At 51.1% G+C, this 92,365-nt stretch carries 62 protein-coding genes and 2 tRNA genes; 17 read left to right on the top strand and 47 right to left on the bottom strand.

Annotated features, from left to right (window positions below; all coding sequences use genetic code 11):
* Positions 1-612, top strand: a 612-nt coding sequence (locus tag AAF564_00735) for a hypothetical protein (GenBank protein ID MEM8484035.1), incomplete at its 5' end; no start/stop codon positions are given.
* A 273-nt stretch (positions 613-885) separates the two neighbouring features.
* Here AAF564_00735 and AAF564_00730 read toward each other — a convergent pair.
* Positions 886-1,155, bottom strand: a complete 270-nt coding sequence (locus AAF564_00730) for a phosphopantetheine adenylyltransferase (GenBank protein ID MEM8484034.1) — start codon at positions 1,153-1,155, stop codon at positions 886-888.
* Positions 1,156-1,599: 444 nt separating this feature from the next.
* Entirely contained in the window at positions 1,600-4,050 is a 2,451-nt protein-coding gene (locus AAF564_00725) for a protein kinase (GenBank protein ID MEM8484033.1), read from the bottom strand.
* A 470-nt stretch (positions 4,051-4,520) separates the two neighbouring features.
* Here AAF564_00725 and AAF564_00720 point away from each other — a divergent pair.
* A protein-coding gene (locus AAF564_00720; protein ID MEM8484032.1) for an IS3 family transposase occupies positions 4,521-5,629 on the top strand; the annotation gives its coding sequence in 2 pieces (ribosomal slippage) (positions 4,521-4,773 and positions 4,773-5,629; 1,110 coding nt in all).
* A gap of 249 nt (positions 5,630-5,878) precedes the next feature.
* Here the strand turns inward: AAF564_00720 and AAF564_00715 are convergent.
* The 10 genes from AAF564_00715 to AAF564_00670 form a co-directional block, all read right to left on the bottom strand.
* Positions 5,879-6,298: a VanZ family protein gene (locus tag AAF564_00715; GenBank protein ID MEM8484031.1), complete on the bottom strand. Its 420-nt coding sequence runs from the start codon at positions 6,296-6,298 to the stop codon at positions 5,879-5,881.
* A gap of 80 nt (positions 6,299-6,378) precedes the next feature.
* Positions 6,379-7,653: a DUF4153 domain-containing protein gene (locus tag AAF564_00710; GenBank protein ID MEM8484030.1), complete on the bottom strand. Its 1,275-nt coding sequence runs from the start codon at positions 7,651-7,653 to the stop codon at positions 6,379-6,381.
* 118 nt (positions 7,654-7,771) lie between these two features.
* Positions 7,772-8,134, bottom strand: a complete 363-nt coding sequence (locus tag AAF564_00705) for a transcriptional regulator (protein MEM8484029.1) — start codon at positions 8,132-8,134, stop codon at positions 7,772-7,774.
* Positions 8,124-8,747 (bottom strand): hypothetical protein, encoded by a 624-nt coding sequence (locus tag AAF564_00700; protein ID MEM8484028.1) that lies wholly within the window; start codon positions 8,745-8,747, stop codon positions 8,124-8,126. The genes AAF564_00705 and AAF564_00700 overlap by 11 nt, the downstream gene beginning before the upstream one ends.
* A gap of 397 nt (positions 8,748-9,144) precedes the next feature.
* Positions 9,145-9,873 carry a class I SAM-dependent methyltransferase gene (locus AAF564_00695; GenBank protein ID MEM8484027.1) on the bottom strand — a complete coding sequence of 243 codons (729 nt, stop codon included), beginning with the start codon at positions 9,871-9,873 and terminating at the stop codon, positions 9,145-9,147.
* A 36-nt stretch (positions 9,874-9,909) separates the two neighbouring features.
* Positions 9,910-12,009, bottom strand: coding sequence for an ATP-dependent DNA helicase RecG (recG, locus tag AAF564_00690; protein ID MEM8484026.1), 2,100 nt, complete (start codon positions 12,007-12,009; stop codon positions 9,910-9,912).
* A gap of 187 nt (positions 12,010-12,196) precedes the next feature.
* Positions 12,197-12,760, bottom strand: a complete 564-nt coding sequence (locus AAF564_00685; GenBank protein ID MEM8484025.1) for a YqgE/AlgH family protein — start codon at positions 12,758-12,760, stop codon at positions 12,197-12,199.
* A gap of 61 nt (positions 12,761-12,821) precedes the next feature.
* Positions 12,822-13,196, bottom strand: a complete 375-nt coding sequence (locus AAF564_00680; protein MEM8484024.1) for a hypothetical protein — start codon at positions 13,194-13,196, stop codon at positions 12,822-12,824.
* Positions 13,197-13,334: 138 nt separating this feature from the next.
* Positions 13,335-15,698 carry a T9SS type A sorting domain-containing protein gene (locus AAF564_00675; GenBank protein ID MEM8484023.1) on the bottom strand — a complete coding sequence of 788 codons (2,364 nt, stop codon included), beginning with the start codon at positions 15,696-15,698 and terminating at the stop codon, positions 13,335-13,337.
* 275 nt (positions 15,699-15,973) lie between these two features.
* Positions 15,974-17,509: a polysaccharide biosynthesis C-terminal domain-containing protein gene (locus AAF564_00670; protein ID MEM8484022.1), complete on the bottom strand. Its 1,536-nt coding sequence runs from the start codon at positions 17,507-17,509 to the stop codon at positions 15,974-15,976.
* Between the two features lie 774 nt (positions 17,510-18,283).
* Here AAF564_00670 and AAF564_00665 point away from each other — a divergent pair.
* The 3 genes from AAF564_00665 to AAF564_00655 all read left to right on the top strand — a co-directional run bounded on the left by AAF564_00665 (position 18,284) and on the right by AAF564_00655 (position 23,484).
* The gene (locus tag AAF564_00665; GenBank protein ID MEM8484021.1) at positions 18,284-21,307 is read left to right on the top strand and encodes a vitamin B12-dependent ribonucleotide reductase; all 3,024 of its coding nucleotides are present in this window, start codon (positions 18,284-18,286) and stop codon (positions 21,305-21,307) included.
* 120 nt (positions 21,308-21,427) lie between these two features.
* Positions 21,428-22,975 carry a sulfatase gene (locus AAF564_00660; GenBank protein ID MEM8484020.1) on the top strand — a complete coding sequence of 516 codons (1,548 nt, stop codon included), beginning with the start codon at positions 21,428-21,430 and terminating at the stop codon, positions 22,973-22,975.
* 65 nt (positions 22,976-23,040) lie between these two features.
* Positions 23,041-23,484, top strand: coding sequence for a DUF4279 domain-containing protein (locus tag AAF564_00655; protein ID MEM8484019.1), 444 nt, complete (start codon positions 23,041-23,043; stop codon positions 23,482-23,484).
* Positions 23,485-23,696: 212 nt separating this feature from the next.
* Here AAF564_00655 and AAF564_00650 read toward each other — a convergent pair whose 3' ends face one another.
* Together AAF564_00650 and AAF564_00645 are read right to left on the bottom strand one after the other, a co-directional pair.
* A complete protein-coding gene (locus AAF564_00650; GenBank protein ID MEM8484018.1) occupies positions 23,697-26,510 on the bottom strand; it encodes a T9SS type A sorting domain-containing protein in 2,814 nt (937 codons plus the stop codon).
* Positions 26,511-26,710: 200 nt separating this feature from the next.
* A complete protein-coding gene (locus tag AAF564_00645; protein MEM8484017.1) occupies positions 26,711-27,616 on the bottom strand; it encodes an adenylate/guanylate cyclase domain-containing protein in 906 nt (301 codons plus the stop codon).
* A gap of 925 nt (positions 27,617-28,541) precedes the next feature.
* Here AAF564_00645 and AAF564_00640 point away from each other — a divergent pair.
* From AAF564_00640 to AAF564_00630, 3 genes are all read left to right on the top strand, one after another.
* Entirely contained in the window at positions 28,542-29,372 is an 831-nt protein-coding gene (locus tag AAF564_00640) for a phosphoenolpyruvate hydrolase family protein (protein ID MEM8484016.1), read from the top strand.
* A gap of 752 nt (positions 29,373-30,124) precedes the next feature.
* Positions 30,125-33,130, top strand: coding sequence for a response regulator (locus tag AAF564_00635; protein ID MEM8484015.1), 3,006 nt, complete (start codon positions 30,125-30,127; stop codon positions 33,128-33,130).
* A gap of 253 nt (positions 33,131-33,383) precedes the next feature.
* Positions 33,384-33,644: a hypothetical protein gene (locus AAF564_00630; protein MEM8484014.1), complete on the top strand. Its 261-nt coding sequence runs from the start codon at positions 33,384-33,386 to the stop codon at positions 33,642-33,644.
* A 22-nt stretch (positions 33,645-33,666) separates the two neighbouring features.
* Here the strand turns inward: AAF564_00630 and kbl are convergent, their stop codons facing one another.
* The 6 genes from kbl to AAF564_00600 form a co-directional block, all read right to left on the bottom strand.
* Positions 33,667-34,854 carry a glycine C-acetyltransferase gene (gene kbl, locus AAF564_00625; GenBank protein ID MEM8484013.1) on the bottom strand — a complete coding sequence of 396 codons (1,188 nt, stop codon included), beginning with the start codon at positions 34,852-34,854 and terminating at the stop codon, positions 33,667-33,669.
* A gap of 35 nt (positions 34,855-34,889) precedes the next feature.
* Positions 34,890-35,837, bottom strand: a complete 948-nt coding sequence (locus AAF564_00620; protein ID MEM8484012.1) for an NAD-dependent epimerase/dehydratase family protein — start codon at positions 35,835-35,837, stop codon at positions 34,890-34,892.
* Between the two features lie 181 nt (positions 35,838-36,018).
* Positions 36,019-38,259 (bottom strand): M28 family metallopeptidase, encoded by a 2,241-nt coding sequence (locus AAF564_00615; protein MEM8484011.1) that lies wholly within the window; start codon positions 38,257-38,259, stop codon positions 36,019-36,021.
* 256 nt (positions 38,260-38,515) lie between these two features.
* The gene (ribD, locus tag AAF564_00610; protein MEM8484010.1) at positions 38,516-39,661 is read right to left on the bottom strand and encodes a bifunctional diaminohydroxyphosphoribosylaminopyrimidine deaminase/5-amino-6-(5-phosphoribosylamino)uracil reductase RibD; all 1,146 of its coding nucleotides are present in this window, start codon (positions 39,659-39,661) and stop codon (positions 38,516-38,518) included.
* 89 nt (positions 39,662-39,750) lie between these two features.
* Positions 39,751-41,199 carry a hypothetical protein gene (locus tag AAF564_00605; GenBank protein ID MEM8484009.1) on the bottom strand — a complete coding sequence of 483 codons (1,449 nt, stop codon included), beginning with the start codon at positions 41,197-41,199 and terminating at the stop codon, positions 39,751-39,753.
* Between the two features lie 474 nt (positions 41,200-41,673).
* Entirely contained in the window at positions 41,674-43,449 is a 1,776-nt protein-coding gene (locus AAF564_00600) for a dynamin family protein (GenBank protein MEM8484008.1), read from the bottom strand.
* A gap of 494 nt (positions 43,450-43,943) precedes the next feature.
* Between AAF564_00600 and AAF564_00595 the strand changes: the two genes are divergently transcribed.
* The 4 genes from AAF564_00595 to AAF564_00580 all read left to right on the top strand — a co-directional run bounded on the left by AAF564_00595 (position 43,944) and on the right by AAF564_00580 (position 47,115).
* On the top strand, positions 43,944-45,767 hold the full coding sequence (locus AAF564_00595) for a pentapeptide repeat-containing protein (protein ID MEM8484007.1): 1,824 nt from the start codon (positions 43,944-43,946) through the stop codon (positions 45,765-45,767).
* Between the two features lie 178 nt (positions 45,768-45,945).
* Positions 45,946-46,018: transfer RNA gene (locus AAF564_00590), tRNA-Gln, on the top strand.
* Between the two features lie 121 nt (positions 46,019-46,139).
* Positions 46,140-46,208, top strand: a tRNA-Gln gene (locus AAF564_00585).
* 685 nt (positions 46,209-46,893) lie between these two features.
* Complete coding sequence (locus AAF564_00580; GenBank protein MEM8484006.1) at positions 46,894-47,115, top strand: hypothetical protein; 222 nt, start codon at positions 46,894-46,896, stop codon at positions 47,113-47,115.
* Positions 47,116-47,659: 544 nt separating this feature from the next.
* On the opposite strand, the gene AAF564_00575 is transcribed toward AAF564_00580, so the two are convergent.
* The 17 genes from AAF564_00575 to AAF564_00495 form a co-directional block, all read right to left on the bottom strand.
* A complete protein-coding gene (locus AAF564_00575) occupies positions 47,660-47,860 on the bottom strand; it encodes a hypothetical protein (protein MEM8484005.1) in 201 nt (66 codons plus the stop codon).
* 86 nt (positions 47,861-47,946) lie between these two features.
* Complete coding sequence (locus tag AAF564_00570) at positions 47,947-48,750, bottom strand: MerR family transcriptional regulator (GenBank protein ID MEM8484004.1); 804 nt, start codon at positions 48,748-48,750, stop codon at positions 47,947-47,949.
* Positions 48,751-48,878: 128 nt separating this feature from the next.
* The gene (locus tag AAF564_00565) at positions 48,879-49,970 is read right to left on the bottom strand and encodes a macro domain-containing protein (protein ID MEM8484003.1); all 1,092 of its coding nucleotides are present in this window, start codon (positions 49,968-49,970) and stop codon (positions 48,879-48,881) included.
* Positions 49,971-50,030: 60 nt separating this feature from the next.
* Positions 50,031-50,636 carry a DUF4433 domain-containing protein gene (locus AAF564_00560; GenBank protein MEM8484002.1) on the bottom strand — a complete coding sequence of 202 codons (606 nt, stop codon included), beginning with the start codon at positions 50,634-50,636 and terminating at the stop codon, positions 50,031-50,033.
* 3 nt (positions 50,637-50,639) lie between these two features.
* Positions 50,640-52,325: a restriction endonuclease subunit S gene (locus tag AAF564_00555; GenBank protein MEM8484001.1), complete on the bottom strand. Its 1,686-nt coding sequence runs from the start codon at positions 52,323-52,325 to the stop codon at positions 50,640-50,642.
* Positions 52,322-53,749 carry a class I SAM-dependent DNA methyltransferase gene (locus tag AAF564_00550; protein MEM8484000.1) on the bottom strand — a complete coding sequence of 476 codons (1,428 nt, stop codon included), beginning with the start codon at positions 53,747-53,749 and terminating at the stop codon, positions 52,322-52,324. Before AAF564_00550 ends, AAF564_00555 begins: the two co-directional genes overlap by 4 nt.
* Before the next feature lie 28 nt (positions 53,750-53,777).
* Positions 53,778-54,782: a restriction endonuclease gene (locus AAF564_00545; protein MEM8483999.1), complete on the bottom strand. Its 1,005-nt coding sequence runs from the start codon at positions 54,780-54,782 to the stop codon at positions 53,778-53,780.
* Positions 54,783-54,786: 4 nt separating this feature from the next.
* A complete protein-coding gene (locus AAF564_00540; GenBank protein ID MEM8483998.1) occupies positions 54,787-57,105 on the bottom strand; it encodes a DEAD/DEAH box helicase family protein in 2,319 nt (772 codons plus the stop codon).
* A 197-nt stretch (positions 57,106-57,302) separates the two neighbouring features.
* Positions 57,303-59,051 carry an AAA domain-containing protein gene (locus AAF564_00535; protein MEM8483997.1) on the bottom strand — a complete coding sequence of 583 codons (1,749 nt, stop codon included), beginning with the start codon at positions 59,049-59,051 and terminating at the stop codon, positions 57,303-57,305.
* Between the two features lie 137 nt (positions 59,052-59,188).
* Positions 59,189-59,611: a hypothetical protein gene (locus AAF564_00530; protein MEM8483996.1), complete on the bottom strand. Its 423-nt coding sequence runs from the start codon at positions 59,609-59,611 to the stop codon at positions 59,189-59,191.
* Positions 59,612-59,803: 192 nt separating this feature from the next.
* On the bottom strand, positions 59,804-61,138 hold the full coding sequence (locus AAF564_00525; protein MEM8483995.1) for a dipeptidase: 1,335 nt from the start codon (positions 61,136-61,138) through the stop codon (positions 59,804-59,806).
* Positions 61,139-61,224: 86 nt separating this feature from the next.
* Positions 61,225-62,112: an endonuclease/exonuclease/phosphatase family protein gene (locus AAF564_00520; protein MEM8483994.1), complete on the bottom strand. Its 888-nt coding sequence runs from the start codon at positions 62,110-62,112 to the stop codon at positions 61,225-61,227.
* A gap of 70 nt (positions 62,113-62,182) precedes the next feature.
* Positions 62,183-63,742: a sulfatase gene (locus AAF564_00515; protein ID MEM8483993.1), complete on the bottom strand. Its 1,560-nt coding sequence runs from the start codon at positions 63,740-63,742 to the stop codon at positions 62,183-62,185.
* A 532-nt stretch (positions 63,743-64,274) separates the two neighbouring features.
* A complete protein-coding gene (locus tag AAF564_00510) occupies positions 64,275-66,275 on the bottom strand; it encodes a hypothetical protein (protein MEM8483992.1) in 2,001 nt (666 codons plus the stop codon).
* Between the two features lie 607 nt (positions 66,276-66,882).
* Entirely contained in the window at positions 66,883-69,642 is a 2,760-nt protein-coding gene (locus AAF564_00505; protein ID MEM8483991.1) for a hypothetical protein, read from the bottom strand.
* Positions 69,643-69,991: 349 nt separating this feature from the next.
* Positions 69,992-71,287: an aminotransferase class V-fold PLP-dependent enzyme gene (locus AAF564_00500; protein ID MEM8483990.1), complete on the bottom strand. Its 1,296-nt coding sequence runs from the start codon at positions 71,285-71,287 to the stop codon at positions 69,992-69,994.
* A 61-nt stretch (positions 71,288-71,348) separates the two neighbouring features.
* Complete coding sequence (locus AAF564_00495; GenBank protein ID MEM8483989.1) at positions 71,349-74,585, bottom strand: PDZ domain-containing protein; 3,237 nt, start codon at positions 74,583-74,585, stop codon at positions 71,349-71,351.
* Between the two features lie 303 nt (positions 74,586-74,888).
* Between AAF564_00495 and AAF564_00490 the strand changes: the two genes are divergently transcribed.
* The gene (locus AAF564_00490; protein MEM8483988.1) at positions 74,889-75,395 is read left to right on the top strand and encodes a hypothetical protein; all 507 of its coding nucleotides are present in this window, start codon (positions 74,889-74,891) and stop codon (positions 75,393-75,395) included.
* Here the strand turns inward: AAF564_00490 and AAF564_00485 are convergent.
* Both AAF564_00485 and AAF564_00480 read right to left on the bottom strand, forming a co-directional pair.
* On the bottom strand, positions 75,392-78,136 hold the full coding sequence (locus tag AAF564_00485; protein ID MEM8483987.1) for a serine/threonine-protein kinase: 2,745 nt from the start codon (positions 78,134-78,136) through the stop codon (positions 75,392-75,394). The genes AAF564_00490 and AAF564_00485 overlap by 4 nt on opposite strands.
* A gap of 6 nt (positions 78,137-78,142) precedes the next feature.
* Complete coding sequence (locus AAF564_00480) at positions 78,143-78,715, bottom strand: sigma-70 family RNA polymerase sigma factor (GenBank protein MEM8483986.1); 573 nt, start codon at positions 78,713-78,715, stop codon at positions 78,143-78,145.
* Between the two features lie 476 nt (positions 78,716-79,191).
* Here AAF564_00480 and AAF564_00475 point away from each other — a divergent pair, with 476 nt between their 5' ends.
* Both AAF564_00475 and AAF564_00470 read left to right on the top strand, forming a co-directional pair.
* The gene (locus AAF564_00475) at positions 79,192-80,808 is read left to right on the top strand and encodes a thiol-activated cytolysin family protein (protein ID MEM8483985.1); all 1,617 of its coding nucleotides are present in this window, start codon (positions 79,192-79,194) and stop codon (positions 80,806-80,808) included.
* Between the two features lie 664 nt (positions 80,809-81,472).
* The gene (locus AAF564_00470; protein MEM8483984.1) at positions 81,473-83,275 is read left to right on the top strand and encodes a TonB family protein; all 1,803 of its coding nucleotides are present in this window, start codon (positions 81,473-81,475) and stop codon (positions 83,273-83,275) included.
* Here the strand turns inward: AAF564_00470 and AAF564_00465 are convergent.
* Both AAF564_00465 and AAF564_00460 read right to left on the bottom strand, forming a co-directional pair.
* Positions 83,272-83,913 (bottom strand): bifunctional 4-hydroxy-2-oxoglutarate aldolase/2-dehydro-3-deoxy-phosphogluconate aldolase, encoded by a 642-nt coding sequence (locus AAF564_00465; GenBank protein ID MEM8483983.1) that lies wholly within the window; start codon positions 83,911-83,913, stop codon positions 83,272-83,274. The two genes, AAF564_00470 and AAF564_00465, sit on opposite strands and share 4 nt — an antisense overlap.
* Positions 83,914-83,945: 32 nt before the next feature.
* The gene (locus AAF564_00460) at positions 83,946-84,890 is read right to left on the bottom strand and encodes a sugar kinase (protein ID MEM8483982.1); all 945 of its coding nucleotides are present in this window, start codon (positions 84,888-84,890) and stop codon (positions 83,946-83,948) included.
* 247 nt (positions 84,891-85,137) lie between these two features.
* Here AAF564_00460 and AAF564_00455 point away from each other — a divergent pair, with 247 nt between their 5' ends.
* The gene (locus AAF564_00455; protein ID MEM8483981.1) at positions 85,138-85,404 is read left to right on the top strand and encodes a PadR family transcriptional regulator; all 267 of its coding nucleotides are present in this window, start codon (positions 85,138-85,140) and stop codon (positions 85,402-85,404) included.
* Positions 85,405-85,411: 7 nt separating this feature from the next.
* Positions 85,412-85,888 (top strand): hypothetical protein, encoded by a 477-nt coding sequence (locus AAF564_00450; protein ID MEM8483980.1) that lies wholly within the window; start codon positions 85,412-85,414, stop codon positions 85,886-85,888.
* 6 nt (positions 85,889-85,894) lie between these two features.
* On the opposite strand, the gene AAF564_00445 is transcribed toward AAF564_00450, so the two are convergent.
* From AAF564_00445 to AAF564_00420, 6 genes are all read right to left on the bottom strand, one after another.
* Positions 85,895-88,522 carry an alpha/beta fold hydrolase gene (locus AAF564_00445; GenBank protein ID MEM8483979.1) on the bottom strand — a complete coding sequence of 876 codons (2,628 nt, stop codon included), beginning with the start codon at positions 88,520-88,522 and terminating at the stop codon, positions 85,895-85,897.
* Positions 88,519-89,049 carry a hypothetical protein gene (locus tag AAF564_00440; protein ID MEM8483978.1) on the bottom strand — a complete coding sequence of 177 codons (531 nt, stop codon included), beginning with the start codon at positions 89,047-89,049 and terminating at the stop codon, positions 88,519-88,521. The genes AAF564_00445 and AAF564_00440 overlap by 4 nt, the downstream gene beginning before the upstream one ends.
* Positions 89,050-89,060: 11 nt before the next feature.
* On the bottom strand, positions 89,061-89,813 hold the full coding sequence (locus AAF564_00435; protein MEM8483977.1) for a lysophospholipid acyltransferase family protein: 753 nt from the start codon (positions 89,811-89,813) through the stop codon (positions 89,061-89,063).
* A gap of 47 nt (positions 89,814-89,860) precedes the next feature.
* Positions 89,861-90,670: a GNAT family N-acyltransferase gene (locus AAF564_00430; GenBank protein ID MEM8483976.1), complete on the bottom strand. Its 810-nt coding sequence runs from the start codon at positions 90,668-90,670 to the stop codon at positions 89,861-89,863.
* Between the two features lie 38 nt (positions 90,671-90,708).
* Entirely contained in the window at positions 90,709-91,473 is a 765-nt protein-coding gene (locus tag AAF564_00425; GenBank protein ID MEM8483975.1) for a hypothetical protein, read from the bottom strand.
* A gap of 15 nt (positions 91,474-91,488) precedes the next feature.
* A partial coding sequence (locus AAF564_00420) for a Rieske 2Fe-2S domain-containing protein (GenBank protein MEM8483974.1) occupies positions 91,489-92,365 on the bottom strand: 877 nt, incomplete at its 5' end.

Raw genomic sequence — 92,365 nt, 5'->3', positions numbered from 1 at the left:
GTGCCACAGACTGAAACCGAGAACTGCGTTGCACACAACGGCTCGCTCATTCCGGTCCCTGGGCGCGATATCATGGCCCAGGCCTGGTATCAGGGTGGGCTCAGCCTAATGGATTTCACGGATCCGGAGAATCCGTTTGAGATTGCCTTCTTCGATCGTGGCCCGATGTCTGCCGATACGCTTTTTACTGGCGGTTACTGGTCAACATACTGGTTCAATGGCCGGCTCTACGGTGCTGAAATCATGCGGGGCATCGATGTTCTTCGTCTCACTCCAGGTGAGCACCTTTCTGCGGCCGAAATCCGCGCGGCAGAAGCTGTGGTGATGGATGAGTTCAATGCGCAGCTCCAGCCCAAAGTCGAGTGGGAGCCGTCGGTGGATGTCGCGCAGGCGTATGTAGATCAGATGGTGCGCGCCAACCGCATTTTGAACACCCGCGCCCAAGAGGTGCAACAGGTGCTCAACGGCAATGCTTCGGCGATGCGGCTAAACGAACTGGCGGCAATGCTTGAGGCTGATGTCGTGCTGATCGAAGCCCGTGAGCTCGGTGGCGATGCTGAACGTATGGGCAAGCTCGCGGCCGTGCTCAGGGGGATGGCTGCGCAACAATAGGCTAGTATTTGGGTGCCGGTGGGAGACTGGATAGGGCGTTGACCAGCATAACGAAGCCGGCTTCGCAGGAGAGAGGTGTGCCTTTTTGAGTCGTAATCTGCTCTGGTTGCCTTTTTCCTCCTTAGAGCTGTTATGCAGCTTTAAGCAGATACTGTTAACCAAGTTCGTGGTGTTCTGCTACCGGGCTTTTTTCTCTTCTTGTCAAGACTAAATAAGTTGCCATCCCAGCAAGTAGGCACACTAATGCAATTACATCCGCTATAAATACACGCTCTATCTCCGCATTGTACTACCAACCGACCAGGCAAGCCACATAAATGATACAACGCTCACAAAACCTGCAAGAAAAGCCAGGAGTTGCAAAGATTTATCAAAGGCTGCATACAATAAGAAGGAGCCGAGTAACCCAAACAGCATGGCCAGATGACGCATCAAGATCTCTATATTAGGCTCATCGAAAGAAATACCATAAAGTGCAGATAGGCGTTCATTTCCTATTACACTAGATAGAGGCAGTAGGTGTATAATGGCAACGATGATCAAGGAGCCTGTGATGATGTACCGCACTGTTTACCTCCATTTGTAAGATTCCCGAAGAACAGGCTCTTCCCCACTTTGCGTGCTACACATTTTATCTGTAAGCAAGCAACTTGAATTCTAAAGGGCGAATACGCTCAAAAATCAGCGTTTGGACGCCCTTTTTTGAATCGAACGCCATGTTTCTGAGATTAAGAATTCTAATATGTCCTACTTGGGGAAGAATCGGGGCTCTAACTATCTAAATGCGACTTAATTGGGCTTTCAGGGCCCAATCAAACATATTCTGGCAGCACGCAAAGTGGGGAAGAGCCAGAAAATCGGGAAGCTTACATACTTGGGCATTGCCCGCCAAAACTGGTCGCGCAGCAGACAGTATGGGTCGGCAGCGCATGCCTTTGTTATGTGGCGAAATGATAGAGTGAAGAGATTGTAATCCTAATTAAAGCCTTAATGAAGAGCCAGTTTTCCAGATAAATCCTGTAAAACTTGTTTCGCAGAATCATATCTATCACCTCGATTAGATGATGACATTCTTAATAGAACCGATTTAATAGGATTGCCTAGTTCCCCATCTACAATCTTTTTTAGATCATCTATGTTTGTGCCATTATATTCTACACCTGCAGTTACTTGCAACATAGTAATGCCAAGTTGATAAAGGTCAACATCCGTTGTCCATTGACCATGTACACCATCCGGAGGCAAGTATCCTTCAGTAGCTTTTCTAGTAACTACGGCATCTAACACACGCACGGAAATCCCAAAATCTATCAAAACAGCTCCGTTCTTTTGAGTATGGATAATATTCTCTGGTTTAATATCTCTATGAACATAACCATGTCTTGCTCTATTTATTTCTGACAGTTCTTCCGGTTTTAATTCGCTCTTGGATCTAAGCTGCTGTAGTTTCTCCTCATCTGGATGGAAAGAAATCAATGCGTTAAGCAGGTCAGTAAGTATATTATTTGCTTGAGTTTCAGAAAGACGTGAAGCTCTTTGACAATATCTACGTAACGTAGGGCCATTTAACAATTCCATTGCTAAATATAATGGCCCACTTGGAAGTCGACCATGATCTATGAATTTGACAATATTCGGATGTGTTATGTTTGCCAACACGTCAACTTCCCTTTGTAAACCTAATAATGATCCTTGATATAAAATCTTGAGAGCAACCTCTCTTTCTCTACCCTCTAATTCAGTTTTTGCTTTATAGACTCTTCCAAACCCTCCAGCCCTACCAATGGATTCTATAATCTCATAATTTTCGATTTGTGTTCCGCGCGGAAGAAATTCACTGTTCGAAACATGAAGCAAGTCTCTTGATTTTTTGGCATGCTGTCGTTGCAACCAAGTCTGTAAAAGCTCAATATTTAAGCTTGCTCCTGCAAAATCTCGCTCGATTAATCCATATCCTACTAAGTGGCCAACATCGTTTGGAAATACATCTACAAGTTCTCTGAACTCACCTACTTTTCCCAATGCGAAGGTTTCAAGAATGTAAAATTCGTCACTATAATAATCAGCCAACACATCAATCATCTGGCTCAGATCAGAATTTAGCTCAATCAGTAGTTCTTGAATCAAATTTTTGACAGTTTCTGGCGTAATTACTATTTCAGTATTTCTAGGAAGGAGCGATCTATGGATTATTGAGCCAAACTTTCTTAATAAAAAGGGATGGCCTCCCACAAGTCGAACTACTTCAATTAAAGCATCATTCGACCAGTTTAGTCCCATTTGCCGTCCAAGAGTTGAAAGCAGCTCTTCACATTCCTCAACATTTAAAGATGGTAAATAATATTTGCTAAAGAAATTGTACGCAGGGTTGTCTTGTCCATCAAGCTTGTTTTGCTCTATACAATGTGGGTTAGTACCAGTAACAAAAAAACTTAACCGTCCACGATGCTCCTGGCTAATAGCCCTAAGATATCTCCATATTCTTATGAAATCATTACCCCATTGTGATCCTGGTGACTCTGGAGACATTAATTCTATTTCATCAAATAATATAATGATATTCGAGTTCGTACTTGATATAATTTGACGAATGTCATGAAGAAACAATTCATACACAGACTCTGGGTTAAGTATTTCTGAAAAAAACTCATGTTTCCCAAACAGTCTAAGGTAACTCTTCTTTCTTAGCTTCTTATTTGAGTCAATTAAATGTTCTCCGATACTCCACAATAAGTAAGCTCCAGTTGAGTTAACTGAATCAATGAGTTGCACATCTACATGAGCATAAAAGATTGCAGAATTGGATTTTAGGGTGTCAATTATTCGGTAGATAAGAGATGTTTTACCCATCTTTCTCAGGCCAAATAGACCTATATTCACATCTCCGCTTTTTAAGTTGTCCGATAATTCTGATATTAAACTCTTCCTTCCAAAGAAGCCTTTTAAAGTCTTAATTGCAGTCGATATATTATACAGATCTTTAGAGTAAAATCTAGTTTGTAACTTTCTGATGAGGTCATCCTCTCCTTGAGGAGCCATCTTTCTCACCTCAGTAAACGAAAAGCCTATACAGTGTATCTGTATTTTCTCTGAAATTTCGACGGTTTTATTAAAAGTGTCACTATCTGCACCAAACAATAAAACAAAACCTTCATTGAGCCTAGGCCTATATTCACTCAATATTTCTTGAGCTCTCATCACAGTCCTTGCCTGAAACTCAGCAAATTCAGAAGCCCAGACAAGAATTTCTCTTGACGTATTTAAAATTTCAACGTGGTCAGAGCTTGGGCTTACAATAAATCCCCACAATAATTCTGAATGCTCATCTTTTACAATATTTACTATCTTAAATCCTGACGCCTCTAATACGGAAGCCAATAATTGTCTTGCTTCACTGCCATGAATAAATCGATTAATCCAATTATTATCTTTCGCCATGGTATTGGTTATTTGTTTCTTTCTATTTTCGCAGTAATCTACTAAGTCTTACTTCGATTGCTTGTTTGGCAAGACCTGCACTCGAATCGTACTTAATTCAAGAGCAAATACCTAATGTCAGAATAGCGATGATTATTTGTGCACTGAAAAGCAATGAAGCAATTATAAGAATGGATCTCGAGACAGAGGGTTCAATCTACATCGTGAGGCTGTCAGGGAGGACTCATATATACCTTAAATCATTATTCAAATTTTGACACAGTGCGCTAACATGATTATAAATCCTGTCGTTCCAAATACAATACAAGACGGTAACAATACAAGACGGTAAACTGTCAAGAATAGATCAACCGGAAAACAGCCGCATAACGGCCCGGCCATAATCCGCCAGCCACTGAGGGCAGGTCGTTGTGACCTATCCCCGAAAAACAGGAACGATTGAACCTGTAATTTTCTAATTTAGGGGAGCTATGAAAAAGTCCAGATTTACCGAGACCCAGATCCTGAAAATCCTGCGTCAATACGAGGCTGGAATCAAAGTGGCAGATCTGTGCCGCGAACACGGCATCAGCCAGGCGACGTTCTATAACTGGAAAAGCAAGTACGGAGGTATTGAAGCCTCGGAGCTGAAGCGGCTCAAAGAGCTTGAGGCAGAGAATCGCAAGCTCAAGCAAATGTATGCTGACGTGGCCTTGCAACGCGATGCGCTCAAGGACCTCATTGAAAAAAAGTTCTAACCCCGCCAGAGAAGCGAGACGGGATTGACTACCTGCGAAAGCTTGGAATAAGCGTACGCACAGCCTGTCTGCTCATTGGTCTGAGTACATCGGGGTACTACTACCGCAGCAAACCACGCGATGATATTCTTATCGTTGATAAGCTTTCGGGCCTGGCAGATAAGCATCCCGATTGGGGATTCTGGAAGATGTACCGTTACCTGAGAGAAAACGATCATCAGTGGAATCACAAACGTGTTTATCGCATCTACGGTGAAATGCGGCTGAAACACCGCCGTAAGCATAAGAAACGATTGCCAGCGCGTGTTAAGGAGGTTTTGCTTCAGCCTCTGGCGCCCAATTACAGTTGGTCGATGGACTTTATGGCTGACAGCCTGGTAAACGGACGCCGTTTTCGTGTGCTCAATATCATCGATGACTTCAACCGGGAAGTGCTCTCAATGACAATCGACACATCCATTCGCAGCCAGCGAGTGGTGCGAGAATTATCGAACCTGGTGCAGTGGCTAGGTAGACCAGAATCGATACGGGTAGACAACGGGCCAGAGTTTATTGCCGGGTACATGAAAAACTGGAGCAAGGAGTATGGCGTCCGGTTGCAGTTTGTTCAGCCAGGCTCACCAACGCAGAACGCCTTTGTAGAGCGTTTTAACCGAACCTACCGAGAAGCGGTTTTGAATCGCTATTTATTTGAGAATCTCTCCCAAGTAACGGCGCTCAGTCGGGAGTGGATGTGGAGCTACAACCATGAGCGGCCACATGACAGCCTGGGATACAAATCGCCACGCAGGTTTCTGAGCCAGCGATCCGACCCTGGGAAATACCCATGTTTTATGCAGTAACCAAACCTGTTTTTTTCTAACTTCAATCGTTCCTGTTTTTCGGGAAGCTTACAATAGGTCAAAGCTTATCCATATACCCGGTCCGTACCAGTGATACACGTAACTACTATTATACAGAAATAGTCTGCATAATTCTGGTTTCGAATCGGTATAACTCTCCTGAGGTCAATAAGGTAAGTAATATATAAACATGTGTTTAGCAGAGGTGACGAAGTCTTATGCCGACTAATTCTGTATAATTCCGGCCCATCACATGGAGGTATCCAGCCCACGTTGCGATGCGCGATTTAGCAGGTTTGCGATGTAGGGATATGTTTTGACAGCGAGGATACTGAAAGCCACAATGCCAAGGAAATCGCTGAGTAGATCCAGATAGGAAAACGTACGGGTGCGGATGAACATGTGGGTTATTTCTTCGAGCACCACACAGACCAGCACGATGACGCTCCCGTTGAGGATGCGAAAGCGACCGAGCGTAAACGTCTTGCAGGCCAGCAACAGGTTGACCAGGTAGGCAAAGGTGCCCATCACAAAAAAGTGCCCCAGCTTGTCGCCGGCAGGTATAGTGTGCACCGTATCCAGAATAATATTGGAGCCCCCCGTGTTAGCCACGTGGATAATCCACGCAACAAAGGCGGTGAAGCCGATAACTACAATTCTTAGAAACATGATTTTTGAGTGCCGAGTGCCGAGTGTCGAATTGCACCGAAAAAACGCGGCATTCGTCACTCGAAAATCGGCATTTGATTTTAGGCCAGCCCGAAAAGAAAGGGCATGACGAACACAATGAATATCGTCCAGACCGCATAAAGCGGCAGGTAGCGGGTGATCCAGTTTTCGACAACCTGCATGTCCATTTTGCCGCGCAAGAAGCCGGCGTAGTAATACAGGATGCCGGCCAGGTTGCCAAATACCAGCAAGTTGGCGCCGAGCACAGCGAGTCGGTTTGGCGTCAGGCCGTACGAGGCCAGCCGGAATACAATGGCAGAGAGCGCGATCATATCCACCACGAGGGCAACCACTACCAGCGCGATTGCGATGTAGTCGCTCACGATCCGGGTTTCGCTGGTGGGCCGTTCCGAGATCGTGAAAACTGTGATGGCGAGTACACCCATCAACATGGCGTTAAAGACTATTAAAAAATCGCGGTCGGTAAAAGGACTCTTGCCCTGAATACCATTGGCAATCAAAAAGATCGTTAGGGTAATCAGTACGAGCGGACTGAATATTTTGGCAAAGGTTGGCGCCAATCGCTGTCCCGATTCCAGGCGCTGGATGGCTACATAAGTTGCGACAAGTGGGGCAGCCACTGCGCCGTAAACCACTACGTTTTTGAAATACCAGTCTTCAATGCGCAGGCCAATCACGTTGAAGAGTCCGAGGGTTATGCCGGTGAGGATGCCACCACCAATCAATGTCAAAACGGTATAAATGACCATTTCGCCGTTGAATTTGAGGTAATCCATGCGCGGCGCGAGGGCCCTGTAATTATTACCGGCAAAAGCAATCCCGACTAAAGTCCACAGAAAAAATGGCAGGTGGATACAGGCAAGCACCATAGTATCCGATTGATCCAAATCAATCTGCATGGCATTGATAAACAACGCCGCACCGCCGATGGCGAGGCTGAGGCCAATGACGGTGGAGCGTTCAACGGTATTTTTGAACATGAAATAACAGGCCAGCGCCGGCAGCACAAAAAAACCTAGGTTGCGCGGGTAGAACATCTCTTCGTCGATCCCCCCGAAAAAATGTGGGAGTTTTGCCAGGGTACCACTCACAAGTGCGAGCAGGATGATGAGCATAATTTCGCTCGGCCGGTGCAGAAACGACGTGCCCTGGCGCTGGCGCATTGGCTTGTCGAATTGTAGCCGTGCCTGCCAGACTTCCAGTACGGTTGAGGACGGGTTGGCGTGAAAAACGGCGTCGAATTCTCTCGTGAAATGCTCGGGAGACTGCCGGTAAAGCTTCTCCAACGCCTCCGGATCTTCCAGATTAGATTCTATGGTTTGTTTGATAGACATCGTTTTCTTACGTGATTCCGTACGATCGTGTATTCGTGTATTCGTGTATTCGTGTATTCGTTAGGCACATCCTCCCTCCAAACTCTTCGCTCCAAACTCTTCCCTCCAAACTCTTCCCTCACCCCTTCGTCATCTTAATAATCTGCTCCATCTGGTTCAGGTAGTCGTTGAGGGCATCGCGCCCTTTGTCGAGCAGGCTGAATTCGGTTTTTGGGGTGCGGCCGTCGAATGACTTTTCCACTTTGATGTAGCCCGCGTCTTCCAGCTTGCGTGCGTGCACGCTCAGGTTGCCGTCGGATGTGCCGAGCAATTCTTTCAGTTCGTTGAATGTCAGCGTATTGCTTGCTGCAAGTGCGCTCACAATGCCAAGCCGGATGCGTTCGTGAATCAGCTTGTCGAGTGCGCTTGGAAACGACTTTATGCTGGTTTCTCCTTTTTTGCGCCGCATACGGGGTTTGCGCCGGGTTGGTTTATCCGCCATGGTTTTTCACGATTATGAGTCCAAATGCAATGTGAAGGCCGCCAAATGTGGCTGCCATCAAGGGGTCGCCCCAGGTAAAGGGCAGGAAGAGTGCTGCAGCGCCAAGGCCGAGAAAAAGCATGCCCATAATGGGAATGATTCTGACGGAATATGCACCGCCGGCAACAACGCTGGTGCCGTACATCAGCATCCAGGTGCCGGGCAGCAATCGCGGCTCGCTCGCGTGCCAGAGGGCTATGGTCATCGCTGCGCCTACAAACAGAGGTGGCAGAAAATTGACTAAAAACTTCCGACCTGGACCACTAAGTAGCGGTGCCTGTGCTTTTCTGGATTTCATGATCAGTGCCACCGTCCCCAGCAGGGCTGCCGTGGCAGCAACAACCATCCAGGTGATAAGCCATGCTTCCCGGGTTGTTGTTGTATTGGCAATGTAGGCTGCGATGAGTGCGCAAACGCCCATAGCAACAGCACCCCAGCCGGGGACTGCCGTAAAGGTACCGCTGCGTGCCATCACGTCGCGGATGAATTTTAACTGTTCTTCTGCCTGCGGCTCTGGTGTTGCCGGCGGTCGCTCGGGGGTGCTTCGGCTGATCGGATCTCGGTCTTGTGTCATAGTAAAATAAGGTGTCTGTAAAGCGCTTTACGATGCAAAGTGAATTGAGTTTCGGATGGGCTGTGGTTTTTTTAAGGGTGGTATAGGCTCTCCCCGTGCGGTTTAGCTGTGCTGTATGTGCTTGAAAGGCTGGGTTTGGGTTCTGTAGGTGGGCTAACTTCGCTAACCCACCCCGCCCTTCGGGCACCCCTCCAGGGGAGGGGAATATGCTGGCAACCCGGTGCAAAGAATACTATAGCCTGTTCTCTGGAACGTGGATGGGTTTTATTAGATAGCCTTGGTGTGGCGTCAGTAAGAGAAGCCGCCTTTGGTACCGCCAAATAGATCGATCAAGGTACACGACAAAACATTCAACCTTAAACCAGCAACCTTCAACCTCAAACACGCAGTGTTTGCCCTAGTACGTAGACTTGATGGCGCCGAAGGCGGCGAAGCAGGAGTTCTTGTGGAGGATTTCTGTGTGGTCGAAGCCGGCTTGTTTGAGGAGATCCAGTTGGTAGGTGACAGGACGTGGGGAGTCTTCTTTTTCGATGTAGGCGAATACTTTGTCTCGATACGCAGGGCCGTCGAGTGATTCCAGGTAGTCTCCGTACCGGTGCCACATGAAGGCTTGTATGGCTTCGTGTTCGTGGCTGACGAGATCTGTAATCCATACGCTGCCGCCGGGCGCGGTAAGTGCGTAGATTTTCTCGAAGGCGATGCGCCAATCCCAGTCATCGCGCAGGTGGTGCAATACGGCGGCGGCGAGTATTACATCGTACTGTTCGGTGGGTAGTTTAGCCGCCCGGAAGTCTGCCTGAAAGGTTTGGACGGTGCCCGTCGTGAGTGGAGCAACACGCGCTGCAGCCCTGTCGAGCATCGGTTGGCTGAGGTCGAGCAGATCGCAATGCACTGCCTCATGGGTACATTGCTGGAGCAGTTTGATGGTGTTGTTGCCGGCGCCGCAGCCAATATCGAGCACATGGGTGATGTTGGGCGTCGCCGCAATAGCTGCCTCGGTAATCAGCGCCATGGAGAGCGGGGCATCGATAGTAGCTTGCTGGCCAGTTTCCAGGTTGGAGAAGCGCTCTACGTCATTGTCAAAGCGCGCGCGGATTTCAGCGATACTGGATTTCTTGGTGGTCATGTGTGGGATTTGTTTTGGGTGCTGCATTCACACCAATCACCCAACCCGTGCAAACCCAAGGCTGCGGTGGTGATAAAAGGCCTGAAAGTAGGCGCGGGTGAGTTCGTGTTCGGGGTCGCGCATGTGTGGGTCTCGTTTGAGGAGTTCAAATGCGGCTTCACGTGCTTGCACAAGCAGTTCGACGTCGACGGTGATGTCGGCTATCTTCAGGTCGGGCAGGCCGCTTTGTCGGGTGCCAAAAAAGTCGCCGGCGCCGCGGAGCTTCAAGTCTGCTTCGCTAATTTTGAAGCCGTCTGTAGTGCTGACCATGGTGGTCAGGCGCTCTTCTGCTTCGGCGGTTCTTTTATGGTCTGCCATCAAAATGCAATAGCTCTGGTTGCCACCCCGGCCAACGCGGCCGCGGAGCTGGTGGAGTTGGCTGAGGCCGAACCGCTCAGCGTGCTCGATCAGCATAACGGTGGCATTGGGCACGTCGACGCCAACTTCGATGACGGTGGTTGCAACGAGGATATCGGTCTCCCCGTTTTTGAACCGATCCATGGCCTCTTCTTTTTCGTAGGCAAAGAGCCGGCCGTGAACGAGGTCTACTTTATAGGGTCGGAATTTTTCTACCAGTTGCTCGTAGCCCGATTCCGCATCTTTGAGGTCGAGTTTTTCACTCTCTTCAACCAGCGGATAAACCACGTAACATTGCCGGCCTTCCCGCAATTGTTCTTTAATAAAGGCGTAAACTTCTTCGCGTCGTTTCTCTGTGCGGAGGCTGGTTTCAATGGGCTTGCGGCCGGCCGGCATTTCGTCCATAATGGTGACGTCGAGATCACCGTATAGCGTCATCGCAAGCGACCGGGGAATCGGTGTGGCTGTCATCAGAAGCATGTGCGGGTTGTTGCCTTTTTGCAACATCGCTGCCCGCTGCATAACGCCAAAGCGGTGCTGTTCGTCGACAATCGCCATCCCGAGATTTTGGAATACGATCCCATCCTGTATGACTGCATGCGTACCTACGGCTACCTGGGCTTTGCCTGTTGCAAGATCCTCAAGGATTTCTGTGCGCAAAGCTTTGCGCTGACCGCCAATCAGCAGGCGTACTTCAACACCGAGCGGCTCGAGGTATTTTTTGAGGTTGGCGTAATGCTGCTCCGCCAGAATTTCAGTGGGTGCCATAAAGGCGCTTTGAAAGCCGTTGTCGAGGGCGTGCAGCATAGCGGCAACGCCAACCACCGTTTTGCCACTGCCGACGTCGCCCTGTACCAGCCGGTTCATCTGGTGTCCGCTTTTGGTATCCGTTATAACATCGTTGAGGGCTTTCTTTTGCGCATTGGTAAACTCAAAAGGCAGCACTTCGTCGAGGAATCGTTTGAGGTAGTCCCCTTCTTTGTTGAATACGCTGCCGGCAACTTCTTGCTTTACCTGTCGGGTTACGCCAAGCATAAGCTGGATGAATAGCAGTTCTTCAAATTTGAGTCGTTCGCGTGCTTTGCCCAACTCGGGCTGGTTTTTGGGGAAGTGTGCCGCTCGTAGCGCAACGCGGCCTTCCATGAGGTTGTATTGCTCGACCATCCACGCCGGCAAAATCTCAGGTAGCCTGAGGCCATGCTCCTTGATAAGGCCATAAACCACTTTTCTGAAAGAGCGGCTGGAAAGACCAACCTTGTCAAATGCAGCACCGCCGGGGTAGAGGGGGATGATGCGGCCAGTTTCTAGAGAGGCACCGTCTGCGTCGAGTTTGTCGAAGTCGGGATGGGTGAGCGAGAATTGCCGGCCGTACAACTGTGGCTTGCCGTGGAAGGCAACGCGTTCGTTGGCTTTGAACACTTTGGCAATCCAGCCGGCCCGGTTAAACCACACGCACTTGATGCGTCCACCGCTTTCATCTTCAACAACCAATTCAAAGCGCGAGCGCCCGCGCATCGGCACCATGCCCGCTTTCGTAACGCGTCCAACGACGGTTACCGCGCCCGATTGGGGGGTGATGCTCTTGATCGGTGTCACTGTTGACCGGTCGAGGTAGCGCCGGGGGTAATACTGAAGCAGGTCGCGGTAATTGGTAACCCCTGCTTTTTCCAGTACCTCATATTTCCTTGGGCCTACTCCTTTAAGGAATTGAAGCGATTCCTGGAAAACGTCGATCGTCATGATGTGCTGCTATGCCTTGGAAAGACGGCTGTGGTAAAGGGGAATATAAGGACGATAGGAGTTTAATGCGGGAGGGTGTCAGCTTTATGGCATAGGCCGAGAGTAGAATGTCGAACACTGAACAAGGAACGCTGAGTTTCGAAGGGTCGTTTTTTTCACTCCTCACTCCTCACTCCTCACTCCTCACTCAATTCAGCCTTGGGTCTTCGGGGAAGTTGGCGAGGAGGGCGTATTCACCGCCGAGCCGGCGGAGTGTGTTGGCCCAGAGGGTTTCGGGGTCTTCGGGGAAAATGACCTGGTCGTCGGCCGGGGCGATGATCCAACTGTCTTGTTCGATCTCGGCATCGAGTTGGCCGGGCGTCCAGCCGGCGTAGCCGAGGAAGAAGCGGATGTCATCTGAAGAAGTAACCTCGTTCTCGACTTTCTTCTGGATGGTCTCGAAGTCGCCGCCCCAGTAAATCTGGTTGCCAATCTGAATAGACTCGCCCATGCCGGTGGTGTACCGGTGTAGCACGTGCAAGGTGTTGGGTTGTACCGGGCCGCCCATGCAAAGGGGGCCAGTGTAGAGGTCCATGCCTTCTACAACATCGGTGAGGCTAAGGGAAATAGAACGATTAAGAATGAGGCCAAAGCTACCATCAACGCCATGCTCGCAAAGCAACACAACGCTACGCTTGAAGTTCGGATCTTGCATCATAGGCGGAGCAATCAGGAGGGTACCTGTTGCCGGCGCCATGTCGGAAAGAGCCATGAGCCCCTTGGGTTGACTGAAAGTTTTTCCGTTAAACGTCGCACGGGATCAACGTTCCGGCTTACCCTTCTTTTTGCTCCTTAAGTAGTGCAGTGTGTGCGCCCATCCACCAATCTGCGTCGCGGGTAAGTTTGACGATGGTAATGGATTGAAAGTACGGGATCAGTTCGAACATGGCTTCGGGGACGCGCTGCCATTTGTTGGCAACAACGAGCTTGGTCAGTTTGTCCGAAATGATGCGGGTCCAGCGCCATTTTTCGCGAAGGCCCTCCGCTTTTTTCCAGTAGTTGCGTTCATCCCAGGCCTGCGCGCTTTCATCGATGGTTTTATAGATTTCACGCAGGTTGAAAATCAGAAAGGCGGTCATGTCTTTTGCTTCATCATCAAAAGAACTGCGCTGCGCCAGCAGGCGAAGTACTTCAGCACATGAACGCATGTTTGCGTTTCTCCGCTTTGCAGGGGTGTCTCCGGTTTGTATTATGCGAGCCATTCTCCAGGCTTTTTGGTTTAAGTATGGTGCAGTGCATCGCCTGTTGTATGCGATGAGGGTTTTGGTGCAGTTTTAATATACTACTTAATGCACAACGGTCATGCGGCGCGTTTGTCGGTTTGATCCGGCTTCGAGCGTATAAAGATACAACCCGCTGGGCAAGGAATCAGCTTGGAATGTTACCGAATAATTGCCAGCCGGCTGAAATTGATCAATCAACGTTTGTACTTCCTGTCCGAGTACGTTGTAAACCACCAGTTTTACAGCACTGGCCGTTGGCAGCGTGTACGGGATTGTCGTCTGGCTTTGAAACGGATTTGGGAAATTTGTGGCAAGTTCGAAACGGTTATCTGCCAACACCTCATCATCAATAGCAACGGGTAGCGACGTGGTGACAAACAGTGCGCGGACAGGGACCACGGTATTTTGCAGCGGGAATTCCTGTGCACCGCTGTCTGAGAACTGGATATCCCAAAGGGCGCCCCAGTTGCCATCACTCAAAACAACAAAAGACCGATCTTCTGTGGCGTATGTTGACGCGCCAACCACCATGTAGTTTGGATCATTGCCGGCTTCTGCATAACCGATGAAAATGGTAGCAGGCAAATTGGACAACTGATCCTGGTACGGTGTAAGGTCTACGCTGAAGTGGTTCAATGCTGAAGAACTGATGCCTGTTGTTCTGGGGTCAGTAACTGCCAATGAAAAAATCTCTGCACCGGGCCGGCCGTCACTGCCTGTTTCCCATACTTTGAGGGTGAGGTCTCGTGGTGCGTCGTCAGGTACGGTCGAGTTGTTAAACTGGTTAACAAAGTACGGTGAGAGGCTAACTTCCTGGAGGGTTGATTGCCCACCGTCGGGTACGTCGAACCGGGTTGCTACGGCGCCGTCAGCATCTGATCCGAGCGAGAAGAAGCCATCTGATGCAACCTGCCCGTTGTCAAACTGCACAGCGGTTGCGATTCCGTTTACTGGTGTGCCCCATTGTGCGTTATAGGTGAGGCCAACACGCGAGGTAAGTTCAGCTTTTACGTGGGTAACAATCAGGGTAAGGCTCGCGTAGTCGCCGGCATAGTAGGTTTCTTCCAGCGGAAGGGGTAAGTCTTCGAAGCTCGTCTCCCCGTTTGCTTTTTCAAGCAGCACCCGAACCGCAATGCGCGCCCGCAGCGCATCGAACGGGTCTATGGTATCCATGTTTAAAACGAAGTCAGCCACGTTGTCCCAGACCAGGTACGAAACCGCGCCGGCTTCAATAAAAGTTGTTGTTGTCGGGGTTTCTGTAGCAAATTGACCATCCACTTCTGTCGTTGGGATGGTGCCAATATTGGCATAGGTAGGATTGAGGTACTGGAAAGCGGGGTCAAGGCTGCCGTTGTTTAGCAGGTTAGCTGTGTGGTAGTCTTTAAGCAACTCCTCAAAGTCGAGACCTTGCTGGTTGATGATCTCTTCGTATCCGCGCCGCCCCCGGTTAGGATTCCTCGTGATTGCACCAAGGGCTTCCGGACTCATCCGCTCTGCCAGATACCCTGTAAACAGGCCGGCACGCTGGTAATCAAGTAGAATGTTATCGCCAGATTCCCATTCGAGCAGCCGAATGTTGTAGGTAGCCGGGTCACTCAGGAAAGACATGGTGCGGGAGGGATAGCCATTCATCACTTCTGCCCATTCAGACAAGCCTTCATTTATAAAGGTCTGCTCGAACAGGTCGTAGTTGTAATGAATCAGGTGCTGGTACTCATGGGCTGCCGTTGCCAGTACCGACGTAATCGGCCGGCTTGATATGCCCGGATTGGTGTCCAGATATAAAATGTCCTTGAAGTTGCCGTTGCCAGTTGGTGAAAGGTCTTCGGGAGTGACGAAGCCGGCGACAAAAAAATTGTTGTTGGATCCGCCTTCAGAAATATCATACAACAGAATATCCAGTTGCCCATCGCCATCGATGTTGGGCGGATTGCCAAAATAGAAATTGTTGTTCTCCACAATGCCTCGGGCCGGATCCACTGATGCGGCGGGCGTCGACAAAAGCAGGGCATCTTCCAGCGCAACGATATCTGCATCCGAGACATTACCGAGGCTCAGTTCGCCATCTTCAACCCAAATATTGGCGACGGCGCTGGTTGCTGAGAGCGTAAAGCTTTTTTCTTCCCATGACGGGTTGGTAGCCACGTTTTTCATAACGCGGAACGTGGCGCGGTCGCCGAGAGATTGCCGTATAGCTGTTGTGCCAGCCTTTTGGGTTGCTGTCTGTTTGTTGGCCTGAAAAACTTGCAGGGCTTCACGGGCTGCCGGCGTTTGCGCCAGTCGGTCTGTGATATGCAATACGTCCGGTGCGTTGATTTCCGAATTGCGCGGGGTATCGGGTATTTGTCGTGTGGCGTCCTGCGCGACGGCGGGTGTTAGGCAAACGGTGAATAAGGCAGCAAGGCAAAGGGATAGAGAAATACGCATGGTGCTTCCGGGCATATAAACAGTGCAGCTAAACAGTACGGCAGCGCATGGTGCAGGTAATAATCAATGGATGGGCATGCGCCTGGTTATCATTCTTGTGCTGCATAGAGGCAAAGGGTGTGCCTTTGCGGTGTTGGTTGCGTCTGGTTGCCGGCATTGTAGCTATACAGTGCAAGAAAACGGATTCCGCTGTAAAAGCAGGCGTAGTCCGTGCTGAACTTGTTTAGAATAGTATACACTGTAGGACAGGCAGATGCACAAGCTTTTGTGCGCGTTTACCTGCGGTTTTTGACGAATGTGAGGAGTTGGCTGGCAGAGAGGACGCGTAAAACAAACAAGCCGGCGATGAAGACAAGCAGCAAGGCAACCTCGAAGACAAAGGTTTGCAATGCTGGACGCAAGAACCAGGCTGCAAAAATACTGGCCGCAAGCAAGCAAGAACGGGCGACTGCGCCCCAGTCGTAAGGTACCGGGTAGAATTTCTTGACGATGTTGTAGAGCAGGAAGGCCATGAGTCCATATGCCAGGGTGGTTGCCCATGCTGCTGCAATCATGCCGTAATGTGGGACAACAAACAGGTTGATGCCCAGTGCGAGCAGGGCGCCAGCGAAGGTGCAGGTGGCAAAGTAGCGCGTCTTCTTTTCTATGTAGGCGCCGGCTGTAAAGTTGTAATACCAGCCCTGGAAGAAGTAAGCCAGCAGAATGACGGGTACGAGGTAAAGCGCAAACCAGTAGGTCTCCGGGATCAGTGTGCCGCGATTAGGCAGTCTGAGCATGACCAGTTCATCTATAAAGAACGAAATGGCGAGAAAGACCAGCAGGCTGGCTGCTGTGTAGAGGGTGAAGATGCGCGCGAAGAGCGGTTTGGCATCCGGGTCTTTGGCGTGCTGCAGAAAAAACGGCTGCCACGCAAACCTGAACATCTGGGCGACAAGCATCATGAAAACACCCAGTTTCCAGATACCGCCAAAGACGCCTACGATATAGTCTGTGGGCAGGGTCGAGGATTCGGGGCCAAACAATATGCGCGCCGGCAAGTAGTCGCCGTATAATTCGAGCACACGGCTGGACGGCATTTTGTCGAGAAAGATGGTGTTCACCCGGTCTACAAAGGCATAGCTGATACCGCTTGGGATAAACGGCAGGCCAAACAACATCAGTTGCTTCCAAAGGGAGACGTCAAAAGCAGCAACCAGCCGTTTGCTATACAGCGGAAGCAGCAGGACGAGTGTTGCAGCAGAGGCAGCAAGATTCGCAATGAAAACAGACTCGACGCCTTTATCGAGTACAAAAATTAAAAAGAGATTCAGGCCAACGTTGATGAGAATGTTGGTAAGCTTAAGTACCGCAAAGTAGATGGGGCGGTTTTGGAGTCGGAGGTCGGCAAACGGGACAATAGCCAGGGCGTCGAGGGTAAGAATGGCGGCGGCATAATAAAAGAGGTAGGACCAGGACAGGCCAATACCCACCAACTCACTCAGCGGATTTTGCGCGAGCACGAGCAGGCCGGATGTGCAAAGCGACAGGCCCAGCAGGGAGTAGCTGGCCGTACTGAATGTTTGTTTGACCTGGGCCGCATCACTTTGTCCGGAGGCGTATTTCAGGTAGGCTGCCTCCATGCCGTGCTGGTAAATGTGGTTGAGTACCGCAAAGGCCGTGAAAACAAGAATCACCACCTGGTAGAGTTCGGGGGCGAATACATTCAGGTAGATGGGGACTAGCAGGTAGTTGACGAGCCGGCCGACAATCGTGGAAATGCCGTAGATCGCAGTTTCAGAAGCGAGTTTTTTGATTCGGCTAAAAAAGGCCACAGGAAAGATGCAAAGTTGTGGAGTTACGGGAGATCTACTGCCGGCACCGATACGCCATCCGGGGGCGCTAAGTTCGGCGTGACAATGTAGCGCCCGGGTTGTAGGTGTAAGGTTACAGGGTTAAGGTTGATTGTTTTTTGCTTCGGTTGTGGAGTGCGGTGTAGCAGGCGTTTGGCGCATGGGTTTAATCCAAAGTGCCGAAAAAAAGTAAGCATTTCTCCCTATAGCTATTGGGATGTAACGACTGCTGCTATGTAAGTAAACTTCTAAAACCGTTATTGTTTTGAAATAGCATCAGTTAACAGGATCTTTACAATGTGGGTATGTGGATAACATCCCAAACAGGGTCGTGAGGATGTGGAGATCTTGTGGGTTTCTTTGGTAGGGTAGGGTGGAAAATGCTTAAATTCTTCGAATACAATGCAAAAACGAACAATTTGGAACGGACTTGTAACACATCGCTTTTGTGGAAAAAAAGTACTTGCAATCTGTTGCCGTACTCTTTTTATTATGTGTGGTATTGTTCAACGGACATATGCGGTTTGCTACGGTTTTTTAATAGCCGTTATTCAAGCCAATTGTAACGCTACTGAAACGAGCATGCTCCTCCCCATCCGCTGGCGCATGCATTCGTTTCTACGAGATCTTGCAACGGCATCTCTTATGGATCCAGCTGGCATTACAAAAGGCGTGTAACCACCACGGCAGTACCCGGAAAACTTTTCGAACAAAGCAAATATGTCTGTCCCAAGTAATAAGCATATTCTGTCACCTATGGGATCATCCACAAAAAAAGACAAGGTGCTCACTCAGGCGCCGCAAGCAGTTGCCTTGCGCAAAGGGTTGAAAATTGATAGGGTTTTCTCCACAGAGAACGAGCATCCATTTGATTCTGTAACGTTCGAAAAGCGGACGGCTGCGATCAAGAATCACAAAGGAGAAGCAATTTTTGAGCAGAAGGACGTTGAGTTTCCAACGACCTGGAGCCAGCTGGCCACAAACGTGGTTTCCAGTAAATATTTTTATGGCGACGTAAAATTCGCCGGCAAGGACCCTGCTAAAGGGGGGCGTGAGCATTCTCTCAAGCAACTGGTCCACCGCGTAACCAGGACCATATCTGATTGGGGATTGGAGCAAAACTATTTTGCATCCAAGCCAGACGCGGACCGGTTCTACGACGATCTAACCTGGTTATGTATCAATCAGTACGCGGCGTTCAACTCGCCCGTATGGTTCAACGTTGGATTGCATCACCAGTATGGTGTGCGCGACACAGGCAACAAAACCATTTATGCATGGACTAGCGCCTCCAACCGCGTTGTTGAAGTAGATCCCTATGAGCGCCCACAGGCCTCAGCCTGCTTTATCATTTCAGTCGAAGACTCAATTGACGATATCTGGCAATTGATGTCGGAAAGCGCCCGCCTGTTCAAGTATGGATCTGGCGTTGGTGCAGACTGGTCAAAACTTCGTTCTACCCAGGAGAAGCTCTCCGGTGGTGGACAGCCTTCCGGCCCCGTATCGTTTATGCGTGTGCAGGATGCAACCGGTGGTACCATCAAAAGTGGTGGCAAAACCCGCCGTGCTGCAATTATGCAGACCCTCAAATGCTGGCATCCAGACATTCTTGAGTTTGTAACGGCCAAGCAGGAAGAAGAGAGAAAAGCGTGGGCCCTGATTGAAGAAGGATACGATGGCTCCTTCAATGGTCCGGCTTATGGCTCGGTAGCTTTCCAGAATGTTAACCAGTCTGTGCGTTCGAATGACGTATTTATGCAGGCCGCAGTTGACAATACAAGTATGGATCTGCTTGCTGCCAAAGGTGGTGAGCCCGTAGGTAGCATCGATGCCCGCGACCTCCTCTATACAATTTCAGAGGGTACCCATGTTTGCGGTGACCCGGGTATGCAGTATGAAGACACCATCCAGAAGTGGCATACTGTAAAGAACTCTGGTCCGATCAACAGCAGTAACCCTTGTAGCGAGTACATGCACCTCGATAACTCTGCATGTAACCTCGCCTCTCTGAACCTTCGCAAGTTTCAGATGGAAGACGGCTCCTTTGATGTTGAGCGCTTCCGTGCTGCCAGCCGGCTGCTGATTACTGCAATGGAGATCCTTGTTGATAACGCAGGTTATCCTTCAAAATCCATTGCGAAGAACTCACACGACTACCGTCCACTTGGGCTCGGATTTGCAAACTTGGGCGCGCTCCTCATGGCGATGGGCCTGCCTTACGATAGCGATGAAGGACGCGCCGTTGCGGCCGCCATCATGGCAATCGAGCACGGCGAAGCGTATGCACGCAGCGCCGAGATTGCATCTAACGAGAAAATTGGCACGTTCGCCGGCTACAAGAAAAACCGTAAACCGATGCTCGAAGTTATGCGTATGCATCGGGACGCGGTAGAGGATATACATCCCAGCTGCCCAGCGTACCTGCGTGAAGCAGCACGGGAAACTATGGACCGCTGCGTATCCCTAGGGGAAGCGTTTGGCTATCGCAACGCACAGGCTACAGTACTGGCTCCCACAGGCACCATCGCTTTTATGATGGACTGCGACACAACCGGTATTGAACCTGATATTGCGCTTGTCAAATACAAATTGCTTGCAGGAAAAGGTGATGGCCTCCTGAAAATTGTAAACAATACAGTTCAGGTGGCACTTGTTCGGCTCGGGTACTCTGAGGCGGACACGCAAGCAATCCTCGATTACATTGAAGACAAGGATACCATTGAAGGGGCTCCCCACTTAAAGGAAGAACATCTCCCGGTATTCGATTGTGCCTTTAAGCCCTTCAATGGTGAGCGGTTCATTCATCACATGGGACACATCAAGATGATGGCTGCTACCCAGCCGTTCATCTCTGGTGCCATCAGTAAAACGGTTAACCTCCCTGAAGACTGCACCATTGAAGATATCATGGATGCCTACATTCAGGGGTGGAAGCTCGGACTTAAAGCGGTCGCCATATACCGTGAAAACTCCAAGCGTAGCCAGCCGCTTGCAACCCGTAAAGGGGGCAATACCAAAGGAAACGATGTGCCTGAGACGTCAGGTGATGGTGCCCTCGTTGCTGAGCCTGAGTTGGTTGAAAAGATCGTCGAGAAGATTGTCTACAAACCCATTCGCAAGCGCTTGCCTGATGAACGTCCTTCAGTGACACACAAGTTCTCGGTTGCCGGCCACGAAGGATACCTGCACATTGGCCTTTATCCTGATGAAGGGATGCCTGGTGAGATTTTCATCACCATGGCCAAGCAGGGGTCAACCATGGCCGGATTGCTGGATGCATTTGCCACGGCAATTTCTATTGCACTCCAGTATGGTGTACCGCTCGAAGATCTGTGCAACAAGTTTAGCCACACACGCTTCGAACCAAGCGGGTTCACCAACAACAAACAAATCCCGATTGCCAAGTCGATCATGGATTACATCTTCCGCTATCTGGCGCTGAAATTCCTCGGCCAGAATAAGGAAGAGGAAACCCAGGATTTTGACGCCACTGTGCAGGAGGCCAAAGCTGCTCCCAGTGAGCCAGCCCAGGATACCCCACAGATGACAATCGATCCAAAAAAAAAAACTGACTCGTTAGTTGGCCAGACACTAGAGGTGTTTTTGAATACACTCGATAAAGTAGAGCCTGTCGAAGCAACGCAAGTTGCCGTCAAGCCTGGTGCAACTTTTCAGAATCAGGCAGATGCTCCACCGTGCCACGTGTGTGGTACAATAACCGTGCGCTCAGGTGCATGTTATTCATGCCCAGCATGTGGAGCTTCTACCGGATGTGGATGAGGAGGCGATTGATCGCAGGGTAGGCGACGCCCGGTCTCTTTGTGGTGGGGAGATCGGGCGTTTCCTTTTTTAACCAAAATGTGTATCGTGCGTTTATACCCAGCCTAATCCCCCTTGGCCATGACGCACAAACTTGTTCTGTTCTCCACCTGCCTTCTGCTTGCCCCCTTTTCTGGCTGTCAGGATCAGTCGCAGGAAACGTCCTCGCCCAACGTCCTCTTTATTGCCATAGACGACCTACGTCCAGAGCTTGGTGCATACGGCAATCCGCACATCAAAACACCCCACATCGACCGGCTCGCTGCTGAAGGCGTCACGTTTATGCAGGCGTATGTCCAGCAAGCGGTCTGTAATCCCTCACGCGCAAGCCTCATGACCGGATTGCGTCCCGATTCGCTCCGGGTCTGGGACCTGCAAACGGACTTCCGGCAAACACTGCCCAATGTGGTTACGCTGCCGCAGTACTTCAAACAGCATGGCTATCACACCGCAGCCATTGGGAAAATCTACCACAATACTATCCCGGATGACCTGTCGTGGAGCGAACCCAAGCTGCACATCGACGGCTATCCCTTTGACCCGGATGCGGTCTATCGCCACCCGGATAACGTCGCAATCCAGGAAGCGCGCAAGACAGCCATTCTGGCGGAAGGCAATGAAGCCCGGTATATCGACCAGTACGGGCAGTGGTACCTGAAAGCCGGCTCAACTGAGCGGGTTGAAATGCCAGATGATGTCTATTACGACGGCGCCCAAACAGACGTAGCACTCGAAAAACTCGCAGAACTCAACGATCAGGATCAGCCGTTCTTATTTGCCATCGGTTACTACCGACCGCATCTGCCTTTTAATGCGCCGGCGCCCTATTGGGACATGTATGATCCTGCAGCCATTCCTGTCGCAATAAACCCGGATGTACCAACTGATGGCCCTGTTGTAGCTATCAACAACATGCGCGAACTGCGTGGGTACTCAGATTTTACCCAGGTGCCCCATCCATTTGATGGCGGCGTTAGCGCTGAAGACGCTCGCAGGCTAAAGCATGGATACTATGCTTCTGTGAGTTACATCGATGCACAGGTTGGCCGGCTCCTCGACGAACTCGAAGCCCTGGGCATTGCAGATAACACCATCGTTGTTTTATGGGGAGACCATGGCTGGAAGCTCGGCGAGCACAACAGCTGGGGTAAAATGACAAACTACAACATAGATACCCGCGCACCGCTTGTCATCCGGGCCCCTGGCAGCCATGCAGATGCATTACAGGTTGATCAGATGGTGGAATTTGTAGATATCTATCCATCGCTCAGTGAACTGGCCGGATTGCCTGTATCCCAGCACCTGCAGGGCAACAGCTTTGTGCCGCTACTCGATAACCCCAATCAATCGTGGAAGCCAGCGGTGTTCAGTCAGTTTTTGCGCGAAGGCATCTGGGCAGCACCCGATGGTGAGGAATACATGGGCTACAGCATGCGCACCGACCGGTATCACTACGTACGATGGATCAACTGGCAGACCAAAGAATTTGCCGCCACTGAGTTGTATGATTTGCGTGCAGATCCAGAGGAGACTACCAATCTTGCCGGTGTGCCGAATTACCAGGACACCCTCGAAGCGTTAGCAAACCAGTGGGCACAAGGGTGGCGTGCGGCACAGCCAGATGTTTAGCTAAAAAGTTTGCCCAAATCGGTTTGTGGTTGCCTTGTTGTGCCTCTATTTATGATAAGAAGCCTATGCAATACGATGACCCAGAATACATCTGCTCCGCGACGTTGATGATCCTGGGAACTGACCTCGACCCTGATCTTGTTACAACCCGCCTTAATCTAGAGCCGGACCAATCATGGCGGCGCGGGGCGCGCAAATTCATCAAAAGACAGGATGGAAGCAAGCGATACTTCAGATCCAAACATGAGTGGGGTGGTTGGAAAAAGTTTATCAGCGAGGAGTTGAAGAACAAAGAACTTCCAGAGCAGATCACGTATTGGATAAAGACTTTGCAGGCAAGTTCTGAGGGTATGCGCCAGCTTCATGAGGCAGGATGTCACATTGCTCTTTCATGCTTCGTTACGCCGCATGGTGAAGATGGTGGAACTGCTTCAATCATCATTACACCTACGTTGATGGAGGCTGCTGCCGAATTGGGGCTTGATTTGGAAGTCTCATTTCAGAGTTGAGGTTGGGAAGAGGCATAATCAGGCAGTCCATGGGAAATGGACAAGTCGGCAAAAAAACAAAAAAACACGGCCATTAGACCGTGTTTTGCTTGCAAGATCCGAAAATAGGGGTCTCTTCAAGCTGCCGGGGGGCAGCAACATTCTGTGTTTATTATCGGACGATGGATGAGATCCTTAAGCAGGTTGACAGGATTTGGGATATTTCTAGCGTTTTACGGCAGTTTTACAATCGAGCGGGTTTCGGAGTTAGCACCTGCTGTCATACGATACAGGTAGACACCTGAAACCCAGTTAGCCGTATCAACCTTGTACATATGTGATCCGGCCGGCAGCCGTTGTTCAACAACCGTGACCATTTCTCGCCCCAGCATGTCATAAACTTCAATATGGACTTGCGCTGTTTCTCCCAGTTCAAAGGCTATCTGTGTACTGCCGCGGAATGGATTGGGATAGGCAGCGTGCACAATTGCTGCTGTTGACGCTGTTGGAGATTCTACGTTAACAGGGACACCTCCCGTGATTTCCAGTGTGGTTGTGGCTGAAAAGGTGCCCGTTTCATCCGTGGCAGTCACGTCATAGAACCCATCAGATCCGCCGGCAGTGAACGTGCCTGTAGCATCGATTGTGCCGCCAGCGCCGGTCCATGTGCTTGAGAAGCGGCGCTGGTTGTCGAACTGGTCCGTTGCAATAGCAAAAAACTGCATGGTTTCGCCGGCTTCCAGGATGGGCATGTCGGGTATGATGGTTAGCGATTCCATTGCAGCATCTGTGCGGGCCGGAATGGTGGCCATCACAAGATCGCTCACCAAACTGTTGGTGATTTCTGCCAGGATCTCGTCGGATCCCTGGTTGCCGGTGTTGTCTAGTTCGAGAATGGCACTGGTTGCGCCGCTGATGGGTGTGTTGTTGCGGTACCACTGGTAGCTGTTGGCTGAGCCGGCGATGTCAACCTCGTATCTTGTTATGCCGGCTGCTTCGTCGACAATGGGATAAACATCGCGTTGGGGGACGTAGCGGAGGGTATTCAGGTTGAGCGACTGCAAGTGCTCAATATCTTCGAACGACATCCTGTTAAGTTCTACCTCTACGATCTCCAAAATAGACAGGGCTGATAAATCTGGTAAGCCACTGATTGCATTACCGGCCATCGTGATGCCGCGCAGGCTTGTTGTATTGCTGAAGGTTGACGGCAATTGTCCCGTCAGGTTATTCAGGTCGAGCAACAAAAAGGTCAGTCCTTCCAGCCTGCCCAAAGAAGCGGGAATGGTGCCCGAAAAAGCGTTGGCGCCGAGGTCGAGCAAAAACAGACCCGGGATGTCCCCAAGAAAGCCGGGGACAGGGCCGGACAATTGATTTTCGAATACACTAAATGCAAACAAGTTTTGAAGATTTGGCAATGTGGCCGGCAGAGCGCCTGTGAAATTGTTGCCATCAAGGTATAGCTCTTCCATAATAACGTAACCACCAAGGCTGCGCGGTAGCTCGCCGTCCAAATTGTTATTCGAGAGGTCGAGTACACCGAGCAGGCCCAATGCATCCATTTGTCCCTGTGCAATATCACCTGAGAGCTGGTTATCGTTCAGAAACAGGCTGCGGAGTTGGGCAGAGGAGTTTAGGCCGGGAATGGGGCCATCGAGCTCATTTTCGCTAAGGTCCATGATCTGCATGCGCGGCAAAAAGCCCAGCGACGTCGGAATGTTACCCGTCAGTTGGTTGTTGCCAAGACCCAATGAAAACAGATTCGGCATGCTGAATCCAAGGTTGGCTGGTATGGCCCCGGTGAGCAGGTTGTTGGTTAATTCCAGTCTTGTCAGGTTTACCAGGCCATTTAAGGTTTGGGGGAGTTCGCCGGACACCTGGTTGTTTGATAGATCCAGCTGGTTCAATCCGAAAATATTGTTGATGGGCACCGGTATTTCTCCTGAGATGCCGGCATTGGCAATGGAAAATACTTTGAGGCTTCTCAGGTTGGTCAGTGATTCTGGAATTTCGCCGCTTAACGGATTATTACCCAAATACATGACTTCCAGGTTTTCCAGATTGCCCAGCGTTTCAGGAATGTTACCGGAAAGGGTATTGAAGTCAATAAATAACTCGACCATTGTAGATAACTGCCCAAGGGTAACCGGGATATCACCCGTCAATCGGTTTTGGTCGAGATAAAGGCGATTCAAGTTTTGTAGGTTACCCAGTTCGGGGGGGATGCTACCTTCGAGTTCATTTTCAAAAAGCCAGAGTTCTTCGAGAAAAGAGAGGTTGCCGATAGAGGATGGGATTTCACCGTTCAGGCTGTTGCCCCAGAGAACCAGGATCAGCATATCACCCATCTCGCCAATAGAAGACGGGATTGGACCATCGAGCATGTTAAAGCTGAGGTCGAGGACTTGTAATCTGGAAAGCAGGTTGATATTGTCCGGTATATTGCCTCGCAACATGTTGTCGGACAGGTTCAGGAAGAGGAGGTCCACTAGGTCCAGGAGTTCAGCGGGAATGGTGCCGTTCAGGTTGTTGTTTTCCAGGTTCAATTCGCTAACATAGCCGTTTGCGTCGAGTGTCACACCTTCCCATGTGGCAAGCGCGCCAGTTAGCCAGCCTGATTTACTGGTCCAGGAGGCGCCGTTGGTGCTGTTGTATAATGCAACCAGTGCAAGTGAGTCCTGCTCATTGGCGCGGGCCATCGACGAAGTTTGCGATGTAAGTTGTTCAAATCGGCCGGCTTTGTCTGTAAGCCGTTTATTTAACCTATCTAAATAATGTTGGGCGGTCCGGTTGTGGTACCGTATTTCGCTTGGTGACAGGGCTTTTTTTGCAGATGATCCCTGAATGGATGCCAGACGATGTGGTTTTTGTAAGGCTTCAAATTTGCCCAGGCGCGCTGCCGGGAGTTTTTGCTGCAAGGCATCCACGGTTATCTGTGTGGTGCTTTGCCCGTGTGCAACTGGCGTAACGCAAAACAGTAGGGCAAGGCAGGCAGCCGGCACCAAAGTGGCCAAACTACGAAATGGGTTATCAGAGAGGGAACTCATGGAAGACACACCTGGGAATGATGAATACCGTAGATGGGCATAAGGAAAACCAGCAGGTGGGTTCCTGTCTAAATAACCTAAACACCTTGCTCGCCCACCCTGACTAAACGCACATTACACTGTAAAAACGACACCACCCATCAAAATCCATATGGAATAAAGCCATACAGCAGGGGATACACAAGTAGAAAAAGGGTAGCTTAGTCTTTGTCAGCACACAGGAAGTGGATGGCTTCCGTTCCGCTTTCACTGCCATCCTGGCCCAGCAGAATGATGCCTTCCCGGCGGAGATGCATTTGATCTCTGTGCAGGAATACCAGCTCTTCGTTGTTTATTTGGAGGAAGGTGCCATTTGTGCTACGGTCGATTAACACAAACTTGCCTCGGCGGTACTCGATGCTGGCATGGGTGCGAGATACGCTCTGATCGCGCACAACGAGGTTGTTCTTTTCACCCCGACCCATGAGGAAGGGGAGGATGTTTTTTTCGAGACGGAAATCCTTGTTGGCATAGCGCAGAATCAGGCTGGCTTTGGGGCCTTCCTGGCGTAGCGGCATCTGACCGTGCATAATGGTCAAGTCCGTTGTGTCTGGCTGCCAGATCAGTTCGAAAATCTCAATGTCTTCCTGCTTGCCGCGTACCTGGACAGTTCCGAGGCTCCGCAGGCTGGAATGCTGGTAAACAGGGAGGAAATTGACCGTCTCCTTGGTGGTAATAATTTGGTCTGGACGCGCTTGCTGGACCATACGAGCTGCGACATTTACCGCATCGCCGTATACATCATTTTTCTCCTGAAGGACGTCACCGTAATGCAGGCCGACTTTGATGGTGATCCCCATGTCGGCAAGCTCCGTGTCTTCATGGACTGCCTGGGGCATGCGGAGGGCGGCGTCGATGGCTTTGTCAAGCACGTCGAAGGTACACATCACTTCGTCACCAATAGTTTTGATGACAACCCCTTCGTATTCCACCGTGATTTTGGATAGAATGGAAAGGGTGTGACTCACAATATCACGCGCACGAATGTTGCCGTACGCTTCAAAAAGCTGCGTACTTTTGCTGATATCCGCGAATATGATGGCCAGTTTAGTCTTCTCGTACGACATCACAGATACTTGGCCTGTAGCGTGGACTTACAGTGAATGATAGCAAACATTGAGAGGGTAAGATATGCGTTCGCACTATTAAGCCAACGTCATGTTTTAGATGCGGTTCCAGTGGATTCTTATGAGAAAGCCGGCACCAACTTTTGCAGTGAAACGGTGCAAAAGCCGAACGATACGGTAACCAGCCAAACATATGAGGGGCAACGAAAACAAGGTTGCAACACCTTGTATACTATCGTGACAGAAGACAGTGGCTGGCGAAGATCGCGTGTCCTTTCCCTGACTTAGGGATAATAGGAAAAGGTGATCGTTTATTTCAAGCTATATCGCAGGAAACCGTGAGTTAAGCCAGATAAACAAAAAAAGTAGTACCGCGGATGCAAAACAGAACGCGCCGAGCGTGCGCGTCAAAAGGGACTTCTTCATAACAATATTGGTGGGTATTACGCCTTCAGGGCCGGCGCATTTGAGCGAAGGGGTAACCCTATATTAGGAAGAAAATCTATGCCAGGAAATCCGGTTCTGGCGCATAATTGCAGGAGCTATGTCTCCTTTTTTCCTATACTTAAGCAAAATGGCGAAAGCACAGCTGTCGGGTGAGGGTAGGACATGGTCTGTTATGATGGGGCATTAGATTTAGAAACCAATCTCGTTTATTGACTTCGAAGAAATATTATGGCTGCAGGCCGTGGAGCGCTGCGTACCAGAACTTTCAATTGATGGCTGTGCAACATCACCCACTCGCCGGCGCTCTCAGCTCTGGGGCCGGGTGCTTTGGATATTGTTAAAAAAAAACTGAATGCCGTAATTTTGTCCCAATGTCATCTGTACCGGCACCAATTTAATGCTTATTTAATGTGGCGATCTGTTTTGATGATTGCCTTGTTACCCCGTATTCCTGGTAAACGCTCAAGTTATATGTACTATGTCTGTTGAACGCAAAACAATACTCCGCCATCTCAGATCGCTTATTGCTGATGGTATTCCCATTATCGGTGGCGGGGCCGGCACTGGTATAACCGCCAAATTTGAAGAGGAGGGCGGCATCGATCTGATAATAATTTACAATTCGGGTCGCTTCAGAATGGCTGGTAGAGGTTCGCTTGCCGGCTTGCTGCCTTACGGCGATGCAAATGCGATAGTGATGGACATGGCCAAAGAAGTGCTAACCGTTGTACGACAGACGCCAGTGCTTGCCGGCGTCTGCGGCACGGATCCCTTCCGTCAGATGCCCCGCTTTTTGCGCGAGGTACAGGCGGTAGGTTTTGCCGGGGTCCAGAATTTTCCCACGGTCGGACTCATCGATGGAGTTTTTCGCGCAAATCTGGAAGAGACGGGCATGGGATATAGCCTGGAAGTCGATATGATACGCGAGGCGCATACACTGGACCTCCTGACTACGCCCTACGCTTTCAATCCGGAAGAGGCAGAACAAATGGCTGGTGCGGGCGCAGATATCGTGGTTGCCCATATGGGCCTTACAACAAAAGGATCAATTGGTGCATCCACAGCCCTCACACTTGATGAAGCTGTGGTACGGGTGCAGGCAATTGCTGATGCCGCGCGAAGTGTGAGAGAGGATGTTATCGTATTGTGCCACGGCGGTCCAATCGCTATGCCAGAGGATGCAGCCTATGTGTTACACCGGACGCAGCACGTGCATGGATTCTACGGCGCATCGAGTATGGAGCGTTTGCCCACCGAAATTGCCATAACCCGGCAGATGCATGCATTTAAAGAAATCCGTTTTGCTTAACCCTTGGTGTAAGCTGCCGATATTTGCAGGAATTATACTATTATTTGATTAATAGAAAAAAATTCCAGCCTTTCTTGAAAAAAAGAAGTGCCGGACGGAGGCCATACCCCACTGTGTTGGCCTCCGTCCTCTGTAAGAAATGTGCACTGAATGGTATCGGGTAACTATTGACGGACTTAAGTGACATCTTATGTAACCCGGGGCCGAAGATCTCCTGTTCGTGACAAATTTGACGCATTTCAGCAACCATTCGGTTGCAAATTGCGCCGGCAGATATTGTATTTTGATTAAATGTCGGCGCATGTTGCTTTTCTTTGACGCGCCGGCGCAAGCATATCAACCGTATCAGTACACGCTTTTCTTTTCGCTTACTTGTGTACGATACACGTTATCCGTGCCGTTTTCTTTTCCTAGAAGCGTATTCCGTGTTACGAATAGTTTGATGATCGAAGCCTTCTGCTTCATGTTACCCCTTGCAGGAAATAGTCTTTAACTCGCACAGCGCGTCGTATTGTCGCTGAAAGACACTCGCACCTGCTCGCTCTACAGACTAAACGAAGAACATCACCCAAAGGAACGGATAACCCTTAACGGACAGCACAGGAAAGGCTAAAGCTGCTGTTCAACCTGTACCCGGTACGGCCTTGCTGCCGTTACCCACTGTACTTACGGTGTAATTTTACGCTGAGCCCCCCATGTTCTCGTAACTCGAATTTACTGGTGCAATCCTGATTGCATCGCGAACTCGCCGTATGAAAGGGAATGAACCTCGCGAGTTAGGGCTCGGATTTATTGGCATATTGTTGTCTGGCATTTACTGCCTCCTCGATATCGCTAACCCTGCCCTTAATCTAGGCGGCGTGCCTTACCTCGCTATTGTTATTGTAATGCTTTGGTTGCCTGGGCGCCATCTCACCATATTACTAGCCATTCTATGCAGTAGTATGATGCTGTTTGGCTATTGGTGGCACCATGGGGCCAATCTGTATTGGGAGTTTTTTGGGGAACGTGCTGTATCCCTTGTGGGAATCTGGGCGATTGCACTTACTGCCCTTAAAGATAAACGTGTGATGAAGCACGTTACGCGGCGTGAGAAACGACTCAATACCCTCATCGAAGAGCGCACGCACAATGAACGGATCAAGTTCACTCGCGTGAATGAAGAATTACAGCTCGAACTCCGCGAACAAGAAATTCAGACGCGCGAACTGCGCGAAAGTGAGCGGTTGTTTCGCGTAGTAGCCGATTACGCCCCGGCGCTGATCTGGATGTCAGGTACCGACAAAGAATACCTCTACTTCAACACTGTCTGGCTCAATTTCACCGGAAGAACTGCCAACCAGGAGCATGGCTTTGGCTGGACACAACAGCTGCATCCTGAAGACTTGCCGGCCTATCAGAAGGCATACAATGAAGCCTTTGAGGCCCAAAAACCATTTACCGTAGAATATCGGCTCAAGCGAGCTGATGGCACCTATCGCTGGATTCTCGATTCGGGGGCACCGCGTTCGGAAGATGGCATGTTTGCCGGCTATATCGGCACATGTATCGATATTACGGACAAGCGCAGCATGGAAGAAGACCTCGTTCATTCTGAGGCGCGCTACCGCAAAGTGGTTGATAACCAAATAGAGTTTGTTTGTCATTTTAACCCGGATACAACGCTCACGTTTGTCAATGATGCGTATTGCAAATATTTCAACCGGGAACGCGATGAACTCATCGGACAAAGCTTTCTCGGGTTCTTGCCCGAAGGCACGCGTAAACTTGCCCGTGAACAGATTGCCAGCCTGCTCATTGATCCACAAGCTGTGCAATATGAGCGCGAAATCCTTCTCCAGGATGGCAGCAAAGCCTGGCAGTTGTGGCGGGACCACCCGATTCTCGACAATGATGGGAATGTCATCGAGTTTCAGTCTGTTGGTCGGGATATCACCGAGTTAAAGCAAACGCAGCGTCAGCTTGAGAGCTACACCCGCGATCTGGAAGCAACGAAGAGTGAGCTTGAAAGCCACGCCGAAGAACTTGCGCTGACCGTAAGCGAACTCAATGAAGCCCGTGATCATGCAGAAGCAGCCACGCGCGCCAAAAGCGAGTTTCTGGCAAATATGAGCCACGAAATTCGCACGCCAATGAGTGGTATCCTCGGGTATGCAGATATTTTGCTGGAAACAGACCTGGATCCGACACAGCGCGATTTTGCCGTCACCATCCAGGAGAACGGCAAGCGCCTGCTCAACCTGCTCAACGACATTCTGGATTTCTCCAAAATCGAATCCGGGCACATGGAGCTCGACGAGCAGCCACTTGAGGTTCGGGAGTTACTCAACGATTCGCTAGGATTACTCATTCCGCGTGCAACAATGAAGGGCATTCGGTTATGGTACCACATTGATCCCGCTGTTCCCAATGCATTTGTAGGTGATGAGACGCGACTGCGCCAGATTTTGGTGAACCTTGTATCCAACGCGGTCAAGTTCACCCAACAAGGTGAAGTAGAGGTGAGTGTCCGTTCGGCGCGGATTGCCGATACGCAGTACCGCCTGCACTTTTCTGTGCGGGATACTGGCATCGGGATATCGCAGGAAGACTTGAAAGAGATATTTGAGTTCTTTACCCAGGCTGACGCTTCAACTACGCGCCGCTTTGGGGGCACCGGATTGGGCCTCGCCATTTGCCGCAAGTTATCAGAGTTAATGGGGGGTAAAGTATGGGCGGAAAGTGAACCAGGTCAGGGGTCGACGTTTCATGCCACAGCCCTGCTGGATGTACCGGAAGAAGCGCCGGCTGAGGTTGTGCAGTTGGAATCATACGACTGGATGGCGTCCGATATTCTGCTTGTGGTAGACAACCATAGTACGCGCCAGGCGCTTGTTCGGGAAATCAATAACCTGGGTATTACGACCGAAAACACTGCTGATCCTGAGGAGGCGTTTGAATGGGTGCGTTCAGGCTCTCAGTTTAAGGCAGTGCTGATTGATTGTGAATTGCATCCGCGGCATAACATCGAGTTGCCGCAAAAAGTGAGGATGATTCGCTCAAAAACGGAATTGCCAATTGTGGTATTTGGCAGCAAGGAAGACAGTCATTTAGCACGCCGGCTTGGTGTGCAATACCTCGTAAAACCAATTCGAAAAGCACAAATCCTCGCGCTCATGCGCGACCTCTTAAGTGGCGATGATTCCATTGAGTCGTCGCTAGGTGCTGACCTGGGTAACGAAGTGATCAACGATTTGACGTCAGACATGTCTGACGATACAGTAACGGATGCAGCTGTCGAAATAGTTACAGATTTGGCGACAGATACGGCTACAGAACCGCGCCCGGCAATTGCACCAAAGCGTACCAATGGGAAACTAAAAGTGCTCATTGCAGAAGATGAGGAGACAAATGAGAAGCTTGTCCAGCATCTGCTTTCTGACATGGGGCACCAGGTTTCTGTTGTTACCAACGGGCATGACGCCGTGCTTGCTGTTGCTGAGGAAGACTATGATGTCATCCTCATGGATATCCAGATGCCGGAGATGGATGGTTTGATTGCCACAAAACGGATTCGCGAGGTACTGCAAGGCCGGCCCCAACCGTATATCGTTGCCTTTACCGCCCGCGCGATGAACAGCGACCGAGAGCGCTGCATCAAAGCCGGCATGAACGATTACCTCAGCAAACCATTCACCGCCCAGAGCCTCAAAGAAGCACTGCAGCGCAGTACCACCGCACGCTCCGTGGCCAGTTCAGGCATGGCAGCCGGCAACTAGGCAAATTTCAGGGATGCTATGTGTGCCCATCCATGACTTCCTGAGCCCTGCAAAGGACCTCTGGAAGACGGGCATGCCGCATTGAATATCGAACACCGAACAAGGAACGCCGAATTTCGAAGGGTCGTTCTCTTCACTCTTCACTCTTCACTCTTCACTCTTCACTCTGAACATATGTGCATGTAACATGTGACATTGGGTTGTCGCCCCCTATCCATAACTTGTGGTAGTTCCATCAAAAACACCATAAATCATGCAACAAGTATCTATCAGAACGCGAAACGGCAGCGTGTCAGACATGCATATCCAGCACTGTGACTGCCTGCATTGTGACGGATTGGGTGAAATGATCGACCAGCTTTCCTTCACAGCTACAGAATGCCCGGCTTGCGAAGGCCTTGGGTTTCTCGAGCCTGCTTCTCAGGAAGCGTACGATGTATACCTGCAGGATCTCTACCAGGATGTAGTCCGCAAAATGCCAGCAGGCCGTCGCACAAAGCGTCACGCTGCCTAGCACTTTATAGCTGCGGTCCTGCTTATATAACGCCGAGCCGTTTGCCAACCTTGGTGAACGCGGCAATGGCGCGGTCAAGGTGTTCACGGGTGTGGGCAGCTGAAATCTGCACGCGAATACGCGCCTGCCCTTTAGGCACAACCGGATAGCTGAAGCCGATGACATAGATCCCTTCTTCAAGGAGATCGCTGGCCATGTTCTGCGCCAGTTTGGCGTCGTACAACATAATAGGCGCAATCGGGTGGGTACCCGGGCGAATTTTAAAGCCGGCTGCTGTCATCTGCTCCCGGAAGTACATTGTGTTCTCTTCGAGGCGATCGCGTAGCTCTGTTGTGGCGCTCAGCATTTCCAATACTTTCAACGCAGCAGTAACAATGGCCGGCGCAACCGTATTCGAAAACAGATAGGGCCTTGAGCGCTGTCGCAACAGCTCGATAATTTCTTTTTTACCCGACGTAAAACCTCCTGAAGCGCCGCCAAGTGCTTTGCCAAGCGTGCTGGTGACCACATCAACCCGTCCCATGACACCACAGTGATCAATCGACCCACGGCCCGTTTTGCCAAGGAATCCTGTTGCGTGGCTGTCATCTACCATGACGAGCGCATCATATTTGTCTGCCAAATCACAGATCATTTCCAGCCGGGCAATATCGCCATCCATACTGAAAACCCCATCCGTTGCGATCATACGAATTTTGGCGTCTTGCGTCTCTTTGAGAATACGCTCCAGATCTTCCATGTCATCATGCGCAAACCGGTGCCGCTGGGCTTTACACAGTCGGATGCCGTCGATGATGCTCGCGTGGTTTAACTGGTCACTGATGATTGCGTCTTCCTTGCCAAGTATGGTTTCGAAGAGGCCGGCATTGGCGTCAAAACACGAAGTATATAAAATGGTGTCTTCTGTCTGGAGAAACCTGGAGACCGCTTCTTCCAGCTCTTTGTGGATGTTTTGTGTGCCACAAATAAACCTGACGGATGCCAGGCCAAACCCATATTTTGCCACGCCGTCCTGGGCTGCCTTAATTAAGGCAGGGTGATTTGCCAGACCGAGGTAATTGTTTGCACAAAAGTTGATCACTTGCTGTCCGGACTGAACGGCAATTTCTGCATCTTGCTGAGATACAATGATGCGCTCGTCTTTATAGAGCCCGGAGTCTTTGATTTCGTTTAGGGTAGCCTGGTAGAAATCGGTAGCGACGTTTGTCATTGGGTTTGGTTTTGTTGAGGTGGTGTACGCGGCAACTAAGATACAACTTTACTGGGTTGTTGGAGATGCATGAGCATGTCGGCAACCATGGCGTCAAGGGTAAATTCCGGTTGCCAGTTCCAATCGGTACGGGCCTCGCTGTCATTCAGGGTAGACGGCCACGAATCAGCAATTTCCTGACGGAAGTCTGGTGCGTAGGTACATTCGAAGCCTGGTATGACTTTTTTGATTTCAGCGGCCAGTTCTTCGGCAGAGAAACTAACAGCGGTGACATTGTAGCTGGTACGCGTGCGAATGTCTTCCGGTGCGGCGTGCATCAGTACAAGCGCAGCATTTACGGCATCGGGCATGTACATCATCGGCAATCGCGTTTTCGGTCCTACAAAGCAGGCATAGGCTTTGCCGGCTGCAGCGGCCCGTAGCATGTCTATGCTAAAATCGGTAGTCCCACCTCCTGGTGGAGCCGAATAGCTGATCAGCCCAGGATAGCGGAGGCTTCGCACATCTACATCAAAGTGCTGATGGTAATAATTACACAGTAATTCGCCGGCACTTTTTGTGATGCCATAAATCGTTTGCGGCTCGAGAACCGTACGCTGTGGCGTATGGTTGCGCGGCGTTGTTGGTCCAAAAACGGCAATCGAGCTCGGCCAGAATACTTTACAGTTATGGGCCGCCGCAAGATCGAGAATGTGCTTGAGCCCGTTCATGTTCACCTGCCACGCGAGATCCGGATGTTTTTCTCCTGTTACGGAGAGAATACTGGCCAGGTGGTAGATGGTGTCGATGTTGTAGTTGGTGATGAGCTCGCGGAGCTGATCGAGGTTTGTCACATCTGCAATTTCGTGGGGGCCAGCCTGGGGAGACGCCGGCAATCTAAGGTCGGAGCCAACCACATTGTCTGCACCGTGCATGTCGCGCAACCTGGCGACCAAATCGCTACCAATCTGCCCGTTGGCACCGGTGATTAAAAATTTTGCCATGTATTATCGAAAAGGAATAGTCTTGTTTGGAACCGCTTCCAGTCAAGGTACACTTTTCACTGCTAAGTCTTTTAAAGGATGTTTGAAAAAGGAGCAGACTAGTTTTTTGTAGCTCCGTTTTTTCATGCTTCCGCGAGTTGTTTGTAGGTAAAGACCCCGTTGATGTCTTGGAAGCAAACCCCTAATTCATAATTGTCGTTGCCTCATACAGCGATTCCGTTACACGGTTCAGCACGTCGGAAATAATTTCGATTTGTTCAGCTGCTTCGTCCCAGTTTCGCTGCTCAAGGGCTTCCCGGACACCCGGCAGCGTTTTGACGCCATATCCCGTGTAAAAGCCGGGCGCGTAAATTTGATGTTTGAACCAGGGCCGGCGCGGCAAGCCTTCCTTTCGGGTCATTTGCTGCTCCATGACCATCATCAGTTCATTTACTGCTGCTGCTTTTGCTAGTGGAAGTTCAGCACCATGGGCAGCCATTGCTGCGTCGTATTGATGCGCTGCCTCTTCCAGTGAAGCGAGGGCGTTTTGCAACGGTGCAAAGTTGAAGTAGGGCACGGGGTCCATGGCAACCGGGGCAATGTAGGTCCGGGTAGGATCAGCGGCCAGTTGGTAAGCATTGCGGTTGATGCGCGCGTTCTCCTGTTCCGTGCTGGCACGCATCGTTTCAGCCAAATGCATTACTTCGCCGGCGTACTTTTTAACGTTATCGATGTAGCCGGTAAAGCTGAAGGGCAACACGTCTGCATTGGCAAAGCGTAACACCGCCCGGCCTGTAAGGTTGGCCAGGGTTACGCCGTACGCAAAATCCGGGTCTCCGAAGCGCTCGTAATATTCGAACGAATCAAATGCGGTGTGATAAGCGCCGCCGGCATTTTCGCCGCCAAAACCCAGATTGAGCGATGCAATGCCGAGATGTTGTAGGAAAGGGGTATAGTCAGAACCGGAGCCCAGGGGAGAAATTCTCAGGTCTTTGCGCGTTGCCGCTTCTTTGTTTCCCCGCACGTCCTGCAATGCCCGGGCTCGCTCGGATACCGAGACCTTGGTTTGCGGATCCGTTACATCACGCCCAACTTCGTTGATAAACCGTTCCAGGCTGTGGGAGCCGCCGGCGCGCCAGAATCCCCGGCCGTTGCCATCGGTGTTGATGTACACAGCCAGTTTGTCGCGCAGCGTCTCCGCATGGTATTCCACCCACTCGGTTGAGCCGAGCAATCCGGGTTCTTCAGCATCCCAGCCGGCATAAACGATGGTGCGTTTGGGGCGCCAGCCTGTTTTGACAAGTTCACCAATGGCACGCGCCTCCTCCATCAGTGAAACCATGCCGCTGATCGGGTCAGCAGCACCAAAAACCCACGCGTCATGGTGGTTGCCTCGCATGATCCACTGGTCGGGGAATTCACTGCCTTCCATACGGGCAACAACGTTGTAGGCGGTTTCCAGCTTCCAGTCGAAAGCCAATTTCAGGTGTACCTTTGCCGGCCCAGGGCCAACGTGGTAAGTGATCGGCAGGCCACCCCGCCAGCGTGCCGGGGCAACGGGTCCACCAATCGCAGCAAGCAGCGGTTGCGCGTCTTCGTAAGAGATGGGCAGCACCGGTATTTTCATCAGCGTTGGTGCTTCTGCCAGCTCGAGGCGCTCGGTGTCGGGTTTGGAGCCTACGCCGGGGGTCAGCGGGTCGCCGGGGAATTGGGGCATGTCTGCTACGGAGCCACGCTGGACACCATGACCGGGCTTGAACGCGCCGATTGGATACACATCGCCGCGCACGTAGCCGTCGTCTTTGGGATCCGAATACAGGATACATCCAATGGCGCCGTGCTCAGCAGCCACTTTCGGTTTGATGCCACGCCAGGAGCCGCCGTATCGTGCAATAACAATTTTGCCAGCGACATCAATACCGCGTTGTTTGAGGTCCTGATAATCTTGCGGGATGCCCTGGTTAACGTAAACCAGTTCGGCCGTTACATCGCCATCCGCAGAGAATGCGTTGTATCCGGGCAGCATTTCCTTTTTTACGGCCCGGCTCACTTTTTCGCCTGTTTCAGGAAAGGTAAGTTTTGCTTTGTATCGGGTAGGTGCAACCAACTCAACAATGCGGACTTTGGGTGTTGGGAAGAGTACCGTAAATTCCTCTATCTCAACGTCGTATCCCCAAGACTCAAACTTATCCGCCATAAACTGGACTTTCTCTTTGGTAAAAGCAGAGCCGACGTGGTGCGGGCGGGCTGTCAGGGTTTTCATCCAATCGCGCAGGTTGGCAGCTGTTAGCTGTGCTTCAAAAGTTGCTTCAAGTGCCCGCTGCGCAATTGCACCGGCCTCGCTAAAACCAAGGATGGGATCGTCGTTGGAGTTGATAGGTGCCGGTGAGAATGCAAAGAGGCTAACAAGCAAGATTATAGGGAGGATGCGAGGGGAAATCATGACCGTATTCGAATAGTGGCAAGGTTGGGGGAAGGTACGGATTTTTGAGGTTTTGGAGATTGTCGAATGCCGAATAACGCGAATTAAGAGTTGGAAGCAAGATTCAGATTTTTCGTGTTTTCAGTGCTGCTATTTTGCACGACAACGGCACAGGTAGCAATGCTTTCGTATGCGTCTAGTGTAAAAAAAGAATATCAACCGGCATTCGGCACTTGAAAATCGGCATTAAACGCAGCTCCATAATTTGCAGCAACCGCTAAAATGCCCGCCGGTATCCTTTGAACAGCATGTCTTCTCCAACAGGTTGCCATTCAGATGCTGCAAACTGGTAGGCGTCTTTCATCAGGTTGATGTTGAGCCCGTGGAGCGTTGGCGTGCCTTTGCCAACCAGTTTGGGGGCTATAAAGAGGTAGAATCGGTCGATGAGATTTTTCTGGAAGAGCGCCGTTGCGAGTCCGGGGCCGGCTTCGACGAGGACAGTTTGCAAGCCTTTGCGGTGGTTGGTGCTTTTACCAAGCAGCTGAAGAACTTCAAGCAGATTGAGTTTGCCATCCGTTACCGGTGCGTGTATAAGCTCACCACCAGCTTGCTGCAGTTGGTTCGCATAAGCCGGCTTGGCAGCTGAGGCCGTAACCGCGATGGTTTTGCCAGCATGCTCATCAGAAAACAAATGCATCGAAGCGGGGAGGCTGCCGGTGCGATCGAGCACGATGCGGTACGGTTGCCGGCCGTCTACATGCCGGACGGTAAGCGATGGGTTATCTGCCAGGGCCGTGCCACGGCCAACCAGGACGGCATCCAGCGTGGCACGCCAGTGGTGTACAAGCTTGCGCGAGCCTGCTCCTGATACCCATTGCGAATCACCCGTAGCGGTTGCAATTTGCCCGTCGAGCGTCTGCGCCATTTTTAGGGTAACCAGCGGCCGGCCTGTTTGCTGGTGTTGGGTAAAAGGTTCGTTGAGGCGCTCGCAGGCTGCCTGAAGCACACCCACACATACCTCTACACCGGCCTCTTGCAGCATTTTGATGCCACGCCCGCTCACCTTTTTGGAAGGATCGACCATCCCAATTACAACGCGGGGGATACGCTTTTCGATTACAAGCTCTGCACAGGGAGGTGTTTTGCCGTAGTGACTGCACGGCTCCAGGTTCACGTACAAGGTTGCCTTTTTCAAAGCAGCTGCGTTGTGCCTTGATTCAGCATCAGCAACCGCGTTCCGTTCTGCATGGGCACTGCCATAGACCTCGTGCCATCCGACTCCCAGTTCGTTGCCTTGTTCATCAACAAGTACGGAGCCAACCAGGGGATTCGGACTTGCGTGTCCCTGTCCGCGTTTTGCCAACGAAATGCATTTGGCCATCCACTTTTCGTGGGCATTGAGGGCCGGGTCGGTTGGAGGCATGAAAGGTGTACCACTGGAAAAAACTTACCAACGCAGCTTACACGCCTTGCGGCGTTTTTTGTGCTCCTTTTGCCGGCATTCGTTGTAGATTAGCCCGCAGGTTTTTTCTTTTGGGGCGGGAAAATGAGCACAAACTTGGGCTCAATACGCCGGCGCTTCTTCAAGCCAATCGGAATCCCTTCGTGGAAGTCTGCTTCAAAACTGTTGCGCACTCCAACACCAAGCATCAACATGCTCATCACACGTACAGCTGTTTCAAGCCGGAAGAAATTGAGGTTGTTGCCCGTTGTGATAAGCTCTTCCTGGCTAGCTGTACGGAGTTGGTCGAAGCGCAGGCGAAGGTATACCGGAAGCTCGCGTGATTTAACCCGAACGTCAGCATGAATCCAGGCACTGTCTTTTACATTCCACGCGTTTTCAAAACTCCACCTGAATTTCCACATGCGTTTGTAACGCCAGGCCATGGTGAAGTAGGAGCCAAAGCGCCGCTTGGTTTGTGCAGTCAGAATATTACGGCGGGTATTGAGCGCTTCCACATCGTCATCGCCATCGACTGGAATACCCAGCGTTTGCAGGCGCAAGGCCTCGTAGAGGGAGTTGAAATAGTTCGGGATGAACGCTTTACCCATGAATCGTTGTTCAAACTGAATTTCGAGCCGCAGTCCTTCGTCGGGTAGATCCCAGTTGCCTGTAATGCCGGCGCCAATGCCCATTCCGTGCCCAAAAATCTTGGAGACTTCAGCGTATGCCAGTCCGGTTGAGGTAGGAGAAAGAAAGATGGGCATCGATGCATCAAAGCCGCCCATCAGTAACTTCCCGTCGTCGTTACCTACCGCTGTGCGGATACCGTTGTCGTCTGTTAATGCATCCACGAGAAAAGGTGCGCCCGGGATTTCGACATTCACCAGGGTGCCTTTATTGCCGAGGTCGCCGGCCAGGCTTACACCAAACGAAACCAGTCTGTACCGGGAAACAGGGTCGCTGGTCAAAGGGAAGTATGCACCGCGGAGTCCGAATACCTCAGGGGCTAACAAGTTGGAATAAATGCCTTCAACGAGAAAATCTTTGGTGCGGTAATTTACTTCAAACCCGCGTTTCTGGTCATCCAGACTAATCGAGTTGTTGAACAGGTTGATGAACTGCCCGAACCCAAGCGTTGTCTCTTCTAGCTCACCAAACCTTCCGTAGTAGCCGTCTACGCCTTTCTCTGCAAATTGAACAAATCGGATGATGCTGAGGAAATCGTTAAACGAGTCATAGTCCTCTTTACGCGTAGAGCCTCCTTGCAAGCGGAGGTGCATTTTGAGCAGCAAGCCGGCGCTGTACTCGCCATAGTAAAACTCAGGCATTAGCGCTGTGGCAAAAAACTGTTCTTTTTTACCGACCGAGTTTTCGATTCGGCTCATGCCAAGGTCGACTGCAAAGTCGAACTCAAACTCCGGTTCTGGAATGACCAGTGTGTCTGGCAATACGTTTTCTGGCGTATTTTCGCCGCCAACAACAATGGTCTCCTGCGCCTGAACAGGCGTTTGTAGCATTATAAAGCAAAAAATGCTACATAAAATAAGATATGTAGGGTGTGGTCGTGGCATAGAAGTGCCTATTGGATGTCTAAACCAGCATTCGCGTTTCCGGGAAGCATTCTGCGGCGTATTTCAATAATCACTCCGTGTTTAACCATTTCCGTATTTCTGCACTTCGGCACCCGGTCCTCTCAACACCAGCCTGAGCCCGGGCGAAGGGGCTAGGAAAGCAAAAGCGAGAGGTCTCTCAATGCTTCTGCGCATGTCATCGTGGCCCCCAACAAGGGGCTGGGAAAGCAAAAGCGGGAGATCTACCTCGACACTTCCCGCCTGTCACCCTGAGCCCCGCGAAGGGTCTGTGCAAGGCGCGAAGGTGTTGTTTTACACAGACCTTTCGCGCGGCTCAGGATGTCACGGAGAAAAGGTTAGCAGCCTTTGGGAATAACGAACATCGAACAAGGAATTTTGAATGTCGAAGTTTACATTCCTTCAACCTTCCTCAACGTCCGCCACACCCACCTTCTCTACAATCGCTTTCCGAAGCCGATCAATTTCTCCCGAAATCTCCTGCTTTTTTGTAGCGACTTCGTCTACAAACTGGCGTTCCTTGGTCACAAATTTTACGTAAGGTGCAACCGTATCGCTGACGCGTGCTAGCGAACTGTCTACTTCTTCATCGAGTTGCTGGACAAGTGCTTTCTTCATGTCTTCCCGAAGAGCGGTGGTGCGGTCGTTGAATTCTGAAATTGCCTTTCGCTTCTGGCGGGGCAGGAAAATGAGACCAACGAGGGCGACAATGCCGGCGGCGATAAATCCGCCCGTAACGTCTACAGCAGTTGCTGTGAAAACTACCGTTGCAACTGCGCCGATGCCAGCAGCCACTGCCTCAGCACCCATAAACATAGCAGCTGCATTGCGCGAGTTTTCGAGGATTCGTCGCGCTTCCTCTTTCAGATCATACGTCTCAATTTTGCGATCTGCCTCTTTCATGATGCTGTGGAAGACCTCGGAGCGGTTGTAGAAAAAGTCACCCCGTCCGGATGCATTGCCCGGGCCGGCTACAGCGCGTACGCGGTCGGCAAATTCGGTCAGCGTTTGATTCCACAGAGAGAGTGCTTTTTTGAGCAGTCCGTCGACAGCCGAAGTGACCTGTGCTTCTACCTGTTTATCGGTATCGCGCACCACCTGTCGGGAGAATTCTTCCTTGAACAGGTCGCGGTCTTTGATCATCCCCAGTTTACTGATTCGGATGGTATCGTCGAGGAATTGGGTACCACGCTGCTGGAGTTGGAGGAGGAGGTTGTCTACTTCGGTAATGTGCCGGCCATATCCGTCGATGAGGGTGGCGCGGGCTTCTTTGAGGATGCGGTCTAGTTCGGTGAGATTGGCCTCGTCCTGTTCGAGGACTTTGGCGCGCTGCATCATGCGCACCTCAAGGGCATCGAGTAGGCGCGTGCCGGCGTCGATGGGGGCGTTGAATTTGAGCGCAAGCCGGTTGGTGTCGGTCAGGTGCTCGGTGATAAACGACTCAAAATCGCCAAACCGGCTTGCTTCCCACAGCGCGTCTTTTTCTTCGCCGGCTTCCATTTCTTTGGCCCGAAAAGCCTGCTCCGCGCTGATAGGGAAAATGCGCGGTTCAAAATCCATCAACTCCATACACCCGCTGCGCACGTGGGTGAGCACCTGGTTCAGCATTTCGTCGCTACGCGAAAGGTCGAGTTTGTTCAGCACAAACACCAGCCGTTTGCCCCAACTGTCGCGGATATAGCTCAGAAACTGCCGCTCTGATTCGGACAATGGGCGGTCGAAGGAGGTTATAAACAGCACAAGGTCAGCGCGTGGAATAAAACGCTCCGTCAGTTCCTGGTGCTGTGTGACAATCGAATTCGTGCCGGGTGTATCAACGAGATTCAGGTTGTGGAGATATGGCGACGGAATCTGTTTTTCGACAAGAAACTCAGATAGTTGCCGCTCCATCACTTCCTCACCATGTTTGATGATGGTGACTTTGGCCGTGGTTGGAATTGGCCCTTCTTCCATCAGTTTTGCGCCAAAAAAAGCATTAAGGACGCTGGATTTGCCGGCATTGAATTCCCCAACTATCACGACCAGGAAGAGTGTTTCCAGGTGGTTGATGATGTCATTTAGCTGGCTAATGGTCTGCTCGTCGGTCTCTGTTTTTTCGAGCAGGGTTTTCAGGCTTCCAAGGGTATCTTTTTCGGCTTGAAGGATTTGTGCGTACTTAGCATCAACAAATGCTTCCATAATGCTTTTTTATGTAACGATAGTAAAGGGAAACCTGAGAAAGATTGTCGCGCACGCGTACCATGTGCAAAACCTGCTTGTTCTGCAAAGTAGGCACACATAAGGACAATTATAGCAATGGGCCGTGTGGGATCAAAAGAAAGAATGGAGCGGCCCATCTACCCTAATTCCTTACGTTGGGCCGGCAATCTTGATTTGGCGTAACTAAATCGTGTATTTTAGGGGTATTGATTGCACAACCAGGACCTCGACAGCCCCGTTCGTCTACCCGACGCGGTCTGTAGATCCGCCCCCACGAGGTACGCTCACCTTGTGCATATACCATCAGGTACGGCTTTTGGTTTTGTTTTACCAGCGCTGATACCAATCATGCCCCTCTTTTAAAAAACCTGCTGCTGAAACGGTTTATCCGTTCCAACCCGGGTTATCGCTGACTGGACCATACGATCCAATCTTTCTGCTATTACAGTCAATTTTTGCACCCTGAGTATTGCATGAGCAAAGAGAGCGAACAGCCTGCCGGAGGGAATCCGCTTGTTGAATACGAGCATGAGCCCACCTTTTTTATCGATATTTCTGAAGAAGACCTGGAGCGCGTCCTTGAGGAGCACCTGGAATGGGTGAACTCCAGCGGACAGCGTGGTAAACGGGCCAACCTGGAGCGCGTGAACCTGGTTGGTGCAGATTTGCATGGGGCAAATTTGACCGAAGCCAACATGTGTCAGGCAAATTTGTCCAAAGCCAACTTGCAGGGCGCCGGCCTTTCCAAGGCCAATCTTCAGGGTGCCATGATGGGCGGGGTTAATCTCCAAAAAGCCAGTTTGTGGGGCAGCGATCTTCAGGGTGCGCGGCTCTCACTGGCGAACTTGTCAGGCGCAAACCTCTCCCAGGCCAATTTGTACCGCGCTAATATGCGCGAATCGAATTTGTCGGGTGCAAACATGACGCGCGCCTACCTGCATGATGCCCGGCTCTCGCTTTCCAATTTACAGGGTACCATTCTCGGTCGCGCTGATTTGCAGGACGCCACGCTGCACCACGCGGTGTTGTATGAGGCAAACCTGCAGGAAGCAAATCTGCACGGCGTGCGGGGTCTTCAGATCAAACAGCTGCGCGGCGCGAATATGTCGAGTGCCCAGTTGCCGGCTGGTATCGAAGACACCGACTGGTTAAAGCACGTCGAAGAAACCTCGAGAAAAGGCAGTCGGCTCTTCCTGATTAAACTGCTTTGCTGTTTGTATGCATGGCTCGTGGTGTCGTCTACGCAGGACATCCACCTGATCACGAATATGGCTGTTTCGCCGCTACCATTAATCGGTACCAAAATCCCGGCTGCCAGCTTTTTCTGGGTGGTGCCGATGATTCTGTCGGTTCTGTTTATCTATTTCCACCTGTATCTCCAGCGGTTGTGGGAAGACCTCGCGGCGTTTCCTGCGGTATTTCCTGACGGCAAGCCACTCGACAAAAAAGTGTACCCATGGCTGATGACCGGGATCATGCGCGCGCACATCCCGCATCTCCGTGATTCGCACTTGCCATTTTTTGATCTGCAAAAAGCGGTTACAATCCTGGTAGGCTGGTGCATCGTGCCGGTCACGATTGGCTATTTTGGGTTGGGATATCTCGTAAAAGCAGATCCGTATGGCTCAGCGTTTCACTTGCTGCTGTTTGTGCTGATTAGCGGAATGTCGTATTCGTTTTACACAAACGCTGTAGCAACGCTCAAAGGCTACAAGCGCCGGCGGTTCTCGTGGCGTGAATGGTCGAGTGATTCGCGGACACAAAAAACGGCAATGGTTGGGGCCTTGGCAACGATGCTGTGGGCGTTTGTGTTTTTTGGCCCTGTTCCTCTGCCACGCGCAAACATGGCGTCGATGGACCTGCGCGGTGCGGCCCTCAACGGCGCCAACCTGCAAGAAGCCACACTCGACGGAGTAGACTTCCGCGCAGCCCGGCTACGCGATGCCGACATGAGCAACACAACCCTGTTCTCCGCCCAACTCGACAACGCCGACCTGACAGACGCAAACCTTGCCGGCGCAGATCTGAAAGCAGCAACCCTGGTTGGTACAAACCTGATGGGCGCCAATCTCAACGGTGCAGACCTCCGCGGTGCACAACTGGATGGCGCAATCTTTACCAACGCCACATTCCGCGGCGCCAACCTGTCGCGCGCGCAACTGATGGGGGTCGCCGGCCTGACCAGTGCCCAACTCTGCCAGGCCGAAACCATGATCCACGCAGTGCTAGACACAGAGCTGGTAAGCGAAATCATGAACGACTGCGTATCGGTATGGATGGGGCCGCAGGAGAATTGATGGAGTGCCGAATTTCGATTGCCGAGTGTCGAATGGGGCAGGGTTGGCAACATTCTTTACCCATGTCATCCTAGCAGTATGAAGGATCTCTGGGTGGGAGTCGCAAAGTTCGCAAAGTTCAAAACCTTGCCCGGAACAAGAGCCTAAAAACAGCATTTCACAGCATTCCAGAATTAATTGCCCTATAGCTCAATTGGCAGAGCGTCGGATTCTGGTTCCGAAGGTTCAAGGTTCGACTCCTTGTGGGGCAACAAAAAGCCGGCACCCGTTGGGTAGCCGGCTTTTTTGATTGCCAAATTTCGAATAGGGTATAGCGCAGTTCCTCACTTCTGTTATGCTAAGCCCTGCGCAGCATCTGGGCAAGCAGAATTGTGGTGGCTACAGGTATGTATCTCTTGACTCTGGATCAGGAGGATCCAGGTTCGAGTCCTGGTAGGGCAACCTCCGAGGGCTGATCGTTTACTGAAGCGGTCAGCCCTTTGTTTTTTGCCTCAATATCGGCCTTTTTGCGGTTGAAAAGGGCGATTGCCTCGTTCAGTCGCGTGGTTCGATAATTGCCCTGGTCGTACGTTAGCTTTTCCGGGAATATTAAACCAACCATTTTCTGTTGAATGGGTAACTCTGCCTTTTGGAAGTAACCGGGTAGATCAGAAATCAACGCCATACCGTACCGGGCATACCTGTCGAAATCGGTTTCCATTTCCTCCAGGTTTCGGCGCTCCGCTTCTAGCTCCTGAAGTCGATGCCTCAGCCGGCCCTCCAGTCGTTCGTACGCATCCGCTCCGATTTTGTCGTCTATATACTTTTCGGTTGCTGACGTAAGGCGCTCCTCCTGTTTTCTGATGTCCCGTTCTACCCGCGCCAGGGCATCGCTCTTGTTGCCTTCTTTCTGCCTGAAAATGTCTTCCATGATGTGCAGGTACAACAGGGCAATCTCTTCTGGTGGTTTAATTGCTTTCAGGTAGTCGGTAAATCTATCGTTGGCTTCAGTAGCGCGGAAACGCTCCTTACAGCCGTGCTGGCAGTGGTAGTAGTAATACTGCCCACCATTACCACGCGTCTTGCTGCCTGTCAAATTACCGCCACATTGCCGGCATACCAGAAAGCCTCGCAACGGTAGCTCTGAATGCTGGCGCTTTGGTACTTCTTTACGTTTGCCGTTAGCCCGCTGGATAATATCCTGTACCCTGTAGAACAGAGCTTCGTCGATCAGGGCTTCATGAATTCCTTCCACGGTTTCCTCCGGCTCGTCACGATACGCCGGCACGGTAATCTTGCCGATATAAAACGGGTTCTGGAGCATCTTGGTGAAGATGTTCTTGCTACACACAAATCCCATGCGGTTTAATTCGCGTCGGATTTCCTCCATGTAGTATGCCCCTTCTGCCATTTTCTCGTAAGCTAGACGGATGAATCGGGCGTCATCATTAGGAATTACGATGGGTCTGTTCGCTGCGTCACGGGCATTTTTGTACCCCTTTGGAGCCATGCCGACCCAGCGCCCCTCTAACTTTGCTCGCCGCATACCGGTCATGGTGTTGAGTCCTCGCCGGTCGTTCTCTACTTCTGGGGCAACCAGATAGAATGCCAGCATGAACTTGTTCTCGGGGACGCTGAGATCAACAGGCTGCTCCACGCAGTACACCATGATCCCCTTCGATTCGAGAAGGCGGATCATGGCATATGCGGATTCAGCATTTCGGGCAAACCGATCCCATTTCAGAAAAATAAACAGGTCCACCTTATCAGCATTTGCGTTGATAAACTGGAGAAATTCCTGAAAGGCGGGTCGCTCGAAGGTTTTCGCCGAAGCGTCGTCTTGATAATGTTCGACCACTTCGATGTCATTTAGGCGGCAGTAGGTTCTTAACCGCTCGTCCTGGTACCTGAGGCTATACCCCTTTTCGGCCTGTTCGTCGGTCGACACGCGAGTGTAGATCACTGCGTTCTGTTTCTTCGGTTTGGCTTTTGAAGATCTCATAGTCGATAGAAGCTAGCTGATACAAAAAGTCTCTAGCTTGCTTTATTTCGTCATCGGTATAGTTTTCACCGTTGCTGTTCAGGATCTCCGCGCATCTTTCGAGGGAAAGCATAATTCCTTCCGAAAGGTACGCCTCTGGGGTCTCCAGTCAGCACACCGGTTTGAAAAAGGCCTCCGGGGCTTCCGGTTAGCATGTCGTTAAAAGTTTTTAATGATGGTGCGTTTGGCATTGAGGATCTTTCCATCCCTACGCTTAACGGTCATGTCCTGGAAGTCGTGCTCGTTGAGCAACTGAAAAACAGTGGGAGCATCCACACGTTCTTCAAGCTCCAGTGTCTTGGGTTGTCCATTCTTACTCCGGACGGTAATACTCTCATAATTCCCCGTACGAAGAGCAAAAAGCACTTCGAATTCATTGTCATCGACTTCTACGGTCTGCTCAAAAAGCGGCGTAAGATCCGAATTGGGGAAAATTGATTGTAGGATGGGGTTTATGTGGAGTACGGTGTAATCCTTCAACTCGAAGAAACGCAGGGTTGCACTGTACTGCTCGTAATAAACGGGTTCTGCGATTCCATCCTGGAAAACCAGCAGGTAGACAGGCTTTCGAAGGGTCAGCGCCATCGCGATGTAAATTTCAAAAAAGGAAATGCGGCGTTTATTCTTGTCGATAAACGCCGGCCCCTCGAATAGGCTGGTCTGGACTTCTTTTAGCTTGTCGATGGACCAGCCAAAGTTTCTAAGCTTGGTTACGGTTTTTAACCAGACCAGATCGATAATGCTGAATTTACGCCAGCCTTTTTCGCCATCACGTTCAACATTTATCAGTCCTTGGCTTTCCCAGTAATTTGCCACGCGTGAGGTTACTTCTGCTTCCTTCACGGTGAAGCGACTTTCGTTTAGGAACGCTGAGGCATTTTTGCCTTTGTCGGTTGTTACATAGTCTATCGCAGTGCGGTCGAAACCGTCGCCACGAAAAACGGCGCTTTGAGATGTCTTCATGTAAACCTTACGTTATTGTAAGGTTTAAGGTTGGCCCAGAAAAATGGTTCCCAGATTTGTTTTCAGAAATGTACTTAATTTACCACGACGGCTTTCAAGAGCCAGCTAGAGAAGCGTTCAGATTAGTGTCAATGACTTCCCGTTACACGTGCGCTGGAGGGTAGATTTACCCAGCCTAATTCGCGCAGGTGATCCCACGCTACAATGATGTGCTCGGGCTTAAGTTGCTTGCGTTTTCGCTCGTTCCATGCATGTAAGGCAGCGATTGCTTTTTCTGGGTCCTTTGCAGTTTCCCCATCTTCTTGAAAAACCCAATGTGTTGATGCAAGTAACTCCATGCCATACGGTGATTCAAACCCTTCCGCGAGTTCTCGGATACGGGTAAGATGCGAACTTAATAACTCTCGTTCCTCTTGTTGCTCCAGCCATTTCTTTGCCTCGCTAATGGCGTTGGGGCTTAGCGTTAGCTCGGTTTTTATGTCTGCGCGGTCACCATATCCCTCAATGTAGTGGCCGGCCATTCGTTGCAACATATGATGAACGGCTTCGGCGTAAGGACCATATCGCTCTTTTTTGAAGTCGAGCTTGAGCGGGACGCCGCTGGCCTGCAAAAAATAGAGCAACTTCTGAATTTCGAGCAATCCAATTTTGTAGTTCATTACCTTGTATAATGCCATTAAAAACACGATCAGCGCTGTACCTTGGGTCATATTCGGCTTTTTTGTACGAATCGGGATTTTGTCAGCCGTCGGTGCATTACCGGGGGCGAATAACTGCACTTCTACGTCAGGCAATACAGCAAACGCCTGTTCAATTCGTGTTCGAACATCGTTCCAGTTCAGACCACCATTGCCGCAGCCAAGCGGCGGGATAGCAATAGACTTGATTTCGCGTGTATGGATTTCTTCGATCAGCGCCTGGAGACCTGATTCGATGTCTGCCATTTTAGATTTTCCACGCCAGTGATTTTTTGTGGGGAAATTGATGATATATCGGGGGGGATCAGCCGATTTTTCGAGTCCGCCGCGATCATGCACCAGCATCATACCCGTTTTGAGTGCATGCTGGTCACAAACTTTTTTGTAGATCTTGTAATTCTCCGGATATGCCTGTTTGAATTGCAGCGCAATGCCTTTACCCATGACGCCAACACAATTTACCGTGTTGACCAGTGCCTCGGCAGAGGCTTCCAGTAAGTTGCCGCGTTTCAGGTGTATCATGGCAGGCGTTGTTTCACAGTGTAACTGTTCAAATATACTACGATTTTGTGTCAAAAAGGATCAATAATACCAGTCGTTCTTGATATTTATGTATACATCCAGATCGAATTCGGCTAAGATTTTTTTGACACTGGTTTCCATGCGCTGAGATTGCACCGCAATGCCTAGCCAGGAAGACACAGGCACAAAATCATGGATAAGGAACTCGGCCTGCCTTCTTCTTTGCCGATCAGTATCGTCTACGGTATCGGTCCAGTAGGTCGCTTTCATTAGAGGCCAGTCTATATTTTCGATTGCGGTTTCGTTGTCGTAGAAATTGCTGAACCGCATTGCCGCATGGCCGTCAGAAAAGACAAATCGGTGGTTGTTTTCGCGTACTTTTTCAATGGAAGTCACGATATAGATCATGTCTCGCTGTCGGCCCTTTTTGTGGATCGAATACAGCATGGGAGGGCGATTGCAAAAGAAAAAAGGGACATAGTCGTGTAATGTGCCTCGCGGTCCGCACGGGATTTGACGATGCGCCCGCCGTTCTTGAATATGTGCATGTGAAACGTCGGTGTAAGCGCCGGCTACGAGACGATTATGCGGCAAAAGGCCCCCGGCTTCCAAGATACGGGAGAGGTTGCTGATAGGAGTGATATGGTAGAGGAGGCGTGGGTCCATTTATTAAGAGTCAACAACACCGGCCACAACGGCTTCCAGGAGCCGGCTAGAGACGCCCTGTGAGGTCGCTAATTTGGTCTCTAGTTCGTCGCACTGGGCCATGAGCTGGTCTACCTTGGCGACGATGCGGCGTTGTTCGGGTAACGGTGGGAGAGGAAAATGCCAGGAAGCTAAAATACTGGTATTCAAGTTAGGTTGTCCTTGTCCTTGGTTTATATTTCGAAACGAGGACGTTTGTTGATACAAGTATAAATATGAGTAGTTGTTTATTTCGAAAGAGTGAAAGTTTCGTAAGACGGCTACACCGTCATTTATACAACCGCTAATCAAACTAATTTTGGGAACGCCCAATGTGGCTCCACTATTGGTGATCAGCAAATCATCAGGGCTTATCAGTCGACTCTTTTTCTTTCCTTCCTCTGTCAACCCATCCTTTGTTCTTGTTAGATATTTTTCATCATCTTTGGTGATTTCATAGACTGTAATCCAGGGGATGTTGCCACCAAAATAGAGTGGATCACCACTAGGTCGAGGGGATCCTCCTCGCGAAATTTCGAAAATTGATTGCAAGGTTGTCCATTGCCATGTAACCGGAATTTCGAAAGGTGGGACATCCGATATCAGGTTAGAAAAAGGTTTATCCTTCTTGATCTTCCCTTCCTTCACTAACCGCGCCTTCTCCTCCGTAATCCGTTCCAGCAGCACCGACGCCGGCTCATCGTTCACATCTTGCGGGACGAGCTTACCCTGGACGGCGAGTTGTAAGATGCCCTGGCGAAGTTCCTGGACGTTAGCGGGGTCACTGTACAGCAGGTCAAAGTTGTCCCGAATGCGTTTCCAGTTACGGGTGAAGATGGTTGGGCTGTTACATGCCAAGAGGGTCTGTACGGCCGCGCTGTTGGCTTTTACACGTACCTTCTCGCGTTCAGCCTGCTGTTGCTCCAGTTCGTCGCACAGGGCCATGAGCTGGTCTACTTTCGCGACGATGCGGTGTTGTTCGGGGAGGGGAGGTAGGGGAAGAATAAGGGGAAATAAGTCACCCTTATTGAAACCAGCTTGAGCGGAGCGAGAAATTCCAGTTACGGGGTTTTGAAATAAACCCGTTCGTAGCATATTTATTAGGTACTCTTTTGCAAAAGCACCATTGGGATAAACCAGCTTGGCAAGTGCGACGTTGTACGCTCCACGCATTCCTGTAAAGATTTTTCCAACAGAAGCTCCATACCTGCCAATCAGTATATCGTCTTCTGTACAAAACCTTCGAACGCGATCTTCTGGAACATAAGTAGGCACGGGCTTCGTGCCAAAATCCCTGATCTGAAGAAGCCGAATATATCCTTGCCCCGGCGAGTCCATAAAAGTACTCTTTGGGGGTTGTGTCCCTCCTTGGATATCGAAAGCAAAACCGAATCTGAAAAATTTCCACTCCGCCGGCAACTCAAATGGCACCTCATCAGGATCAATCGCCGGCAGCTTTTTCGGCTTCTTTATCTTCCCTTCCTTCACCAGCCGTGCCTTCTCCTCCGCAATTCGTTCCAGCAGTACCGAAGCCGGCTCGTCGTTCGGGTCCTGATCCACCAACTTCCCACGAATCGCGACATCCAGGATCAAGTGCCGCAACTTAGAAACACTGTCCGGCGCATCCAGGAGAAGGTCGAAGCGCTCTATCAACATCTCGATTTCCCTCATCCAAGCGCCTCCATCAATTCCTTTTTGAGCGCTTCACGGGTCTGCTTCACGCCGGCCTGGATCAGCTCATATTTTGCCAACAGGGTGTCCGGATCGCCGGGGCCGTCATCTTCGGTGTTCGGGTTCTTGATGTCCAGGTTATAGTCACGCTGCTTGATCTCGTCGATGGATACCCGCCATGCGTACTCGCTCTCTTCACGGTTGTCCCACCACGCTTTTTCCGGCTCAAATTCATCGATGCGTATCGGTTTCGTCTTCGAGTAGCTTTTATACCCTTTCGGATAAGGGTGCTCGTAGTACCAGATCTCGGTTGTCGGTTCTCCTTTGGTGAAGAACAGTAGGTTGGTATTAATGCTCGTGTACGGCGCAAATACACCTTTAGGTAGGCGCACGATGGTATGCAGGTTGCACTCTTCCAGCAGTTTCTCTTTGATGCGCGTTTTAGTGCCTTCTCCAAACAATGCCCCATCCGGTAATACAATGGCGGATCGGCCGGCCGGCCTGAGCAGACGCATAATCAGCACCAGAAAAAGGTCAGCGGTTTCTCGGGTGCGGTATGCTTCGGGGAAATTGTTTTCAATACCCGGTTCTTCTGTACCACCAAAGGGAGGATTGGTAACAATGATGTTTACTTGATCTCCGGGGCCATAAGAACGCAGTGGAGCCGCCAGCGAGTTATCCCGCTTTACATTGGGTACTTCGACGTCGTGAAGGATGAGGTTCGTCAGGCACAGCATATGGGGCAACGGCTTCTTTTCCACACCTCGGATCATACGCTGGAGTTGCGCACGTTCATCGACCGACTTGATACCTTTACGCCTCAAATGTTCGATGGTATCTACCAGGAAGCCACCCGTACCGCATGCGGGATCGAAGACCGTGTCTCCCAGCTTCGGGTCTGTCATCTCCACCATAAACCGGGTTACAGCACGCGGCGTGTAGTATTCGCCAGAATTGCCGGCACTCTGGAGGTCTTTGAGGATCTTCTCGTAAATGTCGTTAAAGTGGTGTCGCTCTTTTGAGGAGACGAAGTCGATTTCGTTGATCTTGTTCGCAACCTGCCGGAGGAGGGTGCCCGACTTCATGTAGTTATACGAATCCTCGAAAATGCTCCGTACTACCAGCCCGCGTTGATCAGTGGTTTGGACTTCTTTCAGTCCTGGAAAAAGCTCGTTGTTGATGAAGTCCAGGAGCGAGTCGCCCGTTATGCCTTCATCGTCAGCCGCCCAACTTCTCCAGCGTAGCGTCTCGGGGATGGGGGAGCGGTAGCCCTCCTCCATCATTTCATATTCTTCTTCCTTTGTATCGAAGATCTTGAGAAACAGCATCCAGACCAGTTGTGAAATGCGCTGAGCATCGCCGTCCACGCCGGCGTCTTGCCGCATAATGTCCTGGATAGATTTTACAGTAGGCGAAAGAGACACTATCGAATTTAGGGTTTAGGTTTAGAGTTCATCCAGGGACAAGTACTTTCTTGAAATTTAGCTTGTTAGCTAGTTCGTCCTGGTCCTCTGTGTGCAGTAGATCGATTACATGGTCGTATTGTGCGGTCAGAATGTCTATAAATTGATCACCGTTGACAAGTTGAATGGGTACTTTGTCCGGGTCGTTAGCGCTATTCTTGGCCTTTTTACTATAACTGGACAATGTGATAAAACAGGCGTGGGCGTCACGTTTAAGTGCACCTCTAAAGTTTCGGATGGCGCTTTCCTGCACTTTGTTGGTTTGCTTATATCGTTTTACCTGGACCTGAAGAAAGATAGTTGCAATACCTTGTACATTGAGTTCTCCCTCGAAGTCAGTGCCGCCATCAGCACCTCTTGTACTGATGGGGTCTTTGGTTGGTGAAAAGCCCATAGTCTGCAAAAGGTAGCTTACAAGGACCTCAAACTCCTTATCGTCCAACTCTAGAAGTAAATTGCGGATGGGTTCGTAGTAGTCTTGTTCCTTGACTTTTTTGCGGGCGACCGATATCGCGTCGTCACCATCATAAGGGAAGCCGGCGGCCTGACATACTTCCCCGATCTGATTGACACGAAAAACCGTAAGCATACTCCGGAGCGTGTTTTGGAGCGGTATTGAAAAATCTTTACGATTGAGGATCTGCTTATTCCATTTTACCTTGATGCGATGGGTATAGGGAGAAGAAGTGTCCGTTTGGGCATATGATTTTCCTACTACACGGCCGGCGATCATTCTGCTGTCGTTATATGGAGTAAGAACTACATCACCGTCTTCAACTGCATTCAAGAAGCGGTAAATCTGACTCACATTTTGTGCTGACCTTCCAGGTTTATGATCGGGGTAAACTAGTTCGTACGCAGTGCGCAGCTTTTCCTTATTCTTCTTCTCTTCTTCGGCCAGCGCATCCTCAAACCAGCCGATACCTGCATATCCATTGTCTTTGAATGCCTGGGTATGAGCCCCATAATCAACCCTAACCACAAATACCTGCATAGTGTTAACTCGCTAAAGTGTAAATTTCCCGCTCCAGTTCTCGGACGGCCTGAAGAAACTGCTTTTTGCCGCCGAAGTGCCGTACTATTTCAATGGGTGAACCCAACTGGCTAATAGGGTGAACTTTCAGGACTTCCATTTTTTCTATCTGTTCTACTCCTTGATCCGCATACTTGTCCAGGAGTGCTTCTAGCACTTGACGAGCTTGATCTCCATACTTGGCGAAGTAGTTGCGCTTGCGCACATTCTCGGCCCGTTCTTGACGTGTGAGAGCCGGCTGATCGTATGCCACATGACAGATCAAATCAAAGGGGCCTAGATCTTTACCTACTTCCTCTGCTAGTGCCTCATAAAAAATACCCTTATCCAGTAACTCGGCCAATAACGTTTCCTTTTTCTGGGCGCTGCTCCAATGTTGCAGGAAGTCATCCAGTGACGCAAAGGATTTACGCAGGTTTTTGCGGGAATAGTCGCGCAGTGACTCGGTTATCAATTTGCCGTCTGGGCCGTAGTATTGAACCCGCTCGTTCACCACTTTTACTTCTACATTATCTACGTGGTATTTGTACTGCCGGCCATCCTCATCTTCACTTTCAGATTCGCTGGTATCAACGGGATCTGGTTCTGGAGGGGTGATCGGGTCCTCACGTCCCGGTATGTAAATCTGAACGGGTTCACCGTCAAAATCTGGATCGGCAAACAGGTTTGTCACGCCCCGGAAGTCGATGATGGTGAAACTATGTTTACCGTAATCTTCCCGGATGCGTGTACCCCGTCCTATAATCTGCTTAAACTCTGTCATAGACCCAATATTTGAGTCTAGCACAATCACTTTACAAGTCTGCGCATCAACACCCGTTGTTAATAGCTTCGAGGTGGTAACGATGGTCGGGTACGTGCTTTCCGGATCAATGAAGGTATCTAGCTCGCGTTTACCCTCCATATCGTCACCGGTGATCTTCATCACATAGTTACCGTTCTCTGCAACTTTGTCTCCGTTCTCATTGACTAACGCATGTCGCATCCGGTCAGCGTGTTTGATATCGATGCAGAAGACAATGGTTTTGGCATACCTGTCTGTTTTTTTTAGATACTCCGAGACCTTATGGGCAACCAAAAGGGTGCGTTCCTCGATCACGAGCGTTCTATCAAAGTCTTTCCGATTGTAGATCCTGTCTTCGATGGGATTACCGTTAATATCGAGCCGGCCTTTTTCTGGTCTCCAGCCCTCCAGGTCTCGGTCGAGATTGATTCGGATGACACGGTACGGAGCCAGGAAGCCGTCGTCGATGCCCTGTTTAAGGGAGTAGGTATAGACGGGCTTTCCGAAGTAGTCGATGTTAGAAACGTACTTCGTCTCTTTTGGGGTTGCGGTTAGACCAAGCTGGACGGCTGAATCAAAGTACTCCAGGATTTCTCGCCATTCTGAATCCTCTTTTGCGCTGCCTCGGTGGCACTCGTCGATTACTATCAGGTCGAAGAAATCCTTCGAAAACTTTCTGTAGGCTTTGTCTGCTTCATTGGGGCCAGTCAGCGACTGGTAAAGCGCCAGGAATATTTCGAACGATTTATCAACGTTCTGCCGGCTGAACTTTGTGACGATATCACCGAACGGCCGGAAATCATTTGTTTTGGCTTGATCGACCAGGATATTACGGTCAGCCAGGAAGAGGATGCGGTTAACTTGGCCGGCCTCCTTGAGCCGCCACATGATCTGAAAAGCCGTGAATGTTTTTCCTGTACCGGTTGCCATAACGAGCAGCAACCTTTTATCGCCACGTGCTACCGCTTCGACAACTCGGTTGATGGCAATTCGCTGGTAGTACCTCGGTTCTTTGCCGTCCAGTTCGGTGTAATACTCTTCCTCGATAGCCTCTGTCTGCTCCTCTGTAATGCCCTTAAAACGCTGGTAACGCTGCCAGAGTGTTTCCGGAGAGGGGAACGCATCAAGCCCGATCTGTTTCTCCTGGACGCCTCCAGGGCCTGTAACATCGCGCTCCAAAAAGGCGTCGCCGTTGGAAGAATAAACAAATGGAACGTCAAGCATATCCCCGTAGGCGACGGCTTGTTGGATGCCGTGACCCACAGTATGCTTATTATCCTTCGCCTCGATAACGGCCAAAGGGAGGTTGTTTTTGTAGAACAGCAGGTAGTCGGCCCGGCGCGGTGTTCCTCGTTTGTAAACTGCACCCTGGGCGTGGATACGGCCTGGAGAAATGGGGTATTCGCGGCGGATCTGTTCTAACGACCAGCCGGCCTTATGTAGTGCCGGCGTGATATAACGGTCACAGATATCTATTTCTGATAGATCCCTCTTGGACATAGTAGCCAATTTTTGAAAGTGCGTAACATAGAAATGCAGGCACTATAAACATTCAATTCAAATAAGGGAGGCTACGAAAAAACGAATTGATAGACAAGTAAATGAGTGGTAGTAGAAAAATAGTGATTGTAGCTTTTTAGTAAAGAAATGGACAACTTTTTAGTCAAACATATTTTCTAATAATCATCTGTCCAATTTCAAGCTTCTGCCGCTTGTCGCATGCGCACATTTATTACTGAACAAGATGCATAGAATTCTTTGAAAATTTCGATGTTGTTATCTAGCATTTTATCCCCAGTCTTTGTGTTAAGCACTTTACTGCTTCCGATTACAATTCGTTTTTTGCGCGGACGAGTAAGCGCCACGTTTAACCGATTTGGTTGAAAGAAAAATTCGGCCCTGTTTGCAGCATGAGACGGGTCGCTCGTTGTTAGTGAAATAAGTATGACATCGCGTTCTTGGCCCTGAATACGCTCCACAGTATCAACTACAATATTTTCAAGCCAAATTCGTCCATTTTCTAGTTTTCTTATCTGTTCTCTAATCAGTCTGCCCTGTGCGCGATACGGTGCGATGATAGCGATTTCCTTAGGATTGATACCGCCGGCGATCATGTCCTTCACTAGATGCGCCGACAATATCGCTTCCTCAGAGGATCGCATCCCACGCTTTTCGTGACCAAGGTCTACAAATACGCTAGGTCGTTGTGGATTGAGTATTGCTTTGAATCGGTCAGGTGCATGATTTAGTTTGATTTGATTGTTCGCGCATGAGGCTGCCGTTTGCAGGTTGCCCATATAGAATTGTTTACTTGGAAAGTCATTTATCTCCTTGTTCATACGATATGTCGTGTCCAGCATTGTACCAGGGGCATGGGCAAACAATGACTCAAAGATCGATTTCGTAATTTGTTTATCTCTGTGCTCTGCTACAACAACGGGCGGCATTTGCTTATGATCGCCGATGAAGATATAGCGTTTGCCGGCAAGCATACCTGCGAAAGCAAGAGGGAGGGTTACTTGGCCGGCTTCATCGAAGATTACGGTGTCAAATTCTATGTCCGATAGTCTGCGTGTCCGTACTGCGAAACAGGTTCCTCCCACGATTAATCCCTTTTCTTCATGTGAGTAAGGGGATAATGAAAATTTCTCATAATTTGCAACGGACCCACCATTCCATGACAAGTCTGTAGCGTTAGTGGTCTGCCCAACTTTACAGATCTTATCGAATCCCGTAGTTCTAGCAGTTTTGACCAGAGCGTTGTTGATTGCACGATGAGTGAAAGCAGTGATCAGTACTCGTTCGCCATCTTGGGCAAGCCTCGCAGCGAGATGGGCAAGTACCCAGGTTTTACCTGTACCGGGGGGGCCCTGAATCAGATAGTAATTCTGAGCAGCATATGCTGCTAAGTAAGCTTTCAACTGCTTTGCATTAAATCCTTTTTTTCTAGCCTCAGATAACACTTGTTCTGCTTTCTGTCTGCTAAGCAAAGGCTTAAGGTCGCCGTTTAGTTTCTGTACAAAACGCTGGTACATCTCTTTGTTATGCTCCAATTCGCTAAGCACCTCTTTCAATATGCGGCGAATGTCGACGTAATCGTTGTCAAGTATCCAGCCAGATCCAGTGATGCCTGAGAAACTCTCTCTGTAGCCTGGTTTGAGTTCCAATTCAAGCCCATCGTCTCGTAGTACTTCACATGATATGCCATCGGCTGGATTATTTTGATGGATGCGGAGTCTACTGCCAATACGGAATTTAGATATGTTGAGTCGGCACCGTACTCGCAATTTTGCTAAATCATGAGAAATAACATCAATGTCGGAGATAGCTTCGCCTTCAGAAACGCGTTCTGCGAGTGGTTTTTTCCATATTTCTTTGACCTGCTTAATACTGGTGTCATACTCCAGATCGATATACCGATCGAGTCGTTCAATCAGGTTTCTCATTCTTGAGGGAATTGTGATGTAGAGGAGCGGGAAGGGGGAGATGCTCTTTATAGACGGGTGCTGACGTGAACACTTAGAATGGTGCTCACTTAGAACTTATCGTTGCAAACTTCTTTCGCTTCGAATTAAAGAGATGTCTATTCGCCTAATCGAATGGTCCTAGTCATGGAGTTGTCAATCAAAGATTGGAGCGGGTCAGTAAATTCCTTTGTTAGGTAGACAATGCCATCGAATTCTTTTTCAAGCCTATCATCAACAAGTTTTGTAATCTCGATTAAATGTTTAACTGACACATCACTCAGATCCCGCGTCCTGATCTCGTCCAGCGTCCGTTGAAGGACCTCGGCTAGCACCTCGATCTTTTTCTGCTTCAGTAACCCGTGTTTCTCCAGCAGCCCTTCAACGTGGATGTAGCGCAGGTTTACGATCTCACGCTCAAACTCCTTATGCCACTTAATCAAGGTCGGCTTCGATACATCCAGCTCCTCAGCTATTTTATCGAACGAGTAGCTCCGTGCCCGTAGTTCGATAAATCGCTCTTTCGTGTCCATATTCTTCATCGTTTTGCCTCTTCGCTTCTCTTTTATACCTGGTTCTAATCCTTTAAGGGAGGTCGCGGGTTAACGGGAATTCGCCCTGAAATCGCTCATTTTAGCATCTAAAGGCACGACTGGCAGCAAAGGCTGTAGTTCGAATAGCCGTTTTAGGTCCTGTAGGAAAAGGTTCGATAATGAAACTGGCAGGGCAACCATTTACCCCTCAGCCTGAATCTCCTTTGCGATCCGTTGTACTTCATCGAGGACGCGGAGCAGGTTACCGCTCCAGATTTTTTCGATCTGCTCTTCTGTGTACCCTCTGCGCACGAGTTCGAGGGTGACGTTGAAGGTCTCTGAGGCATCGTCCCAACCTTCAATGCCGCCGCCGCCATCAAAGTCTGAGGAGATCCCTACGTGATCGATACCAATTTTTTCGACGAGGTAATCGATGTGGTCAACAAAATCAGCTACGTCGACTGGGGATACATCGAGCTCTTCTTTTTGCGCCTCAAACGCTTCCTCCACTGGTGCTGTGCGCTGGTTGTATGCTTCCCGCTCTTCTTGTGACATGCGGAACAACGCACCACGGCTAGCGACAAGCTCAATACCCATCTCATCTGCAATGGCCCTGCGCAAGGAGTCTTGCCCGGCCCGGTAGCGATTACTTTTCTCTATATCTACATACCCCGTGAAGGCAACGGTTTGGATGACGCCGCCGTTTTCTTTCAGGGCCATCAACTGTTCGTCGTCCAGATTGCGGCTTACATCGCTCAAGGCGCGCGCTGATGAGTGTGACGCCATAACGGGGGCGCGTGTCAGCTCAAACACTTCCATGTTTGCCGCCTTGGAGGGATGGGAGATGTCGATCATGATCCCCCATTTGTTCATCTCAGCTACCGCCTGCCGGCCCAGGTCGCTCAATCCATTGTGCATCCATCCGCCTACACGCTCTCCTGTATGGGAGTCTGAGAATTGGTTGTGCCCATTGTGCGCCAGCGACATATAACGCGCACCAAGATCATGAAATTTCTTGATGTTATCGAGATCAAGGCCCACCTGGTAAGAATTCTCAAGGCAGATCATCGCGACCTTTTTTCCTGAGGCTGCAATCCGGCGTACGTCATCAGAGGTATAGGCGATTTCAATGCGATCAGGTGCTTTTTCTCCAGCAAGCCAATGGATGGCGTTGAATTTATCCATGGCATCTTGGTAAGCCTGCGCATAGCCTTCTTCGTGTAACGGCCCCTGACCAACATATACCACCATCCAGGCAACGTCCAATCCCCCTGCTTCCATTTTTGGCAGCGTTACCTGCGTGGGCAGATCCATGGTATAGTTGCGTGCGTCGGTGAAATTTGAGGGCCTGAAGTCTACGTGTGTGTCGAGGGTAATAACCCGCTCATGGATGCCACGGGCGCGTTCAATGAGTGCTGACTCATCTTCTACGTCTGGAATTGCTTGGGCTGAAAGGTTATCTGGCGACTCACAGCCGATCAGCACGAGTATCAAAAGAAAGAGTACCAACCTGTAAGAGGGTAATGTGTAATTCATGGCACAATTGGTGGGAAAGGGAATGCGTTCCAATTTAGGGTAAATTCAATTCAAATGAGTGTTGGGGTCTTGGTAGAGGCTCCCTGCTAAAACGAAAAATCAACCACTACAGGGAGGTGATCAGATAACGTCTGTGTTGTGTCGTCGGCCACGATATAGGACTGTTTCACCTGATCCGCCAATACCTGATTTGCAAAGACGTAGTCCAGTCTTCTCTGATCACCGTGTTCTCCTTCTTTTTCAATTAAGGTAGGATAGCTGCCGGTGAATGTGTAATCCTCCGGCCGCATTCCAACTTCCAGATCAGCAAAGCCTTGATCTAGCAACTTCTGAACGGCCCCATAATCCAGCATCCCATCACGAAGATTTGGCTCATTAAAGGCTTTATACCGTTCACTAAAAAAAGCTTCCAACCGGCCATGGGCATAATAGACCGAGTCGTCAGGTGAGAAGGTATTGAAGTCACCGGCCAGGAGAATCCTGGCATCAACTGGTAATTTCTGTATATCAGCTAAAATTAAATCGATTTCCCGGTTTCGAACTTCCCAGTCGCCGTGATGGAGGTGGATTATATAAAAGTACATGCCTTCAATCTTAACCCTTAACAGGCCATGCTGAAATCCTTCCCTCAACCTGTGTATATCCTCTATCGGGTATTTTGAAGTTACGCCGGTTGGAAATCCATCTTCTTTGAGCAATTCGCTGTATTGATGCCCCCACAGCTTAGCATCCTCGGCGAGTTTTTCAGGCGTGTATTCATTGAGCTCCTGGAGAGAAACTACATCGGGTTGTTGATGCTGCATCCACTGGATCCATCGTGCTTTTCTGTCAGGGGCTTTGGTGAACCCGTACCATACGTTGTAGGTGATCACGCGGAATTCTTGACCCGCATCCTGTGCGGCATTTTCGTTCTGCTCAGATGTACAGCCTGTTATAACAGCTAAAAACAGGAGTGGCGCAATTTTATTAATCATGTGACTCTGTAGTTTGTACAGCTTCTTCAGGTCCTGCAAAGAGGGTTAATAATGCAACTACGAGGTCATTTTACTGCACCGGGTCATCCTCAGGCACCCGATAGTGCACACGTAAATCGGATAGCCTTTGATGCAGGTCCTCGCGCACTTCGGCGTAGGTTGGGTCGTCGTAGACACTCTGCAACTCATCCGGGTCGGCGGATAGGTCAAATAGCTCCCATTCGTCGATATTGTAGTAGTGGATGAGCTTGTGCTGGTCTGTGCGGACGCCGTAGTGGCGTTCGACCATGTGGGGACCGGGGTACTCGTAATACTGGTAATAGATCGCATCCCGCCAATCTGCCGGCGTCTCGCCTTTCAGGAGCGGCACAAGGCTCGTGCCCTGCATCGCGTCTTCTTCCGCCACATCAGCAATGCCGAGGAAAGTTTGCGCCAGATCCAGGTTCTGCACCAGGTCTGTGTTTTCGCTGCCGGCCTCCACTACGCCCGGCCAGCGGACAATCAACGGGGTTTTTAGCGACTCTTCGTACATCCACCGCTTATCGAACCAGCCGTGATCACCTAGATAGAATCCCTGGTCGGAGTTGTAGATGACCACGGTGTTTTCATCGAGACCGCTCTCTTCGAGGTAATCCAGTAGCCGGCCGAGGTTGTCGTCTACCGAACGGATCACGCGTAAATAATCTTTGATGTACCGCTGGTATTTCCACCGAAGTAGCGCATCACCCGTTGGGTTTTCATCCAGCATTTGTTGGTTTTTGGGCTCATAGCTGGCATCCCATGCGGCGCGCTGCGTTTCGTTCATCCGGAAGTATAGTTCTTCTGCCCGTTCGTGCAGTCCCATCCGATTGGGGTCCGGGCGTTGGCGTACTTTCAGGTCCCAGTTGTAGTCCATGTGCCGGCCAATTTCCATTTCCTGGGTTTTGGCAGCTGAGGTGCGGCCTTCATAATCATCAAACAAGGTAGCCGGCTCTGGCATTTCGATATCATCGAAGGTGGTCAGGTGATCTGTTCCTGGCGACCACCGCCGATGCGGGGCTTTGTGCTGGTACATCACCATAAACGGCTTCGACTTATCCCGGCCCATTTGCAGCCAGTCCAGTACTTTGTCGGTAATGATATCAGTTACATACCCTGTTTCCTGTATCCGGCCTTCGGGGGTTCGGAAGTCGGGATTGTAGTAGTTGCCCTGTCCCGGAAGGACTTCCCAATGATCAAATCCTGTGGGTTGCGTTTTTAAGTGCCATTTCCCGATCATGGCGGTCTGGTAGCCGGCCTGCTGGAGCAGTTTTGGGAAAGTCACCTGGGTAGAGTCAAAAGGCTCGCGGTTGGTTGGGACGCTGTTCAGGTGGCTGTGCAGCCCCGTCAGAATGACGGCGCGGCTTGGCGCGCAGATCGAGTTGGTGACAAACGCATTGCGGAACAGCATGCCTTCCGCCGCCAGGCGGTCCATGTTGGGCGTCGGATCTACAGCTGCCAGGGGCCCGCCATAGGCACCGACGGCGTGGGGTGCGTGGTCATCAGTGAAGACAAAAATGATGTTGGGCTGTTGCTTCTCTGGCGTTGTTTCACATCCTGAAAAGAAGACCAAGGTGATGATGATGAGCAGGTATTGGTGGAATCTGTTCACAATACTGTTGGTTTGGTGGGGGAAGCTGTGCCGGCGGGTTTTCTTTTGATGCACCCGCGTCAAGGCGTGTTTTAACCAACAAAATTATAAGATGAAGGTCAATGCAAGGTTCAAGACGACGCTCACGCATAGACTAGCAACTGAAAGAGGCCAAACGGCTTGATGATGTAAGCATGTGTGATGGGAAATACGCGATGCCAAGACCCAATACGCAGGTAACGGATAATCGAGTACAGCACAGGGGTGTGCGATGTGTCAAGGGCATTGTTGCGTTTTTAGCGTCGTTGATCGCCCTCGATCCGAAGTGAGATATCCAGTTAATCCAGAGGTTTGTGGATTAAAGGTTCGTTAGAAATTATTCATTCATGAGAATAACCATGCTTTCCTCGCTACCGACAAGAACATGCCCTGTAGAAGGATGGGCGAGTAGCTTCTTGGCCGTAAAAGGTATGCCATCTTCCTGATCCAAAACCCCTTCAAATCTCCCCTGTGCATCCAGGAGTACGATGATTCCCTGGTCATAAAGAATGTATCATCGGCCAGCTTTGTCGAATGCCACATCGCGGGCTGCGCCGAAAAAACTGGCATTGGGCATGCGAGGCTTCTTGATACCAAACAGCACAGGATTAATACGCTTGCCGTCCCATTTTTCTATGGCTGAACCAACGATTCCAAGCGTATTGGATGGCGCATGATAGGCAAGCGCCGAGGCCGCATTTTTAGAAATACGTTCAGAATTACCATCATTGTCGAGTGCGACAACCCCTGCTCCGGTTGCTGTAAAAACTTTTCCAGTTTCAGGGACATCGATCCAGCTACGCATAGCGGTCAGTGGCGAATTAGAAACGGGGATGGACTGGACTATCACATTATCCTGTAACGCGTGAATGACCGGAGGGTCTTTGGCTCCGAAAGGCAACGGCATGTATGTCAACAGTAACTCTCCTGTAGATTTGCCCAGCATTCGGAGCACATGCTTATTTTGTAATCCATCCTCGGTGCCTAGCACGTCGTATGTGTTATTCGCCAGTTGTAATAGCCCTTCAGCACCAAGGGTTGCATAGATTTCATCATCCGTTCCATACTGTGCATCTCCATAAATTCCAGTCGGTAAGGCTGCTCCTGGCTGCCAGCGTCGAGATACGTGCCATTTGCCGGCGGCTTGTTCGATTTCGGCCAGACCAGATTCTCGGCCGGAAAGCAGTACCCGTTGGGTGACCGCTTGTACATCCATGGGCAAGGCGCTTGCTGGTACAGCATTCGATTGTTCCTCCGGCGCCGTAACCAGTGCTACGAGGTTCTTTGCTTCATCAAGTTGGAATACACCTTTTGAAGTGCCGACAAGCCAGGAGCCATCTGGTACACGATGAAGAGCGGTGATTTCTGCGGGTAATGCTGATATCTCCGTGCGTATTGCCTTGCCGTGGGAAAGACGCCACAGGCCCTTGCCAAAAGTAGCTGCTACCAGTTGGCCCGATTGCCATTCAGGGACGAGCGCAGTAATCTCCACATCTAACATGGATAATTCTGGTGCGACAGGGGTCAGTTGTTCCGTTTGTAGGTCCAACTCGTATACACCAAAAAAAGACTGTCCGGACACTCTGAACTGAATGCTCAACGCCAAATTGTCCGAGAGCGGTGTGGCGCTTATGCCCAGGATCTGTTCCAGAACAGCAGGTTTATCAGCATACTGGAAGTTTTGAGGTACAATGGTTTGGAGTTGTGTCCCACATTGCTGAAGGATCACGTTTTCAAAGTGTTGCTGCTTAAACGAGGTCCCGGCGAGTACCATACAACCTGTCATTTCATTAAAAATAGCAACTGAAGTACCGCCCCAGCCAAGTGAAGCCGGGATGTGCAAGGTATCTAAACGGCCATCTTTGTAAGCAAACATCTGAGAGGGGGCGAAGCGTTGTTCCAGCATTGCTTCAGCTTGTACCTGAAAATAAAAGGTCCCATCAAGTGGTGAAACCACTCCGGGACCAGTGCTGAAGTAGTCCGGGGTTTTCTGTTCAGCGTTCCACGAATTGGCTGGTTGTGGTACAAGTTTAACAGCAGAGCTGCCATCCCATTGTAGCGCTGAAACCCCGCGTTCTGTGCCGATATATACTTGACGATTAACTGGGTCTGCCGAAATAAATTGGATCCGTTCCGAAAACAAACCATGATCAATATTCCAGCTAGCGACCTGATTATTACCATCGAATACCCTAACACCGCCGCCAGACGTGGCTGTCCAGGCGAAATTTTCGCTTGCTTCTATGGACTTTATGTATTGAGAAAGTGCTGGCAAGCGCTGATAAGATCGTAAAGGCTTTTTGAGGGAATACACGTGAGCCGGTGCGTCTGCGGGGACTCGAATTGTGTCGCCTGCCGCCGAAAAGCATTCCACGTAAAAATCTATGATACTGCCATGAGCCTGTTTTGGAAGCGTGGTTGTTAACTGATAAACACGCTCGTCGATTTGCTGTTGGCTCAAGGGCAATTGCACCTCACGCGCACTGCCTTCTGTATCGATAATGCGGGCAATCAAAACACCGGATAGTGGTCCATCACCTTCTATATCAATGCTTACCTTCCGGTTGGGCATATTCCTTTGTGGTACCGTAACGGATTGCACAACCAGCGGGACTATCCGAAAAGAAAAGTGCGCTTCCTGGTTCGCGGGATAGCGGATTTGCGTTCCATTTACTAGCGAAATGTCGAACCAATAAGAGAGTGATGTCCCAGTAGGCTGTGGGGGGATTTCGCTGTGCCATATCTTGGGGTGCTCTTTGCTGCTCAACGGAATGGTCAGCATCGAGTCGGTCGCAGCTGATTCGATATCTACAACCAACGATGCGCTACTAATGGCAGGTCCGGATAGCTGGCTTAGTTCGATAGGATAGGGATCTTGCGTGTTTATTGTGTGGGCATGACGCCTTGAAGAAAAGAATGCGTTTGTTTTCTCTTGTGGCGTAGAGCTATGATTTACTACTGTGGATGAATGTGGGAGTGGTTCTTCGCTAAACTCTCCGGGCAGATCGCTGCACGCGAGTTGTGTAATTATGAAGATCAGCAAAATTGCCCCTGGGAATTGTTGTACAACTCTCAGGGGCGTTTGACTTATAACATCCTGTTCAGATACCCCAAACATTAGTTTAGTAGTCAGATTGTCCGTTTGTAGTGAGCACAGCATAGGGTGCAGGAACGCTCCACAACCCGGCGCCTGGCTCGGTAGAGAGCCTGATGTTCCCAGCACCGGCATCGCGCGTTCTGGATCTGTAGTAGAGCCGCGTCAGGGCACCGCCCGACTGAAGCATGGTCCATTGGGTATCCGATGGTGACCAGTTGCCATAACATTCTGGTGTATCTGGTGTGGTTGGATCAACATCCACGCCGATCCACGGGCTGGTTATCGTTGAAGCACCAGGGAACGTGGGATCGTCAGCGACTTCAACCTGAAATTCGCTATTGCAAGGTGCGGGGTTTGTAATTTCTCGTAGACCAGTTGTACCGTCGAATCGATATCGTGGTCCAGTCCATACGTGGAACGTCGGGGCAGGGCCGCCCAGTTCGAGGAAATCCACTTCTGGGTGATCCACGCCATTTATGGATAGGTCATCCCCCAGATCATTGTCGTCGATGTCAATTACCGAATCTCCTCCGTTTTCGCCACTCGGACAAAAAGTAGGATCGGACGTCGCGGCATCGCTGTCGATACACTGATCTGGAGTGAGGAAAAGGCCCGTTTTAGCAAATCCAGCAGTAACCTTGTTGGTTGTATGTGGGCCGTTGTGCCTAAAGGCCGGCGGGCCACCGGGAGATCCAGAGCTTGCCCATTGTTCGACCATCTCTACTTCCAGGTCGTATAGGTAGTTGAAAATGCCCTGGTCTGTGCCTGCAGGTGCAGTCCCGAAGAAACCAGTTTCGCGCAGGGCGCGTGCAAATCGGACGGCAAATTGCGGCATCCCTGAAGGCCGGCATTTGCTTCTCATTCCCAGACGGACCTGCCAAAGTGCTGCAGCGCCAATTTGAGAATCTGCATAGTCGATCGTCGAAATGGCCCGGTGTTCGGGGAAATGGTCGCCGATAGCGGCTGGATTGAACGGGACAGCCACTTCATGTAATCGGGGAAGCCCACCCCCTTCATTATGATTGGCGCAATTCAGGCTATTGTTTACGCCGCCCTGATTTTTGGCAACCCAGCCGGCAGTACAATTGGTCGAGTCAAAGTGATCGGCCCAAAAATCTGCCAGGTCATGCAATCTGCCCCATCCCACAGGGATCGGACAAGGCAATACGCCACACCAGTCTGCCGGCCGCGTGTTTGTAAAACGATCCGTTAAATTATGCGCCAATTCGTGCCCAACAACCGTATTGTCGTGCGCAAAATTCATATAGTTGCTACCGCTGATTGTGCCCGTAGAGAAATTGGGGCAGGCCGCATCAGTATAGCCCTGGCAGGCGCCGTAGTCCATTGTAGACCATGCATTGCAACCGGCAGAGGCGGATTCTACTCTTGGGTTCCACGGTGATGTAGGGAAAGGCGTAAATACGCCCAGACTCAACCCGCGCTGATAGTACCGGTGGATCACCCCAAAGAAATTTACCTGTTGGAACGCCTTGTTGGTGCCAGATGCACACAAAGCCTGTGTTGCATCGTTGATGGGGGCCTGGTTAAAGTTTGCGAAGGTGGGAGAACTCCCCCCTGAGGCAGCATTGATACTTACATCGTCGGCATCAAAGCCATTTCCTAGATAGTCGACCCGGTTCAGTACTCCACTTAACTGCAGCGTGTAATTTCCACCCGACTCAGGATCCACCTGAAAAGAGGCTGTTCTTGTAGCAACTCCTGGATCTCTGTTATACACAGTGCCCGAAGCACCTACATCCGAAAAGAGCGGTTCAAGTTTGAGTATGTCGCCATTTTCTGCGTCAGACCATAACTGGAAGCCTCCTTGCCTCCCAACGGCATAGCCCTGCAATATCATACGATAGGCATACCGCATGTACGTGACACCGGCCGCATCGCTTCCGTATGGCAGAAGCATCAGATATGGACCATCCTCGGCCTCTTTGGTATCTGCCACCCGGTCAACACCCTCTACCTGCCGTAAAGCTTCAATTGCACGAGAAACAGCATCTTCGTGCTGAATAACAAGGCTATTGGCAATATCGTATTTGTTATAAAAGACACCACGGATAGACGTAATACCCTGCCCCTCCCAACGCTGTGCCAGAATCATGGTGTGTTCAATGGGGATATCCGCATCTACCTGGACAAATGGAAATGCAATGGCTTCACGTTCGATGCCAGCAATAAATTGATTCAAATTCATCCCTTCACCCATTTCGAGTGCCATATCGATTTCAGGCGTGGCATTGCGGTTTTGAAGGGCTTCCAACATGAAGCGGGTTCTTGGTTTAAAGAGCTGTTCGGTCACTCCATATTCGTCCTGTACAGCCTGGATCAACCCGTCATAATTGGCCCGTGCCATAGGGACGCCCTGGTTGGGCGGCAGGCGAAAGGCATCTGTGCCCCGGTCAAACCCAAGGGCACCCAGCAGTGGTGTTATCAGTTGTGAAAAGACATCTCCGGTAGCCACGTTGGATGCTTCGCGTGCCGGCAGTGTGACAAAAAAACGATCGCCGTCATGAGCTGGGTATTTTGCACTGATGCGGCCGCCGTAGGTGTTGCTCAACTCGTCTAGAATTTCTGGATTGATGTCCAAAGGAAGTTTTGCAGTAGACCCGGGTACCTCAATACTCGGAGGCGTGCCCTCACCTGGGAAGGGGCCCTGGTCCAAGGTTTCTTCTTTCTCACAACCCCAGAACGCAACGCTGAGCATAAACACAAAGATGCTCCATAATGTGAGGTGTCTGCGGGGTGCCGATGTGTTGACAGTTAGGTTAGCCATTGCTCGATCTGTGTGGTTTTTTGCAGAATGATAGTTTCCTCTGCTGCCTTATCCATCCAGATTACTATGCGAATAAATGAAATAGAAGCCGACATCAACAAGTCGGTTGGAAAATGAAATAGGGTTTGGCAAGGACTTGATATGCCACCGTAGGAGATATGGGGGATGGCCTTTCCTAATGATAAAGAGCCGCTCGCTACTGGAAAGAAGCATGCATTTTTAATGCTTAATGTTCAAAACCAGCGCGTTTTTTGTTGGTGGAGAGTTGAAAAGCAAAGACTGGAGAACATCACAAAACAGTTGGTGAATTTCAGGCCTGTCCCAGTATTAGGATAGAATCTTAATGGGCTTAATTTGAGCACACCGCCTTCAGTGCATGCACCAACGCATCAAGTTCTTTAATCCTCGTATATAAGTGGGGCGTGATGCGTACGCCGGTGACTACCGGGTTTATTCGTGCGACCGTGAAAATCCGATAGTGCTCGTAAAGTGCCTCCACCAGTTCATCTGGCGTATAACCATCGACTGAAATCAGCACCAGTGCGGAGGCACGGTAGGCGTCCCATGGTGTATGGATGGTGAGGCTGGCGAGGTCGCGCACTTGCTCAGTCCAGTATTGCTTCAGGTACTTTAATCGGGCTTCTTTTCTGGCCGCGCCGATCATGTTGTGGAAGCGGATCGCGTTGGACACCGTCAGGTTGGTTGATACCGGGTGGATGCCGATGTGGGCAAACTTGCGGATGTCGTCTTCGGGGAAATTGGTATCGCCAAAAAGCGGCCATACTTTGTTGATCTTCTCCTTTTTAACGTATAAGATGCCGGCGCCCATTGGCGTACACAGCCACTTGTGCAGACTCGCCCCGAAGTAGTCACAATGCAGGTCCGGGATTTTGTAGTCGAGGTGCGCAAACGAGTGCGCGCCATCACAAATCACTTCTACCCCGTGCTCATGGGCCATGTCGCAGATTTTGCGGACCGGCAGAATCATTCCTGTGATATTGTTGAGGTGGGTGACGAGGATGATTTTGGTTTTTGGTGTGATGGCCTGCCGGTAGATCTCGACAATTTGCTCGTCGGAGTCGGGATGTAATGGCAACTTGATGTATTTGGTCACCAAGCCCAGCCGGCGCGACTGCTGGTCGAAGGCTTGCAGCATGCTGCTGTAGTCGAGGTCACACATGATGGCCTCGTCGCCAGCCTCGAAGTCGATGCCCGCAATCACCGTGTCGAGTGCTTCGGTGGTGTTGCGGGTAATGATGAGTTCTTCTGTGGAGACGCCGGCTAACGCGGCGATTTGCTGGTTGGCGCCTTTGACTTCATCCTGTGCCTGCCGGCGCATGTAGAACGATGTCCGCTCGTTGATCATCTGGATGTTGGCCAACTGGGCCTGCATCACCTTAATGGGCTGCGGACTCATGTAGCCGTTTTCCAGGTTGATATACAGCGGTGATGGATTGAATGCTTGTTGGATGTGGGTCCAGTAATCTTCATCTCGCGCAGCATCTTGTGGCGTGCTTTTGTTGAACACGGCCAGTTTCTCTTCGAGCACATCTAACCATGCCGGATTCAACAGGGGAATGGTGCTGAGGCCGGCGGCCATGCTGTTGATGGTTTTGAGGAAGTGTCGCCTGTCTAAATCCTTCATGGTGCCTTGCGCCTAATGTGGAGGGACAGCCCCGGCATCACATGACACCGGGGCTTTTTGATCAGTTTTTCGCTGGTGTTGGATACGGTGGCGGGGTGATGTTCTGCATCGGTTGTTCTTCTGCGAGGAGTCTGAGCGCTTCTTCGATGGCACGATCCAACTGCGGGTCGCGGCCGGCAGCCAGTGCTTTGGCGCTTAACCTGACTTCGATGTCTGGCGCTACCCCTTCGTTCTCTGCGATCCATTTTCTGTTGATCGGGTCGAAGACCGCGTTATCTGGTGCTGTAAGTGCGCCGCCATCTACCATTCCATAATGGACGGAAGACTTCACGAGTCCACCCCAGGTGCGCATCCCAATCAGCGGTCCGATTTGCTGCTGTCGGAAAACCCACGGGAAGAAGTCGCCACCCGAGCCAGCGTTTTCGTTGATCAGCAACACCTTCGGACCAAGGATGCCGGCGGGTAGCCGGAAATGAATGGCATTGGGCACTTCGTTGGTGATGGCAGCCCGGAGCCGGCGCGACATCAAATCAACCATGTAATCGTCTAGCAATCCGCCGCCGTTGAAGCGCTCGTCGATTACCGCAGCATGTTTGTCTTGCTGGGCGAAGTAGTACCGGTCAAATGAGCTAACGCCCTGGCCGCTGGTGTTGGGGACCCAGATGTAAGCCAGTTTGCCTTCCGAGTGCTCTTCAACGTACCGCCTGTTGTCTTCTACCCACGCGCGCCGGCGCAAAGACTGTTCGTTGCGCAGTGGTTCTACGGTCACGGTCCAGGCATCTTCCATGGAAGGTGCATCATTCACATGCAGTACAGTTTGCCGGTTAGCGGTGCCATCGAGCAGCATGTACGGATCCATGGCCGCGCTCAATTCGCGCCCATCAACGCCAACCAGGTAATGGCCTTCGTCAACATTCAGGCCAGGCCGGTCGAGTGGTGCTTTGATGTTGGGATTCCAGCTTTCTGTGGTGTAGATACGGTTGATCTGCCAGCGCCCACTATTGGTCTTAAAGTCTGCGCCGAGGAGGCCCACCCGCATGGTGTCTACTGCAGGGAAGTCGCCGCCGAATACAAAGCTGTGACCAACCGACATTTCGCCGTTAACCTGGTCGAGGATGTAGTTCAGGTCGGCGCGGTGGCGCACGTGTTCGACGAGGGGTTCGTAGCGCCGGCGGACTTGATTCCAGTCTCGACCGTGCATGCCGGGGTCGTAGAAGAAGTCGCGTTCGTACCGCCAGGCTTCCTCAAAAATCTGCGTCCACTCTTCCTGGCGGTCGAGCCACATGCGCAGTTCGATGTCGAGTGTGCCGTCGCCCGGTCCGGGTTTGCCAGCGGTGCCGACAATGCGCAAGCTGCGTCCGCTGCGGGCAATGAGCTTTTCGCCATCGTTGGAAATGGCAATCTGCTGAGCGCCGTTCAGGAATTCTTCAGACTTGCGTTTGTCGAGGGTAAACTTGTGTACCGTACGCCCACTGCGGATGAAGGCACTGCCGGCGGGGCCACCGATAATTTCGCTGTATGAGCCAGATCCCATCGGGAGGGGGATGGTGCGTCGGTCAAGCCGGTTGCGGTCGATGCGCACGCCATCGTCTGATGGTTCCTCTATTTCAGTTTCTTCTTCTTCCTCGCTTTCCTCCACTTCTTCCTCTTCAACGGCTTCTTCGTCGCTTTCTAGGGTGAAGGGTGTAGGATCATCTTCGCGCAAGACCAGCACGTACGGGTGCTGGCTGGCGCTGGCTTTCATCCGACTCGTATTGGCCCAGCCGGAGCCGAGGGCAACGTCGGTGCTGGCGAGGAAATACAGGTGCCGGCCGTCGCGGTCCCACGCCGGCGCGTGGGCATCTGCCATGGGGTCGGTGAGCGCAATCGGTTTGCGGTCGTCAATGTTGAGGGCGTATACGCTACGGAAGTTATTCGGGCCTGTCTTGGCATATGCAAGCCACTTGGAATCAGGTGACCAGTTGAGGCCCATCGAACTGCGTTCAATGTTGATGCCGCCGACATCCACAGTTTCGACGTTGTGCGTCTCCATATCCATCACGCGAATGCGGACGTCATCATCTACAAACGCCAGCCAATTGCCATCCGGAGACCATGTGGCATCCCAGGCCATATTAGATTCGCCGATATCAACGCGCTTCGGTTCAGAAAGGCCATCTTGCTCAGCGATAAGCAGTACATAGCCGTCACCGTCATCAGAAAACCAAACAATGGAGCTGCCATCGGGTGACCAGAGCGGACTGCGGTCTGCGGTGCCGGAAGAGCGGGTGAGGTTGCGCGGGTCGCCTTTGTCTGCCGGGATGGTAAAGATCTCGCCGCGGGCTTCAACCACCGCGCGTTGTCCGGTTGGGGAGAGGGCGATGTTGCGAATCTGATCGCCAGTAAATTTCCAGCCGGCTTCCATCCACGGGAAATCGCCACTTACCGTGACGGAGACCTTGTTGCTTCTGCCTGTTGCAGGGTCGAGTGTGTAGAGATAGCCATCACGCTCGTAGGCCAGTATGCCGGCGCCGGCAGAAAGCCACTTGATATCGGGCTCGCCCAGCGAGGTCACCTGTTCTACGGCGTTACGTGACCGGTCGTAAGTCCAGATTTCCACGGGGCCGCTGCGGTCCGACAAGAAATAAATGCTGTCACCGAGCCACACTGGCTGTGTGTCTGTGGTTCGCTCGTTGGGCAGCCACACCTCATCAAGCGTTTCCATATTCATGAGGATGAGCGGGGTGTTTTGTCCACCACGGTAGTCCTGGAATTCCGATTCCCACCGCGATACCCGGTCAATGATCATGTGATTGCCATCGGGTGAAAAGGCACCGCTATAGCCCCAGGGGGCCGGCAGCAGGGTAGAGGGTCCACCATTTGCAGATACGGTCCACAGCCGGTTGTGTGGCGTCGGGGCGGTTTCGCGGGTGGAAGAATAGAGGACGTGTTTGCCATCGGGTGTCCAGCCAATGGCGCGGGTGCTGGCCGGGTACCAGGTGAGGCGTTTGGGGGTGCCGCCATTGATGGAAACGACATAAACGGCATCCGTCCCGGACCGGTTGGAAGTGAACGCAAGCCACTGTCCGTCTGGGGAGAAACGCGGATTGCTTTCTACAGCCGGCGTACTGGTGAGCCGGCGCGCCTGACCACCGGTTTGGTCAGCTATCCACAGGTCGCTGCCGTAAGCAAACGCGATGTGGGATTCGCTAATCGTGGGTTGTCTTAGTAGGCGTGCTTCCTGCATTTGCGCCAACAAGCTGGCCGGGCCAAGCAATAGAATGAGGAGCAGAAAAAGCGTGGTACGGATTGTTTTCATGGTGATGGAGAAGAGGATGGAAGTGGGTTGGTTTGTAAAGTACCGCTGGTAGGGGAGAAATGCGATTTTGATTGTTGATCTGCTTCAATCCTAAGGCCTGCTAAGTATCGCTTTCGGACTTTAAACTCCTTGAATATCGAACACCGAACAAGAAATACTGAATTTCGAAGGGCCGTTTTTCACTCCTCACGCCTCAACTTGTCGCCAATTTCCCCGTAAACCCCATCCATCCCCTCAACCCGTCCACTGCTCCTCATTGACGGAACGACTAAATACACGATCACACAGCCACTCCTGATAGCCGTGTTTAAATCACTACCCAAATTCGAGCACTTCGATTTCAAAATTTGGCGGGGATCCCTGGTTTTTCTGCCTATCTGCCTCTACTTCCTCTTTACGTGGGGCGAGTATACCCTGATGGACAGCGTGGATCTGATCATCCATGAAGCCGGCCATTTTTTCTTTCGGTTCTTTGGCCGATTTATGATGTTTCTGGGCGGTACGCTGATGCAGCTTATTGTACCAGGCATCCTCATCTTCAATTTTGTTGTCCACGATTACCGTTTTGGTACCCAGGTATCACTTTTCTGGTTGGGGCATAACTTGATCAACATCAGCGTGTACGCGGCTGATGCGCGGGCGCGTCAATTGCCGTTGCTCGGTGGAAATGCTGTAGAGCACGACTGGTGGACCATGTTGGGGATGCTCAATCTTCTTGAGTACGACCAGCTCATCGGCAATGTGTTTTTTGGGATGGCCATTGTGGTATTTGTTATCCTGCTGATCTTGCCAAAGTTTATGCCTTATTAAGGCTGCCCTTCTGTTTTCAGCGTAGCCAGGCTTGCTCGCGTTGCAGCCAACTGGGTTTCATCGGAGATTGCAGTAGCAATATCCAGCGACTGATTGAACATAGCTTCAGCTTCCTCAGTTCGGCCAGCTTTGCCCAGTGCTTCCCCGAGTTGTTGCTGACTCGCCGAAACTTCCGCGTGCACTTTACCGCGCAGCTTTATGCGCAGCTCCAGCGCTTCGCGCAGCAAAGGCAGGGCTTCGGGCAAGCTGCCGGCGTCAGCCAAAATGCGGCCAAGCGCCTGTAAGTCGCGCGCTACAGCCAGATCCTCTTCTTCCGTTAGTGCCCGGCTCATGGCCAACCCTTCTCGCTGCATTCGCAACGCTTTTCCATACTTTTCTTGTGCAGCCATTAAGCCGGCGATGGCGTACATGCTGCTTGCTACGCGGCTGTGTTGTGCTCCATACACTGATTGATTGATTTGCATGCCTTCTCGGTGAAATGCTTCAGCTTTAGCCAATTCCCCTCGTGCCTCGTGGATGTTGGCCAGGTGGCCCAAGCTATGAGATACGTCTGGATGTGGTCGGTTGTATACCTGCTCAGCAATGGCCAGCGCTTCTTCCACAAAGGGTTCAGCCTCTTCGTGTTTGCCCTGGTCGTTGAGTTGGGCTGCGATGTTGTTGAGGGTGACGACGTGGGACGGGTGAACATCGCCGTATAACTTTTTCTTGACGGCAAGCGCGGCACGATAGAGTGAATCTGCCGCGCCCGGATCACCCAGTTGTCCCTTTACATAAGCCCTGTTGTTGAGCGTAGAGGCCATCCCTGGATGGGCTTCTCCTACGGTTTCCTTGAGGATCTCAATGACGCCGGCATATAGCGAGTCTGCTTCTGTGAGCGCTCCACGTTGCGAGAGAATAAGTGCAAGATTATTCATTGTAGCACCCACTTCGAGGTCATTTGGCCCGAGTAGTTTGATGCGTTGCTGCAAGGCTTCGCGTACCATCGCTTCTGCTTCATCCCGGTTGCCCATACGGCGTAAAATTACCGCAAGATTGGCCAGGGTTTCTGCAATGTCTTTGTGCTCTGTGCCCAGTTGCTCACGTTGGATGGCGAGGGCAGCGCGGTACATGCTGTCAGCGCCGGCATAATCCCCTTGCCGGCGATTGACGTAGCCAATCAGGTTGAGGGTACTGGCTGTTTCCAGGCTTTCATTTCCATACAATTTACGGTTATTGACAAGTGCCTGCCGGTGCATGGAGTCGGCTTTGGGGTAAAGGCCGAGTTCGCGGTATACCATCCCGATGACATCATACATGGTTGCCATGATCTCGGGCTGCGTTGCAAGGTCACTTTCAAGCCGGGCGGCACCTTTGTCGAGCAGTTCCCGCGCGGTGACCGTTTCCCCTTTGGAAGCAGACGGATTGGATACTTCAAAAATCTCCTGCAAAAAAGCGGCAACCTGCTGGGCTTTGTCTGCTTCCCGCTGGGCGCGGTCCCGCTCAGTTGCCAGCCGGTTGGTGTAGAAGCCAACGAGCGATGCAACAAGCAACACCATCAGCGAGGTCAAAACTACACCGGCACGATGACGCTCAATGAACTTTCTGAAGCGATACCCTGCAGTGTCCGGGCGCGCATGGACAGGCATGCCGGCACGGTGACGCGTGATGTCATCTGAAAAAGCCTCGACAGAGCCATAGCGTCGCGTTGGTTCTGCGCGAAGGGCTTTGAGGCAGATCACGTCGAGGTCGCCGCTGAGCAGCCTGCGTAGTTTGTCTGGCCGTGTGCTGCGGGCTTTGCTGATGGTGTCCGCCGTGACCGTGTCCTGGCTCCGTATGGCGCGGTCGATACGGGTGGAAGGGCGGTCGGGTTCTTGGGTTTCTTCGGGGGAAGGCGGGGTGTCGTACGGGCGCTGGCCGGCGAGCAACTCATACAGTACAACACCAAGCGAGTAAATATCTGAGGAAGTACTGATGTCATCGCCTTTTAATTGCTCAGGCGATGCGTATGCGGGCGTGAGGATGCGCCGGCCTTCCTGCGTGATACGGGTATGATCAGCCTCCTGGCCCAGCACCTTGGCAATCCCGAAGTCCAGCAATTTTACCTTGCCTTCCCGGGTGACCAGAATGTTCTCAGGCTTCAGGTCGCGATGAACAACCAGGTTGGCGTGGGCATACATGACCGCTTTACACACGGTTACAAAAAGCGCCAGCCGCTGATCGATGGACACCTTTTGTGTGTCGCAATACGTGTCGATAGGCTCCCCGTCAACGTACTCCATCACAAAATAGGGCAGGCCGTCATCGGTTATGCCGCCATCAAAGACGCGGGCAATGTTGTCATGCTGGAGGCGCGCAAGGATTTTGCGTTCCGCTTCAAAGCGGCGGATAATCCGATCCGTATCCATGCCGCGCTTGATCAGCTTGAGTGCGACCTGCTGTTCAAATACACCATCTGCCCGCTCTGCGAGGTAAACGAGTCCCATGCCCCCTTCGCCAAGTTGTCGGATGAGACGGTAGGGACCAATTTCTTTGCCATCCAGGGAAAGGGCGTCGGATAGCTCCCCAACATCAACAGCATCAAGGACATGGCCTTCGAGCATGCTACCTTCTTCCTCGTCTGCCTTGAGCAGCGAAAGGACTTCTTCGTGCAACGCTGCATCTCCTTTGCAGGCATCTTTGAGGAAGGAGGCAAGGTCTGCCGGCGCGACAGTGACGGCCTTTTCAAATATTTCCTGTACAAGGTTCCAGCGCTCGGGCGTCATGGTAATTCAGGATTCCTGGGATAATTCTCGGACGAGCCAGGCTTTGGCAATACGCCAGTCTCGCCTGACCGTTGGGACCGATACCTCAAGCACTTTTGCAATTTCTTCGTGGGTCAGTCCCCCGAAAAAACGAAAGGTCACTACTTCGCTTTGGCGTTCATTCATGGCTTTGAGCCGTTCCAGCGCCTCATCAAGTGCAATCAATTCTTCAGCGCGCGTTGATTCTCCACCCATCAGGGCTTCGTTGAAGGTAGCCAATGCCTGACCACCACCGCGTTTTTGCGCACGTCGCTTATGCGCGTAGTTAATCAGGATTTGCCGCATGGCAATCGCAGCGACGGAAAGAAAGTGCGCCCGATCTTGCCAGGACGCAGCTTCCTGGTTGACTAACTTGAAGTACGCTTCGTGAACAAGTGCCGTGGTGTTGAGCGTGTGATTGGATTGCTGTCCTTGCAATTGTCGTTTAGCAAGCATGCGCAATTCATCATAAACCATTGGGAGCAGTGCGCCCATGGCTTCTTCGCTGCTTTCACCCAGCGCTGCAAGCAAAGCTGTAACCTGGTTCCTTTTATCCGACATGGCTGCGGTTGGTGTACTTGGATGTGAATATCGAATAATGAACAAGGAATTCTGAAATCCCAAGGTAGTTTCCCTGTAAATCGGGAGCAATTCACTATTTGATAAACATCAACATCTTCCACCTAACAGTTCGACGAGTAAAAAGTCGCTACGGAAAGCGTGCACTGCCTGGAAAGCGCGGTATCGTTCATTCCTATAAACAAGAAAAGTGTGCAGAGGTGATAAGGCGTCATTGTTTTTTGCAGCGCGTGATTGTGTGATATCGAATGCCGTCTATTTTTTCGCTGTCGTTTCTTCGTGTTTTCGCATCCCAGTTTGACCCCCAACACCCCCCAAAGTGTAAACTCCTCACTCCTAACTCCAGTCTAATTGTGAAGAAGATGTGAAGCATTATCACTTCGCCGATCATCTCCTGTTTCTGATTACGAGCCCCCAAAATGGAGCCACATAATCATTAACAGATGTAGATCGATATCATGTCTTTATTCCGACCATTGTTTTGTGCCGCCCTCACCCTGCTGCTTATTGCCGGCTGTGATAGTGGCCCTGGTGCAAACGAAGAAAACCCTGAAGGCGCATCTATAGGGGATTTTATCCAAAACCTGAGTTATAACGCGGATGAACTGCTCAACGTGCAGTCGCAGGACCAGGCCCGCGATGTGCTGTCTACAGAAGAAGAGACGACACCCATCGGCAACGATGACCGCACGTGTGTGAGTACCACGTTTGATTTGAAAAATAATTTTGAAGACATCGCAATTCTGCGTCCCACCCAGGATGTGATCTGGCCCGGCGCGCTAGTTGAGGCAAATCAGTCGCTGCTGGATGGCTTGCCGGAGCCGGCTCGCTTTTCACGCGCACCCGTGAAGATCAGGCTTGACCTGCCAGGTATCGGTACCAACGGCACCCGCATCGTGGAGGACCCCGATCTTGCCAACGTGCAGAATGAAATTGATGCAGCGCTGGAGTGGTGGAATGCAAACGCGTTCCAGGAAGGCTACCGCAATGCTTCCAGTTCATTTAACCGCGTAACGTCTTCGTTCTCGTCTGAGCAGGCAGCGCTGGATGTGGGGCTCAACGTAAAATGGGCTACGGGAGACGTAAGCTCGCAGTTCGGATTCACCACGTCGTCTACCCGTAACGTTGTGATGGCAACCTACAAGCAAGCTTTTTATACCGCCTCCTTTGTACAGGAAAATGGCAGCCGGCCAGAAGACGTGTTTGGCCCGGATGTAACCCTGGATGAAGTGAATGCAGCTTTCGATAGCGATGCACCGCCGGCGTATATTGCTTCGGTCACTTATGGACGCATTATCATGTTTCGCATGGAGACCTCAAGCTCATACAAGTCGGCTGATGTAGAAGCTGCATTCAGCTATGCAGCAGGTGCAGATGTGGATGGAGACGTGGCTGCGTTTTATGAGCAGATTTTGTCAGATGCTACGGTAGAGGTTATAACACTGGGGGGGAATGCGGCTGTTGCATCAAATGCTGTCGAGGCCCGGACTGCCGGCGACCTGGTGCCGATCATCACGGGCGAAAATGCCGTCTATTCCCGTGAAAACCCTGGTGTGCCTATTTCCTACACCGTCAAATATCTGAAAGACGATCAGTTGGCCAAACTTGGATATACCACCTCCTACACTGCGGTGGAATGCTCCACGTCCAGAGCACGGGATTCGATAACGATCACACTGGACAAGTACAAAGTGATCAGAGATTGTGATGCCGGCCCTGGTGATTTCGAATTTGAGGCAACGGTTAGTAATGGCAGCACCGTCGAAGGTGACCACTCCAAGACCATCTCACTGAATGATGGAGAATCTTCGGCAATCAATGAAGAGATTACATTTCTTGCGAATCGGACAACAGATAACAAGTTTTCAGTCAAGTTTCACGCAAAAGAGCGGGACGATCCGCCCTTTCAGGATCCTAACTACAATGATCTGAATCGGTCTGTTACCAAAGAACATGTATTTGGGCCCACAGGGTGGACCAATCTTGCTGATGCGGAAGATGTACCTATTATTATCGAGGTGAGCAAAGCTGCCAGCTGTGTTACGGAGCTGCACTACAAAGCAAAAGTAGAGTAATACCCCTTCGACCCACGCAAAAAAAGGCCGTGCTATTGCTGCACGGCCTTTTTTGCTGTTCGGTTTTTCCTGTTGCGCACTTGACTTCAACGCGTGTGCCTAAATCGCCTCTGTCAAGAGGATACTTATGGAGACGCTGGTTTTCTGTTATAGTGAGAATGCCGCATTACATAGAAAAATAGTACAGTTATACGGAATTTTCTGGGTAACGGGAGGTTGCGTTTTGGTAACGAAATACGTCATTTATGAAACACTCGTTGGGTCTTCAAGACCCGACGGGTGTTTTAGTATGGCGTAACCTGGGACGTGTGCGTGTCTTATTTCTACCATGTTGCCGCTGCAGAAAATTGACCAAACACCAGTTTTACAATGCACGCAATACGACGTGGATAATTTTTCTGAACACCCCTTACTTCAGAAAACACTATCTTACCTTTTCATCCCCTCTTGAGAGGGCGCCGATTTTGCTTAGTTGAATCGGCAGCGTGTACCTAAACGAAAGACGTACCAACAGCAACCCATTCGGACGAATAGCAGGTTACCCTGCCTGCTGCCATTCTTTTTTCCTGCCGGCTGTCGGGTACAAAAAAGCTTTTGCGCAGTTATAGGTGCACTCCCCCATTGCGGCTTTCCCCCCGCGCGTCTTTTTGGATAAGATAAAGCCATGCAAAACAGACTTGTAGATAACCGCTATCGCGTCGTTGCCCGTATTGGGCAGGGTGCTATGGGCAAAGTCTACAAGGCAGAGCACGTCTACACCAAACGCCCGGTTGCGCTCAAAATTATCCACCCGCAATTTCAAGAAGATGAACAGTACAGGGTTCGCTTCCTGCGCGAAATAGAACTGGCCTGCCGCATCCAGCATCCGCACGCGGTGCAAATCCTCGATGCCGGCGAAGCAGAATCCAGAATGCTTTATATGGCCATGGAATTTCTGGAAGGCCAGACGCTGAGTAATCTGCTCAAACAGTACCCTGAAGGCCTGAATCTGGACGTCGCCATTCGCATTGCTTGCCAGATTGGCAAAGCGCTAGAAACCATCCATGAAGCCGGACTTGTGCATCGCGACCTCAAGCCGGATAACATCATGGTGCTTGCGGAGCCCGGTGCACCGCTGTTCATGTGTAATGTCAAAATTCTCGATTTCGGCATCGCCCGTGATGTAGATGGGGTGAACTCGATCACCGGGGAAATGATGATCGGAACACCCAAGTTCATGAGTCCTGAGCAGACCCGTGGAGAAAAACTTACCCAGCAATCAGATATTTACAACCTTGGGTTAATTCTGTACGCGATGCTGACCGGCAAAGAGCCGTTTAAATCGGATTCACCCGTTGGCTATGTATTTCATCACAACATGACGCAGCCAAAGCCGGTTACGGCCCTGCGTGCTGGTGTGCCGGCGCACATTGCCTGGGCGATCGATAAAGCACTCTCCAAAGATCCCGACGAACGTTTCGAGTCGGCTGAGAAATTCATTGCAACGTTAACCGTCGGGCGAGGCATGTTTGGCAAAGCCGCCGGCCGGCCGGCTGTGGAAGCGGAGCGTGACCTTATGCCTGCTAATGAAGCAGGCGCATGGAAGAAGGTGATGGTTGCTACACTGGCTGTGGTGGCCGTAGCCTGGATCGCGGTAGGTGTTTTTTCTCGCCAGTCAAGTCCACCTGCTTTTGCTGAGGATGCTGCTGGTGAAAGCCTGGCAACCTACGACTCATCGCAGTACCTCGTTGGTCCTCCAGCCTTTTCGATGAATGATCTGCCCATTGATTCGCTTTATCCGGTTGTGATAACACCCAACTGGGATTCGCTGGATCCGGATATGCTGGACCTGGCTGTTCAGGAAGCACCGGCCCCTGTTGCTGAAGAACCCGTCACCACAACACCTGCAACTGAAGCGCCTGCCACGGAAGCACCTGCAGTTGCAGCAGCAAATCCGCCTGCGTCTACAGAAGATGTAAGCGATGACGAAGTTGATCCCAATGTCCGTTACTATCTCGAAGAAGGACGCCGGCGTGTGCGAAGCCCGCTGAGCTTTGAGGCCATGGAGCATTCGATTATTGAAAAGCCGATCGAAGAAAACTCCAACATTGTGCGTTTGCGTGAAAAACAGCGTACCACAACCGAAGTGTCTGAGCCAACCCTCGAAGCGCCAAAAGATGCTACTGCCGGTGCAACAACGCTGCCTCGCGTCATTGATGGGGTAGAGAGCCTGCGTACAAAACTTCGCTATCCGATGGCTGCAGTTGCGGCCCGTGCCTCTGGCATAGTCGGCGTGCGCGTTTTAATCGACGAAACTGGTGTGGTCATCGACGAAGAAGTTACCCAGTCTTTGGGGTATGGATGTGATGAAGAAGTCTTGCGCGTTTTGCGTGCTGCACGCTTTGCGCCGGCCCTTGTCAACAACAAGCCAATTAAAGCCTGGCTCAACCTGCAGTTCAGTTTCCAACTGGTCAATTCGTCGAATTAGTGGCGGCGGGCAATATCGACCACGGTGCGCATCCTTTGCGCCCTGCTTAGCAATTCATCCCTGTCCATGTCGGCTCCCTGGACGAGTGCGCTACCTACACCTACGGCAACGGCGCCGGCCTTGATGTAATCGCCCACGTTATGCGCGCTGATACCGCCTGTTGGTACAAATCCGATGTCGTCTAGTGGTGCACGTAGTGCTTTGAGATAAGCTGGCCCAAGCATATGCGCAGGAAAAAGCTTTACCATTTTGCAGCCAGCTGCATGCGCGGTTTGCGCCTCTGAACCTGTAAATACACCGGGTAGATGGGGGATGCCAGCGGCCTTTGCAACTGCAACACTCTCCAGATCGAGGTTGGGGGATACAAGGAACTGGGCGCCGGCATCAATGGCCTGTTGTGCTTGTAATGCCGTACGCACGGTACCCGCGCCAATAACAGCAGATGTAGCAAGGGTCTCGCGCAGTTTTGAAATGCGCGCCAGTGCATCTGTGCTGTTCAGGGTGACTTCGATGGCCTCTACCCCGCCTTTCGTCAGTGTTTCTGCTATTTCCAGGACTTGCGCTTCGTCAAATGCGCCCCGGATAATTGCAATGATGCCCGTTTCTTTTATGCGTGTATTAACAGCGTGCTCGTTCAAGGTGCTCAAAAAATGATGGTGATATAGTAGTCTTATCGTTCAATTGTCCGGTCGCCGCCTAAATATGGCTGGATTTCTTCCCAGTCTGGCAACCCGTCTACGTCGCCCGGTACGGTGGTCGCCAGCGCTCCCAGGATGGTGCCCAGCTTAAGGGAGGCCGCGAGATCCCATCCGCGGAGCTGTCCTGACAGAAAGCCGGCATTAAACGCATCGCCAGCGCCTACCGTCTCCACGGTATCAACAGGCATAACCGGGGCAAATACCTTTTCGTCTGCTGTAAATCCAAGCGCTCCTTTGGCACCCAGTTTTATAACAACCACAGAGGGACCCATTTCAAGGAGGATACGCGCCGCTTCCGTATGTTTGGTGGTACCGGTGATGAGCGCCGCTTCTTCTTCGCTGGTCAAAACCAGCGAAACGTGCGGCAATATATCGAGGTAGGCCGCCCGGGCGGCTTCGGTGTCCCACAGTTTCTGGCGGAGGTTCGGGTCAAACGAAACAGGTACGCCTGCTTCGGTTGCGATGTGCAGCGCGTGCATAATGGTGTCTTTGCATGCTGCACTGAGGGCCGGCGTAATGCCCGTCAGGTGGAGGTAGCGCGCTTGGGCGATGTAGGCGGCATCCAGGTCATCCGGCGTCAGCATACTGGCGGCAGAACCTTTGCGGTAATAATACACCCTTGTACTATCGCTGCGCCGGCGTTCTTTAAAGAAGACGCCGGTTGGCGCATCCGGATCAACCTTTACGCCCGACACATCCACGCGCTCGCCCCGAAGGAAGGCCTGTACGTATTGCCCAAATTCATCATCACCAACGCGGCTAATCCAGCCTACGTGGTGCCCCAGCCGTGCCATACCAACAGCAAGATTGGATTCTGCTCCGGCAACATATCGGCTAAACGTATGGGCATATCGGAGTAATCCGATGCGGTCGGGCACAAACAGTACCATGGCCTCTCCCAGTGTCACAACATCCATAAATGTGTACCTCAACTGCGCATATAACCCATATAGGCATGGCGCAACGCTTAAGCGCCTGCGTTTGTGGGGAATTAATGTCTAACGCGTGTAGGTGATTTTAAGTGCAAGTCTTTGGTTGAATGCCCCTATTTACACCTACTTCAGTATAGGGGAAATTATAAAAAGCGTTAATAATTCTCTATGATGCCCGGCCAATGAAAAAATGGAGTCCTCAAAATCCTTAACGACCAAGGAAGCCTTCATCTTGTCTTTTCTTACCGCACATCGAAAAGGCTATGGATTGGAGATGGTGAAACAGTCGGATGGACTCTTGAAGCGGGGATCTGTTTATGTAACGCTTAACCGTATGCAGCAGAAGGGCTACGTAAGTTCAAAAAAAGAACCAGCCCAACCCGACGAGAAGGGGCCACCCCGTCGTCACTACATAGCCACCGCCAAGGGTGCACATGCACTCGACTCCTGGAAACTAATCAGATCTACACAACAAGGCGTGTGGTTCACCACAAACTAGGTGACTCATGAATAGACTTATAAAGGTATTAAATTTACTGTTGCTGGCCTTTGTTTTTGGTTCTCTCCTGTATTTGTACTTTAAACATGGCCCCCAGGCAGTTGTTGATATTTCGATGCCAAGCATCGTGGTATCTTTTATTCTTCTTGTGATCAGCTTCGTAGAAATTACGCGTTCAGCGCGCCGTTCTTACGAGGTTAATGCCGCTCCTGGTGCTGTTTTTATGAAAATGGCACGGTTCTTTTATTCAGAGAAAACCATTATTGAGGTCTTTGAACCAACGCAGCGGGATTTTCTGGATGAATATGCTGATGCCATTAGCGACTACGTGCTTGCTGACCACTGGTCAATCAGAAGCAGCGCCGGCATGTGGGTGTTCAGGGTACGGTGCAAATACTATTTTGCCTTCTTTCGTGCTGTTTTGAAGCAAAACTACATTGCTGTATTTTTCCAGCGGGTTTTTCTGCTGTTGGCCGGCAAATGAATACCATCAAGAGCGCCCGATAACACGGCCAAGCACCTCAAAAAGTGACGCCGGCTTAACGCCCCGTTTCCTGTTTTGGTCGCCAATCTCAAAAGCAATCCGCCACTGCGCGCGCAATATGCGATACGCCTCAAACAAGCTGTGTTTGGGGTCGTAGATATGGGTGGCTTCCGATGTTACGCCATTCAACTCTACAATTTTGAAGTTCTCACCACGCTGGAAATCCTCAAGATTTGGGGTGCGGATATCATATCTGCCAAAGTAGAACCCGTCAAAAGATTTACTGATTTGGTCTATCGCTTCGGCCAGTGCCGGCGTCTCGATAGCAGTACCATCCAGAAAAACGCTCCCCCTGCTGTGTGTGCCTATATCGATGAGTTGAATCACTTCTCCAGTATCTGGTACATCGAATAACCGCTCCTGGTTGGCCTTGAAATAGTGTTTGGCCATACATACTGCCCGTTCATCGTCCATAATCAGGCGTCGCAAGTTATGTTTGCCGTTACCTGTTACGCTGGGGAATTGTTTATCGGTAATCGAAAACAACGCACCTTTTGGTGATTCGGGGTAGCGGTAATAGAAAACGCCAAACTCCTGGCCCGGTGCATAGGCTTGTGCGATAGCCGGCATCGTGTAAGACTCCAAATACAGCGCCACCTCTCCCTCATTGTAAACCTTGGCCACCTCCTTGCCGCGCTCCCCCGTGTCGGGTTTCAAGATGATGGGGTAGGTGAGGTCAGCTTCTGCCATAAACCGGGTGACTTTTTCGACCCGATCAGCCACGTTTTTTCGTGCAGGGATTGCTGCAAACCGTGCTACATATTTGCTACTGTCAGCCAACTTGTTGAGGATATCTGCTTTGGATTCACCAACCAGCCCGCCGAGGTCGATGCCAGGGTTGGCTGCTGTGAAGAGGGTGAAAGAGCGGTAGCGCAGGCCCAGATACAGGACGTACAGCACAATGGGGGGGTAGAATTGCCACATGGGCCAGAATTCCCACTGCCGGCGCCGGCGCCAGCTACCAACCAGAGACCGCCGGCCTTCGTGGCTGAACAACGGCACAACAACTTTGAAGAGTCCCAATAAGCCAACGAGCAACCCGAGAAATACCCAGATGGCATAGGTCTCATAAACATCGAGAAACTGCGTGAGCAACTGTTCGCCAAAAATAACCGCTAGCCAGACTAACATCGGCGTCCATAAAATGGATGCGACGATGAAATAGAGCAGGAATTTCCACAGCGGTAGCCCCAATGAGCCGGCTGCTACGTAGGTCGGCAATCTACTCCCGGGAATAAACCGGCTTGCAATAATTACGGCGCCGCCGCGTCGCTCCAACCATCGCGAAGCACCTGCAATTGCGTCTTTACTGAAGAACCACCGAAATGGACGCCGCGAAAGCATCGGGCCGCTGATGTGTCGGCCGGCCAGAAACAACAATACGTCACCCACCACGATGCCAATGAGGCAGGCAAGCATTGCCGGGAAGTAGTTCATTGTGCCCTGGGCTACCAGCAGGCCGGCACCAATGCTTGCGCCATCTTCCGTAACCAGGGTTGCAAGCGCAATCAGTAACATGTAAACCAGCAAGGTCAATCCTTCAGCCTTGGGGAAGGCCTCTTTCTGGAACGGGACATTTGCTGCCGCGATGCGTGCCGGCGTTGCCGTGCTGCGCGTTGCGGCTTCATCGCGTTCTACCTTGTTTATAAATCCGGTGAGGCTTTCTATGAAGCCAGCGTTCGGATTGAACACCAGTCCGTGCCCACCATCAAACAGCGCCAGCTCGCTTTGTGGTACAATGCGCGCATGCTCAATGGCTGCGTCCAGCGGGACCTGCATGTCCTTCTCGCCATGCATTATCAGCATCGGCGGTTCAAACTGAGTCAGGATTTCTCGAAGCGGGCGTTGATCTGTGTCATAAAAATTGCGGGCATAGGATGTGTTGAGAATGGCTTCGTCCATAAAGCCCATGTGTGGCGTTAGCTCTTGCAAACTCCACATAAAACCAAGCTGCAGGGCATGCACTGCGTGATTCATCAGGTAACTGCCCAGCAACTCAAGCTCTTGCACACCAATGGCGGACAACATCACAACGGAAGCTACCTTTTCGGGCGCGCGCGCATAGGCTTGCAGGGCAACACCGCCGCTCATGCTGTACGCGACATAATGGGCCTCGCCGATGCCGAGTGAATCAAGCATCGCATTGAGGTACACTGCGTGGGCGTCGACCGAATAGTCGGGAATGCGGCGCGTTGAGCGTCCAAAGCCCGGCAGATCCGGGACGAGGATGCGGAACGAGTCGGGCAGGGTATGGGCCAATGTCATCATCGACATCGAAGCCATCGGGCTGCCATGGAGGAGGACCAGCGTAGCAGGATTGGGATAGCGCGCGCTGTCTGGCTCCAGCAAGGTATACGCAGTTGTTACAACTTCATCGCCCGTTTTATTGCGCTCTACAACGGGCAAATCCAGGCTTATCTGATCGCTTCGCAGGTTGATTGCATCGCGTTGGGTCCAGCGGATGATGTGAGAGACGAGCAGGAGTAATAGAAAAACGCCGGCAACGTATCGCCAGCGGCTCTTCTTTACAGGTGTGTTTTCCAGCGGGTCATCCTCTTCACGTTCAGGGCTCATGCCGCTTGGGTCTGGCGTTGTTTTCGATAAGTCAGCGTGGAGGGTGCAACGCCAAAGCCTTCACCCGGCTCCCGGCCCTGCAAACGCAAGATCATGGCAATCAGCGCGTAATGGTGGATGGTATGGGCCTGCAGATACTGGAGGTCGCGCTCCGGCGTTGAGTCCGTCCAGATGGCACCCTCTTCATCATCAAGTCTACAATCCATTTTGACACGCAGGGCAACACCGCTGCAGGCAATTTTGTCGAGTCGTGCTATAATTTGCTGTGTGATTTCGATGGCGTAAGCACGTTCGGTTGCAATACGCAGGTCACGCTTTCGCGCATCATAATCGATGCTTCTAGCGTCGATACCATCAAGGAAGCAGAGGTAGTGTTCTACGCAGTGCCGGTAATGATCGCCGATGCCGCTGCTATACACAGGAGATGCGGTGTGGGTGTACACAGCATCCTCCATCTCGCGCAGCAACTGGATGCCTTGTTCAAGGCACAGCACGTTGTTTTCTATAAGATTCTTTAGATGGATCATAATATTCAAGTTTATACTACTGGCACGAAGCTGTCTACAATACGTGCATTCAGCAGGTGGGCCATTTCTTTTCTATCGGTGGTAGCTACAGCCCCGGCTCCGAAAGTGACGGTGGCTTCAAAGTAGGGGAGCTTCAGCATATTGAAAACATGGTCGGCAAACGTCATGTCTCCCCACCAGCAAATCACCTGCTGTGCGGGTGGTTCGCCCTCTGGTGTTTTATAGGTAACCGAGGCATAGTAGGCCGGGTATCCCATATTGGTGACGGTTGCCAGGGTTGCCGATTTAAATGGCAGTACGGTTTCCCCTTTGCTTGAGGTCCCTTCGGGGAACAGGATCACACCATCGCCGCTTGTGAGGGCTTGTTGTATTTCCTGGTTTACGCGCACAACATCTCGCCGGCTTCTTCTGTTGATGAACAGGGTGCCAATGGCGCGTGCAAGCCAGCCAACAACCGGCCAGTGTGCTACTTCCGATTTTGCTACGAATACGCAAGGCATCTGCGTTTGATACAGTATGACATCCAGGTAACTCAGATGGTTGGATACCAAGAAAAAAGGCGCCGCCGGCGGTGTCCCGTTGACCGTAATGCGTATATGCAGGATGCGAATGGCATTTCGCGCCCATAGCCCAACCATGGTACCCCGCCAGGGATTCCTCTTTTCTGCTCGAAGCAATGGAATGCGACCCAGCCATATAACGGTGAGGATGGCTGTGAGCAAACAGAGCAGGAGCAATCTGTATGATGCGCGGAGTGTCCGCATATTCATCACGGGTAGACGAATGAGAGCGATAAGCTATACCAGGCGCACTATTTTAGCATAAAATACGACTTTGCCTGGTCAGTTAGTCGGCTTGTGTCGAAGAGCGTGAAATAGTCGATGGTTTTGAACATCTGGTCGCGTGCCGGCGGGCTGCAAACCTTTGCTCCCAGACTCAAGTAAGCCCGCATTAACCGTGGCACCCTGGGTTTTGAGTGGGCTTTTTTGGGGTTCGTTTCACAGATAAAGTCTGGTTGGGGCTTTACCTCGATGCCGGGGTGAACATGGCCCTGTTTGTGCAACAACTCGTACACCCCGTGGCCTTCAGCCGGGTCCTGACTGGTAAGTGAGGTACATCCAAACAAATAGCGTCGCTGGTTGTGCATCAGGTACATGCCAATGCCTTTCCATAAGAGGTACAGTACCTTGAGGCTGCGGTGTTCTTTTGCAATACACGCGCGTCCCAGTTCTACGCCTTGCGCTACTACCTCTTCAGGCAAAGTTGATAAATCAAATTCAGATGCTGAGTAAAAACCCAGCCCGCTTTCTCGGGCCATTTCTGCTGTTTGAAAGCGATACGTACCAACAACGCCAGCTGACGCTTTGTATATCATCATATGATGACAAACCTGGTCAAACAGGTCTTCGTCCTTGCCCGTATCGTACGATGAAGCGAGACCTTCTTCCAGTTCGAGGTTGAACACTTCGAAGCGTAATCGTTCTATAGCGTCAAGTTCTTCGCGCGTGCTGGCAAAGCGTAATTCATACTTTCCATCCCTGATAACACCGGGTGGCAGGTAGGTAGTAAACCGCGGATATACCGCATCGAGTGGGATGCGTGTTTTGGGTAAAGCACTCATGATGAAGGTGGGTTAGCCTCGAATAAACATTCGGGATATCAGCTGTTCAGTCTCAGGTAGGTAGCAGGATCTGCTTGCAAGATCAAAATGTTTTCGAGTTGCAGGACTTCGCCTGTTATTTCCACAGGCTCAGCGACCATGTCCAGAACATCCTGATTTACGGTACTGCCATTTGTGGCCTGGAGTTGCAGGTAACTTAAGTTGCCTGCTTCATCCCGAACAACAAATAGTGGAGGAATGCCTCCGCTGATACAGCGGGTTGCACACGCCCGATGGGGTTTTTCGCTACCCGGGTTCATAACGCCAAGGAAACACTTGCTGTCGACAATTTCCCCCCGCAACGTGAAGGTGCCCAGGCTTTGCGCGCCGGCTTTTGGCAATGGTGATTCGCCCTCATCAAGCTGCAGCGTTCCAGCTTTTATCTCTATCATTTCCTGGTTGTCGCGATAAATCCGCGAACCCTCCAGGGTAACCCGCTTCCCCTCGTAGGTCGCTGCGAGATCTTGCGTCCCAAATTTACCTTCTTTGACCAGATAATAGTGCTGGTAGGTCGGCACACCACCAACGGTTGTCGACTCCATTACCTGTAACATGGGATACGGATGGCTGTGGAATGTACCCGTAAAGGTCTGGTATTGGAGAAACTCAAAGGTGCTGGGCAGGAATGCCTTTTGGCCAGTAACAGCCAGCAGGGCAATGCCTGCTGTCAGTACGAAAAGCGAGATAACCACTGTCCTGGTGAACCGTCCAACAGGGGCCGGCGCTTTTTCCAGGTAGCCAATATAGAAATCGTCGTTGTTCACAGGATTACTGGTTCGTTAAGCTTGAATGATAGCCGGTTGCACTTCCGTGCCGGCTTTGTTGGGACGCGTGGCAACCCAAACCTGCCCGTTTTCAATTTTCACATTGAACGTGGGAATTTTTTCAGTAAAAGGTGCCGGCGACTGTCCATTGTGTGGACAATACTGAAACCCATGCCAGGGGCAGGTGATGAAGCCGTCAATGATTCGCCCTTCGCCGAGTGGACCATTCTGATGTTGGCAGGCATTGGCAACAGCTGAGATTTTGCCGTCATACCGGAAGATGGCTACGCGGTCTCCAGCGAGGGTTGCAATTTTTGCGCGCTTCTCGGGAATCTCATCCACACGACAAACGGCGACAAATTCTTCGCTTGTTTGTAGGGGCTGATCTGCAGCGGTTTCTTTGAATGCAGCAACCAGGTGAAGGCCCAATACCAGCACAAACCCTGCGATCATGAGGCCGGTAAGAATCGGACTTGTTTCAGCTTGCAAGATACCAAACGCGACGTGCAGTACGATTAATCCGTATGCGACGTACACAAGCATGTGCAACGCTTTCCAGGTGGGTGCTGATAGATTGCTGAGCCAGTAATCATGGCTTGTAACAGCCATCAACAATAAAATAGCAAGCGCAAGCAAACCGAGGGGCTGAAAAGGAAAGTTGGCGAGGCTTGAATATTGTCCGTTGCTCACGAGGATGCTTATCAGCGGATTCAGGTCTGCCAGTACGTGAAACTGGATAATGCTGAATATGCCATGTGCCAGCGCAAGGATAAACATGGAAACGCCCATGTGTCGCCGGTTGTACAGCAGGGGCAGAAATTTTGGGTTTAGCCGGCAGAGGGGCCCGATAACAAGAATGATGTGCAGCAGCAAGAAAGCAGCAGTTGCAAGG

This window comes from Bacteroidota bacterium, assembly GCA_039111535.1.
In the GTDB taxonomy this organism is placed as follows: domain Bacteria; phylum Bacteroidota; class Rhodothermia; order Rhodothermales; family JAHQVL01; genus JBCCIM01.
Note: the sequence above shows the minus strand (reverse complement) of the source record. Positions and strands in the feature narration are given on the sequence as shown.

Coding starts and splice junctions, on each gene's coding strand:
- AAF564_00460 (MEM8483982.1), bottom strand. CDS start 84,890: ATGGATGTTGTGACACTGGGAGAGGCCATGGTACTGTTTGTGCCCGAC.
- recG (MEM8484026.1), bottom strand. CDS start 12,009: ATGACGATCGACGTTTTCCAGGAATCGCTTCAATTCCTTAAAGGAGTA.
- AAF564_00565 (MEM8484003.1), bottom strand. CDS start 49,970: ATGATACACCTGAAACGCGGCAACTTACTGGAAGCCTCTGCCGAGGCA.
- AAF564_00535 (MEM8483997.1), bottom strand. CDS start 59,051: ATGAGAAACCTGATTGAACGACTCGATCGGTATATCGATCTGGAGTAT.
- AAF564_00630 (MEM8484014.1), top strand. CDS start 33,384: ATGCAACAAGTATCTATCAGAACGCGAAACGGCAGCGTGTCAGACATG.
- AAF564_00685 (MEM8484025.1), bottom strand. CDS start 12,760: ATGGCTCTTTCCGACATGGCGCCGGCAACAGGTACCCTCCTGATTGCT.
- AAF564_00500 (MEM8483990.1), bottom strand. CDS start 71,287: ATGAAGGATTTAGACAGGCGACACTTCCTCAAAACCATCAACAGCATG.
- AAF564_00695 (MEM8484027.1), bottom strand. CDS start 9,873: ATGACCACCAAGAAATCCAGTATCGCTGAAATCCGCGCGCGCTTTGAC.
- AAF564_00580 (MEM8484006.1), top strand. CDS start 46,894: ATGCTGGCGCTTTGGTACTTCTTTACGTTTGCCGTTAGCCCGCTGGAT.
- kbl (MEM8484013.1), bottom strand. CDS start 34,854: ATGACAAACGTCGCTACCGATTTCTACCAGGCTACCCTAAACGAAATC.
- AAF564_00595 (MEM8484007.1), top strand. CDS start 43,944: ATGAGCAAAGAGAGCGAACAGCCTGCCGGAGGGAATCCGCTTGTTGAA.
- AAF564_00660 (MEM8484020.1), top strand. CDS start 21,428: ATGACGCACAAACTTGTTCTGTTCTCCACCTGCCTTCTGCTTGCCCCC.
- ribD (MEM8484010.1), bottom strand. CDS start 39,661: ATGCCTCCAACCGACCCGGCCCTCAATGCCCACGAAAAGTGGATGGCC.
- AAF564_00430 (MEM8483976.1), bottom strand. CDS start 90,670: ATGAGTGCTTTACCCAAAACACGCATCCCACTCGATGCGGTATATCCG.
- AAF564_00475 (MEM8483985.1), top strand. CDS start 79,192: ATGTCTTTATTCCGACCATTGTTTTGTGCCGCCCTCACCCTGCTGCTT.
- AAF564_00540 (MEM8483998.1), bottom strand. CDS start 57,105: ATGTCCAAGAGGGATCTATCAGAAATAGATATCTGTGACCGTTATATC.
- AAF564_00600 (MEM8484008.1), bottom strand. CDS start 43,449: ATGGAAGCATTTGTTGATGCTAAGTACGCACAAATCCTTCAAGCCGAA.
- AAF564_00710 (MEM8484030.1), bottom strand. CDS start 7,653: ATGTCTATCAAACAAACCATAGAATCTAATCTGGAAGATCCGGAGGCG.
- AAF564_00450 (MEM8483980.1), top strand. CDS start 85,412: ATGAATAGACTTATAAAGGTATTAAATTTACTGTTGCTGGCCTTTGTT.
- AAF564_00445 (MEM8483979.1), bottom strand. CDS start 88,522: ATGAGCCCTGAACGTGAAGAGGATGACCCGCTGGAAAACACACCTGTA.
- AAF564_00680 (MEM8484024.1), bottom strand. CDS start 13,196: ATGCGTTCATGTGCTGAAGTACTTCGCCTGCTGGCGCAGCGCAGTTCT.
- AAF564_00655 (MEM8484019.1), top strand. CDS start 23,041: ATGCAATACGATGACCCAGAATACATCTGCTCCGCGACGTTGATGATC.
- AAF564_00665 (MEM8484021.1), top strand. CDS start 18,284: ATGGGATCATCCACAAAAAAAGACAAGGTGCTCACTCAGGCGCCGCAA.
- AAF564_00440 (MEM8483978.1), bottom strand. CDS start 89,049: ATGATCCATCTAAAGAATCTTATAGAAAACAACGTGCTGTGCCTTGAA.
- AAF564_00530 (MEM8483996.1), bottom strand. CDS start 59,611: ATGAAGAATATGGACACGAAAGAGCGATTTATCGAACTACGGGCACGG.
- AAF564_00620 (MEM8484012.1), bottom strand. CDS start 35,837: ATGGCAAAATTTTTAATCACCGGTGCCAACGGGCAGATTGGTAGCGAT.
- AAF564_00570 (MEM8484004.1), bottom strand. CDS start 48,750: ATGAAGACATCTCAAAGCGCCGTTTTTCGTGGCGACGGTTTCGACCGC.
- AAF564_00470 (MEM8483984.1), top strand. CDS start 81,473: ATGCAAAACAGACTTGTAGATAACCGCTATCGCGTCGTTGCCCGTATT.
- AAF564_00650 (MEM8484018.1), bottom strand. CDS start 26,510: ATGAGTTCCCTCTCTGATAACCCATTTCGTAGTTTGGCCACTTTGGTG.
- AAF564_00525 (MEM8483995.1), bottom strand. CDS start 61,138: ATGAATTACACATTACCCTCTTACAGGTTGGTACTCTTTCTTTTGATA.
- AAF564_00560 (MEM8484002.1), bottom strand. CDS start 50,636: ATGGACCCACGCCTCCTCTACCATATCACTCCTATCAGCAACCTCTCC.
- AAF564_00575 (MEM8484005.1), bottom strand. CDS start 47,860: ATGCTTTCCCTCGAAAGATGCGCGGAGATCCTGAACAGCAACGGTGAA.
- AAF564_00700 (MEM8484028.1), bottom strand. CDS start 8,747: ATGACACAAGACCGAGATCCGATCAGCCGAAGCACCCCCGAGCGACCG.
- AAF564_00545 (MEM8483999.1), bottom strand. CDS start 54,782: ATGCAGGTATTTGTGGTTAGGGTTGATTATGGGGCTCATACCCAGGCA.
- AAF564_00435 (MEM8483977.1), bottom strand. CDS start 89,813: ATGCGGACACTCCGCGCATCATACAGATTGCTCCTGCTCTGTTTGCTC.
- AAF564_00485 (MEM8483987.1), bottom strand. CDS start 78,136: ATGACGCCCGAGCGCTGGAACCTTGTACAGGAAATATTTGAAAAGGCC.
- AAF564_00520 (MEM8483994.1), bottom strand. CDS start 62,112: ATGATTAATAAAATTGCGCCACTCCTGTTTTTAGCTGTTATAACAGGC.
- AAF564_00480 (MEM8483986.1), bottom strand. CDS start 78,715: ATGTCGGATAAAAGGAACCAGGTTACAGCTTTGCTTGCAGCGCTGGGT.
- AAF564_00705 (MEM8484029.1), bottom strand. CDS start 8,134: ATGGCGGATAAACCAACCCGGCGCAAACCCCGTATGCGGCGCAAAAAA.
- AAF564_00505 (MEM8483991.1), bottom strand. CDS start 69,642: ATGGCTAACCTAACTGTCAACACATCGGCACCCCGCAGACACCTCACA.
- AAF564_00675 (MEM8484023.1), bottom strand. CDS start 15,698: ATGCGTATTTCTCTATCCCTTTGCCTTGCTGCCTTATTCACCGTTTGC.
- AAF564_00640 (MEM8484016.1), top strand. CDS start 28,542: ATGTCTGTTGAACGCAAAACAATACTCCGCCATCTCAGATCGCTTATT.
- AAF564_00495 (MEM8483989.1), bottom strand. CDS start 74,585: ATGAAAACAATCCGTACCACGCTTTTTCTGCTCCTCATTCTATTGCTT.
- AAF564_00635 (MEM8484015.1), top strand. CDS start 30,125: ATGAAAGGGAATGAACCTCGCGAGTTAGGGCTCGGATTTATTGGCATA.
- AAF564_00555 (MEM8484001.1), bottom strand. CDS start 52,325: ATGAGGGAAATCGAGATGTTGATAGAGCGCTTCGACCTTCTCCTGGAT.
- AAF564_00715 (MEM8484031.1), bottom strand. CDS start 6,298: ATGTTTCTAAGAATTGTAGTTATCGGCTTCACCGCCTTTGTTGCGTGG.
- AAF564_00615 (MEM8484011.1), bottom strand. CDS start 38,259: ATGATTTCCCCTCGCATCCTCCCTATAATCTTGCTTGTTAGCCTCTTT.
- AAF564_00725 (MEM8484033.1), bottom strand. CDS start 4,050: ATGGCGAAAGATAATAATTGGATTAATCGATTTATTCATGGCAGTGAA.
- AAF564_00605 (MEM8484009.1), bottom strand. CDS start 41,199: ATGCTACAAACGCCTGTTCAGGCGCAGGAGACCATTGTTGTTGGCGGC.
- AAF564_00645 (MEM8484017.1), bottom strand. CDS start 27,616: ATGTCGTACGAGAAGACTAAACTGGCCATCATATTCGCGGATATCAGC.